Below are 115,343 nucleotides of genomic sequence, written 5' to 3' on the forward strand. Positions count from 1 at the left end.
GAAAAGGCAGCAACTGCTTTGAACACTGCTAATGAAGCATTAGCTAATGCGCAAAAGGCACTTGATGAAGCACGTAATGCTCAAACTGATGCAGCAACTAAGCTGGGCACTACTAACCCAGACATGACAGCTCTCCAAAAGGCTGCTAATGATGCTCAAACTAAGGTAAACGAAACAGGTAACTCCTTAGAAGAAGCAAATGCTGACCTTAAGGATGCTCAGGATAACTATGATGTTGCTGCAAACCGTCAAACAACTGCATCAGAAGCTTACACTAAGGCAGAAGCAGCATTAAACAATGCAAAGGCTGCCGAACAAAAAGCTAAAGATGCCTATGACGCTGCTGCACAAGACAACATCAACGAACCAAATGAATGGAATGATGCAGCAGAACAACAAGCAAAAACAGATTGGGATAAAGCTTCCGCTGCTTTAACTAAGGCTCAACAAGCATTTGATGAAGCTAACACTGCATTGAATGGTGCTCAAGCAGAAGTAAACGCGGCTGGTGAAACCCTTGAACACGCACAGGCACGTCAAAAGGCTGCTCAAGATGCACATGATGCTGCTGTAAATGCACAAACAGCTGCAGCGAATAAGTTAGCTGCTGCTAAGGCTTACCAAAGTGCAACTGCTAATGTAAACAAGGCAAGTGAAGACTTTGGCAATGCACAAGCTGCTCAGCAAAAGGCCCAAGCAGCATTTGATGAAGCCATGAATGCTCAAACAGACGCTGCTAAAAAGTTAGGTACAACTAACCCAGATATGGCAGCCCTTCAAAAGGCATACGATGACGCTTCAACTGCTGCTAACCAAGCAGGTGCAAAGCTTGAAGATGCTAAGGCTGCTCTTGCAAAGCAAAACCAAAAAGTTGCTGATGCTCAAAAGGCATATGATGACGCAACTACTAAGGTTAACAATGCAACTAAGGCATTAGAAGATGCTAAGGCTGCTACTAAGAAGGCTCAAGATACCTTCAACCAAAATAATGAATTCGCTACTGATGCTGCTGCAGCATACAACGAATTGAACGCTGACCACGCTGAAAATGCTTTGAACACTGCCCAAGGTTTACTTAATAAGGTTCAAAAAGTTTATGGTTACAATGCACCACAAACTGATGCTGCCGAAGCATTGGTAAGTGCTCTTAAGGATTACTACCTTAACCCAACCACTCCAGCTGATAAGACTGCTACCTTGGATAAGATTCAAGCAGCACAAAACGTATTCAACGACCTCGTTAAGAATGCTAACGAAGCCAAGGATGCTGCTGAAGCTAAGTACCAAGACGCTCAAAAGAACGCTGATGCTGCTAAGGCAATTCTTGACCGTGTAAATAATGGTGACTTTAGCGACTTCCCAGCCGTTAAGGATGCAGAAGAAGCTCAAAAGCTTGCTCAAACCAACTACGACAACGCTTTGGCTAACTTGAAGAATGCCCAAGCTAACTTAGATATGGCTAACGCAAACCTTGAAGCTGCCAAGAAGGCTGCTAGTGAAAAGCCAGCTGATAAGCCATCAACTGGTGATGACAACACTAATAAGGGTGAAGACAACACCAACAAAGGTGACGACAACGCTAATAAAGGCGAAGATAACACCAACAAAGGTGACGACAACGCTAATAAGGGCGAAGACAACACCAACAAAGGTGATAACAACGCTGCTAAGAATGATAATGCAGGTGTTGTAAACGACACTAAGAAGAGTGAAGCTACTACTGCTGTAACTGCTGACAAGAAGGCTGCTGCAACTACTAACTTAACTCGTGCAGAATACAAGACTGCTAATAAGCAAAACAATGCTAAGGCAGAAACATTACCACAAACTGGTAACGAAAGTGGTGTTGCTGCTGTTGCCTTAGGAGCAGCTGCTGCTATGTTTGGCCTTGGTTTAGCTGGTAAGAAGCGCGAATACTAATAACTTAATTAAGAGTTAATTATTGGTTAAGAATCTAATATTATATTTTGTTCGGACATACTAGAGGGTTGTGACAAAGGGTTGCTTTGCCACAACCTTTTAGTTTATTTACAGGATTAGTGAGGTAAATGGTATGGCTGATCTAAAAGCAGCATTAACGCAAGCCCAGAAAACTTATGAACAGGCGCAGAAGTCGTATGAAAAACTTAACCAGAAGTATCACGATGCAAAGGCGGCAGTGATCTCTGCACAGAATACCTTTGCAGGGGTACAAACAATTGGCGATCGGACGACTATTACTACCAGTAGTCAATTGCTGAAAAACGTTCAAGATAATTTAGACCGTATTTCTGCTAATTTATTAGTAGCAAGAGGAAACTTGAAAGCAGCACGTAATAATTTAGAAAATGCTAAAAAAGCAGTTGAAGTAGAAAAGGAAAATAACCAGCCGTTTAAACAATCAACTTTCACTACTATTTCAACAAGCTATGGGAAAATTAAACTCTCAAAGGAGCCGGAGCCAGCTAAACCGACCCCTAAAAAGCAGTCGGATGCTGAAACAGTTAAGATGACAAGAGCTGAATACCGTAAAAGGATGAATCAACGAAAATAAGAGTGGGATAGAGCTAGTTTGCCTAGTGTCTCATCGCCTAAAGGATAGCTACTACGCTGTTGCATTACTATCTTTAAAATAATTAAAGGACTGGGTTAATTCCCAGCCCTTTTTAGATCCATTATTAACTTATTAATTTTCCTTCCATAATGGCATGTTTGAATTGTTCAAAATCAACTGTTACCTGTTCAACATATTTTAATGCCCAATCAGCTAAGAGTGTGTCAAGCTTTTTTTGATGCTTTAAATAACCACGAATCATTGGGGCAGTTGGACTTTGAAAATGAGCCATTGCAAGTAGGTAAGCACATGTCTGACAATAAAACTGAAAACTCTCAAAATCAAGTTTATTAACATTGATGGATTCTTTCATGTCACGGAACTGACGAATATAATAACTTCGCCCGCCAAAATTGGTGCTTCCTAAAAAACGATCTGACGAAGATTGCAAAACACGTTGGGCTGTCACAATCCGTTGCCCAGCAATGCCACCGTTTTTGATTACTTGCTGAACAGGGAGCGAGAGCATGTTATAACGGAGCGGCATTGCTTCTTTAACCTGTAAAACAAGATGACTGCCATCATTACCAGTAAGCATTATTAAGTAACAGCGCGTTCCAAAGCTTCCTACTCCAACACTATAACGGATAATATCTGAAATATGGAAATTGGCTAACAGTACACGAACGTCTTGACGAACATTTTCGCAGTATTGCTGATAGCCCTTAACGATTTGCTGATAGCGAATAGCACTAAGATGGCGGGCACGTGGTGGATTATCGCGGAAGACCAAGTGTCCCTGGTTATTGACTGTCGCCATTTTTTGAATTATTTCTTCTGAATTACTGCGTTGACTCTTTTTCAGAACCTTATTAAGAACGGTTTGCATTTGGGTTGAAATATCGCCAAAGGACTCAATTGCTTTACCCATGTCCTCATATGCAAACGAGAAGTAAAATAATTGTAAAAGACTCATCTTATTGGCACTTTTAATGGTATGACGATATGTTTTAGTGGTGACTTGAAGCAGACGATAAAGGTCGGCACGATCGAAATCGTTTTCTTCTCCGGCTAGTTCTGCACTAACTAAGAGTCTTTTTAGATCGCTTTCCCAATTACCGATTCTTGCTTCATCAAAATCGTTTAAACCAAAAAGAAGCTTTCGTTCGGGAGAGGCATAAAAACCAAAATTATTTACATGGGCATCTCCGCAAATAATAATAGGAAGATTGCTCTGAGATTGATGCTTAAGGTCGTGCTCCATTAATTCGGCTGTCCCGCGAAAAAAAGCAAACCGGCTTGCAAGCATACGTTGATGGCGGAGGGCTAGCAATTCGCGAATCATATTCGCTTCTGTTATTTGAATTGTTCGAACTGGATTACGATTAACAGGAATAAAAGTCCCTAGCATTTCACTAGTGATATCCTTTTGTCGTTGTTTTCCAGCATTTTCAAGTTCTGCTTTTGTTTTATTTATTTGAATTTTTTTAAGGTCAAAGATATCAAGTTTTTGATTGATCAAAAGAGGCGCATCCTTTCAAAGACAGTACATTATACCCTATTTTAAATCTTTTATTTTGTTTGTAAATATGGTTTGATTGAGTTGATAAATAATGTTTTTTAAAATAAAATTAATATAAGTTAAGTAATAAAAAGGAGTTGATATGGTGATTATTGCAGTGGAAAATTCACTTGCCCAACATTTGCACATTAACTCACAAATAATGTCACCCTCTGAGTTATTAGATACCAATGCTTGGACAATTCGGGTTGCTGGTGAATTCATGATTATAATGAATAATTTGATGTCGTTTCCTGTTATTGTTCGTCATCCCCAACGTTTTAATGATTCGCGATCGTTCATGACAGCATTTAAACGTGAATTTTTACAATTATTAGAAATATCGCCAATTCCGCATGCAAAAATTAGAATGATCCGTGATGCTCAATTCGGTAAGGTGGCATTCACACGGCAGATTCAGCCAGAAACACAACAGCAGCTACAAAAATACCAGAACTTAATGATAGGACCTAATTCGATCATTGACTGGGAGAAGAATCCTAGTAATGCCGAAATCGCCCTTCAATTAGCTGAACAAACACAAATTATTAACCAGGCAACTGATGAAGAATATGTAGTAATGGATATCTTTGAGGATTATTCCATCACTGATTTTAAAGTTCCGTCCCATCCCGAACTTAATGAGCATAATCGTCGTTACCTTTATCGTTCACTTTCAATTAACGATATTATGAATGCAACAGCAGTCGGTGAAAAGATTCTTGATGATTATGAAGAGTATCTTGAAGAACGAAATAAGAGTGAAAGTATTATTGACCGTGACCTTGATTGTGCAGCTGATTATATTGGCTATTGTGAAGCACTAGGTGAATCTGTTCTTGATGATTTGACATTAATCTATCACTATTTTATTAATTATGAAAAATTGCATAATGAGCGACCAACTGATACTAGTTTTCGTTCAAAGAGCGATGCCTTTCGTGAATTTGGTAAGTTTTTACGAGCCGAGGATCTTTTTTCAAGTGAAGACTATGACAAATTTGTTCAAGCGGTTAATCAAGGAATCAAAGACCTGAATTCCAAACAACGAATGTATCATCTCCAACGAATTATTCGTGATATGCAGCGACAAGTACGGAACCAACGAGAACATGCAATTCAGTATGTTAATAAACAATATACTATTTATGTTGAGTTAAGCAACTATACTCCAAAAATGTGGCGGCGGTTTACTGTTAGCGGTGATACTCGGTTAGATACGCTATGTTTTACAGTCTTAGCCGCTTTTAATGCCGATGGTAATCACTTATTTGAGCTTCAACAAGGGTCGGTACGTTACCAGCTGCCTATTTTTGATAGCGGTTTCGGTCAGACGAAGGATATTACGCAAAGTTGGGTTGGCGATTGTGATATATCGCATGACTTCCACCTAATATATGATTTTGGCGATATGTGGGATTTTAAAATAAAATTTGAGGAAATTACACCCAAACGGATTCCTGCCCATACTAGCCCAGAGATTATTGACGGCTTTGGTTATGGGATTTTGGAAGATATTGGCGGAGTAACCGGACTTGCACAAGTGGCTAAAGATGATGGATCAATTAATAGCCAATTAAACATAACTGAATTCAAGAAAAAATGGCCACGACAAATTGAGAAAATTCATAACTGTTATGAATAATAAAAAGCATTACAATAAATAGTGAAAACTTTATTTTAATCGAGGTCTTTAAATAATGATGAAACGAGAAGATGCTATTCCAAAAACGATGAAAGCATGGGCGGTTACTAAACCAGGACCGATTGATGGAAAAGAGTCGCCAATTAAATTCGTTGAAAAACCAGTTCCTACTCCTAACCGTGGTGAAGTCCTTGTAAAAGTACTGACTTGCGGTGTCTGTCATACGGACCTGCATGTTACTGAAGGAGATTTACCTGTCCATCATCAAAATGTTACCCCTGGGCATGAAATCGTCGGAAAAGTGGTAGGCTTTGGTCCAGAAACACAACGATTTAAGCTAGGGGAACGGATTGGTATTCCGTGGTTTCGTCACGCTTGCGGAGTTTGTAAATTCTGTCGTTCGGGTCACGAAAACCTTTGTCCCCACTCGGTTTATACAGGATGGGATCACGATGGCGGTTATGCGGAATACGTAACGGTTCCAGAAGGTTTTGCCTATCGTCTGCCTGAAAAGTTTGACTCACTAGAGGCGGCCCCATTACTATGTGCAGGTATTATTGGTTATCGGGCATTTGAACGCGCTAATATCCCTGCCGGGGGCCGATTAGGTTTGTATGGTTTTGGCGGGTCAGCACATATCACTGCTCAGATTGCTCTTGCACAGGGGATTGAGGTTCATGTCTTTACTCGTGGTGAAGATGCCAAAAAGTTTGCCCTTGAGTTAGGGTGTTCTTCAGTCCAAGGCTCATATGATCCATCACCTGTGCCATTAGATTCGTCAATTATTTTTGCACCGGTGGGCGATATGGTGTTGCCGGCACTAGCAAGTCTTGTTCCAGGCGGGACCTTAGCTTTAGCAGGAATTCATATGACAGATATTCCAACGATGAATTATCAAAAAGAGATTTTTCATGAGAAAACGTTAACGAGTGTGGAGAGTAATACCCGGCGTGATGGGGAAGAATTTTTAACCTTAGCTGATCGTCTCAACATTCATCCAGAAGTGCATGAATATCCGTTAGCAAAAGCAGATGAAGCTCTTCGCTATGTTAAAAATGGTGATATTAAAGGTGCTTGTGTTTTGCGGGTTAGCGAAGATTAAACAATTGCTTTTTCTTTCCGCTTCTTGCTAAGATAGTGCAAGAGGTTTGAGAGAAAGAGGAGGTTTTTTCAATGAAATATCCCCAATTAGCATTAGATGAAGTTAAGGGGCCTAAAGCAACAATTGAAACAACAATGGGTGACATAAAGATTCAGCTTTTCCCAAAATACGCTCCCAAAGCAGTGGAAAACTTTGTTAAATTAGCAGAAAAACACTATTATGATGATGTGATTTTCCATCGGGTTATTCCCGACTTTATGATTCAAGGCGGCGATCCCACGGGAACCGGTCGTGGTGGCGAAAGTATTTACGGTCATCCATTTGAAGATGAATTTTCAGAAGAATTATTTAATTTTACTGGTGCGCTCTCAATGGCTAATGCTGGTCCGAACACTAATGGAAGTCAGTTCTTTATCGTTACGAACAAGCATGTTCCAGAAGATTTGATTGATCAAATGAAAGCTATTGGTTATCCACCAAAAATTATTGATTATTACGAAAAGCATGGCGGGACCCCGTGGCTGGATTTCCACCATACAGTATTTGGTCAAGTCCTATCTGGTATGATGGTTGTTGAAAAGATTAGTAAAGTTAAACGTAACACAATGGATAAGCCTAAAAAAGACGTTATCATTAAAAGCATTACGATTGAAAAATAGAGCAAGAGACCGAGGAGATTTTAATTTTCTCAGTTTCTTGCTTTTGCTTTATAATTGGGCAGATGAACTGTTTGTGAATAATAAAACCTATATATTGGTCATCTAATAAAAAGCGCCTAAGAAATCAAAAAAATCTTAGGTGTTTTTTGATCAAAAATATTGTGAAATTTTTGCAAGCACAATCTGAAAACGCTATTATAACAATAGATAAAGCTATAGCTATAAGTGAAATTTATTGAATGTTAAAGATTTGACTATAGCTATATTTACACGGTAGGATATACGTGTAAACGATGTGTAACATTTCACAAGTTATAATTGCTCAATTAATACATTGGAGGTTTTTGAGATGTCAGAATACCGTACTGAAGAAGATACGTTAGGTCCTGTTAAAATCCCTGCTGACGCATTATGGGGACCACAAACCGAACGGAGCCGGAATAATTTCCCGACTGGTCAATACATGCCATTAGCAATCATCCGTGCTTTATTGAACATTAAAAAAGCTGCGGCTCAAGCTAACATGGAAACCAAGGCGATTTCTGAAGAAAAGGGTAATTTAATCGTAAAGGCAATTGATGAATTACTCGCATTAAATGATGAAGAATTGCGGAAAGACTTCCCATTAAAGGTTTACCAAACTGGTTCTGGTACACAAACCAACATGAACACTAATGAAGTTGTTGCGCACAAGGCTCATGAAATTAACCCCGACATTGAAATTTTACCAAATGATGATGTTAACAAGGGTCAAAGTTCAAATGATACTTTCCCAACCGCAATGAACGTGGTTGCCTTAGAAGCTCTTGATAAGTTAAAGCCTGCTGTTCAACACTTGATTGATGAATTAAAGGCTAAGGAAGAGAAGTACATGAAGACTGTTAAGGTTGGACGTACTCACTTGCAAGATGCCGTTCCATTGACATTTGGTCAAGAACTTTCTGGTTACGTTGCTTCTCTAGAACATGATCTTGACTACATTAAGACTTTAGAACCAACGCTTAACGAACTTGCAATTGGTGGTACTGCTGTTGGTACAGGTTTGAATGCCGCTGAAGGAATGCCTGAAAAGATTGCTGAAAAGCTTAGTGAAGTTTATGGATTAAGCTTGACTGCTGATTCAAATAAATTCTATGGCTTAGCTAACCACTCTGGCCTAGATGTTGTTCACGGTGCTCTAAAGACTTTGGCAGCTGACATGTTCAAACTTGCCCAAGACATTCGTTTCTTAGCATCTGGTCCTCGTGCTGGTTATGGTGAATTAAATATTCCAGCTAACGAACCAGGTTCATCAATTATGCCGGGTAAAGTTAACCCAACTCAAGCAGAAGCTGTAACAATGGCTGCTTTGCGGGTGTTTGGTAATGATACTGTTGTAACAATGGCTTCATCACAAGGTAACTTTGAAATGAATGTTTACAAGCCGGTATTGATTGATGCCTTCCTTGAATCAGCTGACTTGATGACTGGTACTATCATGGGCTTTGCCGACAAGATGATCCACGGTATGACCGTTAATGAAGAACGGATGGAAGAATTAGTTGATAATTCCTTGATGACCGTTACTGCATTATCACCACACATCGGTTACCATGACAGTGCTAAAATTGCACAAGCTGCAGATAAAGCAGGAAGCACATTGAAAGAAGCTGCATTAAAGTCTGGTAAGCTTACTGAAGAACAATATGATGAATGGATGGACATGCTTAAGATGACCAACGTTGATCGTGATAAGTAACAATTAAGTTAAAAGTAATGCCAGTTTCTGGCGAGAGTGGAAATGAGCAGTTCAAAAAGCAGCTCGCTATCCCACTCTTTTTGACTGTTAATAAGTATAAGATAAATAAAGGAGAACAATATCATGGCTGAAAAATTTCAACCATTATCTGTAAGTAAATTAGATAATGATTACGATGTTATTGTAATTGGGTCTGGTGGTACGGGCCTTTCAGCAGCAATTCAAGCAAATGAATTAGGAATGAAGACAGTTGTCCTAGAAAAGGAAGAAGAACTAGGCGGTAACACTAACCGGGCATCTTCTGGGATGAACGCTGCTGAAACCAATGTTCAGTTGCAACACGGTGTTATTGATAATGTGGCTGATTTCTACCATGAAACCTACAAAGATGGTGGACGCTTAAACGATAAGGATATGCTTGGTTACTTTGTATATCACACTGCGCCTGCAATCGACTGGTTAGCTGACCATGGTATTAAGCTTGATGATATTACCATTACTGGTGGAATGTTACGGAAGCGTACTCACCGTCCAGCAAGTATGGCGCCAATTGGTGGTTTCTTGGTAAAGAGCTTATTAGAAGTTGTCCAAAAGGAAAATATTCCAGTCTTCAACAAGGTTAAAGTTAATAAGCTATTGCAAGATGATGAAGGTACGGTAATCGGTGTTGAAGCCAATGCTGATGGACTTATCAAGACCATTCATGCCAAAGCGGTTATCCTAGCTACTGGTGGATTTGGGGCATCTAAGGAATACATGAAACGATTCCGTCCAGACCTCGCTGAGTATAAGACAACAAATCAGCCAGGAGCTACGGGTGATGGTTTGAAACTTGCTGAAGGTGTCGGCGGGGAATTAATGCAAATGGACCTTGTACAAGTTCACCCAACGGTTCAACAAGATAATCCGCATGTTTACCTGATTGGAGAAGCGGTTCGTGGCGAAGGTGCAATTTTGGTAAATGCTCAGGGTAAGCGATTCATTAATGAATTAAATACTCGTAAGATTTGTGCTAACGCAATTACCGCACTTCCCGAACACAGTGCTTACTTGGTTTTTGACCAGGGTATTCGTGATCATGTTAAGGCAATTGAATTCTATGACAAGGTTGGTCTTGTAGTGCATGGCGACACAATTGAGGATCTTGCTAAGAACCTTAACATGGACCCAGAAAACTTAAAGAAGACTGTTGCAACGTGGAATGAAGCCGTTGAAAATCATGACGATAAAGAATTCCACCGGACAACCGGAATGGATCGCGGAATTACTAAACCAGGATTCTTCGCAATTCATATTGCACCCGCTATCCACTACACAATGGGTGGTATTCATATTAATACTAAGACCCAAGTACTAGATGGTAATGGGGATGTAATCAAGGGATTATATGCTGCAGGTGAAGTTGCTGGTGGATTACATGGTAATAACCGTGTTGGTGGTAACTCTATTGCGGAAACAATTGTCTTTGGACGCCAAGCCGGACAACAGGTGACTGTATACGCACGTAGTTTGAAGTAAAAATAAAATTAGGTGGAATTTTCCGCCTAGAGCAATTATTTAATTATTATTGGAGGAAACACTTATGTTAAGACATCATCATAAAGTTTTGCTTGTTGGTGATGGGGCAGTAGGATCATCCTTTGCCTTTTCATTGCTTCAAACAACACAAGAAGTCGATGAACTAGTCATTGTTGATTTAAAAAAAGATAAGGCGACTGGTGAATCACTAGATTTACAGGATATTACACCGCTTACCAGTCCGGTAAATATCCATGCAGGGGACTATTCTGATGCGACAGATGCTGATGTAGTAGTGATTACTGCAGGAGTTCCTCGTAAGCCGGGTGAAACAAGGTTAGATCTTGTTAATAAAAATGCAAAGATCCTTTCAACGATTGTAACTCCTATTGTTGAAAGCGGCTTTAGCGGAATCTTTGTTGTTTCGAGTAATCCAGTAGATATTTTAACTACTTTAACGCAAAAACTATCTGGCTTTCCTAAACATCGTGTTATCGGTACCGGGACATCCTTAGATACAGCTCGCTTGGATGTTTTGCTATCTGAAAAGCTAGACTTACCTGTTAATGAAATTGACGCTTTTATCTTGGGCGAACATGGTGATACGTCATTTGGCGCCTTTGATGAAGCAACGGTTAATGGTAAGCCGTTAAAAGAGGTCGCCAACCTGACTGATCAAGATTACGCTGCATTAGAAAAGGCTGTAAAGGCTCGAGGCAGTGAAATTATTAATGGTAAAGGCGCTACTTTCTACGGTGTTGCAAAATATCTAGCATATATTGTAAGAGCAATCATTGAAAACCGGAATGTTATGCTACCGGTATCTGCACCTTTAACGGGGCAATATGGGATAAAGGATCTTTATCTCGGGTTGCCGGCAATTATTAACCGAACTGGTATTGAACGCGTAGTTGACTACGATTTTTCTGAAGCTGAGTTAAAAAAGCTTACTTTATCTGCTACTAAGATGAAGGAAGTCTTGGATAACGTAGAACTTTAATTATTTAAGGGAGAAAAGAAACTAATGGGATTATCAAAGGTAAATTATAAGGGCTTTATATGGCCGCTAATTGTGGGAATCCTTATTTGGCTATGTACTCCAATGCGGCCAGAAGGGATTAGTGTCGTTGCTTGGCACTTATTAGCACTATTTATTGCAACAATTGTGGGATGTATTACACAACCACTTCCAATTGCTGGTGTAGCATTAATTGGTTTTACATTGACTGTTTTACTAGGAATTGCACCGATGAAAGAAGCAGTTGTAGCTTTTGGTAACAGTACCCCATGGACAATTGCAATGGCTTACTTAATTGCCCGTGGTTTTATTAAAACCGGATTAGGACACCGTGTTGCATTACTTTTCGTTCGCTACTTTGGTAAGAAATCACTAGGACTTGGATATGCATTGATGGGAATTGACCTGGTTACTGCTCCAGCAACTCCATCTAACACAGCCCGTGCTAGTGGTATCGTGTTACCAATTATTGATTCCTTATCAAGCACATTCCATTCTTCACCAAAAGATGGTACAGAACGAAAGATGGGTTCATACCTATTATTCACTGAATTCCACGTAAACATTATTACAAGTGCGATGTTCATGACCGCGATGGCACCAAATATTGTTGCTGTTGGTTTGGCAAAGGAACTTGGTGTTAATATTACTTGGATTTCATGGTTCTTAGCTGCATTACTTCCAGGTGTTATTCTTTTAGCAATCGTTCCATGGATTATCTACAAGATGTATCCACCGGAAATCAAGGAAACTCCTGATGCTCGTGAATTAGCTGATACCCAATTAGCTGAAATGGGACCAATGAAACTTTCTGAAAAAATCATGTTAGCTATCTTTGTGATTGCGATTGTTCTTTGGATGATTTCAAGTTTTGTTGGCATGGATGCGATGACTGTTGCATTTATCGCTGTTGTATTAATGCTTTTAACAGGTGTTCTTACTACAAAAGATGTATTGAATGAAACCGGTGCATGGAATGTTGTTATTTGGTTCTCAATTTTAATCTTCCTTGCTGGGGAGTTAAATAAGTTAGGAATTATTCCATGGTTCTCAAAGACAGTTAGTCACTCACTCAGTGGAATGAGCTGGTTTGTAATTTTACTTGCTCTTGTATTAATTTACTTCTACAGCCACTACCTCTTTGCTTCTGGTACAGCCCAAGTTACTGCAATGTTTAGCGGATTCCTTGGTGTTGCAATCTCAGCAGGAGTACCACCATTCTTAGCTGCAATGCTTCTTTCATTAACAGCTGCTGCATATAGTTCAACTACGCACTATGCAAATGGTCCTGCCTCAGCATTGTTTAGTACTGGCTATGTAAAACAAGCTGATTGGTGGCGGATGAACTTTATCCTTGGGCTTCTATACTTAGTAGTATTTGTTGGTGTAGGAACTGTTTGGATGAAAGTTATCGGTTTATGGTAATAAAAAAGATCTGGTATGATACCAGATCTTTTTTATTACAACTCTTTAGCAATCCGAAGAGCAATTGATTCTGTCAGGATCATGTCTGTAAAAAGGTTACCACGGAGAGCGCCAAGAGCTGCTTGATATTTTGATTTACGTTGGACAATCGCAATTCTCTTTGGAACATTGAGGATTTTATTTAAGGAAATAGATAATGTCTTATCGTAGGTCGGGTGGATTAAAAAATTTCCGTTAATGTCATATGGACGACCAAATGCCATTCCAGCGACTTGGTTTAAATTAACATTAGCAAATAGTTTAGCTTTATTATCATGCCAAGCAGGGATACTATCAATTGACTGGAGGGTTCCTAAACCACAGACAATCATATCCATATTATTTGCGGTCTTAAATGCCTCAGTAAAAGCTGGCTCCTGGTAGAGCGCATTTCGGGCATTATCATTAAGAATATATAACGGTCCAGGAATTGTATAGTAAGGTGAATCGTATTTAGCGGCCGCTTTTTGCACCATCCTCATTGAAGCAGCGGAAGATTTATATTTCATGTTTTCGCCCATAAATTGAGTAAATACCAAATCTTGGGTTGGCTGTCTGCTAAAGTGATCAAGAACGGTAAAAATTGTTTCTCCCCATGATAATCCGATCACCATGTGTTCATTTATTAATGATTGGATTTGTGTTGCTGCAAAATTGGCAATAATCTTATCACGGTCGAGCGGGTTATCGGGATCCTTAATAACATATATATTTTTTATATTAAAGCTATTTGATAATTGATGCTCAAGATGAGCGTTTCGATCATATTCAGTATGAATATTAATGTCAACAATTCCACTAGAAAATGCTTCATCGAGGTATTTCATAATGAGGTAGCGGCTAAGGTTATATTTTTTTGAGATATCGCTGATTGCCATTTTACTTAGATAGTAATCCTGCGCGAGATTTCCCAGCAATTGTTGATGTTGTGAATCCATTGTATTTCATGCCTTTCATGTTCAATGCTGTTCTAAGTATAGCATTATTTTTTAAAATTTTTAAAAATACAGCAAATATTTTAATTTTTTAAAAAAGATGGTAGAATGTTAGTAACGAGATGAGGAGGCATTTAGTAGATGGAAGATGAAGAAATACTCTCAATGCATGCTAAAAACCAAGGAGTACTTAATATTGCACCTCAATTTAAAGTGAAAAACCGTAAAGAATTGGGTGAAGCATATACGCCTGGTGTTGCAATTATTTCTAAGCTTATTGAGCGCTATCCTGAACTTAAAGATAAGTATACGCTTAGCGGCAAACTTATCGCTTTAGTAACCGATGGATCCGCTGTTTTAGGCCTAGGGAATATTGGTCCGGCAGGTGGGCTTCCTGTTGTTGAAGGTAAGGCTTTGTTATACAAAGATTTAGCTAACGTTAATGCGTTGCCTTTGACTGTTGAGCAAGTTCCTGTTGATGAGTTTGTTACTACATTAAAAAACATGCAAGAGTCATTTGCTGGCTTCCATTTAGAAGATATTAAGGCACCTCGATGTTTTGAAATTGAAGAGAAATTATCTAAAGCTGTTAATATTCCGGTTTACCATGATGATCAAGAAGGAACAGCAATTGTTGTTTTAGCGGCACTGATCAATGCTGCTAAAGTGGTAAATAAGGATTTAAAAGAATTAAAAGTAGTGATTAACGGGGTTGGCGCTTCAGGGGTTGCAACTGCTCGCTTGCTTTTTGCAGCAGGTATTAAAAATATTGCTTTTGTTGATATAAATGGGCCTATTCATGCTGACAGCCAGAATTATAATCATTATCAAACTGATTTAGTAAAGCAAAGCAGCGATCAAACACCATATAACAGCCTAGACGAAGCCGTAAAAGGCAGAGATGTATTTATCGGTCTTTCTGATGCTGATGTATTAAGCGAAGATCAGGTTAAGACAATGGCAAACGATCCGATTATTTTTGCCCTGGCAAATCCGCGTCCAGAAATTGACCCGCAAGCGGCTGAAAGAGCTGAGGTAGCGGTGATGGCAACCGGCTCAAGCCAGTATCCAAATCAGGTAAATAATATTCTGGTATTTCCCGGGTTATACAAGGGATTATTAACTACCAGCTTAAATAAAGTTGATTTTGGTCTTGAAATGGCGATTGCGTCTGGTTTAGCAAGTATGATTTCTAACCCTACAGCTAAAAAGATTGTTCCCGGGGTATTTGACGATGGTGTTGTTAATACAGTAGCTCAGGCAGTTCGTCACTATGCAAGCAAGGAAAATAACAACTAGGAGAATTTTCAATGCAGGTTCGTGAAATCAACATTCATTTGAAACGTAACTTTACGAAGTGGAAAAAATTTTTACAGTTTAATGAAATTCAGGTTTTTTCAGAAAAGGAAACCGCTTCTATTGATAAAACTTTTGTATGGGAAGACAATGGCGAAATCTTGGCAACGGGGTCAATTGCTGATAATGTGTTGAAATATATTGCAATCTGCTCAAAAGTACAGGGGCATGGCGAAACTTTTAATAGTTTGGTTAGTAAATTAGAAAATGAAGCGGCAATGATGGGACGTTTTCATTTGTTTGTATTTACAAAACCGCAATATAGTCAAAGCTTTCAGTATGTTGGATTTCATGAACTGGCAAAAGTAGATCAGGGAGTTATTTTAGAAAGCGGCACACCTGATGTGCACGATTATATTTCTTCTTTACCGCATTTTGATGATCAAAGTAATAGTAGAATAGCGGGAATTGTGATGAATGCTAATCCGTTCACAAAGGGTCATCGGTATTTAATTGAAAAAGCCAGTAAAGAAAATGATCATGTATATGTTTTTGTAGTCAGTGAGGATGTATCAATCTTTTCATTTGCTGAGCGCTATGAATTAGTAAAGGCTGGAACAAGAGACTTACCGAATGTGACAATTGTACCTGGAAAAGAATATATGGTAAGTTATGCTACATTTCCAGCGTATTTCTTAAAAGATGACCAAAATGTTGGAAGATTTCAGGCTTCCCTTGATGGAACTCTTTTTAAAGAACAGATTGCGAAGCCGCTTAATATAACAAGACGTTATCTTGGGAAAGAGCCGTATTCTAAGACGACAGATGTATATAATGAAGAATTGAGCCGGGTTCTACCACCTGATGTTGAAGTGAAAATTATTGATCGAAAACAAGCCGAAGATCAAGATATTATTTCAGCAACGAAGGTACGAGCAGCGATTGCTAATGATAATATTGCGTTAGTTAAGAAGTATGTTCCAGATACAACGCTCGAATTTATTAAAAACAACTGGTCTGAGCTTCAAACTCGGATAAAGGAAGGAAGTATTAAATAATGGATATTAAGAAGACTGCACTAGCAGGAACTTTGGAATCTTCCGATATTCAAATTACCTTGAGCCAAGGTAGTAACGGTATCAACATTGACTTAGATTCCTCAGTAGAAAAACTTTACGGTGATCAAATTCGTAAGGTAATCACTGATACTTTGTCTGCTTATGGAATTGATAATGCTAATGTGAAAGCTGTAGATAAGGGCGCTTTAGATTGCGTAATAAAAGCACGGACGATGGCTGCTGCCCAACGTGCGCTTGATACAGTTGATCAACCAGACTGGGAGGTATTTTAATAATGGAAGAACGTTTACGTCGAACAATGATGTTTGTTCCAGGTAACAATGCCGGAATGGTAAAGGATGCTGGTATCTATGGTGCTGATTCCATTATGTTTGACTTGGAAGACTCGGTTTCAATGGCAGAAAAAGACGCTGCTCGGATGTTAGTCTACCAAGCTCTTCAAACACAGGATTATGGCGACTCAGAATTAGTTGTGCGGGTTAATGGAATTGATACACCGTTTTTTAAGAATGATGTTTTTGCAATGGTGAAAGCTGGAATCCAAGTTGTGCGGTTGCCAAAAGTTGAATCTGCACAAATGATGCTAGATCTTGTAAAGGTAGTTGAAGAAGCTGAGAATAAATTTGGGATTAAGCCAGGAACTACTCACGTAATGGCAGCTATTGAAAGTGCTAAAGGGGTGCTAAATGCTCCAGAAATTGCTGCAAGTACAGACCGGATGATTGGGTTAGCTCTTTCTGCTGAAGATTACACTACTGATATGAAGACACACCGTTACCCAGATGGTGCGGAGCTTGAATTTGCACGAAACATGATTCTTCATGCTGCTCGTGCTGCTGGAATCGCCGCCTTTGATACGGTCTTCACGAATATGAATGATGTTGAAGGATTCAAACGAGAAACTGAGCATATTCATGAATTAGGATTTGATGGCAAGTCCTTAGTTAACCCTCGTCAAATTGATTGGGTAAACAAAATCTATGAGCCAACAAAGAAAGAAATTGAAAATGCGTTGGACGTTGAAGCGGCAATTGAAGAAGCCCATCAAAAGGGTTCAGGTGTTATCTCAATGAATGGACAAATGGTTGATCGTCCAGTCGTATTGCGGGCACAAAGAGTCATTCGTTTAGCTAAAGCTTCTAACTTAATCAATGAGGAGGGCGAATACATTGAAAAATAAAGTAGGTCGTGAAATTTCAGACGAAATCTTAAACGCAACAAACTACAAGCCATTTGAAACCACCGAAATTGGTCACCCGGTTGTCCACTATACCGGTCATGATGTTCGTGTAACTAAGGGTGATGATAAGTTAGTTGCTTCATTAGATGATGTAATTAAAAACAACTTGAAAGATGGAATGACAATTTCATTCCACCACCACTTCCGAAATGGTGACTTTGTTTTCAATATGGTAATGGATAAGATCATTAAAATGGGTTATAAAGATTTAACTTTAGCCCCATCATCTTTAACTGGCGTAATGAACGATAAGGTAATTGAAGCAATTAAAGCTGGTACGATTACTAATATCACTAGTTCTGGTATGCGGGGAAGCCTTGGGGAAGCAGTTTCTCATGGACTATTAAAGAACCCTGTTATCTTCCGTTCTCATGGTAACCGTGCGCGGTCAATTGAAAATGGCAATATTAAGATTGATGTTGCATTTATTGGTGTTCCTAACGCTGACCGAATGGGGAACGCAAACGGGATGAACGGTGAATCCGCTTTAGGTTCCTTAGGATATGCACTTGTTGATGCTAAGTATGCTGATAAAGTAGTTTTGATTACGGATACAATTGCTGATTACCCTAACACTCCTGCCTCAATTCAACAAACACAAGTTGATTATGTTGTAAAAGTTGACAAAGTTGGTGACCCAGACCGAATTGGTAGTGGCGCTACCCGTTTTACTAAGGATCCTAAAGAATTAAAGATTGCTAAGATGGTTAATGATGTAATTGTTAACTCTCCTTACTTTAAAGAAGGATTCTCTTTCCAAACTGGTACTGGTGGAGCTGCTTTGGCTGTTACCCGGTTCCTTCGTCAAGCAATGATTGATAACCATATCACGGCTTCCTTTACATGTGGAGGAACTACTTCACCAATTGTTAAACTCCTAGAAGAAGGATTAGTTAAGAAAGTAATGGATGTTCAAGATTTTGACAAAGGTGCCGCTTCAAGCATGAAGAGCAATCCGGGTCAAATTGAAATTGATGGTTCTTGGTATGCTGATCCAGACAACAAGGGTGCAATGGTTGATCAATTAGATGTTGCAATTCTTTCCGCCTTGGAAATTGACACTGACTTTAATGTTAATGTGTTGACGGGATCTAATGGCGAAATTCGTGGTGCTGTTGGTGGCCACCAGGATGCTGGTACTGCCAAGATGACCATTATTTCAGCCCCATTAACTCGTGGCCGAATTGCAACGATTGTTCCTGCTGTTAATTCAGTAACAACACCTGGTTCATCAATTGATGTTGTCGTTACTGAAGTGGGGGTTGCAGTAAACCCTGCTCGTAAAGACTTAATTGAGGCATTTAAGAAAGTTCCAAGTATTCCTGTTGTTCCAATTGAAGAATTACAACAACGTGCAGAAAAGATTGTTGGTAAGCCGGAAAAGATCGAATATACCGATCGAACAGTTGCCCTTGTTGAATACCGTGATGGTACTTTAATTGATGAAATCAAGCAAATCAAGGACTAATTATGAATAAAAATTGCGGTGCTGGAGTTTTCTAGTACCGTTTTTTATACTTATTATTGCTATAATTAATGATGAATTTTTAATTTGAGGAGTTAGTATGCAAACTATTTTTGATCATGGTAAATATCAAGATATTCTTGCTGTTTTAAAAAATAAAGATGAACGTGTGGAGACCCAAAATAAATTATTGAAAGAGAATCCATCAATGACTGTTGTAGCAGCTAAGTTAAATATTCCAGGTCCGATAAAAAACAATAAAAAAATACAAGAATTTTTTGTAACGGGACTGGATACCTTTGAAAGCATACTATTAACTACTGGTTTTAATTTTGTTGTTAAGGATGAGTGGTTAGAAAAAATGACAGGGCCTGAACGGTTTTATCTTATTGAAGAAGATGCCGCTAAGGTTAAAAGTACTACTAGCCAATTTGAAGAAATGAAACCAAGCTTTCGTCTATTTGATTTAGATGTACTGACTAATAGTAATGGTAAAATTCAAACACTTTCGAGGGCAGATGCCAGCCAGCCACCACGAAAATGTCTGATATGCGGGCGTCCTGCTAAGGAGTGCGGGCGTTCTCGGCGTCACACGGTTGAAGAATTGCAGAAAAAGGTCAGTCTGTTAGTTTGTGCGGAATTATCGTATAACCAAAAAGAAAGAATGGCTAATTGGCTAACACGACTTGCTCAACAAGCTCTTTTATACGAAGCCTCTGCTTGGCCTAAACCGGGATTAGTTGATCCGGTTGAACATGGAGCCCATTTAGACATGGACATCTTTACCTTCATTAATAGTTCGGCTAGTTTGCAGAAATATCTCCATCAAGCAGCATTGTTGGGGACAATGAGTTGTTCGACTAACTTATCCTTGATATTCGAAGAATTACGAGAATACGGTAAAAAAGCTGAAAAAGCAATGTTTACTGCTACAAATAATATTAATACCCATAAGGGAGCAGTCTTTTCTTTAGGAGTATTTGTTGCAGCAACGGGGTATAGTTTACAACGCGTTAAAAGATTTGATGCAGAGGATATCCAGGCGGTAATTAAGCAAATGATGGTAAACTTAATTGATGATGATTTAAAGCATCTTCAAGCAAAAAAACATTTGACGGCCGGCGAAAAACAATATTTAGAATATGGACTATCTGGGATCCGCGGTGAGGCACATGCAGGCTATCCGACCGTATTTATGAATGGGCTGCCAGCTTTATTAGCGTCAACGGGTAGTTGGAATAGCCGTATTTTAACAACTTTTCTAGAATTAGCTATGCATATTGAAGATTCTACTTTAATTAAGCGTGCCGGGACCCCATCAATTCAAGAGTGGAAAAATCAAGAAATCAGCGAGTGTTTAGCAATGGGCGGTATTTCGACTAATGCGGGGCGCCAAAAGTTAATTGAAATTGAAAAGGAATTTAGTCAACGCAATTTAAGCCTTGGTGGAACAGCTGATTTGTTAATCGTGACTATCTTTTTAGGTTTAGTAAAGGAAGGTCTGCCTAATGAATTTCAAGACAAGTGATGGAGTGCGGATCAACTATTATGTTTATGGTACTGGAAAACCGGTAGTGTTAATTCATGGCTTTGGCGGTTATCAACAGATATGGTGCTTGCAGATTGAAAACTTAATCAGGCAAGGCTATCAAGTAATTACATATGACCAGCGAAACCATGGCGCATCAGGCAGAGATCAAAACTTAACAACTATTAAGCCGCTGATCAAAGACTTATATGAATTGATGATGTTTTTACAAATCGAAAATCCGTTTTTGATTGGTCATTCAATGGGCGCGGCAGTAATCTACGGCTTTTTAACTTTTTATCCTGATTTTCCTTTAAGGGGTGTAATTTCAATTGATCAATCGCCTAAAATGCTCAACACGGCTCAATGGCAATATGGGTATATGGATGTTACAAGGGCATCATATAAATTAAAGCTAAGGGAGCATGGCAATGTTCGTGAAACATTAAATGGCGTACCAGCGCAAGTAATGTCAAAACTCGCACCGGAAAAAGAAATGTTTCCATTTGTTCGTACTGAAAATTTACCGTTGCTTTATGACCATGCTAAGCGGGATTGGCGATCAACATTAATAAATACCCATGTAGCGACGTTATTGGTGACTGCCAATCAAAGCCCGTATTTTAATGGATCATTTGCCGATGTAATGAGGGATGCTAATCCGGAATTTATAACGCATCAAGCCGTTGATCAAAGCGGTCATGTAGTTATGGCTGAACAGGCGAAAAAGTTTAATGAAATAATGGATAAGTACTTACAAGGACATTAATTTATTTAGGTAATAGGTTTTATATTACCGCCTATTTTCACGAACATTATTTTGTGTTCATTCATAAGTTGACGTAATATAAAGATGTTATTTAAATACAGAAAGGGTAAAGACGATGAACACTCGAGATTTACAATACTTTGTTATGTTAGTTAAATTAAAAAATTATACTCAAGTAGCAAAGTACTTTAATGTTTCCCAACCCAGCATTACCCAAGCAATTCGTCGGCTTGAACAAGAATTTGACACGAATTTGGTGCGCAAAGATCGGGTTCATCGGGATGAAATGATTACTCGAAGCGGTCAGCTACTATATAAAAAAGCAATTGCCATCAATAAGAAAATTGATATTGCTCATCAAGAAATTGCTCGTGCGGATCAACAACAAATAAAATTCGGCCTGCCGCCAATAATCGGTAAAATGTATATTTCGCATATTATTGGGAATCTTTCAAAACAGCTTTTGCAACGGTTCAAAATAGTTTCTGTTGGTTCGCATGATTTGTTGGCTGAATTACAAGCAGGGAAAATTGATATCGCAATGCTAGGATCAATTGCGCCGATCAATCAAGCAGGAGTTTTTGCCCAACTAATAACAACCAGACCATTTAGTATAATTGTGAGCGAACAGCACCCGCTTGCTAAGAAAAAGTCAGTTAGTTTTCGTGATTTAACTGATGAGCTGTTTATTAACTATGACCAGCAATATGTACATAAGGCCGCCTTTCAAGCCTATTCTACTTATGCCCAAATCAATCCGCGAACAGCTGTTTATAAGGTTCCTAATATTTCCTGGATTAAAGAACTAGTTCGCCAAAATAAGGGAATTAGTTTAATGGTGAAGGATGCAGTGAAAGACGAACCGGGAATTGTTGCCCTAGATATTGAAGATCCAATTCCAGAAAAATTTTATATTTCAATTGCCACTCGCGAAGACTATATTTTAAGTAAGGATGAGCAACAGTTAATTTCACAGTTAGAAGAAATTACACCGACTGCTTGACAAACGCCGTATAATTAAATAGTTAAGAGAATTGATGAAGGAGCTTGATGATTTTGAGTAAGGATAAAGAGACGGCAACGGATACATTCGAGCCGGCTGAACATTTGTCGGAAAAACATCATATGGCGATTCCATGGCACGATTTTTTCACAAATGATAATTTTACCCCCGCATATGAAGCAAACTTAGTAGAACGTGCAGCAATTGTCGGGCGAATTGGGTTAATGATGCTTTCGTATGGTACCGGGGCATGGCGGGTACGTGACTCGATGAATACAGTCGCACGGACATTAAAGATGACTTGCTCTGTCGATATTGGGCTAGTTTCCCTTGAATATACCTGTATGGACGCGCATCATAGCTATACTCATGCGATTTCTTTGCCAAGTACGAGTGTTAATACTACTAAACTTGCGCGAATGGAACGATTTATAAAAAAGTTTGATAAGCATGGAAGCGAGATGACAATTGGCGAAATTCATGCTCAGCTAGAAGAAATTGCTCAATCTAAGGGAAACTATGCTCCTTATCAAGTGGGATTAGCGGCAGCCCTTGCATGTAGTGCGTTCGTTTTTTTGCTCGGCGGCGGTCCTGTGGAAATGTTTTGTAGTTTTATTGGGGCTGGATTAGGTAATTATGTTCGGCGGAAGTTAATTGATCGGCATATTACTCTATTTGCCTGTGTTGCCGTTGCGGTAGCAGTTGCATGTCTTTCATATTTGCTTGCCTTAAGTTTAATGCAGTTAGCCTTCAACGTTAGCTCGCGGCACGAAGCAGGGTATATTGGTGCAATGTTATTTATCATTCCTGGATTCCCGTTCATTACTAGCGGGCTAGATATTTCTAAACTTGATATGCGGTCTGGACTTGAGCGAATGATGTATGCCGTAGCAATTATAACCGTTGCTACATTAGTCGGGTGGATTGTAGCATTGATGGTTAATTTGCGGCCGGAAAACTTTGCTGTTCTTCCACTCTCAGCAGTAACAATGTTCTTGTTGCGGTTACCGGCAAGTTTTTGTGGTGTCTTCGGCTTCTCAATTATGTTTAATAGCACGCCTAAAATGGCGGCAATTGCGGGACTTATTGGTGCGGTTGCTAATACATTAAGGCTGGAACTAACAGACTTAACAGGGATTCCGGCAGGAGCCGCAGCATTTATCGGCGCATTTGTCGCTGGTCTGTTAGCATCAATTGTTAAACGGAAGATCCAATACCCACAAATTTCGATCACCGTCCCATCGATTGTTATCATGGTTCCGGGACTATATATGTATCGAGCAATGTATAATATTGGACTAACTTCAATTAGTGTGGGAACATTATGGATGACAAAAGCCTTATTAATTGTCGTGTTCTTGCCATTAGGATTAATTGCGGCACGTATTCTTACCGATTCTAAATGGCGGCATAATGGATAGGAGATTGATAGTGGTATGATTGCTGAATATCCACCACAATTGTTGGCAGAGGTAAAAGCGAAAACTGCAGATCGTCAGCTAACAGGTTTTACTCCTGGTCAAGGGCCAATTAACCCAGACCTAATGTTAGTAGGAGAGGCACCGGGACGTCATGAAGAAAAAGTAAATATTCCCTTTTCGGGCGCTTCTGGTCAAGAATTAATGGGTTTCATTAAATCGATTGGATACTCACGCTCAACAGTTTATATTACTAGTGTTGTTCGCCAGCGCCCTTATAGCATTAAGAAAGTTAAGGACAAAAAGACTGGTGAATTAATTGAAAAACACCCTAACAGAACGCCCACAAAAAAGGAAGTACTTGCATTTGCGCCACTGTTTGATTGGGAGCTGGCAACCGTCAAGCCGCGACTGATTGTGCCCCTCGGTAATACAGCACTTCAACGTTTGTTGGGTCGTAATGCTAATATTGGTGAACTTCATGGTCAATTGCTTCACCAGAAAATACAACAAGCTAATGCAAACCACGATGGATATCAAATGTCATCGACAAAGTATTGGATCATGCCGATGTATCATCCAGCCGCAGTACTTTATGCACGACGATTGGAACCAACGATTAAAGATGATTGGCAAAAGTTAGGTCGAGAAATTAAAACATTAAAAAAATAACCAGTATACTTTTAGCGATAAAGGTCGTATAATGGAAAACAGTTTGTAATCGAAGAGGATGGGATAATGCACATTAAGGCTTTGTCCCATCCTCTTTAGTACGTAAAAATTAGGGGAGATGAGAAAGTGGAATTGCAACAACGGCGAACGATTGTTACAGGTGCGTTACTTCTATCAAATATTATGGCGGGGATGGACGGTACTATTGTTAACACGGCGCTGCCAGCTATTACCAGTGATTTACACGGCCTCCAATATATGGGATGGATTATTGCAACTTTCCTTTTAGGGATGGCAGTTGCTACGCCATTGTGGAGTAAATTTGGTGAGCATAAAGGAAATAAGCAAGCTTATATTACTGCAACTTCGATGTTTCTACTTGGTGCTATTTTTCAGGGCCTTGCTCCTAATATTTTATGGTTTATTATTGCCCGAACGATTATGGGAATCGGTGCCGGTGGAATGAACACCATTCCGTTTATTGTTTTTGCCGAATTATATGATAACTTGAAGAAACGTGCGCAAGTATTAGGAATTGCTAGTGCATGTTTTGGAACGGCATCGATTATCGGGCCGCTGCTAGGTGGCTGGATTGTTGATGCGTTAAGCTGGCACTGGGTATTTTACGTTAATGTTCCGATTGCGTTAATTGCGATTACCATCGTCAGTTTGTTCTACAAGAATGTGAAAAAGCAAGCTGCGGGAAAACCAGTGGATTACTTAGGAGCTACCCTATTGGTTATCAGTTTGGTAATGATCTTAGTTGCTGTTCAGCTGATTGGTTCAGCATCTGGATTAATCGTTGCAGCGTTATTGGTTATTGGAATGCTCCTCTTATTCTGGATGGCGAGAGTCGACAGTAAGGCAGTTGACCCCATTGTCCCCAGTCGTCTTTTTAAGAATCATGAATTAGTAGTTGATTTTACATTATTCGTAATTATCTGGGGATCATTTATTGCCTTTGTTACTTATATTCCAATGTGGGCACAGGGAATATTAGGATTGAGCGCATTACTCGGGGGGATGACTCAGATTCCTGGAGCTGTGACTAATTTTATTGGTTCTGAACTTGTTCCTGTCCTTCAAGAACGCTGGGGTAAATACTGGATCGTTACTTGCGGGGCGGCGTCAATTTTTATTGCTTACGTCGGAATTATGATTGGCGGACAGGAATCACCATTTTGGCTGCTCTTACTGATGGGAGCGTTTGAAGGATTTGGCGTTGGTCTTGTTTTTAATATCCTGCAAATTAATGTTCAAACGGATGCGGAATTGCGTGATGTACCGATTGCAACGTCTTTGGGTTATCTTTTACGGATCCTTAGTCAAACCCTTATGTCTGCTGTTTATGGTGTTATTCTTAATCAAGAATTATTTCGGGGAGTTCAAGAACATCATGGGATTACGCTTAGGATGCTTAATAAATTGTCCAATGCGAAAACAGCTGATTCTTTACCGGGATCATTATTACCAATGATGAGGAAAATTCTCTATACCGGTTATCGAGATATCATTATTGCGGCCGTTATTTTAATTGTTATTGCCTTGGTACTAGTCATTTCTTTAGCATGGCGAAATCATCGTCGCCAACAAACGGTAGCGCCTTTAAGTAATTTTAAGGAAACCAAGTCTTAAATCATGATAGGATAGTAGTGAGATTTTTGTAAATGAGGAGAGGCAATTTCCGTGGAGAAGATGAAAAAGATTAATGCTCAAATTGCTAGCCGGTTAGCTGCTAATCTTGAAAATAGTTTACGCGAGTTACGGCGGTGCGGTGCGCATCGGTCGAATAAGGCGACTCTTGTCGAGATGGGTATTCAGTTAAGTGGATTTAAAAATGATTTAGCTGAAAATAATAAGTTTAATGCAATGATTAGCAACGCATGGATTGATAATGATGCCGATTATCAGCTTCCCGCGGTCTCACTGTCTGTCAATATTAAACGCCAGGAAAAAGAGGGATTGGTCACTTATATTTTAAATAACCATGGTGAGAACCAGCCAGTGATTATGTATATTACTGGTGGTGCTTATGTTCAACGGCCTGATAAAACTCACTGGCAATATTTAAATCGATTAGCGGTAGAGAGTGGAGCGAAGGTCTATGTTCCGCTTTATTCGCTAATACCGCAAGCAACATATCGTCAAGCCTACCAGGAAATTGCTGCTTTATATAATGAGATTTATAATTTGGTTCCTGCTAGTCAAATTACAATTATGGGTGATTCTGCTGGTGGTGGTTTGGCGACTGGTTTCTGTGAGTACCTTGGCAAAAAAGGGTTACCGCAACCTGGACATCTTATTTTATTTTCACCGTGGCTTGATCTTGATTTAGGTAACCCTCTTATTAGTAAATATGAGGAAAATGATGTTACACTAGCAGTGAGCGGTCTACGAAAAATCGGCACAATGTGGGCTGGAAACACTGACCATCGTGATTACCGGTTAAGTCCGTTATATGGAAACTTTGAGCAATTGCGCGATGTGATGATATTTGTTGGGACAAAAGAAATTTTGTATCCTGACACCGCGTTATTTGTTCAGAAGTTACGGGAAGCCGGAGTTGTGGTTAAATTTTGTGCTGGACGCGGGCTATTCCACAGCTATCCCCTTTATCAAATTCCAGAATCTAAACTTGTAATGAAACAGGTAGTTGCGACAATTAATAATTAATGAGGTGATATTTTGGCAAAAGTTGCTGTTATGTTTGCACCGGGTTGTGAAGAAGTTGAAGGATTAACGATTGTTGATGTTCTTAGACGAATGGGGATTGATACAACCATGGTTGGCTTAGAAGATATCCATGTGCCAGGTGACCATAATATTGAATTAACATGTGACGAGGTAATGGACGATAGCTTACTTGATTATGATGTAGTTGCATTCCCCGGTGGTCGTGGCGGTGCTCAGAAACTTCGTGATAATGACCAGTTGATGAAGTTAATGCAAAAGCGAAATGCAGAAAATAAGTGGGATGCTGCTATGTGTGCTGCGCCGATCGCATTAGCACGTTATGGCTTGCTTAATGACCATTGTTATACTTGCTTTCCAGGTATTAATGAGGAAATTGCTAAGGTCGCGCCAACTGCAACGTTTAAAGAAGATATTACGGTTGTGGATAACGATGGGAAGATCATCACGAGCCGTGGTCCAGCCACTGCCTTAGCTTTTGCCTATCAAATTGCAGAAGTACTAGGTTATAATACTGATAAGATTAAGCATGAGATGCTTTATGATTATTTGATGGATCAAAAATAATAAATATAGGGGCTGTGATATAAGTCCCAAGTTACAAAATAGGCCTCTAGCGTTCGGTAAATTTGAACTCTAGAGGCCTTGATTTTGTTTTTACGAACCTTTTCTATTTAGCTATCCACCAGAAAATTGAACGGTGGTTTTGCTGATCAACACGTTGGTTAACAACGCTGACTAAAATCATCATTGTCGCAATAATTGAATTCTTTTTACGGAAGGCAGTATAGCGGGAGTACCAAGCTGTGGCATATTTATCTTTATATCGTCGCAATCCTTGGAAACCATACAAGTGATATCCGTATTCGTAAATAAAATGGGCAGCTTTTTCTTCAATAAAACTAAATTGATATTCTCCAACGTTAGAAAGGGGGGCCATTCCTAAATCAAAGTAAGTATATCCATTTTCTTGACCATATTGGAACATGCTGATAAAAATTTTATCCATAATTCCTGATGGTGCATCTTTACTATGACGCATGAGGTCAATTGTAAGAATTTCTTTACCACCTGTTGGCATGAAAGTCGCAAAAGCAACCATTTTCCCGTCTTTATTACGGACAACCCCCACTGGAGCTTGATTGATATAATACGAATCAAAGAAGCCAAGCGAGAATCCTTTTTCAACTTCATTACCAAGCCAGCTATCTGAAACTTTTTTCATTTCTGCTAACTGGTCTTTACTAAATGGTGGTTCTTCTACAGAAAAAGTATATCCTTCGCGGTCAAATTTATGCATTAAGGCTCGTTGTGATCGTTGACGCTTACCTGCAAGTGTAAAATCGGCAAGTTTGACTAACCCTGTTTCTCCAGTCTTAATAAAATCAAACCCAAATTCATGTAGGAGCATGGTCATGTCGCTAGATACTTCATAAAATACTAATTGATAGCCATAATCATCTGCTTCTCTGACAAATTGCCGTAATGCCGGTCGCCAACTGGATTTGTCACCAACAGGGTCTCCCATGACTACTAACCGGTCATATTTGCGCCGATACATAAAGAATAGTTGATCATGATCAGCTACACTGTAGTAATAAATCGCTTTGTCTTTGAGGAAAGCAAGGTGACTAGTTTCGTTGCCACCATATTCTTTGATTACATTACGGACACGGTCAGCATTGAAGACAATTGGCATATTAAATGGATCTGTCCCGGCCATAAAGTAACGAAGAATAAAGAAAATTAGCAGGAGACCAAGAATTAGTCCGAATAGTCCAGACACCCAGATCTTTTCTCCAGGAAAGAAAAGAAAGTCGGGAATATGGTGCTTGCTTGAGTACTGGGGGGCGTTAATGACGCCGACAATCACGTATAAAATACAAGCACCGGCAAAAATAAGACTATCAATGGCAAACTTACCGATTGAATATTCCAGCTTTTTGCGGTAAAGGACGTGACGAGATAATAACACAAGAACTAGGACAATAATTAGGTAAATTGTTAGACTAAGCGTGCCAAGGTTCCAGATAGTATTTGCAATTCCAATCACTAATAAGATTAATGTTGGGAGATAAGCCTTTTTTACTTTTGACTGTAATCCCCGAGCGCAGGCAAGCATTGCTAGTGCGAAAAGGACTGTTGTCAGTTGATGCAAGAAGAAGAACGTATAAGGATAGAGGCGTGCAATAATTTTATTCTGTGCGGTAATATCTGGAATTGATGCTGTGATTAGCATTAAAATACCAGAGACATACATAAATGTTGTAATTAAAAAGTAGGCGGTCTTCCGAACCATCAATAACGGCAAGCCATCAAAGAACTGGTTGACTTGTGATGCAAGAGAATGTAGAAACATGATTCCAGCAATAAATAATGGGACAATATAGTAGAAAATACGGAATAATAATAACCAAATAACAGCGGTTGCCTGGGGAACGCCAAGCAATGACAGTTCAAGCATCATTAACAGGTCGAATGAGCCAAGCGCCCCGGGAATCATTGAAAGGACCCCTAAAACCTGTGCAACGACGTATAATGGTAATACACTAATTAAGTTATGACGAATCCCTAAGCACCAACCTACTAATAAGAAGAATAGGGCGACAAATAACCATTCACAGGTTGAACTGGCAACGAGGAAAGACCCTATTTTAGGGGTAACATCCTTAAATAATTTATTATTATGAATAACAGTAAAATAGAAAACAATCGGGAAATAGAGCCCACCGCCAACAAGCCAAAGCGCATATTGGTTAAAATGTCCACCGTCATGAAATACAAACATAATGATTAACGCTACCCAGCAAAGAACAGATAAACCAGAAAGCAAAAAGACGGCAATCTTAGAGATAGCAAGAAGAATTTCCTTTTTCGTTGCGTTTTTTCGGTAGAAGTAAGCTCGTAATGTAGAGCCAAGAATTCCACCAAAACCGGCAACGTTAGTTAAAGTATTAGTTATCCAACCACATCTAATAATATATAATTTCTTAAATTTCCCGGGTAATAAACGGGTGATTGCAAAGTCATAGCCTAGCATTGGAATAACGGCGATACATCCGGTAATTAGTAGGAAAATGATGTTTTCCCATGAAAGATTTGCTAATCCAACGCCAACTTCATGCCATTTGACTGTCTTAAAGAAACTACCAAGGGCAAGAATGACGAAGATTAAAACCGAGGTCACAAATACTACTTTTATAAATTTTGAATATTTTGACCACCAGTTTAATAGGCGTTTGCCCAACTGTTGCATTAAAAACTCCTCCTTAATAATAGCTAGTACTCTCATTATAAACTATGGGTATACATTGGAAAAATAAAAAGTAAAATAATAAAAAAAGATGTTGACTAATGTTAAAAAGTTTCGTATACTTTTATTTGTTGTCAAATGGTCCGTTGGTCTAGTTGGTTTAGGACGCATCCCTGTCACGGATGAGATCACGAGTTCGAGTCTCGTACGGACCGTCATAATTAAGAGAGCTGTGATACATGTCATCAGCTCTTTTTTTGTACATAAAAACTTAGAAGGGAAAGTACTGAATATGGAAAATACATGGGTATACCAAGGATCAGAGCCGATTAAGATAAAAAAATATCTTCAATCACTAGGAATGGGCCATCGATTATTTAACGATTTGAAAAATGGTGAAGGCGAATTCCTTGTTGATCATCGGCAGGTTCGACCGACTACGCAAATTCTGCCACACCAACCATTAACGGTTAAAGCTCAGCCAGAACCGGCAGACGAGAGTGTTGCAGTTAGTAACGAGCAATTAAATATTGTTTATGAGGATAATAACTGGCTAGTGGTTGATAAGCCGGCAGGAATTTCATCAATTCCCGGACCAACGATCTTAAACGGAACAGTACTCAACAGGGTAAAGGGGTATCTGCTTTCTAGCGGTTCCGCTGATTTACGTCCGCATCTGATTACCCGATTAGACCGGTTTACAGGAGGACTTTTGCTGGTAGCTAAGCATCATATTGCCTCCAGTATGATCAGTCAGCAAGTTCAACAACATAAAATGATTAAGGAATACATGGCATTAGTAGAAGGTTCGTTAACGGATAAGCATGGTGAAATAAATAAACCAATAGCTCGCCGCGAAGGTAAAATTGCCCGGGTAATTGCAAAAGATGGTCAACGCGCTTTAACCGAATATTGGGTTGAAAAGCAGGAAGATAATTGGACTCAAGTAAGAGTGCGGTTGCATACCGGACGGACGCATCAGATTCGTGTTCACTTTGCTTCAATTGGTCACCCGCTGATTGGCGATCATCTTTATGGCGGAGATACGAGTAAGTATGATCATCAGCTGCTTCATGCAAGTAAAATTAGTTTTATGGATCCGTTTACCCTTAAACAATTAACCTTTACATCTGCAATGCCAGCAGTGTTTAACTAAAGGGAGTGAATCATCCCGCAAGCACAAATAGAGCTCCAGCGTTCGGATTTGCCGAACACTGGAGCTCATTTGTGTACTGCGCTGTTTGTATTTTATCTAAGTAGTAGGATTTATGTTACAGTCCTTTATTTAACTTGTTTTAAAATCTGCTTAACGCTTTGTGATGAATTTGTTGCTGACGAACTAGTTGAACTACTCTCGTTTGCGGATTCTTAGCCATTGCTGCTTGAACTTTTGCAGTAACAAATGCCCGTCCCTGTTCTGCTGCCTGTGCTTGTAAATGCTTCCCAGCGGCTGATTTTGTAATCTTTGAAAGCTTGTTGGCCTGACTAGTTGTTAATTTAATATATGTTTGTGGATATTCTAATACATTTGTACGCTTAACTAATGTATTATCCATCCCAGACCATGCATAGAGGACTTTATAAAAATTGTTTTTATACTGCCAACGAGTCTCAGTTGTGACTAACTGTGGCGTATCATTTTTTGTCCATTTGATGCGGCTGGTAGTATACTCGTTTGCTTGAGTATGGTGGGGCGTTTTTTGTTTTGGCTTTGTGTTATAGATATAGACATTATCTTGACCGCTTTTCCCTACTGGTTGATAGAGGGCAAGGGGCATCGTTGAATTAGAAGCGGAGTAAATACGCGTAGTTGTGGTAGTTGTTACTTGATGCATCCCAAAATGGTGACTGTAGTTTAACGTCATTAACGTTGTGGAGGCAATAAAAATAATTCCCGTAATGGTTGCTAAGATGTTTCGTAAATTTTTTTGCTGGATAAACATCATACATACAAAGAATGCGATTGCGCCCAGAAAAGTTAAAATAATGACCATTACTTTTCCCCTCCTTTATTAGCAGATTTATCAATTTTTAGATGAATTCCGTTACCACTAGTAACAAAGAGGGCAAGGACGAGACCAATTAGTGAAAAGGCGATTGCAAACCAGAAGGCAGCGTGATATCCCATCAAGGTTGCATCGAACATCTTAGCCTTGTATTGTAATGGCGCTTGAACAAGCAACGAATGAGCCGGTTTATTACTATTTGTAACATTCGTAAGCACGGAAATCATGATTGCAGTTCCGACTGAAGTAGCAACTTGGCGAACCGTATTGTTAACTGCTGTCCCGTGAGAAATCAAATTATAAGGAAGAGAATTCATTCCGGCAGTTGTAACAGGCATCATTACCATTGAAATACCAAACATTCGGACCGCGTATAGGAAGACAATATAAATGGTTGGAGTATCACGAGTAATGAAGGCAAATGGAATTGTACCAACACTTAAAATGAACATCCCCGTAAAGACAAGTCGTTTAGCTCCATAACGGTCAAATAAATTCCCTGTAATTGGGCTCATGAATCCCATGAATAATGCCCCAAACAGTAATGTAAGGCCAGAATGGAAAGCTGACATTCCATGAATAATTTGAAGATAAAGAGGAATAACAAATTCGACCCCAACCATCGCCATCATAACAATTGAACTTAAGATAGTTGCGAGTGAGAATTCTTTACTCTCAAAGACTTTGAATTCAAGAAATGGTTCGTCTAGTTTATTTTGGCGAATAATTAAGAAGGCAACTAAGACTGCTCCAACAATGATTGTTGAGAAGACGATAGGGTTTGTCCATCCTTTATCACCAACGCTGGAGAAACCATAAAGCATACTTCCAAATCCTAGTGTCGAAATGATAACTGAAATCCAATCAAGACTTGGCTTAGCATTTGGAATAACATTTTTAACGGCAAAAATACCTGCGATAATTACTAGGGCGGCAATTGGAACGATCATTCCAAAGAGCCAACGCCAGCTAAAATTGTCAATAACCCAACCAGAGAGGGCGGGACCGATGGCAGGAGCTAAACCGATAACAAGACCATTAATCCCCATGGCTGCTCCCCGTTTTTCAGGTGGATATACCGTTAACATGATATTTTGCATCAGCGGCATGTTAATTCCAACACCGACTGCTTGAACAAGCCGTCCCATTAATAGGACCGCAAATGATGGAGCAATCCATGCCATAATGGTTCCAACTTCAAAAATCGACATTGCAATGATAAAAAGACTCTTGGTATTAAAACGACTAGTAAGGTAAGCACTGACGGGGATCATAATTCCGTTAACTAATAAAAAACCGGTAGTTAACCATTGAACGGTAGCAGTACTTATATTAAATGCATTCATTAATGCCGGAAAGGCGGTTGATAGAATGGTCTGGTTTAAGATTGTACAAAAGGCCCCGATTAATAATACAAAGATCATTAAGGAACGATTGTAACTCTTGCCATTAATATCAACGGGTTGTTGCTCTTGATTCACGAATAGAATCCCCCTTTATATTTTTATGCAATGTGAAGAATATAATACTATTTAATATCTTTGTCAAATAATTTGACAAAGATAACGGATTTTTGATAATTTAACAGTAGAATATAAAGTTGAAGGAGAGAAATATGGATCCGCTTTCTGAACAAATTAGGAAAATGATTGTTAGCAAACAGCTTAAAATAAGTATGAGTGAAGTGTCTCGAGTAACGGGAGTATCTACAAGTCAATTAAGATATTGGGAAAGAAAGGGTTATATAAGTTCAGACCAAGATGAGCAAAATAAGAATCATTACTTTAGTTTTCCAACAATTTTTCAAGTATTTACAATTAAGGTATTTCTAGATCAAGGCTTTACTTTAACAACGGCAGTAAAAAAAGAGCAGGAACGGTGTGAGCTTCATAAAATTTTTACGCGTTTTATTACTGATTGCATTATGGAAATAAAACAGACTGGGGAAAAACAGGGCGAGGTAAAACTAGGGCCCTTAGCTGAAGACCCGACTAAAGAAGTTTATGCGGTAATTACTGACGATAAAACCAGTCTTCATGTCCGGGACCGCAATAAGGCGGATAATTAACGCAAAAGAAACTTTGTGGTATGGTAAAGATGACAAGGTAAAGGAAAATTAGAAAGGGAGACCATAAGTGACTACATCGGGTTTAAGTTACAGTGAGTTAAGCGAGGACGCTAAGCAAAATGCCCTTAATTCATTTATTGATTTTTATGTTAGTCAATATAGTAAAGGAAGTTTGGAAATTCTAGGATCGCGTGTTTCAAATGAACTGATTGCAACGATTAACCAAGTGTTACGCGATAATCAGTTTATGGATCACCATGAGCTGACTGAAGTAAGTACCCGGCTTAGTAAGCCCGCATATCAAGAAATTTTAGCGGACTTGACGGATGTTAAATATCGAGAAGATGGAGAACCGGTTGTTGATTGGATGACAGCATGGTCAGAAAAAGAAGAACAATTACCTGAAGAAGACTAAATTAGAGATTAACTTAAGGGAATGAATAATGGCTTGCTAAGAAGGTTATTTTTCATTCCTTTATTACTACCTTCAAATTTGTAGATGTGGTAAAATAACATTAGTTTTACGTACGGATTAAAATAATAAAGTTAAGTGCCAAGAAATAAAATTAGAATAAAGTAACCGACCTTGCCCAAACAAAGCGGTTCTTTTGGCTTACTTAAATTTCCGTTAATTAACGTTATAAAAATCTATAAAAGGAAAGGTATTATGGCAAAGTTAAAGATAAAAAATAATGAAGTTGCCTTTTACGCCATGGGTGGTCTTGGCGAAATTGGTAAAAATATGTATTGTGTACAATTTCAAGATGAAATTATCGTAATTGATTGTGGTGTTTTATTCCCGGAAGATGAATTACTGGGGGTTGACTATGTAATTCAAAACTATGACTACCTTATTGAAAATAAAGATAAGATTAAGGGGATCTTTATCACCCACGGTCATGAAGATCACATTGGCGGTCTTCCATTTTTCCTGCAAAAGGTTAATGCACCAATTTATGCAGGTCCCTTTGCGATGTCTTTGATTAAGGGAAAACTGGAAGAAAAACATCTATTACGAAACGCAGAGTTGCATGAAATCAATGAATTTGATGAGGTTCATTTTAAGAAATTATGGGTTAGTTTCTTCCGGACAACCCACTCAATTCCTGATACATTAGGGATTGCAGTTCATACTCCGCAAGGGACAATTGTTCAAACCGGGGACTTTAAGTTTGATTTGACACCGGTTGGGAATTTGCCTGGTCCAAATCTTCAACAAATGGCTAAACTAGGCGATGATGGTGTTTTACTACTGACTTCAGATAGTACAAACGCAGAACGACCGGAATTTACTAAGTCTGAACGATGGGTTGATATTCACATTCGGCGTATTTTTGAACGGATCAAGGGACGGATTATTTTCGCATCCTTTGCTTCTAACGTCTATCGTTTACGTGAAGCTTCTGATGCAGCCATTGCTCAAGGGCGTAAGATTGCTGTTTTTGGCCGTAGTATGGAGAATGCGATTACGGCCGGTCAAGAACTCGGTTACCTGAATATCCCTAAAGACTCATTGATTGACCAAAACGAAATTAATAACTATCCACCAGAAAAAGTATTGATCATGTGTACTGGATCGCAGGGTGAACCAATGGCGGCGCTTAGTCGGATTGCTAACGGAACTCACCGCCAGATTACCATTCAGCCTGAGGATACCGTTGTTTTCTCAAGTAACCCAATTCCGGGTAACACGACTAGCGTTAATGCCTTGATCAATAAGCTTGAAGAAGACGGTGCTAATGTTATTCACGGTTATGTTAATAATATCCATACATCCGGGCACGGTGGTCAAGTCGATGAAGAGTTTATGCTCCGCTTGATGAAGCCGAAATTCTTTGCGCCGGTTCACGGTGAATACCGGATGCAAAAGATTCACACTAAGTTAGCTGAAATGACTGGTGTGCCTAAGCAAAATAGCTTTGTCCTATCTAATGGGGATGTTTTAGCCTTAACAAAGGACTCTTGTCGTGTTGCCGATCACATTGATAGTGTCAGCGATGTGTATATTGATGGTCGTGATGCCGGTGATACTGTTGGGAACCCTGAGATTCGTGAACGACGCCTACTATCTGAAGAAGGGGTTGTAACCGCGATTGCAGTTGTTGATCTAAAGGACTATCAAATTGTTGCCGGTCCAGATATTGTTTCGCGTGGTTTTGTTTATATGCATGAATCACAAGAATTGATTAAGGCTGCTAACCATGAAGTGTTCTGGGCAATTCTTAATACCTTTAAGAATCATAAACATATTGACCAACGGGTACTTAACCGGACAATTATTAGCAGGCTACAAAAACTGCTCTATGATCGAACAGGTCGTCGTCCGGTAATTATTCCGATGGTAACGATTTTGAATGGTAATAATCGTTCAGAGAACCAGCATTATCGTCGTCCAAATAATAAAAATAACCAATCACATAAGGGTGAGCGGTCAAGTAACCATAACCACCGTAATTCGCAGCATCATTCTAAAAAGAAGAATGTTAAAGAAAAACAAGCGGTTGCGACCGGAAATACTAAATAAGCAATACAAAAAGAACTTGCAGATTTTTTGCCTGTAAGTTCTTTTCTGGTTTAAACTAAAAAAAGAGGATTTGTCCTTAAAACTAAGGAGATTGTTTGGTATGATCATATTTAGCAATTATTTTATATTTCCCAGAGAGGGTGAGGTTAAATGACCGGAAACGATTATTTAAGGATCTGGTATCGGGTTCAAATTGGGGCAACCCTGGTCATTTTGGCAATGATGATGATTCGTAATTACGAGTTTAATCGTCAAACAGTTGCATTAGCATTGCTGATTATGGTTGCAATTTTAGCGATTGGTCTAACTTTTGAATTGCTTCCTAATTTGCCGTTGCTAGTAAAAAAGTTAAACGCGTGGCTGCAGGTAATAACTCAGCCGATAATTCTAGTTTTTGCATGGGACGTTATGGTTCGTGAAATTATCGTGCTACTGCATTTGCCATCACGGGGTGTAGTTACAATGATGATTTTTTACTATTTCATTATGTTCGCGCCCTTTGCTAGCGTGGTTGGGGGACTGATGAATTGGAGTATTGAGCGGCTAATATTTATTGCCTGGTTGGCACAAGTTGTTTTTACCCCCTTGATTGCTTTACCAACGGACCTAGTTGATAACCACTTTCTATTATTGACGCTATCTACTGGTGCAGTGGGTGCTGTTGCGTTCTTTATTCTTACTACTACAGTAATGAGAACATGGCATTTATCCTGGCCGGGATTAAAGCCGCATTGGAGCGGTGATTTTAATTGGTGGATTTTTGCCGGGCTAATTTTAGTAGATATTATTTTTATGGCATTAAACACTGGTGAAATGCCTAACCTGCACCATGCTAATTGGGACTTTACCTTATCTGCATTTGAAGCGGCAGTAATGGAGGAGAGCTTATTCCGTTTTGCAATTCTTGGCATTCTATTTTATGCTTGGCGCAACCTAAGACAACGCCTTCCACTAGCTTTAGCAACCAGTTCAATTTTGTTTGGAATTGTTCATCTTACTAATTATGGTCCGCAAGAATGGTCCATGACTATTCTACAAGCTGTTAGTGCAGCGGGAATCGGGCTTTTCTTTGCGACTGTTTATGTTTATACTGGTCAGCTATGGTTAGCGATGATAATGCACTTTTTGTTAGATTGGACGGCATTTGTCGCTTCTGATTCGACACTGATGACAGGTAAAGTTACAATTCAGGATTGGATTGGAACAGGGATTGAATTAGCCGTATTTATCGGAATTACAGTTTGGATGATGTACGGACAGCGCCGGCAGGTAATGGAACGGCATGTAGATCGGCTGACTGGCGAACACCAGCGTTTCGGTTTTATGATTCAATATTAAAAAATAAAAGATGTGACTGGAAAATTTCGCGGTCACATCTTTTTATTATGCAATATGTTTATGTAAGTATCGTGCAAATAATGAGAGGGAGTAACAAACAATAAAGTATAGGACGGCCAACGCAACAAACATTGGAATAATGTAGTTAGTATTTTGACCATAAATAATTTGTGCGTGATACATCAACTCGGGCAAAACAATAATTGTCGCCAAAGAAGTATCCTTGACTAACGAAATAAACTGACTAACTAAGGCCGGCATCATATTTTTAATTGCTTGCGGCAAAATAATAATTCGTAATGCTTGCCACTTAGTAAGACCATTTGCTAAGGCTCCTTCTGTCTGACCATAGTCGATTGAATTTATCCCCGAACGAACAATTTCTGCTACCATTGCAGATTCAAAGATTGACAGGGCCATGATAGCTGCAGGGATAATTTCTGGTTTTATTCCAATATTTGGTAAGCCAAAGTAGGTGAAGAAAATAATTAACAGGAGTGGCAGGTTACGGAGAATGTCGATAATGAACCCCACAATCGCTGAAAGATATTTGATTTTGGCATAACGGATAATTCCGAGAAACGTTCCAAGAATAAAACTGATCACAATGGAAATAAGGGAAACTTCGATTGTAATCCATAGCCCTTCAAGGAGGAAACGGATATTAATCCATGAATAAGCATCAATAAAGTTTTGCATTTTTCATCCCTCCTAGGCTAGTTTCTTTTCAAGATGCCGCATGTAGTAACTTAGCGGAAGAGTAATGATTAAGTACATTATCCCCACGATAAAGTAAGTAGGCATTGTTTCAAGCGTATCGTTTGCAATTAAATTACCTTGGTACATAAGATCAAAGCCAGCGACAAAGGCAAGCACCGATGAATTCTTAACTAGATTGATGAACTGGTTTCCAAGCGGGGGAATTACCACACGAAAAGCTTGGGGCAAAACGATGTACCGCATTGCTTGACCATAAGTTAGACCATTAGCGAGTGCTCCCTCCATTTGTCCGGGGTCAATTGAGTTAATTCCGGCACGGACAGTTTCAGCAATAAAAGCTGAAGTATAAAGGGTTAAGCCAATCGTCCCCGCTGTAAAACCATTAATTTTGACGATATACATTGGGATAATCAAGAAGAAAGCCATTGTAATTACTAGCAACGGGATATTACGAAAGACTTCAACATAGACGTGACCAATAATTTTAACAACACGGTGTTGAGAAATTTCTAGCAAAGCAAAGAAAGTTCCAATAATAAGGCTCCCAATTAATGCGATTAGACTACAGAGAATAGTATTCCATAAACCGGTCAAAAGGGGATGCCACTCATTTGCAATTAAGTTTAACATTAGCGTTTCATCTCCTGATAATTAAATCCTTTGACATCACCGAACCATTTAAGAAGGAGGCGGTTATAAGTTCCATCTTTTTCAACTTCTTTTAGTGCCCAGTTTAACTTCTTACGGAATCGTTCTTGATTTTTATTAACAGCAATTCCGTATGGTTCTTTAGTAAAATTGCCGCCAACGACTTCATAGCCAGGGTTTTCAGCAGCCATTCCATAAAGAATACCATTATCAGTAGTAAGAGCATCCCCTTGCTTTGACTTAAGTGCAGTCATTGCTTGGGCATAATCTGATAATTGAAGCACACGGGCTTTAGGAGCAAATTTGGCAACGTTCTTTACTGAATTTGAACCCGCAACTCCCAAGATAACAGCGCCACGTTTGTTTAAATCATTGATATTTTTAATTGGGCTTCCTTTTCGAACTAAAAGTGACTGCCCTGCATCAAAGTAAGAATGAGTAAAGTCGACTTGTTTAGCTCGTTCGGGGGTGATCGTCATGGTAGCCATGATTGCATCAATATTACCGTTTTTTAGTAATGGCACCCGTGTTCCGCTAGTTACTGGAACAAAGGTAGGCTTCCCATTTGGACCGAGAATTTTCTTTGTTAAAGCTGTTGCAAGATCGATTTCGAATCCTTCTAGTTTTCCGGTTCGGATATTTTCTAAGCCAAAAAGCCGCGTATCCGTTTTAACTCCCCATGTAATTCGTTGACTACGCATATCTTCAGTTAAGACATCTTTTTTGGAAATTGAACTACTACAAGCAGATAGTGTCAGGACGGTCATAATGAGGAGGGCGCTAAGACTAATTAATCGCCAATACTTTTTCATATTGTTCCCTCCTTAGTGACCGCTAATCTTACTCATAAATTCACGAGCACGTTCTGTGGATGGCTGGTCGCCAAAGAACTTTTCTGTTGAATCATCTTCTAAAATCTGACCGTCTGCCATAAATATTACTCGGTCGGCAACTGCACGTGCAAATCCCATTTCATGGGTCACAACCAACATAGTCATATTTGAATTTTTGGCGATGTCTTTCATAACGTCTAAAACATCATCAATCATTTCTGGATCAAGCGCACTTGTTGGTTCATCGAATAATAAGCATTTAGGTTTCATTGCAAGACTACGCGCAATTGCAATTCGCTGCTTTTGTCCCCCAGACAACTGTGCTGGCATACTATCAGCCTTGTTGGCAAGCCCGACCTTATCAAGAAGCTGCATTGCCAGTTCTCTGTTTTCATCATCTGGCCGTTTTAAGACGATTCGTGGCGCAAGCATGATGTTTTCAAGAACGCTCTTATTGTTGTACAGGTTAAAGTGCTGGAAGACCATGCCGACGTCTTTTCTGATTAAGTTAACATTGGTCTTTTTATCGGCAAGATCAAATCCGTTAACGATTAATTGACCATCTCTAATTGGGTCTAAACCATTGATAGTCCTAATCAGACTGCTTTTTCCAGATCCTGATGGGCCGATTAATACAACAGTTTCGCCAGCCTCAATTGTTAAATTAATATCTTTTAATGCATGGAACTTACCATAGTATTTTTGCACATTATGAAATTCAATCATTGACATGTGTTATATACCCCCATTTCATTTATATTATCAGTAAGCAGGTAACTTCAATTATATAGTTTGTTCCAGAAAGCGTCAAAATGATAATTGTGTAAAGCTTAATTTATCAAGATAATTATGAAATTCTTTAATAAATTACTTTTATTTTAGGAATGCCAAAATAATTATTTACAAAATTGAGATAAGTAGTAACATAGTGAGTGAACAATATGATTTAACGAAGAGGAGCGAGTAATGCTTTATCGTTAAAAGGAGAACATAGGAAGGAGAATACTAATGTTCGAAATAAAGCCAAAGAAGTTCAAAAAGATCCTCGTTGGTGTTGACGATGCGCCAGATGCCCGTGCCGCTTTTTCATACGCGGTTGACAAGGCAAAACGTGACGGATCAGAAATCGGGATCGTTTCAATCTTGGAGACTGACCGCGTGAATGTGTATCAAATCTTAGATAAGGATTATGTTCACAGCAGTGAGGATGAATTACGACAACGAGTAAATGAATACGTTCAGGCGGCTATTGATTATGGGGTTAACCCAGAAAAGATTACTGCGATTGTTGACCGGGGTGAACGTCCAGCTGAACGGATTTGTAATCATGTTATCCCAGCTTTCCAACCTGATTTATTGGTTGTTGGTTCAATTGGTAAGAAGGGAAACCGAAAAGCGGTAGGTTCACAGGCTTCATACATGGCCCGTCATGCTGGAACATCAGTATTTGTTATTCGGACAAATACAGTTCAAAGCTATGAATAGACTAATTTCTTTTAAGATTATTGCGGTAGCTCGTTAATTGAGCTATCGCTTTTTCTATGCATAGCGTAGTTAGAATCTTTATAAATTGGATTTGCAAACCAGCTAATCATTGTTGTTTTTTGGATATTCTATGTTATAATGATTCTAAACTAATGAGAGGGAAGGGATAGAATTGCCCAAGAAAAAAATGTCTTTAGCTCAAAAAGTAAATGTTTTACGAGCAAGTGTAATGGGCGCAAATGACGGAATCATTTCGATTGCGGGAATTGTTATTGGGGTTGCCGCAGCGACGAGTAATGCCTATTCAATTTTAATTTCTGGCTTATCGGGGACTTTAGCCGGTATGATTTCGATGTGTATGGGGGAATATGTTTCTGTTTCTACCCAAAAGGATTCGCAAAAGATGGCCTTAATTAGTGAGAAGCAACGATTGAAAGACCAATATCAACAAGAATTCAATTATGTTCAAAAGAAATATGAAGCGCAAGATATTGACCCGCAACTGGCAAATCAGGCTACTAAGGAATTAATGGAAAAAGATGCTTTGGGGACGGCTGTTCAAGAACGATATGGCTTTAACCCCAAAGACTTTACCAGTCCTTATGCGGCAGCGATTGCATCGTTTATTTCATTTCCAACCGGGTCTATTTTACCAATGGTCGCTGTAACAGTTTCTCCAGCGGATACGCGTATTTTAGCTACTGCGATTGCCGTACTGATTGCATTATTAATTACAGGATATTTTGCTGCGGTATTAGGCAAGTCTAATCGAATTAAGTCAATGTTTAGAAATGCGGCAGCTGGATTATTGACCATGGGAGTTACATACTTGATCGGACAATTATTTGCGCGTTAGGGAGATGAGAAATGATGGCTATGAAAGCAAAAAAGCGACAAAAACAAACGATGGAAGAAAAGCTTAATACTCTCCGTGCTGGTGTGTTAGGATCAAATGATGGAATTTTAACTGTTGTTGGGGTTCTAGTTTCTGTTGCTGCGGCGACAACCGATCGTTTTACAATCTTTATCGCTGGTTTATCAGATTTACTAGCTTGTGCTTTTTCAATGGCGTCTGGAGAATATGCATCAGTATCAACCCAGAAGGATACTGAAAAAGCCGCGGTTGAAAAAGAAGAAAAACTATTAAAAACAGACTATAATGGTGAGTTAGCTGCTGTCAGAGATTATTACATTGACAAGGGAGTTACTCCTGAAACGTCAACTAAGATTGCCCAAGATCTTCTTAATAAAAAGCCGTTAGAAACTGTTGTCCGCGTTAAGTATGATATTGAATTAGGACACTATCTTAATCCGTGGGATGCTGCCTTTTCATCACTGTTTTCTGCAGCTGCTGGTGGTCTATTTCCTTTAATGGCAATGACTTTTGCGCCAGAAGCATATAAGTGGTATGCCGTGATTTTGGCAGTTGCATTGACGAGTGCATTAACAGGATATATTAGTTCTAAGCTTGGCAATGGACTTGTTAAGGTGGCGGTAATTCGAAATATTATTATTGGGTTGATCACCATTACAATTCACTATGGAGTCGGAAAACTATTTTAGATAGCAGTTCTCCTCTAAATTATTAACGGAGCAGCATAATAGCTGGTAGTAAAAACGACCAAAATCGGCGAAAAACTGATTTTGGTCGTTTCTTCGTAGTTATTTGTTATTTTGGAAGTCGTTATTGATAACATTCTTTTCGTCAACGGGGGTATTAAATAATTCTTCATCTTTTCCTCGATGATATTCTGCCTGAATAGTTACGTGGCAGATATTATATTTTTCATGCAAAATCTTTTCAACCTGACTATAAATCCGTTCAACCTGGCTGAGGGGAAGATCATCACAGTTAAGGTGAGCAGAGAAAATAATCCGGTGTTCATCAATCATCCATGCGTGGACATGGTGTACTGCGGTAACGCCGTCAATCTGCTTAAGGTCGTGTTCAATAGCATCATAATCCAGATCAGGTGATGATTGCATGAGGATTTTGATAGTCTGAGTAATAATTGGCCAAGCTTCATATACAATGTAAAGGGCAACCCCGATTGTTAGAGCTGGGTCAAGCCAGGGGATGTTAACAAATGTAAGAATAATTCCCCCGATAATAATCGCAACTGAAGATAATGCATCGCTTAGGATGTGCAGGTATGTCGCTTTAACATTTAAGCTATCTTCGCTTCCAGCATGTAAAAGGGCTGCTGAAATAAAGTTTGCTAGAAGACCGATTACAGCAACGGTTAACATGATTCCCCCATTGATATGCTGGGGATGCTCTAACCGTTTAATTGCCTCGATGATTAAAAAGATCGAGATGACTATTAAGAAAATACTGTTAGTTAATGCTGACAAAATCTCAGCTCGCCGATAGCCATATGTTCGTTGGCGGTTTTCTGGATGTCCGCCAATATGCTGAGCGAAGTAACCTAGCACAATGGAAAGCGAGTCTCCTAGGTTATGGAAAGCATCTGATAGTAAGGCTAAACTTCCGGAAAGAATACCTCCAATAATCTCAACAATTGTAATTATTACATTTAGGAGGGTAACCGCTAAAAAGCGTTTCCCCGTTACTTTTTCGTCCATAAATTAACTACTCCTCCGTAAAGATCAATTGCGGGTTTGTAAAAAGCTGATAACAAAAAAGTTAGGCTTTCCAAACTACACTTTTAATAATATGATATAATCAATTTGGGTTCAATGTTAATATATAAAAAACATATAGTGACCGATCGTAGGCCAAATTTTAATACCCAGAGGTGAAACAGATTGACTCCAATGAAGGAAGACTACCTAAAAATCATTTTTGAATTAGGCGGTAGTCATAAAAAAGTTTCTAATAAAGAGATTTCCCTTGGACTAGGAATTGCCGCTGGATCAGTAACCGAGATGATTTCTAAGTTGGCTGACGAAGGGCTGGTAGTTCATGAACCGTATGCTGGTATTTCTCTGACTGAAAAAGGACAGAAGTACGCTGCAGAACTTGTTCGTAAGCATCGTTTATGGGAAACGTTTTTAGTGGATAAGCTTCATTATAATTTTGCAGATGTTCATTCAGAAGCAGAAATCCTTGAACACCAGACAAGTGATCGGCTAGCAACTGCACTAGATACTTTTCTCCAGCATCCTGATCATTGTCCTCATGGTGGTGTGATTCCATCAGCTAATGGTAAGTTTCCAGATGTGACACATCGCTTACTGGCAGATGCTAATGATGGCGAAAAAGTTGAATTGGAACGTTTCTTAGATAATCATGAGTTATTAACTTACTTAGAGGAATTAGGATTACGGCCACAAGAGCAAGTGATTGTCGTCCGTCATGAACCATTTGAAGGACCGATTGTTATTCGTAAGGAGAATGATGATAAGGAAATCAATGTTTCATATAAAGCATCACATAATATCTTTATTGAACCAGATAATGTAAATAAAGATTAGGTAAATTTTTACTTATATGATACAATGATTCATGTAGTTTTTTTAAGTGCGGTTGGTTCGGTTGTTTCATTGCAAATGGATCTCTTCACCTGAGATGAATTACAAATTATATTTACAGTGCGTAATGCACAGGAGGATTTTCCAAGATGGAACAAGGAACTGTTAAATGGTTTAATGACGATAAAGGTTATGGCTTTATTACTCGTGAAAGCGGGGATGACGTGTTTGTTCACTTTTCCGCAATTCAAGGCGATGGTTTTAAGTCATTAAATGAAGGACAACATGTTACATTTGATGTTGAAGAAGGCGAACGTGGTCTTCAAGCAGCAAATGTTGTTAAAGACTAGAAAAGGGCGGCTGGAATTTTCCAGTCGTTTTTTTATTGAGGTAAAGATATAAAGGGTGGATAATAGGGAGTATCTTTTAGTTAAAGAAGGCGAAGGGCAATGTTGACAAAGCGACGACAGGCATTAGCGTTAAAAATGTGTCTATTGGCAGGGAGACTATTAATTGAAAATGGATCTAATATGGAACGTGTTAATGATACGCTGTCCCGAATGGCAAAGAATGCAGGATTACATGGCTTCCAAGCATTTACAACCGTTACAGGAATCGTGGTTGGTACAATTAATGAACCACATGCTCAAGTGATTACTATTCGTCATCGAAAAAATAACTTAAGCAAGATTGCAGATGTAAATGAAGTTTCTCGTGAATTAGCCCGTCGAAAGATCGATGTTCCTCAAGCGTTTGCTAAATTAAAAAAGATTGACCGTCACACATCGCCAAAATGGCAAAATTGGTATGAATCATTTGCTGCTGCTATTTTAAGTGGAGCGTTAATGATTGTCTTTACCGGAAATATAGCTGATTCATGGGCGGGATTTATTGCTGGTGGCATTGGCTACGGGGCCTTTTCGTATTTACTGCGAAAATTCAAGATCCAGTATCTCGGAGAATTTTGTTCTTCACTAATAATAGGAATACTAGCAGTGCTTTTCGTTAAATTCCGTCTTGCTAATAATATTAATGACATTATTATTGGTGCAGTAATGCCGCTTGTACCAGGAGTTCCGTTAACTAACGCTGCTCGTGACCTTGTTTCTGGTAATTTAATTAGCGGGCCGACGAGAGGAATTGAAGCAATTTTAACGGCGGTATCAATTGGAAGCGCAATTGTAATTGTTCTGCACTTTAACTAGGAGGATGACAGATGAATTGGGGTAACTTATTATTACAATTTCTTTTATGTTATGTATCAACAGTATGTTTTGGCATTCTCCTAAACATTCCGCGCAAGGCCTATAATACGGCGGGAATTATTGGTGGCGGTGTCTGGGTTGTTTATTGGGTTATGTACTATTGTAGCGGCGTCGGCCTTGCCTTTAGTAATTTAGTTGCAGCAATTTTGATCTCGGTATGCAGCCAAATTGCTGCGCGACGAAAAAGAATGCCTATCATCGTTTTTAATGTTCCAGCATTAGTTCCATTTGTGCCAGGAGGACAGGCTTATAAAGTAGTTCGAAACTTTGCAATAGGCAATTATCACCTTGTTACTGTTTATTTCTATCAAGTAGTGGTAATTGTGGGGGCTATTACTCTTGGCTTTGGAATAGGAGAGCTTTTGAATCGAGTTTATATATACTTTCGCAAATATTTAATAAAAAAGTCACGGTGGATTTTTTGACAGTGTGGTATACTCATTTCTGATTGATTAATTTAAGTTAGGAGAATCCTTAATTATGTTTATTGAACGTGATAATCATCGATGGTGGCGTTTCGCCTTAAGCGGTGGTTTCTTTATTGCTTTAATGCTATTAATTATGTTTAATTCATCAGTGGTAACGATGATCGATGCAGTTTTGCAATCGCTATTTACTAGTCAGCGCCTTGAAGGAATTGGCTGGTTCCATGCATTAATGACGTTGCTATCTTTTCTTGCTAAACCTGTTCTAGATTTAATATGGGTGTTCATCATTGCCGGTATTTTATGGTTGAAAGGGTATCGGATTCCAGCACTGTGGTCGCTTGGAACAATCTTTGGCGGTGACGTGTTAGGAACGGTTGTTAAGCATATTGTTAAGCGTGTTCGCCCAGCCCAACACTTACCAGCAGATGATGGGTATAGTTTTCCTAGTGGACATACTTTAGGATTCTTCTTAGTAGTAGCAATCTTGTTCTTAGTAGTTATTCCGCTTATCCAAAAGGCTTCTGTTCGGACGATTTTACAAATTTTATTAATTTTTGCTGTTTTCTTCTTAGCAGTATCTCGAGTATACTTATATGCTCACTGGCCTTTCGATACAGTTGGTGCTATGTTGTTAGCATATGCTTGGCTGCAAGTAGCTGAATGGCTTTACGTAGCCTGGGCTCCCCGGTTACAACGTATCCCGCTTTTACGTAGCGTTGAAATTTAATAACAATTAATGAGGGAAATCTAAATTTTTTAGAATTATCCCTCTTTTTTCTTGAAAATTTCCCGGGAAATAGGAGAAAAACAGATGAACAAAATTACAGTTGAACCGATAAAAAATAGGAATGATTTAGATGGAATTGTTAATCTACTCGACGATGAAGAATTAGTTCAAACAGTGGGCTTGATGCTACCAAGGAAAAAAGAAAATCGCATTTTAGCTATTAAGATATTTATTCAAAAAAATCATATTATAGTGGTGAAGCTGAATGAGAAGGTAATTGGAATGATTGTGTTAAGCAATTGGTATGGGGATGAAGGCAAACGTCTTCTTCATCATTATGAATTGGGCTATCTTTTGCAGCGTGACCATTGGAACAAGGGAATAATGACATTTTCACTTCACAAAGTTATTTCATCCTTACCTTCTAAAATCATTATTCATGCAGAGTGTAAAAAGAGCAATTTTCGGTCTCAACGAGTGCTTATAAAATGTGGCTTTACTTATGAACATGATGACTTATGGCAATATATTGTTAAATAATCAGACTTGCATTTTTATTTGAGTAGGGTATAATTTCATTCGATGAAGAGGTTGCATATTTTATTAGTAGCTTGTGTTAGATGAATAAGCATCGTAGCACTGGTGAAAGGGAAATATGCCGAAACACTGCCTAACTTATTTCGGGTAGCTGTTGGGACATAGTCATAATAGGCTATGGACTGTCGCAGAAAGTTGCGGGGCGCTTCCTAAATTGATTCAACAATTCTAGGTATTCAAGTTGGGTCTTCTGGTAGGGTTGCCGATCAGAAGACCCTTTTAATTTATCCTCTTCGTAAATGATGACGTTAGCACACAAATTTGGAGGAAATATTTATGGCAGATGGAGCTAAGTCGACAGGGCAGATGGAAAGGACGCTGGAAACACGTCACTTATCGATGATTGCCCTTGGTGGGACAATTGGTACCGGACTTTTTATCGCTAGTGGATCCGCTATTTCAACAGCGGGACCAGGTGGAGCATTAGTAGCATATGGAATTATGGGGATTATGGTTTATTTCCTAATGACGAGTTTAGGCGAAATGGCAACATATATGCCATTAACCGGATCGTTTTCGGCTTATTCAACAAAATTCGTTGATCCTGCGTTAGGTTTTGCCCTTGGTTGGAACTATTGGTTTAACTGGGCAATTACGATTCCTGTTGATGTAACAACTGCAGGAATCGTAATGAACTATTGGCTTCCTAATGTTCCAGGCTGGATTTTTAGCTTGACCGTAATGGTATTAATTTTCTTGATTAATTATTTATCAGTACGTTCATATGGTGAAACTGAGTTTTGGCTTGCCTTAATTAAGGTTATTACAGTTGTTGTATTTTTAATTGTTGGAGTTGCGATTATTTTAGGAATTATGGGTGGCCGTCCAGTCGGCTTAAGTAATTTTCACTATAAGCAGGCGCCTTTTGTTGGTGGAGTACCGGCAATTATTAGTGTTTTCTTAGTTGCTGGATTCTCGTTCCAAGGGACAGAGTTAGTCGGTATTACTGCTGGGGAAGCAGCCACCCCGGAAAAATCTGTTTCAAAGGCGATTCATTCAACATTCTGGCGGATTTTGCTTTTCTATATTTTTGCGATTTTTGTTATTGCATGTATTTTGCCTTATACTGACAAGAACTTATTAAATCAAGATGTTTCAAATATCACGATGAGTCCATTTACAATTGTTTTCAAGCGTGCGGGATTAGCTTTTGCAGCTAGTGTAATGAATGCCGTTATCTTAACAGCAGTAATTTCAGCTGCTAATTCTGGACTATACGCTTCAACACGGATGCTTTATTCACAGGCTCGTGAAGGATATGCATGGCGGATCTTTGGTTATGTAAATCGTCGGGGAATTCCAATTTATGCCTTGCTTGGTACAATGGTTGTGTCGTTAGCAGCTTATGCAACCCAATTTATTGGTCCTAAAGCATATAATTATTTAATTGGTGCATCTGGGTTATGTGGATTCATTGCCTGGTTAGGAATCGCAATTTCGCACTATCGTTTTAGAAAAGCATTCTTAAAGCAAGGACATACAATATCTGAATTGAAGTATCATGCAACAGGATTCCCGTTTGGTCCGGTATTTGCCCTTGTATTATGTATCGTTGTTATTTGTGGTCAAAATATTGATGCCTTTGTAAAAATGGATTGGCAAAATATTTTAATTACGTATATGGGAATTCCACTATTTCTAATTCTTTTCTTCTATTATAAAATTCGGTATAAAACGCACTTAATTCCGCTTGAAAAAGTTGATTTATCACGGCGGACAAAAGGTGAATCCTACGAGCCGAAAGAAGATTAATAAGTATTAAAGAGCGAGAAAAATTATACTCGCTCCTTTTTATTTTAAATGTTAGAATTGTGTTCGTGACTTTTAGATTGTAAACAGGGGGAAAAATAAATGATTGCTTTAGCCGGGACAATCGGTGCAGGAAAGACTAGTTTGACAAAGATATTGGCGGATCATCTTAATAGTCAGGCATTTTATGAGTCTGTTGATGATAATAAAATCTTGCCGCTTTTTTATAAGGATCCTAAAAAGTATGGATTCCTACTACAAATCTACTTTTTAAATAAACGTCTTGATGAAATTAAAAGTTCATATTCTAACGATTTAAATGTCTTAGATCGCTCAATCTTTGAAGATGCGTTGTTATTTAAGTTAAATGCGGATATGGGCCGGGCAACTGAGACTGAGTCAAATATTTATTCTTCATTATTAGGCAATATGATGGAGGAATTACCAGAGCAACCACATCAAAAAGCCCCTAACTTATTGATTACGATTAGAGTATCATTTGAGACCATGCTTGAACGGATCAAAAAGCGGGGACGCTCGTTTGAACAAATTGCGAATGACCCGTCATTATATTCATACTATAAAAATTTAAATGAACGTTACATTCAATGGTATGAGAATTATAATGAGAGTCCTAAAATGATGATTGATGGCGACAAATATGATTTTGTTGAGGATCCTGTTGCCGCTAAAAAAGTATTAACAATGATTGATGAAAAATTAATTGAACTAAATCTTAAATAAAGTTTGACAAAAAAAGATTTAGATGATATATTGAATAGGCTGATTTATATAACAAGCCTATTTATGGAGGATTAGCTCAGTTGGGAGAGCATCTGCCTTACAAGCAGGGGGTCACAGGTTCGAGCCCTGTATCCTCCATTTATCATGCGGATGTGGCGGAATTGGCAGACGCGCAAGATTTAGGATCTTGTATCATTTTGATGTAAGGGTTCAAGTCCCTTCATCCGCATTTAATATTTTTGAAAATTCTTATTGACATTGGTAAGGTTTTCGTGTAATATTAATAATCGTTGATAGGAGTTAACTTATCAAATACATGCGGAAGTAGTTCAGTGGTAGAACATCACCTTGCCATGGTGGGGGTCGCGGGTTCGAATCCCGTCTTCCGCTTATATGCACCCATAGCGCAATTGGATAGAGTGTCTGACTACGAATCAGAAGGTTGAAGGTTCGACTCCTTCTGGGTGCACTTATTATAATAAGCGTGACAGTTTGGCTGTTGCGCTTATTTTTTCGGAATTTAGCTCAGCTTGGTAGAGCGCTGCGTTCGGGACGCAGAGGTCGCAAGTTCAAATCTTGTAATTCCGATTTATATTAAGAAGGACTGTCATTAAACGGTAAATCGTTGAATGACAGTCCTTTTATTTATGTTATTTAGAAATTTGATACTAATTACTGTACCGTTTTTCAAACTTAATATTCCACAACCATTGAAGATTAATTGATGGCTCCGGCACATGATATTTAATCTCACTTTGAATACGATCTAGCTCGCTAAGAATTAATTTTTCAGAATAATCAGGCATTTCTTTACCACGTTCTTATAGCCTATAGTGCTGAGGAGCTTCAACTATTGTTCTTATGTGATTAAGTAAAATAAAATAAAAACGTCAACTAGCATTAGAAGTGCCAATTGACGTCTTAGATCATTTATTAAAACTATCTTTTATAAACTTTGCAATTTGGTCAACAGGAATTTTTTCCATGTTGTCATAGAGGTCAATATGTTCGCAATTTTCAATAACGAGTTTCTGCTTTGGCTGATCGGCAAGGTAGTAAGCTCGCTCGGAATAAGATCGTGAGTGAGCCTTATCTCCATAGACAAATAAAATTGGTCGCGGTGAAATTTCTTTAATGTAGTCCATGGCAGAAAATTCGAGCATTGCAAGGTTAGAAGTAGTAGTTGCAGTTCCGCGGGCATTAGGATGGAATCCACGTTTAAGAGCATAGAAACGGAGCCATTCGTTTGTTAGATTATCCTGATTTGGTAAATCATCGATACTATCATATGGCGTTTCAGGGAATGATGGATGGTAATCGGGCTGTCCATTTTCAAAATCATCCCAGCGCTGGCGAGATAATTGATCTTTAAGCTGGAATAGTTGTTCCGGTGCCAGGTTAGCCATTTCCCGAATATCTGTCATGTCATACAGTGAAATAGTAACAACTGACTTAATTCGTGTATCAACAGCTGCCGCGCTGATCGCAAATCCTGCGCCACCACTAATTCCAATTACACTAATTTGTTCCCGATTAACATGTGCAGCTTTAGTTCCTAAATAGTCAACCGCTGCACTAAAAGATTCGGCGTACAAGTCAGGGGATGCAACGTGTCGAGGTTCGCCAGCAGATTCTCCCATATATACTTGGTCAAATGCCAACGTGATAAAACCAAGTTGTGCGAATTTATTTGCGTAAACCGCTGCGGCTTGTTCCTTGGTACTTCCATATAGTGCCCCGATAATAATTGCTGGTAATAATTGGTCCTCTTTTAAATGTTTAGGGGTATAAATATCGGCCGCAATAGCTATCCCGTAACGATTATCGTAACGGACATGCCGACGTTCTACTTTTTCATTTAGCTTGGTGATATATCCATAAGCCATTGATATCACTCCTTTGAATGGTTAAATAAATTATAACATTCCTTGTGAAGATAGAATAACTGACTTTATTAAAAGTAAATTTTTAGTGATAAATAGTAAGTGATTTACTGTACAAATTTATTTACATTGGTTTAGAAATGTTAGGCCCTTATTTATTGATGATTCAAGAGTAAATATATCATAGTGGTATTATGATGAGTCTTATAAATGTGCAAAATTTCACTTTAAATTTGTCAAGGAGTTATGGTACTATAAGCATTGTAAAAAGTAATTTGTTTATTAAAGGAGATCTTACCTTATGAAGGCTGCTGTAATTAATGATCCAGTAGATGGATACGTTACTGTTAAAGATGTTCAACTCCGGGATTTAAAGCCGGGCGAAGCATTAGTTGATATGGAATACTGTGGTTTATGCCACACTGACCTTCACTGTGCTGCTGGTGATTTTGGCAAGAAGCCAGGTCGGATTATTGGACACGAAGGTGTTGGTCGTGTATCCAAAGTTGCCCCTGGCGTTACTTCCTTAAAGGTTGGCGACCGGGTATCAATTGCTTGGTTCTTTAAGGGCTGTGGACACTGTGAATACTGTTTGACTGGTCGTGAGACCCTTTGTCGGAACGTTCTTAACGCTGGTTATACTGCTGATGGTGCAATGGCTGAACAATGTATTGTACCAGCTGATTACGCTGTTAAAGTTCCAGATGGCCTTGATCCAGTCGAAGCTACCTCATTAACTTGTGCCGGTGTTACAATGTACAAGGCATTAAAGGTTGCCGACATTAAGCCAGGTCAATGGGTATCCATTGTTGGTGCTGGTGGTTTGGGTAACTTGGGTATCCAATTTGCTCACAATGTCTTTGGCGCCCACGTTATTGCCGTTGATGGTAACCCTGACAAGCTTCAAGCTGCTAAGGAAAATGGTGCTGAGATTTTGATTAACCGTCATGATGGTGACGTTGACCAACAAATTCAAGAAAAGGTTGGCGGTGTTCATGCTGCTGTAGTTACTGCTGTAACGACGGCTGCCTTTGATCAAGCTGTTGACTCTCTTCGTCCAGATGGTAAGTTAGTTGCTGTTGCCCTTCCACAAGGTGACATGAAGCTTAACATTGCTAAGACTGTTCTTGACGGTATCATTGTTGCGGGTTCATTAGTTGGTACTCGTCAAGACTTAGCTGAATGTTTCCAATTCGGTGCTGAAGGTAAGGTTCACCCAATTGTAAAGACTCGTAAGTTAAGTGAAATTAATGACATGATCCAAGAACTTAAGGATAACAAGGTTGTTGGTCGTAACGTTGTTGATTTTGTTCACAATAAATAATTAAAATAGTTCATATTTAATTCTCTAGAAGACTAGTGAAGCGAGAAAGTTTCACTAGTCTTTATTATTCCCTTAAAATATAGTCATAGAATTAGGCGTCGGTTTTAAAAGTGTGGTAAAATAATGGTCAAGATTAGTCAGAGAAGCCGAGGTGATATAATGGAGAATAAAAGTATTTCAGATATTATCGAAGCATACTTAAAAGAGATTCTTGGTGATTCAGCACAGGTCGAGATTCGACGCTCTGAGATTGCCAATCATTTTGATGTTGTGCCATCACAGATTAATTATGTAATAAAAACTCGATTTACCATTCAAAATGGTTATTTAGTTAAAAGTAAGCGTGGTGGCGGTGGATATATTCGAATTGAGCGAGTTAATTTACTTGATGACGTAAATGTGCTAAACTCACTCATTCAAGCAATTGGCGATTCGGTTCGTGAGCGTGATGCTTTTGATATTGTTCGTACATTATATGAAGAAAACGTAATTACAAGGCGTGAAGGTGATTTAATGTTAGTGGCATTATCCAAACAAGCATTATCAATCGGTGATAGTAAAGCTGAAGACCATCTTCGAGCACGGATTTTAATATCATTTTTGAACCGACTACGCTATGAGAGTTAAAAGGGGGACTGTACATGGATAATATGTTCACACCAAGTGCAAAGCATGTTCTGGCAATTGCGCAGGAACAAGCAAAATATTTTAAACATCAAGCAGTGGGCACTGAACACCTTTTGCTTGCTCTCTCAATGGATAAAGATGGCATTGCTAATAAGATTTTTGAACAATTTTCTGTAACCAGTGATGATATTCGTGAAGAAATTGAACGGCTAATTGGTTATGGGACGATGGAAAACTTAGGAGCGTCAGATTATCTACCATATTCACCTAAAGCAAAACAGGTATTATCACTAGCTGGTAGAGAAGCACAACAGATGCATGCGTTGAAGATTGGGACTGAACACCTGTTACTAGCTTTAATTGCTGATGAGAGCGTCCTATCATCACGGATTCTATATAGTCTAGATATTGTGCCACGTCAGATGAGAAAGGTTATTTTACGACGATTAGGAATTGCTGATAGCCAGCAGCGATCTGCAAATCGGCAACAGGTACGGCGACGGCCTCAGCAAAATGGCACACCTACTTTGGATAAATTGGCTCGGGATATGACAGAATTAGCCCGTAATGGCCGCCTTGATCCCGTTATTGGCCGAGACAAAGAAGTTAAACGTGTAGAACAAATTCTCAGCCGTCGTACCAAAAATAATCCGGTTCTAATTGGAGAACCAGGAGTAGGGAAGACAGCGATTGCAGAAGGTTTAGCTCAGCGGATGGTTGATGGGAAAGTACCGGATGAGCTGGCAAATAAACGATTAATGATGCTGGATATGGGATCATTAGTTGCAGGTACCAAATACCGTGGTGAATTTGAGGACCGGCTAAAGAAAGTTATTGATGAGATTCAAACTGATGGGCATGTAATTCTTTTCATTGATGAACTTCATACACTAATTGGTGCCGGGGGTGCTGAAGGTGCTATTGATGCCTCAAATATCTTAAAACCCGCATTGGCACGAGGTGAACTACAAACAATTGGTGCCACAACCCTTGACGAGTATCAAAAGTATATTGAATCTGATGCCGCCCTTGAACGGCGATTTGCGACTGTCCAAGTAGATGAACCAACGACTGACCAAACTCTCCAAATCTTACGCGGCTTAAGGCCGAAATACGAAGAACATCACCATGCTAAGATTACTGATGATGCATTAGAACAAGCGGTTAAACTGTCTGATCGTTATATTTCTGATCGATTCCTGCCTGACAAAGCAATTGATTTAATTGATGAGTCGGCTGCAATGGTTAGAATTGATGCTGAAGATAAAAAGAACCGGCAACCATCTCTTGAGAGTCAATTAGAAGACTTGCGGGCACAAAAGGAAGAAGCAATTGATAATCAAGACTTTGATCAGGCGGCAACGCTTCGTCAACAAGAATTAGCACTTAAGGATAAGATTGACCGTAAAGAGCAGCGCAATCAAAAGAAAAATTCACAAAATTATAAATTAAAAGTAACTGGTGAAAATATTGCCCAAGTTGTTGCCGAATGGACAGGTGTTCCGTTGACACAGTTAAAAAAGAGCGAAAGTGAACGCCTAGTTAATCTTGAAAAAGTTCTTCATCAACGGGTAATTGGACAAGATGAAGCTGTTGCGGTAGTGGCAAAAGCAATTCGCCGAGCACGAAGCGGGTTAAAGGATCCGAGTCGTCCAATCGGTTCGTTCATGTTCTTAGGACCAACAGGGGTAGGTAAGACAGAGTTAGCCAAAGCGCTGGCGGCAGCTATTTTCGGATCAGAAGATAATATGATTCGGATTGACATGTCTGAGTACATGGAAAAGTATAGTACTAGTCGTCTGATTGGAGCTGCTCCTGGATATGTTGGCTATGATGAAGGTGGTCAGTTGACCGAAAAAGTACGCCAGCACCCATACTCTGTTGTTTTATTAGATGAAGCTGAAAAGGCCCACCCAGACGTATTTAATTTACTACTACAAGTTTTAGATGATGGGTACTTAACCGATGCTAAAGGACGACGGGTAGATTTTCGAAATACGATCATTATTATGACTTCAAATCTTGGAGCTACCCAATTACAAGATGAAAAGGAAGTAGGCTTTGGAGCAAAAGATATGTCCCAAGACTACAATGCGATGTCAGCTGCTATTAAACAGCAAATGAAACTTTACTTCCGTCCCGAATTTATTAACCGAATTGATGAAACGATTATCTTCCATTCACTGCAAAAGAAAGAACTTCACCAAATTGTTAAGTTAATGGTTGCAGATTTGAATAAGCGAGTAAGCGAACAAGGTATTAACTTAAAAGTGACCCCTGCTGCAATTGATGTAATTGCGAAACTTGGGTACGATCCTGCTTACGGTGCGCGACCATTACGCCGTGCTTTGCAAGACTATGTCGAAGATGATTTGAGTACAGGGTTATTGAGCGGCGAGATTAATGTTGGTGATGATGTTACAGTTGGCGCTCACCAAGGAAAAATTACTTTTAAGGTAAAGAAAGCAGACGAAGATAAAGCTGTTGAATTAAATTTGAATAAGTAAGATTCTTAAGTGATGATGATCCAATATTGGGATTGTCATCATTTTAATTTTAAATACGTTATTAAATGAAATTGATGATTTAACGTCAGTAATAATGCTAATTATGCCGGATATGTTCTCTAATGATAACGATAATTTGCCAGCTAAATAGCACTCATTTATCACATTTGATGATTATTTTCCGAAAACAGTTGTCAAAAGATAAGTTATAGTCTTATAATGTGTTTATCAGATAATTAATAATCAAAAAATAGGGGATGAATAATAGATGAAGCGTGCGGAACAATTAGAAAAGACGAGACAAGCGATCTTGAAAACCGCCACAAAATTATTCTTACAAAAGGGTTTTGGTGAAACTTCTACTCGGGATATTGCCAAGCAAATCGGCATTACACAACCGGCCTTATACCACCATTTCAGTGACAAGGAAGTTTTGTATCTTGATGTAATGACCAACTTATGCGGAAAAGTTCGTCAGGATATTAACAAGGTAATGCGAAAGCATGATTTGTCACCTAATGAACAATTATGGCAAATTACTAAGGCATTAAAAAAACACCACCCGTTGAGTATCTATGACCAATACAATCAAGCAATGCGGCTCTTATCCAAGAGTGCGCAACAAAAGCTTAATATGATTTTTACAATGGATTATTTGGAACCGATTGCTGCTTTCTTCCGCCAACCAGAAGTAGAGTTGCGTCCAGATATCCTTCCTAAAGAAGCAGCAGAATTATTCATTGCAGGATTAACCCCAATTTTTGGCACTTCTCAACTAATTGGTGGTCATTCTATTACGCCTGAACAGCGTGACCAATTAATTCTAGACTGCATTATTAATGGTTTATCGAATTGGGGCGGAAAAGGATAAAATCATTTAAAACTATTGACAAAATTTAATAGAACTCGTATACTTTAATAGTATGTAATTGTGAGTTCATTTGAACCCGGTGATCTATTGTCCATCTGGTTCTGCATAAAAGCCAAAGACAGTCATTGAACTGTTTTTGGATTTTTTTTGCCCAAAAGTTGTATTTTAGGCAAATTGTAATCAAAATGTAATATTTAAATGAACTCGCGGAATAAATTAGAGAGGTGAACAGTTTGGCTGGACATTTAGTTAAATACGGTAAGCACCGTACCCGTCGTAGCTACTCGCGAATTAAAGAAGTTCTCGAATTGCCAAACCTTATTGAAATCCAAACCGATTCTTACAATTGGTTTATGGATAAAGGTTTGCGGGAAATGTTTGATGATATTATGCCAATTGATGATTTCCAAGGTAAGCTATCTTTGGAATTCGTTGACTATCAACTTTTAGAACCTAAGTATACTGTTGATGAAGCTCGTGAACACGATGCTAACTACTCAGCACCACTTCATGTTACGTTACGGTTAACTAACCATGAGACTGGTGAAATTAAGTCTCAAGATGTATTCTTTGGTGACTTCCCGCTCATGACTGACCAAGGTACCTTCATTATCAATGGTGCAGAACGGGTTATCGTTTCACAATTAGTTCGTTCTCCAGGTGTCTACTACAGTGAAGAAAATGATAAGAATGGTCGGCCAAACTACGGGGCAACTTTCATCCCTAACCGTGGTGCGTGGTTAGAGTATGAAACTGATGCTAAGAATGTTTCATATGTTCGGATCGACCGGACTCGTAAGTTACCAATGACTGAATTAATTCGGGCATTAGGTTTTGGCTCTGATGATGAAATTATCGACATGTTTGGTGGCGATAGTGAAACATTATCATTAACTTTAGATAAAGATGTTCATAAAAATGCAGAAGACTCCCGAGTTGAAGAAGCATTAAAAGACATTTATGAACGTCTTCGTCCTGGTGAGCCAAAGACAGCTGATTCAGCTCGGAGCCTATTGACAGCACGGTTCTTTGATCCAAAACGTTATGACATGGCACCGGTTGGTCGTTACAAGACTAACAAGAAGTTAATGCTTAAGTACCGTTTACTTGGTGAAACCTTAGCAGAAACTTTAGCTGATCCGGATACTGGAGAAGTATTAGCTCAAAAAGGCGATACTGTTACTAAGGAATTGCTCAAAAAGCTTGAACCTTACTTAGATCGTGATGACTTTAAGACGATTACGTATACTCCATCTGATGAAGCTGTTGTGACAGAGCCAGTTAAATTACAAAAGATTTTAGTATATTCTAAGAATGATCCTGACCGCGTTGTGCCTATCATTGGTAATGGTCATATTCCATTAGAATACAAGCATATTGAACCTGCTGATATTCTTGCTTCCTTAAATTACTTCTTTAATTTACAAGAAGGTATTGGTAGCACAGATGATATTGACCACTTAGGTAACCGTCGAATTCGTTCAGTTGGTGAATTACTCCAAAATCAATTCCGAATTGGGCTTGCCCGAATGGAACGGGTTGTTCGTGAGCGGATGTCAATTCAGGATCCTGATACCGTTACACCGCAACAATTAATTAACATTCGACCTGTTGTTGCTTCTATTAAAGAATTCTTTGGTTCATCTCAACTTTCTCAATTCATGGACCAAACGAACCCATTAGGTGAATTAACTCATAAGCGGCGTCTTTCAGCCCTTGGTCCTGGTGGTTTGACTCGTGATCGTGCTGGATATGAAGTGCGGGACGTTCACTATACTCACTATGGCCGGATGTGTCCTATTGAAACACCAGAAGGACCTAACATTGGACTTATCAATAGTCTTTCTTCATATGCCCGAGTAAATAAATATGGCTTTATTGAAACTCCATACCGTCGTGTTTCATGGAAGGATCATAAGGTAACTGATAAGATCGATTACTTAACCGCAGATGAAGAAGATAACTTTATCATTGCACAGGCTAACACACCATTAAATGATGATGGTTCATTTGTAGATGACCAGGTAATGGCTCGTGATAAGGATGATTACATTGAAACAAGTGTTGAGAATATCGATTACATGGATGTTTCTCCTAAGCAAGTTGTTTCTGTCGCTTCTGCATGTATTCCATTCCTTGAAAACGATGACTCTAACCGTGCTTTGATGGGTGCCAACATGCAACGGCAAGCTGTTCCTTTGATTAATCCACATGCACCATTAGTAAGTACTGGTATCGATTACAAAGCTGCTCACGACTCTGGTGTTGCAATGATTGCGAAGAAGCCAGGAACGGTTGAATATGTTGATGCACGTGAAGTTCGTGTTCGTGAAGAAGACGGCACACTTGATACTTACAAGTTAATGAAGTTCCGTCGTTCAAACGGTGGTAAGAACTACAACCAACGACCAATTGTTAAAGTTGGCGAACATGTTGATGCTGACGATGTTTTAGCCGATGGTCCATCAATGGAACAAGGTGAATTGGCTCTTGGTCAAAACCCATTGATTGCCTTTATGACTTGGCAAGGATACAACTTCGAAGATGCCATTGCCATTAACGAACGGTTAGTTAAGGATGACGTTTATACTTCAATTCATATTGAATCTTATGAATCCGAAGCACGTGAAACTAAGCTTGGACCGGAAGAAATGACACGAGAGATCCCTAACGTTGGTGACGATGCTTTGAAGGATCTTGACGAAAATGGTATTGTTCGTGTTGGTGCCGAAGTTCATGATGGTGACATTTTAGTTGGTAAGGTTACACCAAAGGGAATGACAGAATTGTCCGCAGAAGAACGATTGCTTCACGCTATCTTTGGTGAAAAGTCACGTGAAGTTCGTGATACATCATTACGTGTTCCTCACGGTGGTGGCGGAATTATTCAAGATGTTAAGGTCTTCACTCGTGAAAACGGTGATGAATTATCACCTGGTGTAAACACAATGGTTCGAGTTTACATTGCTCAAAAACGTAAGATTCAAGTAGGGGACAAGATGTCTGGACGTCACGGTAACAAGGGTACTGTTTCTATCGTTGTGCCGGAAGAAGATATGCCATATATGCCAGATGGAACACCAATTGACATTATGCTTAGTCCGATGGGTGTGCCAAGTCGTATGAATATTGGTCAGCTTCTTGAATTGCACTTGGGAATGGCTGCTCGTCGTCTTGGTATTCACATGGCAACTCCAGTATTTGACGGTGCATCTGATAAGGATGTTTGGGATGCTGTTCGTGAATCAGGTTTCCCAGAAGATGGTAAGACGATCCTTTATGATGGACGTACCGGTGAACCATTTGAAAACCGAATTGCTGTTGGTTCCATGCATTACCTTAAGCTAGCTCACATGGTTGATGATAAGATTCACGCCCGTTCTACTGGTCCTTACTCACTTGTTACGCAACAGCCATTAGGTGGTAAAGCGCAGTTTGGTGGACAGCGTTTTGGTGAAATGGAAGTTTGGGCTCTTGAAGCTTATGGTGCTGCTTACACGCTTCAAGAAATCCTTACTTACAAGTCTGATGACACGGTTGGTCGTGTTCGGACTTATGATGCCATCATCAATGGTCAGCCAATTCCTAAGCCAGGTGTTCCAGAATCATTCCGCGTTCTTGTTAAAGAATTACAAGCATTAGGACTTGATATGAAGGTTCTTGATGGTAACAATGAAGAAATTCAATTAAAGAACATGGATGAAGATGACGATGAAGTTGTAAATGTTGATGCATTAGCTAAGTATGCAGAACAGCATAAGACAGAAGAAAAGAAGAACGATGAAGAAAATAAATCTGAAGCAACTTCATCAACTACCGATGACAAAACTAATCAAAATTAATATTTAGGTTGCTACGGTTTACTGAAAGAAGGAGGAACATCCTTTGATTGATGTCAATAAATTTGAAAGTATGCAGATCGGTCTGGCATCTCCAGATAAGATCCGTAGTTGGTCATATGGGGAAGTAAAAAAGCCTGAGACGATTAACTACCGGACATTGAAGCCAGAAAAGCAAGGTCTGTTTGACGAACGAATCTTTGGCCCAACCAAGGATTACGAATGTGCGTGTGGAAAGTACAAGCGTATCCGTTACAAAGGTCGTGTTTGTGATCGTTGTGGTGTTGAGGTTACAAGTGCAAAAGTTCGTCGTGAACGGATGGGGCATATTGAATTAGCTGCTCCAGTATCCCATATTTGGTATTTTAAAGGGATTCCAAGTCGAATGGGGCTTGTATTAGACATGAGTCCACGTTCACTTGAAGAAGTTATCTACTTTGCTTCATATGTTGTTCTTGATCCTGGTGATACTCCACTTGAAAAGAAGCAGCTTTTAACTGAAGCTGAGTATCGTGATAAGAAAGCAGAATACGGTGACCGTTTTAAGGCTGAAATGGGTGCTGCTGCGATCCAAAAACTTCTGGCAGATGTTGATCTGAACAAGGAAGCTGCTGAATTAAAAGAAGAATTGAAGGAAGCTACTGGTCAAAAGCGGACACGAGCTATTCGTCGTCTTGATATTCTTGAAGCTTTCATCAAATCTGGAAATAAGCCTGAATGGATGGTCATGGATGTAATTCCAGTTATGCCACCTGATTTACGGCCAATGGTTCAACTTGAAGGTGGACGATTTGCTACATCTGATTTGAACGACTTATATCGGCGGGTTATTAACCGTAATAACCGGTTAAAACGTCTTCTTAAATTACAAGCTCCAGGAATTATCGTTCAAAACGAAAAGCGGATGCTTCAAGAAGCAGTTGACGCTCTGATTGATAATGGTCGTCGTGGCCGTCCGGTTGCTGGACCAGGTAATCGTCCGTTGAAGTCACTTTCACACTTGCTTAAAGGTAAGCAGGGACGGTTCCGTCAAAACTTGCTTGGTAAGCGTGTTGACTACTCAGGTCGTTCAGTTATTGATGTTGGCCCATCATTGAAGTTAAATCAAATGGGACTACCTGTTCCAATGGCTCTTGAATTGTTCAAGCCATTCATCATGCATGAATTAGTTAAGCGTGGCCTTTCTGCTAATGTTAAAGCAGCCAAGCGGAAGATCGATCGTAGTGATGATGATGTCTTTGATGTATTAGAAGATGTTATTAAAGAGCACCCGGTTCTATTAAACCGGGCCCCTACTCTTCACCGATTAGGTATTCAGGCTTTTGAACCAATTTTAGTGTCTGGGAAGTCAATGCGTCTTCACCCATTAGTATGTTCAGCATACAATGCCGACTTTGATGGGGACCAAATGGCTATTCACGTTCCGTTATCTGATGAAGCACAAGCAGAAGCACGTTTGTTAATGCTTGCTGCTCACCATATTCTTAGTCCTCGTGATGGAGAGCCTATTGTATCACCATCACAGGATATGGTTATTGGTAACTACTACATGACCACTGAAGATAAGGGTCGTGAAGGGGAAGGAATGATCTTTAAGGATACTGATGAAGCGGAAATTGCTTACCGTAATGATTATGTTTCATTACAAACCCGTGTTGGGGTTCAAGTATCTGCATTCCCAGAAAAACCATTCACTGATGAACAACGGGGCAAAATCATGGTAACAACGGTTGGTAAACTTCTTTTCAACCGAATTATGCCTAAGGATTTTGCTTACATCAATGAACCAACAGATGGAAATATTCAAAATGGTGTAGATGACCGATTCTTCTTGGAACCAGGTCAAGACATTCAAGAATATCTTGAAAATGCACCATTGGTTCCGCCATTCAAGAAAGGCTTCTTATCTGACTTGATTGCGGAAGTGTACAAGCGTTACAAAGTTACTAAGACTTCACAATTCTTGGACCGTATTAAGGACCTTGGATACTATGAATCAACTATTTCTGGTTTGACTACTGCTATGTCTGATATTCACGACTTGCCAGAAAAGCCAGAAATCCTTGATAAAGCACAAAAGCAGGTTGCTTTAATTACAAAGCAATTCCGTCGTGGACTAATTACTGATGATGAACGATATGAACGAGTAATTGGTGCATGGAATGATGCTAAGGATGAAGTTCAAAACAAGTTAATTGAACACATGGATATCCATAACCCAATTAACATGATGTCTGACTCTGGTGCTCGGGGTAACATTTCAAACTTTACTCAGTTAGCTGGAATGCGTGGATTAATGGCATCACCAAACGGTAAAATCATGGAATTACCTGTTAAGTCAAACTTCTATGAAGGACTTTCTGTTTTGGAAATGTTTATTTCATCTCATGGTGCTCGTAAAGGTATGACTGATACAGCCTTGAAGACTGCTAACTCGGGATACTTAACTCGGCGTCTTGTTGATGTTGCACAAGATGTTGTTGTTCGTGAAAAAGATTGTGGTACTGATCGTGGGCTTGAGGTTACTGCTATTACTAATGGTAATGAAATGATTGAACCACTTTACGATCGGATTATGGGTCGTTACACTATGAAGTCCGTTTTCGATCCTAAGACTGGCGAAAAGATTGTTGGTAAGAACGTTCTTATTGATGAAGCGATGGCGCAAAAGATTGTTGATGCGGGTGTTAAGAAAGTAACTATTCGTTCAGCATTTACTTGCAATACTGAACATGGTGTTTGTGAACGTTGTTATGGACGAAATGCCGCTACTGGTGACCGTGTAGAAGCCGGTGAAGCTGTCGGAACTGTTGCTGCTCAATCAATTGGTGAACCAGGTACTCAGTTAACTCTTCGTAACTTCCACACTGGTGGGGTTGCTGGTAACGATGATATTACTCAAGGTCTTCCTCGTATCCAAGAAATTGTTGAAGCACGTAATCCTAAGGGTCGTGCAACAATTACTGAAGTTACTGGTGAGGTTGTATCGATTGAAGAAAATCCTGCTGAACGGACCAAAGATATTACCGTTAAGGGTGAGACCGATACGCGGACTTACACGCTTCCAATCACTGCACGAATGAAGGTTGCTGAAGGTGACTTTATTCATCGTGGAGCACCACTCAATGAAGGTTCAATTGATCCTAAGGAATTAATTCAGGTTCGTGACGTTCTTTCTACTGAAACTTACCTCTTGTCACAAGTTCAAGGTGTTTACCGTATGCAAGGTATTGACTTGTTAGATAAGCACGTTGAAATTATGATTCGTCAAATGATGCGGAAAGTTCGCGTTATGGATCCAGGTGATACTGATCTATTACCTGGTCAATTAATGGATATTAGTCAATTCCGTGATGCTAACAAGGACACGTTAGTTGCTGGTAACATTCCTGCAACAGCTCGTCCAGTAATTCTTGGTATTACTAAGGCTGCCTTAGAGACAAACAGTTTCTTATCAGCTGCCTCATTCCAAGAAACTACACGGGTATTAACTGATGCTGCTATTCGTGGTAAGAATGATCCATTAGTTGGTTTGAAAGAAAATGTTATTATTGGTAAGATTATTCCTGCAGGTACTGGTATGAGTGCTTACCGGAATATCAAGCCAAAAGAAGTTAGTGTAGCTGCTTACTCAATTAAAGATATTGAGGCAAAGTTAAAAGAAGAAGATAAGCAAAACTAATATAAAAACGGCAATGGTAACCTGTATAGGTGCTGTTGCCTTTTTTCTTTGAATGAGGTGATTACTTGGTTAAAAAATATCAAATAGAAATTCCTGAATCAGCTTTTGATAAAACTGATTTTTCAATTGGTGAAGAGTTATCGCTTAGTGTTAATCATAAGCAAATTAATATTCGTCCTATAAAAGTAAGCGATCAGCTACCTAAGATTAATATTTTTTGGTATGTTATTCCAGCAATTATTTTAGCTAGTGTTTTTTTGATCTTTTTTAGTTTGAAAAAGATTAGTACAGTTCCAATAACTGGCGATGATTATTCTATTGCAAATGGTGCGTTATTCCTAGGCGTGTGTAGCGGTGTACTATCATTTTTAATGACATTTATTATTACTAAAATTTTGGGAAAGGGTCCTAGTAAAGATTTTCATTGGCGAAGCTTGCCAACAATTACAATTGCATGTGGCTTAATTATTGCCTTTTCTTTTTCAGCTATTTTTTGGCTATTTGGCCAGATGTTTAAGGATGCTCAGTTTGATATTTATACTGCGACCGCATTTATATTTGTAATACTAGCAGCACTAAACTACATAATGATTAACTTAGCATTAACATTATCGTCTAGTGTGATTACCAATTTGTTAACAATTATGATTATTGGGGGAATGTTATTTTCGATGTTGACTAATTCCTCAAGAGATTGGTGGCGCTATAACTTTAGCTTTTTAGGAACCGCTAAAAATTCAACAAATTTCCAGTTTAATATAACGTTAATTTTTACTGGTTTATTAATGATTGCCTTAGTAGATTACTTGTTTGTCAACATTCAACGACGATATCATGGTTATAAAATTCAGGCTTTACGCTGGCTGTTAATTATGTTAGCAGTATGTATTGCAGCTATTGGCCTTTTTCCTAATAATCCAGAATTTCATGTTTTACATGATCGAATTGCAATGTGGCTTGTTTATATTATGTTGATTCTAATAGTTGTAATTAGGTGGGTGCTACCGGAAGTTACTAAACAATTTTTAACAATTTCATACACCATTGGGGCAGTGATGAGTATTGAATATATTGTTTTTAAGCTATCAAATTATCTTTCTTTGACTGCCTTTGAATTATTTGAATTTGGGTTGGCCTTTTCTTGGCTATTGTTGTTGCTGCAAAATATAGAAAACCTTGCGCAGTTTGGGCAAAATCTTTTTGTTGTTAAATTAAAGCCGGTAAAGCAAGATAAAGTAAATTAATTTTAGTTACATAAAACTCCAGGAATTTTGACTAAAACGTCAATTCTTGGAGTTTTTAGCATCCCTGAATAAAGATACTAAGAAACGTGGTAAATGCTAAAGCTGGAACAAAGGGTAACTTAGCTTTATGAGTAGTCACAAAACAAACAAGCATAATTAGTGAGCTGATTTGAATAATTAAAAGAGTTTGTTGCCATCCCCAAATAAGGCAAATAATAAATAAAAACTCTATATCACCATTTCCAAGGGTTTTAGTTAGCGCTGTAAACAGCAATAGGCTGATTGCTAATATACATGCGGAAGCAAAATTAGAAAGATAGTCTTGCGGAACGGAGAGAAAAGCAACAGGAAAAAGTCCAATTAGGCAATAAGGATATATAATTTGAGCAAAGAAATCGGTGGATGCAAGAAAAATCAAACACGTTAAAAATATAATAATAATGGCATCATGAAGGGGGTCATAAATAATTAAAATGGCGAAGGCGGTTCCGGAAAGTAATTCAATTAATGGTAGGTAAAAATTGATTTTTTGTTTACAATAAAAACATTGTCCGTGGAGTATAACAAAGCTTAAAATAGGAATAAGCTGCCACCAGCACAGGGGTAAGCGACAGTTATCACAATAAGAGCGTGGGAACATTAATGGCTGATTAGTAGCGAGTCGATAACTGTAAGAAGCGATGAATGATGCTAATGATGCACCAAATATAAACGAAATAATTGACATGATAACCCTCCTAATTAATAAATACGTATTTTTTGTGTAATTGCACTTCTAAATTAATGATTTAAAAGAAATAATCAATGATACATTGACATTCATGTGAGTGCATGATAGTCTATTTAAGGTGCTTTTTTAGCAACGGAGTGTCTGTCGTTGGGCAGATGCGTCAACGAAGGCACGACAATTGTATAACACATGTAGGAATTTTTTTATTCATAAAAATGAACCGCCTGGATGTGTGGACTTAAATAAGGAAGGGGAAAAAATAATGCCAACCATTAACCAATTGGTACGTAAAGGCCGTAAGAGCCACAAGGGCAAGTCAAAGTCACCAGCTCTTGGTTATGTTTACAACACTTTCAAGAAAGAAGAAATTAAGACTCCATCACCACAAAAGCGTGGAGTTGCTACTCGTGTGGGTACTATGACACCTAAGAAGCCTAACTCAGCTTTACGGAAGTACGCCCGTGTACGTCTTTCAAACTTAATCGAAGTTACTGCTTACATTCCTGGTATTGGTCATAACCTCCAAGAACACTCAGTTGTTTTAATTCGTGGTGGTCGTGTTAAGGATTTACCTGGGGTTCGTTACCACATCATCCGTGGTACTCTAGATACTGCCGGTGTTGAAGGCCGTATGCAATCACGTTCTAAGTACGGTGCTAAGAAGCCTAAGGATAAGAAGTAATTTAAGGAGGAGTTAAGTAATGCCACGTAAAGGACATGTACAAAAGCGTGAAATTTTACCAGATCCAATGTACAACTCAAAGTTGGTTACTAGCTTAATTGATCACTTGATGATTGATGGTAAGCGTGGAACTGCTACTAAGATTTTATACGCTGCTTTTGATGAAATTAAGAACAAAACTGGTAATGATCCAGTTGAAGTATTCCAACAAGCAATGGAAAATGTTATGCCTGTTTTGGAAGTTAAGGCTCGTCGTGTTGGTGGTTCAAACTACCAAGTTCCGATTGAAGTTCGTCCAGACCGTCGTACTACATTAGGTCTTCGTTGGATTGTTCAATACGCACGTTTGCGTGGAGAACACACTATGGTTGAACGTCTTGCACGTGAAATCATTGATGCTTCAAACAATACCGGAGCATCAGTTAAGAAGCGTGAAGATACGCACCGTATGGCAGAAGCCAACCGTGCATTCGCACACTACCGCTGGTAATAATCACTGTCAATTGATACTGGTTATTTAACTAGTTTCAGTGAAGGGGTGACGTAATTTGTACTCAAGCGTCACCCCTTTTTGAAAATAAATGCTAAAATAAGTATAACCATATTTTGGAAGGAGATACTCTTTTAAGATGGCTAATAAACGTGAATACCCACTTGCTAAAACTCGTAACATCGGTATCATGGCACACATTGATGCTGGTAAGACGACTGCAACTGAGCGGATTCTTTACTATACTGGTAAGATTCACAAAATTGGTGAAACCCATGATGGTGCTTCACAAATGGACTGGATGGATGAAGAAAAGGAACGTGGTATTACTATCACTTCAGCAGCTACAACAGCTGTTTGGAAGGATAATCGTATCAACATCATTGATACTCCAGGACACGTGGACTTCACTGTCGAAGTTGAACGTGCTTTGCGGGTTCTTGATGGTGCTGTAACAGTTCTTGATGCTCAAGCTGGTGTTGAACCACAAACTGAAACTGTTTGGCGTCAAGCTGACCAATTTAACGTTCCACGAATTGTTTTTGCTAACAAGATGGATAAAATTGGTGCTAACTTTGATTACTCCGTTCAAACTATTAAAGATCGTTTGAATGTTACGCCACTTCCAATTCAAATGCCAATTGGTGCTGAAGATGATTTCATTGGTTTAGTTGACTTAGTTAAGATGGTTGCCTATGTTTACGATGAAGATAAACTTGGCACTAACTGGGACACTGTTGATATTCCTGATGATATGAAGGAAGAAGCTCAAAAGCGTCACGATGAAATGGTTGAAACTTTAGCTGACATTGACGATGACCTCATGGAAAAGTACCTTGAAGGTGAAGAAATTTCAGTTGACGAAATTAAGGCTGCAATTCGTCGTGGAACTTTGGATGAAAAGATTTTCCCTGTATTAGCTGGTTCAGCTTACAAGGATAAAGGTATCCAAATGATGCTTGATGCTGTTATCGATTACCTACCATCACCACTTGATGTTAAGCCTTTTGTTGCTCATGATGCTGATGGTAATGAAATTGAATTAACTGCTGGTGATGACAAGCCATTTGCTGCTTTAGCATTTAAGATTGCTACTGACCCATTCGTTGGTCGTTTGACATTCTTACGTGTTTACACTGGTTCACTTCAATCTGGTTCATATGTCCTCAATGCTACTAAGGATAAGCGTGAACGTATTGGTCGTTTGCTTCAAATGCACTCTAACCAACAACAAGAAATTCCTGAAGTATTTTCCGGTGATATCGCAGCTGCTATTGGTTTGAAGAACACCACTACAGGTGATTCATTAACCGATCCAGATCACCCACTTCAACTCGAATCAATGGACTTCCCAGAACCAGTTATTCAAGTTTCTGTTGAACCTAAGTCAAAGGCTGATCAGGATAAGATGGACAAGGGACTTCAAAAGCTTGCTGAAGAAGATCCAACCTTTAAGGCTGAAACGAACCCTGAAACTGGTGAAACCTTAATTGCCGGTATGGGTGAATTACACCTTGATATTATTGTGGAACGTCTTCGTCGGGAATTCCATGCTGAAGTTACTGTAGGTAAGCCACAAGTTTCATACCGTGAAGCATTTACTAAGACTGCAAGTGCTCAAGGTAAGTTTGTTCGTCAATCTGGTGGTAAAGGTCAATACGGTGATGTATGGATCGAATTTACACCGCTTAAAGAAGGGGAAGGATTTGAATTTGAAGATGCCATTGTTGGTGGTGTTGTTCCTCGTGAATTCATCCCTGCTGTTGAACAAGGATTAAAGGAAGCTATGCAAAATGGTGTCCTTGCTGGTTACCCACTTGTTGACATGCATGCTAAGCTTTATGATGGTAGTTACCACGAAGTCGATTCTAGTGAAGCTGCCTTCAAGGTTGCTGCATCATTAGCTCTTAAGAACGCTGCTAAGAAGGCTGATCCAGTTATCCTTGAACCAATCATGAAGGTTGATATCGTTGTACCACAAGACAACATGGGTGATGTTATGGGTCAAGTAACAGCTCGTCGTGGTACGATTGATGGAATGGAAGAACGTGGTAATGCACAATTAATTCACTCATTCGTTCCACTTTCAGAAATGTTTGGTTATGCTACTGCATTACGTTCTGCTACTCAAGGACGTGGTACTTTCACTATGACTTTCGATCACTACTCAGCTGTTCCTAAGTCTGTTCAAGAAGATATCATTAAGAAAAATGGTGGCAATAACTAATTATTGACATCTTAATCTCAAATCCATCAAAGAACTGTAGTTTGAATATTACAGTTCTTTTTTGTTTGCGTAAAAAATCAATTAGTTAGACTCAGATATAGATAGGGAGTTGATATTCAGAAAATTATATATTTTGCTAGTAGAATAAAATGCGAATTTTACAAAAATATTTCAATCGAAAATATTTTAGGAAATTACTTGAACTAATCGTGTTTCTTTAGTATTATGGATAGGTGCTTGAGCTTTGGAGGTAGATTTGCCTTACCCCCATATAGTATTAAGCTGCGAAGCGTTGATGCGGAAGGTTGCGACACACCCGGCCGCTTTGCCACAGGATGTGGCGGTAATTTCCGCGGAGCTAGTCAAATTTCAAATCTGACGAAGGAGGGAACATAATGGCAAAACAAAAGATTCGTATTCGGTTAAAGGCTTATGAACACCGTATCTTAGATCAATCAGCTGACAAGATTGTTGATACTGCTAAGCGGACAGGTGCTCAAATTTCAGGTCCTATTCCGTTACCAACTGAACGGACTATTTACACAGTTATTCGTTCACCACACAAGTTTAAGAAGTCTCGGGAGCAATTCGAAATGCGCACTCACAAGCGTTTGATCGATATTGTTGACCCAACACCAAAGACTGTAGATTCATTAATGAAGCTCGATCTTCCAAGTGGTGTTGACATTGAAATTAAGCTTTAATTGTTAGAATAAGAATTATACATAAAACAGAAAATTGGAGGTGTACTCATGACCAAAGGAATCTTAGGTAAAAAGGTTGGAATGACTCAAGTTTTCACTGATAATGGTGAATTAGTTCCAGTTACTGTTATCGACGTAACACCAAACGTTGTAATGCAAATTAAGACTGTTGAAAATGATGGTTACAATGCCGTACAACTTGGTTTCGATGACAAGCGGGAAGTTTTGAGCAACAAACCTGAACAAGGTCATGCAGCAAAAGCAAATACGACCCCTAAGCGCTTCATCGGTGAAATCCGCGACGCTGAATTAGGGGACATTAAAGTCGGAGACGAAGTTAAGGCTGACGTTTTCGCAGAAGGTGAAACTGTCGACGTTACGGGTACTACCAAGGGTCATGGTTACCAAGGTAACATCCACAAGGATAACCAATCTCGTGGACCTATGGCACACGGTTCTCGTTATCACCGTCGTCCTGGTTCATTAGGTGCAATTATCAACCGGGTCTTCAAAGGTATGAAGCTTCCTGGTCGTATGGGTGGCAAGACTGTCACTATGCAACATTTACAAGTTGTTAAGGTTGATCTTGACAATAATGTATTACTCATTAAGGGTAATGTGCCTGGTGCAAACAAGTCTTACGTAACTATTAAGAACTCTGTTAAGGCTAACACTAAGAAGAGCCTTAGTAAGCAACACAATAAATAAGAAGAAAGGAGGAAGTAAATAATGACTAGCGTTAATTTGTATAAACAAGATGGTAGCCAAAATGGTACTGTTGAATTGAACGATGCAGTATTTGGTGTTGAACCAAATGAAAATGTTGTATTCGATGCTATTTTGCGTCAACGTGCTTCATTACGTCAAGGTACACATGCTGTAAAGAATCGTTCTGCTGTTAGCGGTGGTGGTAAGAAGCCATGGCGTCAAAAGGGTACCGGTCGTGCTCGTCAAGGATCAATTCGTTCACCACAATTCCGTGGTGGTGGTATTGTTTTTGGACCTACTCCACGTTCTTACAAGTACAGCCTTCCTCGTAAGGTTCGTCAACTTGCAATCAAGTCTGCCCTTTCTCAAAAGGTTCTTGATAACAGCTTTGTAGTAGTTGATGCATTAAACTTTGATGCACCAAAGACAAAGGAATTTGCTGATGTTATGAGTAACTTAAACGTTGCCGAAAAGACATTAATTGTTGTTACTGATGATGACAAGAATGCTGCCTTATCAGCACGTAACTTAGCAAATGCTACTGTTGTTACTCCAGCTGGTGTTAACATCTTAAACGTTGTTGATAATCAAAAGATTGTTATCACTAAGTCAGCTCTTTCTCAAGTAGAGGAGGTGCTCGCATAATGGAAGCACGTGACATTATTTTACGTCCAGTAGTTACCGAAGCATCAATGGCCGGTATGGACAACAAACGTTACACTTTTGATGTTGATTTACGAGCAACTAAGACACAAGTTAAAAATGCTGTTGAAGAAATTTTTGACGTTAAAGTTGTTAAAGTTAACATTATGAATGTAAAAGGTAAGTTAAAGCGCCAAGGTCGTTACGAGGGATACACTAAACGTCGTCGTAAGGCTATTGTAACTTTATCTGCTGATTCAAATGAAATTAAGCTGTTTAATGATAACAGCGAAAACTAATCACTAAAAAAAGGAGGAAAAAACAGTGGGAATTCGTAAATACAAAGCAACCACTAACGGTCGTCGTAACATGAACGGTTATGACTTCGCTGAAATCACGAAGACTACACCTGAAAAATCATTGTTAGCACCGTTAAAGCACACTGCTGGTCGTAACAGTTATGGTCATATTACTGTTCGTCACCGTGGTGGTGGTACTAAGCGTCAATACCGTATTATTGACTTTAAGCGTATTAAAGATGATGTTCCAGCTACTGTAAAGGCAATTGAATACGATCCAAATCGTACTGCAAATATTGCTTTACTTGTTTACGCTGACGGTACTAAATCATACATCATTGCTCCAAAAGGCTTAAAGGTTGGTATGACCGTTCAATCTGGTCCTGATGCTGATATCAAAGTTGGTAATGCTCTTCCATTAAAGAACATTCCAGTTGGTACTGTTATTCACAACATTGAATTAAAACCAGGTAAGGGTGGTCAACTTGCTCGTTCAGCTGGTGCTTCAGCTCAATTACTTGGTAAAGAAGAAAAATACGTTTTAGTTCGTCTTTCTTCTGGTGAAGTTCGTATGGTTCTTGCTACTTGCCGTGCTACTATCGGTACTGTTGGTAATGACGAACATGCCTTAATTATTAAGGGTAAGGCTGGTCGTACTCGTTACGCTGGTCAACGTCCACACGTTCGTGGTTCTGTTATGAACCCTAATGATCACCCACATGGTGGTGGTGAAGGTAAGCAACCTGTTGGTTTACCATCTCCTCTTTCTCCATGGGGTAAGAAGACTGTTGGTAAGAAGACCCGTTCACACAAAGCTCGTTCAAACAAGTTTATTGTTCGTGGTCGGAAGCGCGGTCCACATACTCGTTAATATTTATATACGTTTTAATACCCGAGAGGAGGTACACTAAATGGGTCGTAGTTTGAAAAAAGGACCTTTCGCTGATGCTTCATTACTGAAGAAGGTTAAGGAGCAAGAAGGTTCTGAAAAGAAAACTGTCATCAAGACATGGTCACGTCGTTCTACCATTTTCCCAAGCTTTATTGGATACACATTTGCAGTATATGATGGTCGGAAGCATGTACCAGTTTATGTACAAGAAGACATGGTTGGTCATAAGTTAGGTGAATTTGTTCCTACTCGGACTTTCCATGGTCATGCTGCTGATGACAAGAAGACAGGTAAGTAAGGAGGGTGAAGTAAAACATGGCTGAAAACATTACGTCAGCTAAGGCTACTGCCAAAATGGTGCGAGTTTCTGCTCGTAAAGTTCGTCTTGTACTTGACGCCATTCGTGGTAAGAGTGTTGCCGAAGCATTTGCTATTTTGAAGTTCACCCCTCGTGGTGCCGCTTCAGATGTTGAAAAAGTATTAAAATCTGCTGTTGCAAACGCTGAAAACAATTTCGACTTAGATCGTGCTTCATTGGTTGTAAGCGAAGCTTTTGCTAACGAAGGACCAACTCTTAAACGGTTCCGTCCTCGTGCTAAAGGTTCTGCTTCTCCAATTAATAAGCGGACTAGTCATATTACAGTGGTTGTTACAGAACGATAGGAGGAATGAATAGTGGGTCAAAAGATCAATCCTAATGGTTTTCGTGTTGGGGTCATTCGTGATTGGACCGCAAAGTGGTACGCTGATAAGGACTTTGCTGATTACCTTAACGAAGACCTTCGAATCCGTAAGTATATTGAAAAGCGACTTGCTGATGCCTCTGTATCAACCGTTGAAATTGAGCGTGCAGCTAATCGCGTAAACGTATCAATTCATACAGCCAAGCCAGGTATGGTTATTGGTAAAGGTGGTTCAGAAGTTGAAGCACTTCGTAAAGAACTTAACAAGTTAACTGGCAAACGTGTTCACATTAATATTGTAGAAATTAAAAAGCCAGATTTAGATGCTCACCTTGTAGGTGAAAGTATTGCACGTCAATTGGAAGCTCGTATTGCTTTCCGTCGTGCTATGCGTGGTGCTATGCAACGTGCTATGCGTGCCGGTGCTAAGGGTATTAAGACTCAAGTTGCTGGTCGGCTAAATGGAGCAGATATGTCACGGATTGAATCATACTCTGATGGTACTGTTCCATTGCATACACTTCGTGCAGATATTGATTATTCTTGGGATGAAGCTAATACTACCTATGGTGTTCTTGGTGTAAAGACATGGATCTACCGTGGTGAAGTGCTTCCTACTAAGAAGAACTCAAACAATGATGAACAAGGAGGGAAGTAACACATGTTAGTACCAAAACGTGTAAAGCACCGTAAGGTTCAACGTGGCCACATGCGCGGTGAAGCTAAGGGTGGTAAAACAGTTACTTTTGGTGAATTTGGTTTACAAGCTCTTGATTCACATTGGATTAGCAACCGTCAAATCGAAGCTGCTCGTATCGCTATGACGCGTTACATGAAGCGTGGTGGGAAAGTTTGGATTAAAATCTTCCCACAACTCTCATACACCAGTAAAGGTGTCGGAGTTCGTATGGGTAATGGTAAAGGTGCTCCAGAAGGATGGGTTGCTCCAGTAAAACGTGGCAAGGTAATGTTTGAAGTAGGAGGCGTTTCTGAAGAAGTCGCTCGTGAAGCTTTACGTCTTGCCGGTCACAAGTTGCCAGTTCGCACTAAGATCGTACAACGTGAGGAAGTAGGTGGACAATCTAATGAAAAGTAAAGATTATGTACAAGAACTGAATGGATTAACCACTGACAAGCTACTTGACCGTGAAAAGGAACTGAAGGAACAATTGTTTAACTTACGTTTCCAATTAGCAACCGGCCAGTTGGAAAATACTGCAAGTCTTAAGCAAGTACGCAAGGACATTGCACGGGTTAAGACAGTTCTTCGTCAACAACAATTAAATAAATAAGAATACGAAAAGGAGGATTAGCGCATGAGTGAAGAACGTAATGCACGTAAGGTTTACCAAGGCCACGTTGTTTCAGATAAAATGGATAAGACTATCACTGTTGTAATTGATACTTACAAGAGTGCTCCTATCTATGGAAAGCGTGTTAAGTACTCAAAGAAGTACTACGCTCACGATGAAAACAACGAAGCTAAGACCGGCGACACTGTACAAATTATGGAAACTCGGCCATTATCAGCTAAGAAGCGTTTCCGTCTTGTAAAGATTGTCGAAAAAGCTGCTACCCTTTAATTTAGCAGACAACTCTAAAAAATATTCGTATTCTAATTCTTATTTGTAGATGGAAGGAGGACATTAACCGTGATTCAACAAGAAAGTCGGTTGAAGGTCGCTGATAATTCCGGTGCTCGTGAAATCCTAGTTATTAAGATTTTAGGAGGTTCTCGAGTTAAAACAGGTAATATCGGTGATATCATTGTTGCTACTGTAAAACAGGCAACACCAGGTGGCGTTGTCAAAAAGGGTGACGTTGTTAAGGCCGTAGTTGTACGGACTAAGCAAGGTATTCACCGTAAGGATGGTTCATACATTAAGTTTGATGAAAATGCCGCTGTTTTGATTAACAACGACAAGAGCCCTAAGGGTACCCGTATTTTTGGCCCAATCGCTCGTGAGCTTCGTGGAGACGACTTCATGAAGATCGTTTCATTAGCTCCAGAAGTTCTCTAAAGATTTAACCGAAAATAAGGAGGTGCACAATCAACATGTTCATTAAAACAGGTGACAAGGTTCGCGTAATCGCCGGTAAGGATAAGGGTAAGGAAGGTACTGTTAAAAGTGTACTTGCTTCTCAAAACCGTGTTGTCGTTGAAGGTGTAAATATTGTAAAAAAACACCAAAAGCCAAGCAACTCAAATCCTAATGGTGGCGTTATTGATACAGAAGCAGCAATTAATGCTTCAAACGTAATGCTGATTGATCCTTCAACAAATGAACCAACTCGTGTGGGTTACAAGTTCGTTGATGGTAACAAGGTTCGCGTTGCAAAGAAGTCAGGTAAAACACTTGACTAATTTATAAGGAAGGGAGGAATAACTTCTAATGGAAAACCGTTTGAAAGCTAAATACGAAAATGAAATTCGTCCAGCATTAATTGAAAAGTTTAACTATTCTTCAGTTATGCAAGCACCTAAGATTGATAAGATTGTCTTAAACATGGGTGTTGGTGATGCAACTACCAACTCTAAGAATCTTGACGAAGCTGTTGAAGAACTTGGTTTGATTTCTGGTCAAAAACCTTTAATTACAAAGGCTAAGAAGTCAATTGCCGGTTTCCGTCTTCGTGAAGGAATGTCAATTGGTGCTAAAGTTACATTGCGTGGTGAACGCATGTATGATTTCTTGGATAAATTAGTTAATGTGGCCTTACCACGTGTTCGTGACTTCCACGGTGTAAGTAACAAGGCATTTGATGGTCGTGGTAATTACACTCTTGGTATCCATGAACAATTAATTTTCCCTGAAATTGATTATGATAAAGTTAACCGAGTTCGTGGGTTGGATGTTGTTATTGTTACAACTGCTCAAACTGATGAAGAATCACATGAATTACTTGCACAACTCGGCATGCCGTTTGCTAAATAAAGGAGGTTCCACAAATTGGCTAAAAAATCAATGATTGCTAAGTGCAACCGTCCAGCTAAGTTCTCAAGTCGTGAATACACGCGTTGTGCACGTTGTGGACGTCCGCACTCTGTTTACCGTAAATTCCACTTATGCCGGATTTGCTTACGAGAACTTGCCCATAAGGGACAAATTCCTGGTTTGAAGAAGGCTAGCTGGTAAACAAAAACCGACAAAAGGAGGAAAACATCGATGTCTATGAGTGATCCAATTGCAGATTTCTTAACTCGTATTCGTAACGCTAACATGGCTCAACACGAATCAGTAGAAGCACCTGCATCAAAGATGAAGAAGGACATCGCTGAAATCTTAAAGAACGAAGGTTTCATTCGCGATGTTGAATACGTTGATGATAACAAGCAAGGCATCATCCGTGTGTTCTTAAAGTACGGTAATGACGGTCAACGCGTTATTTCTGGCTTAAAGCGTATTTCTAAACCTGGTTTACGTACATACGTTAAGTCTGATGCTGTACCTAAAGTTCTTAATGGATTAGGAATTGCCATCATTTCAACATCAGAAGGTGTTGTAACTGATAAAGTTGCTCGCGCCAAGAAAATTGGTGGCGAAGTTATCGCTTACGTTTGGTAAAAAATAATTATTAGATAGGAGGTGCAAAGATGAGTCGTATTGGTTACAAAGAAATTGATTTGCCAAGTGGTGTTGAAATTTCTCAAGATGGTAATGTAGTTACTGTTAAAGGTCCTAAAGGTACTTTATCTCGTGAAATTTCACCATTAATCAAAATGACTATTGATGGTAATGTAGTAAAATTTGATCGTGATGCTGATACTAACAAGTTGAAGATGTTACACGGTACTACTCGTGCTAATGTTAATAACATGGTTGAAGGTGTTGTTAATGGCTACAAGAAAGTTCTTAAGCTTGTCGGTGTTGGATACCGTGCTCAATTTAAGGGTAATAAGTTGATTTTAACTGTTGGTTACTCTAACCCAGTTGAAATGGATAAGCCAGAAGATGTTGATATCAACGTACCTGACAACACTACTATTGAATTAAGCTCAATTAACAAGGAACACCTTGGTAATTTTGCTGCAGAAGTTCGTGCTGTACGTTCACCAGAACCATACAAAGGTAAAGGTATTCGTTACGAAAACGAACACATTATCCGTAAGGAAGGTAAGACTGGTAAGTAATCTTAGAAGATTATTTAACATTCTTTTAATTAATAAAATAAATATAATAAGAGGTGACTGTTGTGATTTCTAAACCAGACAAAAACAAGATCCGTCAACGTCGTCATTTACGCGTTCGCGGTAAGATTTCTGGTACTGCGGAGCGCCCACGCTTAAGTGTTTACCGTTCAAACAAAAACATTTACGCTCAATTAATTGATGACGTAAAGGGTGTGACGCTCGCAAGTGCCTCCACAAATGACAGTGAAGTAAGTGGAAAGACTAAGACTGAACAAGCTAGTGGCGTAGGTGCTTTAATTGCCAAGCGTGCTAACGAAAAGAACATTACTGAAGTTGTATTTGACCGTGGTGGTTACCTTTACCATGGACGTGTTCAAGCCTTAGCTGAAGCTGCTCGTGAAAACGGACTTAAATTCTAAAAAAGGAGGAATAACCTGCAATGGCATCATCAGAATTCATTGATCCAGCAAAGTTGGATTTGGACGATCAAGTTGTAGCCATCAACCGGATTACTAAGGTTGTTAAGGGTGGACGTCGTATGCGTTTTGCCGCTTTAGTAATTGTTGGTGACCGTAAAGGTCATGTTGGCTTTGGTACTGGTAAAGCTCAAGAAGTTCCAGAAGCTATTCGTAAAGCACAAGCTGCTGCTGAAAAGAACTTGATTACTGTTCCTATTGTTGGAACTACTATTCCACACGAAGTTATTGGTGTATACGGCGGTGGAAAGATCATGTTAAAGCCAGCTGTTGAAGGTTCTGGAGTTGCTGCCGGTGGTGCGGTTCGTAACGTTATGGACCTTGCCGGTGTTGCCGACGTTACTTCAAAACGTCTTGGTTCTAACACCCCTGTTAATGTTGTTCGTGCAACATTTGAAGGACTAAAGCAATTGAAGAACGCTGAAGAAGTTGCAAAGTTACGTGGTGTTTCTGTAGACCACTTAGCAGAATAAGGAGGGCACTAAATTATGGCTCAAGTAAAAGTTACCTTAATTCACAGTGTTGCCCACCGACAACCTACTCAACGCCGTACTGTTAAGGCATTGGGCTTAGGTAAGATCAATAGCTCAGTTATCTTACCAGATAACGCGGCAACACGCGGTCAAATTTTTAAGATCGCTCACTTGGTTTCTGTTGAAGAAGTTAAGTAATTAAAATTAAATAATAAGGAGGTGCCTATCAATGAAGTTAAACGAATTGAAGCCAGCTGCTGGTTCTCGTTCTAAGCGTCTTCGTAAAGGTCGTGGACTTTCATCAGGACATGGTTTTACATCAGGACGTGGTACTAAAGGTCAAAAGGCTCATGGAAAGACCCGTTTAGGATTTGAAGGGGGCCAAATGCCACTTTACCGGCAAATTCCAAAACGTGGATTTACTAACATTAACCGTAAAGAATACGCAATTGTTAATTTGGCATCATTAAACAAGTTTGATGATGGTACTGAAGTTACGCCACAATTATTGATGGAAAGTGGTTTAGTCAAGAACATGAAGAGCGGCATTAAGGTTCTTGGTAGCGGTAAGCTTGAAAAGAAATTAACTGTTAAGGCTAATAAGTTTTCTGCTTCTGCGGTTTCTGCAATTGAAGCTGCCGGTGGTAAAACTGAGGTGATGTAGTTTGTTCACAGCCGTCAAAAATGCATTCAAAGTAAAAGATATCCGTAAAAAGATTTTCTTTACATTGTTTGTATTGATTGTCTATCGGATTGGGGCAGCGATTACCGTTCCTGGAGTTAACGCTGCTGCTTTGCAGGAAATCTCCTCAACCGGTTTAGCATCAATCCTCAATACCTTTAGTGGTGGTGGACTGGAGAACTATTCATTATTTGCAATGGGTGTTTCTCCATATATTACTGCTCAAATTGTTGTTCAACTATTACAAATGGATATTGTTCCGCGTTTTGTTGAATGGAGTAAACAAGGAGAAGTAGGACGGCGAAAACTTAATCAAGCAACCCGATGGTTAACGATTGTATTGGGATTTATTCAATCAATCGGTATTACCGCCGGGTTTAATGCATTAAGTACAATTCGTTTGGTTAATCACCCAGGCGTTCAAACATATCTAACAATCGGATTAATTTTAACTGCGGGTACAATGTTTGCTACCTGGATGGGGGACATGATTACCGAACGTGGTTTAGGTAATGGTGTTTCCATGTTAATTTTTGCCGGTATTGTTGCACAAATGCCAGGTGGAATTCGCCAACTATGGGATGACCAAATTGCCGGTGAATCTGGTTCTGCCTTATGGATGGGAATTGGATTTGTTGCCCTTGTAATTGTAGCAATTTTGATTATTGTGGCGTTTGTTACTTGGGTACAGCAGGCTGAGAGACGCTTACAAATTCAGTATACGAGACGAACTACTACTTCACCGTCCAGTAGTTATCTTCCCTTGAAGATTAACGTATCGGGTGTTATTCCAGTTATTTTTGCTGGTTCGTTTATATCAACACCTCAAACCATTTTAATGGCTTTTCAGCAAAATCATGGTGGAGATAGTTGGTATCAAATCATGACGACCATTTTTAACATGCAATCTGGTCCTGGGATCGCACTGTATGTATTTTTGATTGTTGTATTTACCTTTTTCTATGCCTTTGTTCAGGTTAATCCAGAAAAACTTGCTGAGAACTTACAAAAGCAGGGAAGTTATATTTCTGGAGTGCGTCCTGGAAAGGGAACACAAGACTATATTTCTTCATTGTTAATGCGATTAAGTACAGTTGGTTCATTATTCTTAGGATTAATTTCCTTAATTCCGTTAATTGCAAGTAATGTATGGAACTTAAGTCAGTCAATTGGTTTAGGTGGTACAAGCTTACTAATTATCGTGCAAATTGCTTTAGATGTTGTTCGACAGTTAAATGGACTAACAATGAAGCGTGAATATATCGGATTTATTCGAGAACCTAAAGGAGGAAATAACTAATGAGTATGAACCTTGTATTAATGGGTCTTCCAGGTGCTGGTAAAGGTACACAGGCTCAAAAAATCGTTGAAGACTTTTCTATTCCTCATATCTCAACTGGGGATATTTTCCGGGCTGCTATGAAAAATGAAACGCCTATGGGAATTGAAGCTAAGAAATATATTGACAAAGGTGAACTGGTTCCTGACGAGGTTACTAATGGTATCGTTAAGGAACGGTTAGCTCAAGATGACACTAAAGATGGCTTTATGCTAGATGGATTTCCTCGTAATCTTAATCAGGCAGATGCTTTGGATAAGATATTGGCAGAGAGTAATCGGCATCTTGATGCTGTGATCAATATTCACGTTGAACCGGACGTATTGGTAGAACGTTTAAGTGGACGTTTTATTTGCCGCAACTGTGGAGCTACTTATCATAAAATTTATAATGCCCCTAAGGTTGCAGGCACATGTGACGTTTGTGGTCATCATGATTTTTATCAGCGTGATGATGATAAGCCTGAAACGGTTAAGAATCGTCTAGATGTTAATATTAAGTTGAACACGCCACTGGTAGACTATTACCAAAAGCAAGGTATTTTACACGAAATTAATGGTGAACAGGATATCGACAAAGTTTATGAAGATATCAAGAAAGTATTAACTAACCTAAACTAGATATTAGTTATCTCTTGCGAAGTTTAGAAACTTATGCTAAACTATGCAAGGTTTATCTATCTGAGTAGTGGGAAGTAGCATACTTTCCACCATTTTTACGTAATATCTAGAATTAGGTAAGGAGGTACTATTTCGTGGCAAAAGCCGATGTGATTGAAGTAGAAGGTAAAGTAACTGAAACTTTACCTAATGCAATGTTTAAAGTTGAATTGGAAAACGGAGCAGAAATCTTAGCTCATGTTTCTGGTAAGATTCGGATGCACTATATTAAGATTTTACCAGGTGATCGAGTAAAGGTTGAAATGTCTCCATATGATCTCACTAAAGGTCGTATCACATTCCGGTTCAAGTAGTTATTGATCAATTACTCTCATAGGAGGATTTTATAATGAAAGTAAGACCATCTGTTAAAAAGATGTGTGAGCACTGCAAGATCGTTAAGCGTAATGGTCGTGTGATGGTTATTTGCTCTGCTAACCCAAAGCATAAGCAACGTCAAGGTAAGTAATTTATTATTTAATGAAATGGAGGTGTAGCTAATGGCTCGTATTGCAGGTGTCGATTTACCTCGTGACAAGCGAATCGTAATCGGCTTAACATATATTTTCGGTATTGGTGATTCTACTGCTAAGAAGATTCTTGAAAATGCTGGTGTATCAGAAGATATTCGTGTTCGCGATTTAACTCCTGATCAAGAAGAAAAGATCCGTGCACAAGTAGATCAAATTCAAGTTGAAGGTGATTTACGTCGTGAAGTTTCAATGAACATTAAGCGGCTTCAAGAAATCGGTTCTTACCGTGGTATGCGTCATCGTCGTGGGTTACCAGTTCGTGGTCAACACACTAAGAATAATGCTCGTACTCGGAAGGGTAAAGCTGTCGCAATCGCTAATAAGAAGAAGTAATTTTACTTTAATAAAAAAGGAGGTTAGTACTAGATATGGCAACCAAAAAAGGTACGCGTAAGCGTCGTGCAAAAAAGAATGTTGAAACTGGTGTTGCACACATTCACTCAACATTTAACAACACTTTGATCATGATTACTGACGTTCAGGGTAACGCTGTAGCTTGGTCATCAGCCGGTGTTTTAGGCTTTAAGGGAAGTCGGAAGTCCACTCCATTTGCTGCTCAAATGGCATCAGAAGTTGCTGCTAAGCAAGCTATGGAACATGGTATGAAGACTGTTGAAGTTGAAGTTAAGGGTCCAGGTTCAGGTCGTGAAGCTGCAATCCGTGCGCTTCAAGCAACTGGTTTGGAAGTTACTGCTATTCGTGATGTAACACCTGTTCCTCACAATGGTTCTCGTCCTCCAAAGCGTCGTCGTGTTTAATTGACATTGCTGGAGACAATTATTTCCATCAATTGCCTTTTTGTCTCAAATACGAACCACGTTTTGAAAGGGGTACAAGGATAGAATGATCGAATTTGAAAAGCCAAATATTCACAAAGTTGAAGAAACAGATAACTACGGTAAGTTTGTCGTAGAACCACTTGAGCGCGGTTATGGAACCACTCTCGGTAACTCGTTAAGACGTGTATTGATTGCATCGTTACCTGGTGCAGCGGTTACGAGTATGCAAATTGATGGTGTTTTACATGAATTTAGCACTGTTAAAGGTGTAACTGAGGATGTTACGCAGATTATCTTGAATCTAAAAAAAGTTTCTTTGAAAATTGATTCTGAGGATCAAAAGGACCTTGAATTAGATGTTAAGGGACCTGCTGAAGTAACTGCAAGTGATATCCAGGGTGATAATGAAGTCACAATTTTAAATCCTGATCTGCATATTGCAACTGTTGCTGATGGCGCAGAATTACACATCAAGTTAACTGCTGATAAGGGTCGCGGTTACCTTTCTGCTAACGATAATAAGGCCCGGATGGATGATCTTGCAATTGGTGTTTTACCGATTGATTCCATCTATACCCCAATTGAACGTGTAAATTACACTGTTGAAAACGCCCGGGTTGGTCAACGTAACGACTATGATAAGTTAACGCTGGATGTTTGGACTGATGGTTCATTAACACCAACCGAAGCAGTTAGTCTAGGTGCAAAGATTTTAACTGAACACTTAGCTATGTTTGTTGATTTAACTGAAACAGCGCAAAATGCCCAAGTTATGGTTGAAAAAGAAGAAACGCATAAGGAAAAGATGCTTGAAATGACTATTGAAGAGCTTGATCTTTCTGTACGTTCTTACAACTGTTTGAAACGAGCTGGCATTAATACTGTTAAAGAATTAACTGACAGAACAGTGTCTGATATGATGAAAGTTCGGAACTTAGGACAAAAGTCGTTAGAAGAAATTAAACTTAAGTTAAATGATCTTGGTGTTTCATTCCGCCAAGACGACTAATTGATATACCAATTGCAAAGGAGGGAACCACTTTATGAGTTACCGTAAATTAGGACGTACAAGTTCACAACGTAAGGCTTTATTACGTGATTTAACTACAGATTTAATCGTTAATGGTCGAATTACTACTACTGAAGCACGTGCCAAGGAAGTTCGTAAGACTGCTGACAAGATGATTACACTTGCTAAGCATGGTGATTTAGCTTCTCGTCGTAAGGCTGCCGCTTTTGTACGTAATGTTGTTGCTGATGTTAAGGAAGATGGCGATGATATTCGTGTACAATCTGCTCTTCAAAATCTTTTTGAAGAGATTGCTCCAAAGTATGCAGACCGTAACGGTGGTTACACACGCATCTTGAAGACCATGCCTCGTCGTGGTGACGGTGCACCAATGGTTATTCTTGAATTAGTGGACTAATTTATATTTGTTCACATAAATTAAATACGTAATAAAGAATCACTATCATTGATAGTATAGAGCGTTACGATGGTGGGAAATTACCCTAGTCTAGCTTGAATGCGGGAAACCCTCGCGCACTTCGATGGTAAGTGATTTTTTATTTTAAATTGAAATTTTATAGATAATTTTCTAGTGGACTTTGCTAAAATATATTTATTAACTAATCTTGAAAAGAGGAATCGTTGTGACCCAGATTAAGATTCGGAATCTTACATTTAAGTATCCAGATAGTAAATCTTTAGTATTAGATAATATCAACCTTGATATTAAAGCGTCTTCTTGGACAGCAATTATTGGGCACAATGGAAGCGGAAAAAGTACACTTGCTAGGTTGATTGATGGGTTACTAATGCCTACATCGGGACTAATAGAAGTAGATGGGATGAAAGTCGATGAAAACACTTTGGGGATAATTCATCAGCAAATCGGATTTGTATTTCAAAATCCTGAAAATCAATTTGTTGGTGCTACAGTTGCTGATGATGTTGCATTTGGTCTTGAAAATCGTCAAATTTCTCGTTTAGAAATGGAAGACAGGATTAATAGTGCCCTGGCGATGGTAGGAATGACTAAATATAAAAATGTGGAACCGATTAATCTTTCAGGAGGACAAAAGCAACGTGTAGCATTGGCAGGGGTTCTTGCCTTAATGCCCAAAGTAATTATTCTTGATGAAGCAACTAGTATGTTAGATCCTCGAGCGCGTCAAGAAATATTGACTTTACTTAAGAAACTAAAAAAAGAATATAACCTATCAATTATTTCCATCACGCATGATCTTAATGAAATTGAGTTAGCAGATAAAATCGTGGTAATAAATGATGCAAAAATTGCAAAACAAGGTTCCCCAGCAGAGATTCTTGGGGATAAGGAGTTGCTACTAAAAATAGGTGTAGGAATACCAGCTAGCCAGCAATTGCAATCTTTATTAGTTGAAAGAGGAGTAACTATTCCACAAAAATACTTAAGTTTAGAGGAGTTAAAAAATTGGCTAAGTCAGCAGTTACAATAAAAGATCTCCATTATAAATATCCGAATACAACTAGTGAGGCATTATCGGATATTTCATTGACTATAAAAGAGCAGGAGTTTGTTGCTATTGTCGGACAAACCGGAAGTGGTAAATCAACATTAGTTTCCTTAATTGATGGGTTAATCAAGCCTGAAAAAGGTGACCTTAATGTTGCTGGATTAAAAATTAATGCAACAACTAAGGCTGAAGATTTGAGCAAGGTTCATCATCGTGTCGGGTTTGTTTTCCAATTTCCTGAACAACAACTTTTTGCTGAAACGGTTGAAGAAGATATTGCTTTTGGTCCGCGTAATTTGGGATGGACGGCAGGGCAAATTAAGAAATCTGTCGATGATGCCTTAAAAATGGTTGGACTACCCGTAGCATTAAAGACTCATTCTCCTTTTGCACTTTCTGGAGGACAAATGAGACGAGTTGCTATTGCAGGAGTATTAGCAATGAAACCACAAATCCTAATTCTTGATGAACCTACTGCTGGTTTAGATACGCAGGCAACAAATGAATTGCTTAAGCTGATTAAACAGCTAAATAACAAAGCAACAACAGTTATAATGGTTACTCACCAAATGGAACAAGTGGCGCGCTATGCTGACCATGTGATTGCGATGAGTGAGGGGAAAGTAATTGCTGATACAACTCCTCGGCACCTATTTAGTGATTCGCAACAATTAGCAAAGTTATCATTAACTTTACCTATTTCTGTTGATATTGCCCAATTTCTTAGGAAACATGATGCTAAACTAGAAAATACTGAGCCGCTTACTTTAGATTCATTGGCAGATGAAATAGTAAAAGCGATGAGGAGCAAAGAAAATGAATAATAAAATTGTTTTTGGTAGTTATGTGCCAGTAAAATCAATTCTTCATCGTCTTGATCCACGGATAAAGCTTATAATGTGTATTGTTTATGTAATTTTGATTTTCTTTGTTAATGACTGGTTAACAGCTTTATGGCTCCTTGCCGCTCTTTTCTTGGCTATTAAATTGAGTAATGTTGCCTTAAAGCAGTATTGGCAAGGAATTAAGCCGCTTTTTTTGATTATTTTGATTACTGTAGCCTTTCAAATTTTATTTAGTAGCGGAGGAAAAATGTATTGGCATTGGGGAATAATGGCAATTACTCAAGACGGATTGATAAATTCTTTAATCATTCTTTACCGTTTTATTATTATTATTACCGCTTCGACAGTTCTAACCGCTACAACTCAAACATTTCAAATTGCAGATGCTCTAGCATGGTTAATGAAACCATTAAAAGTAGTTAAAGTTCCTGTTAATCAGATTACGTTAATGCTTTCAATTGCATTACGATTTGTCCCAACAATTATGGATGAAACTACTAAGATTATGAAAGCTCAACGTGCAAGAGGAATTAATTTTAATTCGGGAAATATTTTGACGCGGATTCAACATCTGGTGCCGATTTTAATTCCGTTATTTGTTAATTCATTTAAACGGGCAGAAGAATTAGCCACAGCAATGGAAGCCCGCGGTTATGACCCGAATGCTCCGCGCACTCATTATCGTCAGCTAACATGGCATACTTATGATATATGGGCAGCATTAGGATTAGGAATTGTAATAATTGGGTTACTGTGGATCCGAATAATTTTTTGATAAGGAAGTAAATAATGTATCGGTATAAAATAACTTTTGCTTATGATGGAACTAATTTTTCTGGTTTTCAAATCCAACCGAATAAGCGGACTGTGGAGCAAACACTGAAAAATGCAGTAAATAAGATTGCTAAGCATCCTACTCCAGCAATTCCGGTGATTGGGTCGGGAAGAACGGACGCGGGTGTGCATGCCATTAATCAAGTGGCCCATTTTGATATTCCATACCATTTAAGCAATGAATCAATGAGGAAAGCCCTCAATAGTATTTTACCTTTGGATATTTTAATAAAGAAAGCTGAATTAGTGGACAACGATTTTCATGCGCGTTATAGTGCTCATCGTAAAACCTATCGCTATCGGGTAGATCAAGGAGAGTTTGTTAATCCGTTTAAGCGAAACTATACAGCACATTTTAAATACCCGCTTGATTTACAAAAAATGAAAGTGGCAGCTAAAGATCTAATAGGGACACATGATTTTACAAGTTTTGTTGCTTCGGGAAGTCAAGCGAAGAGTAATGTTAGGACGATTGAGGATATAATTATTAAGCGTGATAAAATACGAAATGAGGTTGTATTTGACTTTACCGGAAATGGTTTCCTTTATAATCAAGTTCGCATTATGGTTGCTTTTCTTTTAGAAGTTGGTAGCGGGCAGCGACCAGTCGATGATGTGTGTAAGGTTCTTGCTGCTAAAGATAGGACACTAGCTAGAATGACTGCACCTGCAAGCGGATTATATTTGGTTAATGTAGATTATGGAACAAATGGTGAAAAGGATTGACGAAAGTGGCAGAAAAAGGTATACTAGCCATTGGTATTTCTTTTCCATCTAATAACTCGGTACACTATTATATGCAAAAGAAAAACAAAATTGGAGGACTTAATCGTGAGAACGACATACATCGCAAAACCTGGTGAAGTTGATCGCAAGTGGTACGTTGTTGATGCTAAGGATGTCCCAATGGGTCGTTTAGCATCTGCAGTCGCATCAATTTTGCGTGGTAAGAACAAGCCAACATTTACTCCACACGTTGATACTGGTGATTACGTTATCGTTATCAACGCTGCGCAAGTTAAGTTAACTGGTAAGAAGGCATCTCAAAAGATGTACTACCGTCACTCAAACTACCCTGGTGGTTTGAAACAACGGACTGCCGGTGACTTCCGTGCAAAGGAACCAGAAAAGTTATTGGAAACTGCTATTAAGGGTATGCTTCCACACAACTCGCTTGGTCATAAGCAAGGTTTGAAGTTACATGTTTATGCTGGTGAAGACCACAAACATGCTGCACAAAACCCAGAAGTTTTAGATATTACTAACTTAATCTAAGGAGGGAATGGAATTGGCTCAACAAGTACAATACAGTGGTACTGGTCGGCGTAAAGATGCAACCGCACGTGTTCGCTTAGTACCAGGTTCAGGTAAGATTACGATGAACGGCAAGGCAATTGAAGACTACATTCCATTTGCCAACTTACGTGCTATCGTTAACCAACCATTTGGCGTTACTAAAACAGAAGGTCAATACGATGTTTTAGCTAATGTTAATGGTGGTGGATTCTCTGGTCAAGCAGGTGCAGTACGTCACGGTATTGCCCGTGCACTTCTCGCTGTTGACCCAGACTTCCGTGACGCTTTAAAGAAAGCTGGTTTATTAACTCGTGACCCTCGTATGAAGGAACGTCGCAAGCCAGGTCTTAAGAAAGCTCGTAAGGCTGCTCAATTCAGTAAGCGTTAATATTTCGATTATCGCTTCCAAAAAGTATCGGCATTATGCTGGTGCTTTTTTAGTTTAAATAAAACTTCCTATTTACTATAATTATAAGTGATTAGTATAAAAAGGAGGGATTACTAATGGCTAAAAAAGTAGCATTAGTAACTGGTGCAAGTCAAGGAATCGGTAAGGCAATTGCTGAAAGGTTAGTAGAAGATGGTTTTGCTGTTACTCTTGTAGCATTAAATGAAGCAAAACTACAACAAGTTGCCGATGAAATTAATAATAACGGTGGTGAAGCATTACCGCTTGTTGCTGATGTTTCCAATCGTGATGAGGTATTTGCCGCTGTTGAGAAAACTGTTGAACATTTTGGCGACTTTAACGTAATTGTTAACAATGCTGGCTTGGGTCCTACTACACCAATTGATTCCATTACTCCGGAACAGTTTGAAAAGGTATATGGAGTAAATGTTGCTGGGGTTCTCTGGGGCATTCAGGCAGCACATAAGGCATTTAAGGATCTTGGACATGGCGGTAAGATTATTAATGCTACTTCCCAAGCGGGAGTTGTTGGTAATCCTAACCTTGCGCTTTACTCAGGAACCAAATTTGCTATTCGCGGTATTACTCAAGTTGCAGCTCAAGATCTTGCAACCGAAGACATTACTGTTAATGCATATGCACCAGGGATTGTTAAGACACCAATGATGTATGATATTGCACATCAAGTTGGTCAAAATGCTGGTAAGAGTGATGAATGGGGAATGGAAACCTTTGCCAAGAACATTGCCATGAAACGACTTTCAGAGCCAGAGGACGTTGCCAATGTGGTAAGTTTCTTAGCTGGTTCTGATTCAAATTACGTTACGGGTCAAACGATTATTGTTGATGGCGGAATGCAATTCCACTAAAAATTAATAAAGATAATGGGATCATGGGTTAACGGCGCCATGATCCTTTTTTAACTTCTTCTAAAAATATTAAGATAAATTAACCCAAATGAGGTGGAGTTTGCTACAATTAATAACTAGTAGAAAAGAGGAGGCTAAACTTGTGGCAAAACGGAAGCGGAGAAGTAAAAATCGCCATACGGGTAGAACATGGGTTATCAGTATCCTAGCTGTAATTGTTATTTTTTTAGGTGTATACGTTGGACACCATTTTTACCGTATTTGGAATCAGCAACGAATCGAACAAGAGGCACGGGAGAAGGATCGCCGAGCAAAGCAATTATTTATTCAGCAAGTTGCTCCTGAAGCTCAAGCAATGCAAAATACTTATCATGTATACGCATCGATTACAATTGCCCAAGCGATTCTTGAATCTCAATGGGGAACTAGCCAGCTGGCATCACAATACCATAATTTATTTGGGATTAAGGGAACAGGTGCTAATTCGCAAGTAATGACAACCAAAGAGTACGTTAATGGTAAGTGGATCGTTACTAAAGGTCGTTTTCGGGTTTATGATAGTTGGAGTGATTCCATTAAAGATCATACCCGTCTGATGCTCAATGGGACAGATACTAATCAGCAAAATTATGACCGAGTTGTACATGCAACTAACTATCAGGAAGCGGCTCGCGGACTACAAGAAGCCGGTTATGCAACTGATCCTGATTATGCACAAAAGTTAATTTCTGTAATCAAAGCTTATAAATTATATAACTATGATAAGTAGTGATAGAGGGGCATTAAAATGAAAGAGTTAGAAGAAAAAATCAAGAAATACGGAACTGTCTTACCAGGTAATGTGCTAAAAGTTGATGCATTTTTGAACCACCAAGTTGATCCCAAATTAATGCTGCATATAGGTCAAGAGTTTGCGAAGTTATTTGCAAATGAAGGCATTACTAAGATTTGGACTGTTGAATCATCAGGGATTGCGCCAGCTGTAATGACAGGATTAGAAATGAACCTTCCCGTTATTTTTGCTCGTAAGCATAAAAGTTTGACCCTCAATCAAAATATGTATACTGCTGATGTATATTCTTATACTAAAAAAACTACTAATCGTATTTCGATTTCTAAAAAGTATGTAGAACCTGATGATAAGATTTTGATGATTGATGATTTCTTAGCTAATGGTCAAGCAGTTGAAGGACTATTAGAAATTGCTGATCAAGCTGGAGTTCAGGTAGCAGGGGCTGGAATTGTTATTGAAAAGAGTTTCCAACCCGGAGCAGGTGAGTTAAAAGAACGGGGGATTCGTGTTGAATCATTGGCACGAATTCAATCATTGCGCGATAATAAAGTTGAATTCGTAAAAGACTAATAAGGGAAGTGAGAAAATGGGCAGAAATGCTATTTACCCAGGCAGTACTTTAGGAATTATCGGAATTAATCGAAATGGTGCGGCATTAATTGCAACAGCCAAAAAAGCAGGCTTTAACGTTGGTGTTTATATTGATCGTTCGCAGCCATCAGTAACTAAGATGGCAGACTTTACAATCGTCGGTGCATTGAACGATCGTGTGAAATTAACACAATTTGGTGAAGCATGTGACGCAATTATCTATCAGACACCAAATGTTGATTCACGCGTATTGCACTATTTGAGTCAATATGCAGTAGTTCCACAGGGGATTAATGCCTTAGAGATTGTTCAAGATCGGTTAATGGAAAGAGCATTCTTGGATCAAGTAAATATTAATATTGCTCCTTATGTTACTGTGGTTAGTTTAGATGATGTTTACCAATCGATTGATTCTATTGGTTATCCTGCATTATTAAAACCCATTCAACGTGGAATCGGTGAAAACTCGATGCTGATTGAGCGGCAATCGGATATTACTCGAGCAGCAGATTTCATTGATACTGGTACATATTTATTGGAATCATGGATTGAACATACAAACGAGTATACGATGACAGCGGCAACAGATGGAAAAGATACAGAAATCTTCCCATTAGCACAGCTGCAGTATAATAAAGAGCGTCAATTAATCTCTGTGGCTACACCAGCAAGTGTTCATGAAGATATGCTAAAAGAAATGCAACGAATTGTAAAAAGTGTGGCAGCTTCACTTGAATATCACGGTGTTTTCTCAGTTAATTTCTATGTCACATCAACGGGGACATTATATGTGAAGAACATTGAGCCAGGATTGACTTCCATTGCTAACGTATATGATGCAACAGCTAATGTCGACCAGTATGAGGAACAACTAAGATGTGCAGTTGGAATGCCATTACATATTATTACTCCGCTTCAAACTGGTTTGTTAATGGTAATCCGTAATTATCAGTCACGTGCTATTCAACGTCAGTGGCTTCTTAAGAATAATTGGAAGTTTAGATTTTTCAATGATGTTGGCGACAGTGATCAGGCAATACTAGGATTTGTGTGGGTTACCGGTAGTGATAACCTTGCTGCGTTAAAGAATCAGGTTGATGATACTGAGGTTTGGAAAGATCAAGCCTAACTTGAAATAAGGAGCGCTAAATAATGAGGGACTGGGTATATTTCACAGTCTCTTTATTTTTCCTAACATATGTTCGATTTTAATCGCCAAACAAGATCTTAATTTGGTATAATATTAGCCGATGAAATTTTAGAGAGGATGGAACAGCGTGAATAACGGTCAAGCATTATTAGAAGGAATGAACGATAAGCAATCCGAAGCAGTGTTAACTACAGAAGGACCACTGTTAGTAATGGCAGGAGCTGGTTCAGGAAAAACGCGGGTATTGACACATCGGGTAGCCTATTTGATTGAAGAAAATGGTGTATTGCCATGGAATATTCTAGCAATTACGTTTACCAATAAGGCTGCTCGCGAAATGAAAGAACGAGTGGGTAAATTGCTTGGTGAGAGTGCTAATGAGATCTGGGTCTCAACTTTTCACGCATTGTGTGTTCGAATCCTCCGTCGTGATATTGAAAAGATCGGCTATAATCGTGCTTTTACGATTGCTGATACGAGTGAGCAACGGACATTAATGAAGCGGATTTGTGGAGAGTTAAATATCGACACTAAGAAGTTTGATCCACGAAGTATTCTTAGCGCTATTTCTAATGCTAAGAATGCGTTAATGACACCTGATGACTATAGCAAAGAAGCTAATAGTATGTTTGAAAACATGGTTGCCCGTGCTTACAAGCTTTATCAACAAGAATTAGAAGCCAATCAAGCATTGGATTTTGATGATTTGATTATGAAAACAATTGAGTTGCTAGAAAGTGACCAGGAAACACTCGAATTTTATCAAGATAAGTTTCATTATATCCATGTGGATGAGTACCAGGATACCAATGATGCCCAATATCGGTTAGTTAATTTACTAGCACAAAAGTATCAAAACTTATGTGTAGTGGGGGATGCTGATCAGAGTATTTATGGTTGGCGTGGTGCTAATATGAATAATATTTTAAATTTTGAGCATGACTATCCCCAGGCGAAGACGGTAATGTTGGAGCAAAATTATCGTTCGACGCAGACAATCTTAAATGCAGCAAATGAAGTTATTGCTAATAACCTCTATCGTAAAAAGAAAAATCTTTGGACAGAAAATGGGCAAGGAGATAAGATTTCATATTACCGTGCCCAAAATGAGCATGATGAGGCGCAATTTATTGTTTCTAAGATTAAAGAAGAACAAGAAAAAAATGGTTATCACTTTAATGACTTTGCCGTTCTTTATCGTACAAATGCTCAATCACGGATGATCGAAGAAACTTTCTTAAAGAGTAGTATTCCATATACAATGGTTGGCGGGCACAAATTTTATGATCGGCGTGAAATTCGCGATATCTTAGCATATCTAACGTTAATTGTTAATCCTGCCGATTCGATGAGCTTTGAACGAGTTGTTAATACTCCCAAACGAGGAATTGGATTAACAAGTGTTGAACACCTTCGTAATTTTGCTAATGAGAATGGATGGACATTGTTAAAAGCTGCTCAAAATGTTGATACTGCTAATGAGATCACTGCGCGAACCCGGAATAAGATTGATGAATTTGGGCAATTGATGGCTAATTTGACTAAACAAGCAGAATACCTTACGCTGACGGATTTAACTGAGCAAATTTTAGAATTAAGCGGCTATAATAAGATGCTTAACGATGATCGCAGCCTTGAAGCACAAGCTCGTCGTGAAAACCTTGATGAATTTAAATCTGTTACACAGGAATATGATGAACAACATAAAGATGACGATGATTCAAATATCCAAAAGATCATTAACTTTTTAGCTGATTTAGCTCTTGTTTCAGATCAGGACGATGTTGATGAGCAGGCACCGGCAGTAACTTTGATGACGTTACATGCAGCTAAAGGGCTTGAATTTCCGGATGTCTTCCTTGTAGGAATGGAAGAAGGCATTTTCCCATTATCCCGTGCTTTAATGGAAGATGATGAATTAGAAGAAGAACGGCGCTTGGCTTATGTTGGAATAACCCGGGCGAAGAAAAAGCTATACCTTACCAATGCCTTTTCACGGTTACTTTATGGTCGCGTTCAGCGTAACCAGCCATCTCGTTTTGTAGAAGAAATCGATTCTGATTTATTGCAGTTTGAAAATAATCCATCTGGTAACAGTATTAGTGATAGTAAAATCCCATTTGGTCGTGCTGCTGCAACAGCTACTACATATCATGATCAACCAAAGCGAACTTATCGAAGTGCAGGTAAGCGGGTAAAACCAATCACTAATAATGGAACCGGTGCTGATAAAGTTGGCTGGAAGACTGGTGATAAGGTTGAGCATAAGAAGTGGGGTCAAGGAACGGTAGTGAAAGTTAGTGGGAGCGGCAATGATATGGAATTGGACATTGCATTCCCAAGCCAGGGAGTAAAACGACTGCTAGCAAGTTTTGCCCCAATAACTAAAGTACAAAAATAATGAAATGAGGCGGATGAGATGAGTGAAAAACAGACGCCAGTAAATGAAATGAGCCTTGAACAAGCCCAAAAAGAGGTTAAACCATTACGGGACAAGTTAACCAAATGGGGCAAAGAGTATTATGAACAAGATAACCCAAGTGTTGAAGATTATGTTTATGATCGGGCCTACCAGCGATTAGTTGAGCTTGAAGAGCAGTTTCCACAGCTAAAGTCAGCTGATTCGCCAACCCAGCGTGTAGGTGGAGCAGCAGAAAGTCAACTAACAAAGGTTCGTCATGAGATTCCGATGCTATCGATGGGGGATGTCTTTTCAATTGAAGAATTGATGGATTTTAACCAACGGCAACAAGAAAATAGTGATGTTAAGGTTAAACCGGAATATAATCTTGAATTGAAGATTGATGGCCTCTCACTTTCCCTTGTTTATGAGAATGGAAAATTAGTTCAAGGTTCTACACGGGGGAACGGAACGATTGGTGAGGATGTTACTGCTAATGTGCGAACCATTAAATCAGTTCCAAAAAAATTGCCAGAACCGCTATCAATTGAATTTCGCGGGGAATGCTATATGCCTAAAGAAGCTTTTGCAAAGTTAAACGCAAAACGTGAAGCAGAGGGATTGCCTGTTTTTGCTAATCCCCGAAATGCTGCAGCAGGAAGCTTAAGACAGCTCGATCCGCAAGTAACAGCGCGTCGGGAATTAGATACGTTCATGTACTATGTTCCTGAATATCAAAAACTTGGCGTTAAGACGCAAGCAGAAGCGCTTGAACGAATGAGAAAGTTAGGATTCAATGTCAATCCTAATAATCGGGTCGTCCATAATCGAGAAGAAATAGAAAAATATATTGAAGAATATACCGCACAACGGGATAAGCTTACTTACGGAATTGACGGTATTGTTGAAAAGGTTAATGATCTTGATACTGAAGTGGCACTTGGTAATACCGTTAAGGTGCCACGGTGGGAAATTGCTTATAAATTTCCGCCAGAAGAGCAAGCAACGATTGTTCGTGATATTGTCTGGACAGTTGGACGAACAGGTAATGTAACGCCAACAGCAGTAATGGATCCGGTTCAATTAGCAGGAACCACGGTTAGCCGCGCTTCCTTGCATAATCCGGATTATCTTCGTGAAAAAGATATTCGGATTGGTGATACAGTTTATTTGCATAAGGCTGGTGATATTATCCCCGAAATATCAAAGGTCGACTTAGCTAAACGGTCAGCCGATTCTGTTGAGTACGAAATTCCAACGAAATGTCCCGTTTGTGGTTCAGAGTTAGTCCATCTTGATGAGGAAGTTGCATTGCGCTGCATCAATCCGATGTGTCCAGCACAAATTAAGGAAGGACTAGCACATTTTGCTTCACGAAATGCAATGAACATCGACGGGTTAGGGCCTAAAATTATCGAACAATTATGGGATAAAGAGTTAGTTCATGATGTTGCTGGTCTGTACCGCCTTAATCATGACCAATTATTAACTTTAGATAAATTTGGTGAGAAATCAACGACCAACCTATTGACATCGATTGATAATAGTCGTAATAATTCTGTCGAGCGCTTATTATTTGGTCTTGGTATCCGTCATGTTGGTGCAAAGGCGGCGCGGATTATTATGGAACATTTTGGTAATCTTGATGCCTTAATGAAAGCTAGTGCGGATGAAGTTTCCGCAATTAATGGAATTGGCCCAACAATTGGGGAAAGTATTGTAACTTATTTTGCTAATCAACAAGTTGTTAAATTGATTGACGAATTGCGAGAAGTTGGGGTAAACTTTGCTTATCTTGGCTCACGGTCAAATACTAATCCTGATAGTGAATGGAACGATCGCCGGGTAGTATTGACTGGTAAATTAACAGAAATGACCCGTGGTGAAGCAAAATCTTGGCTTGAAGACCATGGTGCCAAGGTAACCGGAAGCGTCTCAAAGAAAACAGATATTGTCATTGCTGGTGCTGATGCTGGTAGTAAACTCACAAAGGCCCAAGATTTGGGGATTGATGTGTGGAATGAACAGCAATTTAGCCAAGCGATGAAGGAGGAACAGTAAATCGTGAAGCGAAAGGTAAAAAAAATAGCCGTTAGTGCTGCGGTTTTGATGTGTACCGTCTTGCTTGCATCATGTGGTTTTGGCGGAAAGTCATCGTCCAAAAACTATTCAACAACCGGTTCAGGTAATGGTACTTATCAAGGTGTGATTAAGAATGGGCGTTACCGAACAAGTAAGGCTCGTGGGGTAAATGTCTCACAAAATGATAATCAATATAACCTTAAGAGTTTTGAATCAGGATTAACTCAGATTTCAAAACGGGTCTTTTCAACAAAGAGCTATATTTTCCAAGAAGGTCAATATCTTAGTAGCGGTACTATTGAGAACTGGCTTGGACGGAAAACGAAGAGTAATCCAGAAGGGTTAAATCCAGCGCAAGGAAAGAAGAGTAATCCTAACCCAATCTATGTTCAGCAGATTGAAGAACAGGATTATATGCAAGAGAGTGGTAATTCCATGAAGCTTCGCGGAATTACAATCGGTATTGGGTTAAATTCAGAATATAATTATCAAACTAAAACAGGCGGACCGACACTAACTAAGAAGATTAGTGATAGTGAGCTTCGTCGCCAAGGTGAAGCTGCCGCGGAAAAGGTTCTTCAACGAGTTCGGAAAAAGTCTGGAGTCGGCAATGTTCCGATTGTTATCGCATTATACAAACAAGCACCAGATGATAGTTTAGTTGGTGGAACTTTCTTTGCTTATAGTAAGAACAACGGTGATACAATTAGCAACTGGCGGAAGTTAGATTACAAGAATGTAGTCCTCCCGAAGGCAAGTGCGGCCACAACCAACAGCTCGGATCAAACGGATGATGACAGTTTCTCAAACTTTAAGAGTCAGATTCAGAGCTTCTTCCCTAATCTAAGCGGGGTTACAGCCCAAGCCCAATATGAAAATGGAACTTTGTCTGGAATGCACATTACTGTTACTACACAATTCTATAGTCAAACTGAAATTACGAGTTTTACTCAGTACATTACACGGGCGGCTAAGAAATACTTACCTAATGGAATCCCAATTGACATTAAGATTCAATCTGATTCTGAAATCCAAGCAGTTGTTTATCGGAATGCTGGTTCAGATAATTTCCAGTCTCATATTTTTGATTCTTATTAAGAGTAAAAAGGAGAATATCAATTCGTTGTAAAAAAGCGAAGTGGTAACTCCTTTTTATTTGTTCATGGATGAAATAAGAACCTATTCTGTGCTAAAATTGTTAACTGTATATGTAGATTTAAATTACTGGAAAAGAGGTAAAGAGAATGGCCAGTAAAATCACTGAGCAACAGGTAGAACACGTTGCTGAACTTGCTAAGCTTGAATTCCCTAAGGATGAACTTGGTAAGTTTACCACTCAATTAGGAAACATTATCGATATGTTTGAGGACCTCGAAGCGGTTGATACTGATGGCGTCGAACCAATGACATCAGCAACCGATCGGGTAAATGTAATGCGTGAAGATAAGGCAGTTAAGAGTTCAAAAGAAGAACAAGAAGCCTTACTTAACAATGCGCCCGAAACTGATGGTGGCTACATCAAGGTTCCGGCAATTCTTGACGAAAGTGAGGATGGCGAATAATGGACTTTTACCAAACAAGCTTGAGTCAATTGCATGATGATTTGGTAAATAAGAAAATCAGTGCAACTGAATTAACTAAGGAAACTTTTGACCACATCAAAGGTAACGAGGACCAAGTTAAGGCTTTTATTAGCTTAAATGAAGATCAAGCAATGAAACGAGCTGCAGAAATTGATGCTAAGGGTATTAGCACTGACCAATTAACTGCTGGTGTTCCGCTTGCTGTTAAGGATAACATCTTAACAAAGGGCTTAACCACAACGGCTGCTTCAAAGATGCTTGAAAACTTTAACCCTGTTTATGATGCTACTGTTGTTGAAAAGTTAAATAATGCTGGCTATATTAACGTTGGTAAGACTAACCTTGATGAATTTGCGATGGGTTCATCAACTGAAAACTCAGCATTCTTTACAACTCATAACCCATGGGATCTTACGCGGGTTCCTGGTGGTTCTTCAGGCGGTTCTGCGGCTGCGGTTGCTGCTGGGGATGTTTTAGGTGCGCTTGGTACTGATACTGGTGGTTCTATCCGGATGCCAGCTTCATTTAACGGTGTTGTTGGGATGAAGCCTACTTATGGCCGTGTATCACGTTGGGGAATCATTGCCTTTGGTTCAAGTTTTGATCAAGTTGGTTGGTTAACCCAAAACGTTAAGGATAATGCCTTGTTAACTGCCTTGATCAGCGGAAACGATGAACGGGATATGACATCTTCGCTTAAAGAAGTTCCAGATTGGGCAGCGCAGTTAAATGAAAATACAAATGTTAAGGGCTTACGAATTGCGGTACCAAAAGAATACTTTGATGGTTTAGACGAAGATGTTCAAGAAGTAATCAAGGCTGCTTTAGATCACTTAGAATCCCTTGGTGCAGTTATTGATGAAGTAAGCTTGCCACATACTAAGTACGGGGTTCCAGCTTACTACATTTTAGCCTCATCTGAAGCATCTTCTAACCTTCAACGGTATGATGGAATTCGCTATGGCTTCCGGGCTGACGATGTTAAAAACTTAGAGGATGTTTATGTTCGTTCTCGTTCAGAAGGTTTTGGTGAAGAAGTTAAACGGCGGATTATGTTGGGGACCTTCTCTCTTTCTGCTGGTTTTTATGATGCTTACTTTAACAAGGCTGCGAAAGTTCGGCGCTTAATTGCTCAAGATTTTGAAGAAGTATTCAAGGATCATGATGTAATTATTGGTGCTACTGGTGCTTCAACTGCATTTAAGATTGGTGCAGAAATTGATGACCCACAAACTATGTATATGAATGATGTCCTTACTGTTCCTATTAACATGGCCGGCCTTCCAGCAATGTCTATTCCTGCTGGATTCTCGGCTAAAAACGGAATGCCGGTTGGTCTGCAAATCATTGGTAAGGCCTTTGATGAACAAACCATTTACAATACAGGTTATGTTTTTGAACAGACAACTGATTTCCACAAGAAGACACCAAAGTTAGGAGGTCAAAACTAAGATGAACTTTCAAACAACAATCGGTCTAGAAGTCCACGTTGAATTGAAGACTAATTCAAAGATTTATAGTCCATCCCCCGTTGAATATGGTGACCAGCCTAACGCTAACACCAACGTTATTGACTGGGGATATCCTGGTGTATTGCCAAGCTTAAACAAAGGTGTAGTTCATGACGGAATCATGGCCGGCCTTGCTCTCCATGCGCAAATTGCCCACCATATGCATTTTGATCGAAAGAACTATTTCTATCCTGATAATCCAAAAGCCTACCAGATTACGCAGTCGGATACGCCAATCGCTCATGATGGTTGGATTGAGATTGAAGTAAATGGTAAGAAGAAAAAGATCGGGATTAAAGAAATGCATATTGAAGAAGATGCTGGTAAGAACACGCACACTAGCAAGTATTCATATGTTGACTTGAACCGGCAAGGAACCCCATTAATCGAAATTGTTTCTAAACCGGACATTGCTTCACCAGAAGAAGCGGTTGCCTACTTGGAAGCATTGCGCCAACGAATTCAGTTTACGGGAATCTCTGACGTGAAGATGGAAGAAGGGTCCATGCGGGTTGATACCAACATTTCAATTCGTCCAATTGGTTCTGATGAGTTTGGAACTAAGACCGAAATGAAGAACATCAACTCCTTTAACTATGTTCGTAAGGCACTAGCATTTGAAGAAAAACGTCACCAAAATGTTTTGATGTCAGGCGGAACAATTGCTCAGGAAACTCGTCGTTATGATGAACCAACGGGAACGACAATTTCAATGCGGACAAAGGAAGGTTCCGATGATTATCGTTACTTCCCAGAACCAGATTTACCACCAGTAAATGTTAGTGATGAATGGATTAGCGAAATTGAAAGTGAAATGCCAGAAATGCCTGGTGAGCGTCGTGAACACTATGTTAAGGATCTTGGACTAAGTGATTATGATGCAATGGTTCTTACACAAACAAAGGAAATGTCTGACTTCTTTGAAGAAGCTGTTAAAGACGGCGGGGAACCAAAGCGGGTAGCTAACTACTTAATGAATGATGTAAATTCATACTTGAACGATAAGCAAGTTGATTTACAGGATACCAAGTTAACCCCTGCTAACCTTGCTGGAATGGTGAAGTTAATTGAAGATGGTACCATTTCTTCTAAGATGGCTAAGAAAGTCTTCAAGGGTATCTTAGATGGTGAGGAGCCAAATGCGTACGCTAAGGAACATGGCCTTGTTCAATTGTCTGATCCTGCTCAGCTTCAGCCAATCGTTGATGAAGTACTTGCCAATAACGAACAGTCAATTGAAGACTTCAAGAATGGTAAAGATCGGGCTGTTGGTTACCTAATGGGCCAAATTATGAAACAAACTCGTGGTAAAGCAAACCCACAAGTTGTTACTCAATTATTGATGAAGTCTTTGAAGGCTAAATAGTTAGGAGGGATGACCGTGCGAAAACGTGCTCGGATAATTTATAATCCTACTTCGGGGCGTGAGACTTTTCGTAGCGACCTCGTAGATATCCTATCGATTTATGAAAAAGCAGGTTATGAGACCAGTGCTTTTGCGACTACTCCTGCTCCTAACTCAGCCAAAAATGAAGCTACTCGTGCTGCTAAGGATGGTTTTGATTTAATTGTCGCAGCTGGTGGTGATGGGACACTTAATGAAGTGGTTAATGGAATTGCGGGCTTAGAACACCGACCGACATTAGCCATTATCCCTGCCGGAACAACGAATGATTATGCGCGGGCATTACGAATTCCACGAGATGATCCGATTGCGGCGGCCAAGTTAATCTTGAAAAAGAATAAGAAATTTAAGATTGATATTGGTCGTGCGGGTGATAATTACTTCATGAACATTGCCGCTGGTGGGACAATGACAGAGGTAACCTACGAAGTCCCATCCCAAATGAAATCATTATTTGGCTATGCTGCTTATTTTGCCAAGGGTGCAGAATTAATCCCACGAATTAAACCGATTGAAATGCTGATTAAGTATGATGGGCAAGAATATCGTGGTAATGCAACAATGTTTATGATTGCCCTTACTAACTCAGTAGGTGGTTTCGAGCAGATTGTTCCTGACGCTTCTCTTGATGATGGTAAGTTTACAATGATTATCATTAAGAAGAGTAACGTCATTGATATGCTAAGTTTAATGGCAAAGGCGCTTCAAGGTAAGCACCTTGATGATCCACGAATTATTTATGCTAAGGCAACTGATATTGAAGTCATTCCATTAAATAAGGAAGACCGCTTAATGGTTAACCTTGATGGCGAATATGGTGGTGACGCGCCGATGCACTTCCATAACTTAAAGCAGCACTTAGAAGTTATTGCTAATTTGGATGAAATTCCTGAAGACGCAATTACGACTTCTGCTGATTTTAAGCGGGTCGAAAAAGACTTTATGGATGGCATTGACGATATTAAAGATCAAGAAAATAAGTAAATAAAACGGTCAGCTTCTGGAAGAGGAAGTTGGCCGTTTATTTTGCTATAATAGTAAAAGTTTGTAACGTTGAAATTATTGGAGGAATAACTTTGAAACTAAACATTCCAGTACATAAAAATGAAGAGTACCCTGCGAAAGTAGTTGACCTAACTTATGAGGGTAACGGGGTTGTGAAGATTGATGATTTTCCCATCTTCGTTCCCAATGCTTTGCCAGGGGAAGAGATCACAGTAAGGATCACTAAAGTTGCCAGCCACTTTGCCTGGGGCCGGGTGATGGCATGGCAAAAGAAGAGTCCTGACCGGGTTGATGTTAAGGATAAGAAGTATATCCAGACAGGGATTGCGCCGCTGGGTCATTTGAAATATGAAGCCCAATTGAAATTTAAACAGCACCAAATCGCTGAGTTGCTGGCAAAGGCACATTTAGATGAGATTGAAGTATTGCCAACGATGGGGATGGACAAGCCGTACCATTATCGGAATAAGGCCCAAGTTCCAGTGAAGACAGTTCGTGGTCAATTGGAAACTGGTTTCTACAAGCGCGGCAGTCATAACTTAGTACCGATTGAGGATTTCTATATCCAAGATCCGGCTATTGATAAGGCCATTGTAGTTGTCCGTGATTTATTACGGAAGTACCATATTCAACCATATGATGAACGAACTGGTAAAGGTGTGATCCGGACAGTGATGGTGCGTCGGGGATATTACAGTCATGAGGTAATGGTTGTTTTGGTTACCAACACCAAACGCTTACCGATGGAAAAGCAAATTGTTGACGGAATTGTTGCTGAGGTCCCAGAAGTAAAGAGCATCGTTCAGAATATTAATGATAAGAAGACTAATCGCTTGCTTGGTGACAAGAATAAAACACTGTGGGGTGCCGATGAAATTCATGATCAATTACTTGGCATTGATTTTGCTATTTCCCCATTATCGTTCTACCAAGTTAATCCGCAACAAACTGAACGCCTTTACCAAACAGCCATTGATAATGCGGGTTTAGATGGTAGCCAAACGGTCATTGACGCTTACTGTGGAATTGGGACCATCTCATTAGCCGCCGCTAAGCATGCTAAACAGGTTTACGGGGTTGAAATTGTTCCCGCAGCAATTGATGATGCCAAGCACAATGCCAAACGAAACGGAATTAAGAATGCTAAATTCGTTGTTGGCAAGGCAGAAGAGCAATTTGCGAAGTGGCAAGAAGATGGCCTAAAGCCAGATGTCGTAATCGTTGATCCGCCACGGAAAGGATTAGCGGAATCGTTGATTGAAGCGACTGGTAAGATGGGGCCAGAGAAGGTTATTTATGTTAGTTGTAATCCCGCTACCTTAGTTCGTGATATCCAACGTTTTGCTGAACAGGGATACCACGTAACGAAGCCGATTCAGCCAGTGGACCAGTTTCCACAGACGACACATGTTGAGAGTGTGACGGTGTTGGAACGAGCATAGCAAAGTTCGATTACTTACGAATGACTCATGTGATAGCCACCCAAGAATGAGGAGTAGAGCGACGAGTGATTGGAGAGTAGCGAACCGCTGAGGTGGTAACGGTGTTGGGAAAGTAATAGAGGGTTGATACGGGGGTAATGATGAGTAGCAATCTTTTTAAGACCTTAGCAGTTCAATTAAAGCAAAGACATTTACGTTCTGTTGGGTTTTGGCGCCAATATGAGTGGAATATTCTGATTAATTCTTAATAGAAAAATGGTAAAATTAATATATAATAAAAGATTCTGCCAGTAATGGCGTTACGTTGCTTAATAGTGCGTAATATAGAAAAGTACTCTAAGTCTTAATGTATTTTTAGACAAAGAGTACTTTTTAATTAGTTGAACTACAATTTCCTGTGACGTTTAACTGTTATCGTGCGAGTAATTCTCGTTGAGTAAATTAAAACTTAGTATAATTATATTGTAAGAAGTAAGACGGCTTACGAATAAGGAGGCGAGAAGATGGATAATGCATTAACAGGTAAAGTTTCTCAAAAGGGACAACTGGTTATTCCAGTATCTATTCGAAAAGCTTTAGGAATAGAAAAAGGCTCTGAGGTTTCGTTTGAAGTAAAAGGTAATGAAATCAGGATCAAAAAAGTACCGACAGCATTAGACTGGTCAAATCTGGTTGAGCAACTGCCAGAGGAAAAAGTTAAAATTGATAAGAATGGTCATTATGATCCTAAAGAATCACCTAATTTTCACGATTGGATGGTTAATGGCTAATGCAACCAATGGATATTTATATTGCTGATGTTCCATTTGATGAAGAAAATGGTAGTAAGGTTCGTCCAGCCTTAGTTCTTCGTGTTCAAAATGGTTGGGTCAATGTTTTTAAGGTAACTAGTCAATATCAGAAAAAATCAGCTAAAATCAGACAATTGTATTACCCAATTTGTGAATGGAAACAGGCAGGGTTAAAGAAAAAGTCCTATGTAGATATTCATCGAACGTATAGTTTACCCGAAAAATTCATTTTTAGTAGAAGGCCAATTGGTAAACTAACGGAACTGGATCGGATTAAACTATTTGAATTTATTCAAAGTATACAAAGAAAATAAAAGTGTAAGATTATATTTAATAACATATGTTAAATTCGTGGCGGCTCTTTAACTTACAGATAAAATAGGCAACGAGCACTGGTATAACAGAGTTCTTAATAGATTAGAAGTATACTAATTTCATTTTTAATGATGGAAATTAGAATATTTTTTGTCTTAATTATGGCTTTTCGTCAAGAAGTGCTGATAAAAAATAGAATAAATTTGCTAAGCAGCTTGTGCCTGAACTTTGGTAATGAGAGAAGAATTCGGACACGAGAGTTAAAAAATTACGAAAACCGTAAGTAGTTCGTTTGATTACTTTGATTTTATTATTGGTTCCCTTAACTGGTTCAGTAAATTTTTGGGGGTTCCTAACATAATTTTGATGGAATTATCCATTAAAGATGGTCCTTTCTTAAACGAAGAAGGGAGTGCAGCCATCTTTCGTTTTTTAAACTAAAATAAGCACTGATGTTAAGTTTTATCAGCACTTAATTGTAGAGTCTGATTTTTTGATTAATTAGCGTATCAACTGTTGATCAGTATCATGTAAATCTGTTTGTGCAATAATGCTCTATCTTATTTAACAGTCACAATCTGACTATTTCTAAAGGCAACTGTTGATAGTTCGTTACCAATGCCAGGCCGATCTGGGACCGTTAACTCGCCATTGATTGGTTCATAATCATATTTAGTTAGAGCCAGCATCTTTGGCATTGCCGTATTAATGTTGTATTCGTGGATGACAAAATTGGGCAAGGTGGATTCTAAATTTAAGGAAACGGCAGTCATCAAATTGCTGCCAGTGATATGTATTTGGACGCCAATATCACTAGTAGCGGCCATGTCACAGATTTTCTTAACTTCGGTCACGCCGCCTGCTGTTCCAATATCCGGCTGGGCTACTTGGATTGCTCCTTGGTCAAAGGTACGTTTAAAGTCCCAACGAGAATATAAACGTTCTCCAGAAGCAATTGGCAAACCGGTCTCATGATGAACGGTTGCCAATAGGCTGGGATCTGGTTTAACAGGCTCTTCGTAATATAGAGGAGCATATTGCTTAGCTAGCTGACCAAAACGAATCGCTGCCATTTTTCCAGTTAGTGCATGATTTTCTAAGATCAAATCAGCTTTGGAACCGAGAACGTGACGGACGGCTTGTAAACGTCTTTCTGCCAGGTCAAGGTAAGCGGTGGTTAAGAGATTTTCTTGATTGTTATGCTTAATTGGCTGGCCTTGTTCATCGAAAGTCAGAAAGTTGATTTTAACCGCATCAAATCCCTTATTCATGGCAATCTGGGTATTAGCTGCATAGTCTTCAGGGTTACCAGCATGATGACGACCAACTCCCCAACCCATCTGCAATTGACTAGCATAGGCTCGAACCTGCCGACGCTGTTTGCCACCTAACAATTCATGCAACGGGGCATTATAATATTTACCCTTAATGTCCCACAAAGCCATGTCAAAAGCTGAAATGGCACCAAAAATTACTGGACCAGCGTTTAAACCAAAGAAACTCTGTCGGTATAGCTTTTCCCAGATTACTTCATGTTCCAACGGATTCATTCCAATTAACATGGGAGCTAGATCGCGCATTTCTGCGAAAGCCGCGTGACGAACAGCACCATAGGAAAGTGCTACTTCACCGTCCCCATAAAGGCCATTGTCAGTATAAATGCGACAGAATGATGGGCGCCAGCCGTCTTCAACCGGAGCACTGTATAGTAAATCAATTTTAGTTATTTTCATTTCTACTTCCTCCTAGTGCAGTGAATATTAATAATACCAGTACAATTAAGTTTATGAACGCTAAAAAAGTAAAACTGTGGGTGAAGCCTCTTTTTCCTGTACTTATCGTCAACAGGAATGTTATCAGTGCCGTACTTAGGCTGCCAAATAATTGTCGCGTTACGGTAATAATCGTAATTCCATGTGCGACAAGCTTAGTTGGTAAAAAGTTGCTGCCTTGAGTAGTAGCAGGCATTAATACTAATCCGCTACCGATCGCCGTTAGACAAGAAAATAATAATAATTTGAAAGTTGTCAAATGATCGCTATCAATCACAAATAGTAGAAAACTTGCGTCTAGAAGAGTCATACCGGTTACCATTACTAAATTTGCGTTCAACCAACTGGTGAGGGGACTAATGATAAGATTTATAACTACAAGCGTTAAGGCAGGAATTAATAAATTCAAACTAACTTCGAAGCCCCTCTGGCCTAAGATTTCTTGATAAAACAAGGGAAGTAGGGTAGTTAAATCAATTAATGATGCATAAGCCATACCTGATAATAATAGGCAAAGATCAAATCGCCAGTAACGTAAAGCTTGAATTTGCAATAAAGGATGCTCGTAATACAATTGACGATTAATAAACATGATGCAAAAAAATAAGCTGATTACTAAAACTGTTAGCAATGGAATTTCCCGACTCGTCCAAGATACATTGAGAAGGTACAAGAGACCGAATATCCCTAAAGAATAAAGCAGTGAGTATCAGTCGAATCTATACACATGTACTGGGACGATATTTGTTATCCAAGTGAAGCTACCTATGCCGACAAGTATTGTCAGTAGCGCTAAGAGACCATAAAAAACGCGCCAATTAATATAAACCAGTGCTAATTCAATCACGGCTGGTCCACCAACAATGGCAAAACTCATGACCGCGCCGGCAATTCCCATGACCATAATCTGCCTAGAACCAGTTGTGATCACTAATAATGCAGACTGATAAGGTGGGAACATTGCTCCTAAAGCAGTTGCCTCTAATACTCGGCCGACTAACGCCATTAAATACCAGGGAGCAAGAGATAGTAGGATTGTTCCAATCATAAAACAGCCTAAGATCATCAGAATCAGTTTGTGAAAACAAATTCGATTAAACAACCATGGACTGACGAGCATGCTTAGACACATCACTAAAAGGAAAACGGTGGTTAGCCATTCTATCTGGGCGAAAGATACGTTCCAAGCCACCATTAAACTGGAAGCAACAGGAGAGAGAGCCAGCATACTCAGAGCCATCACAAGTGTGGCTGCTGATAGCACCAAAATAAAGGCTTTTCTGTGCAAAATGGTTTCATTCATTTCTACTTCCTTCTTTTTTACATAAACAAAGTGGTTACTTTAGTTAACGCAATCCGCCATATTTGGTGATGTTGTAAGTCGATTTTTTAGTCAGCCAAAAAGCATCTTTGACAAAAAACAGGTTGTGTTGTGAGCAGTTCCCAAAGTTACGATATAAATAAAAGTTAAAATCGTCTATTAGGGTAATTTTACTTTTTATGCAATTACAATATTAACCTCATGCTTCAAAAATCCGGACATCATTAAGCTTAAAACCGGATTATAAGCATTGAAATATTTTCAAAAGTAATTTAGTTACTAAAGAATTTTTGAGAATAGTGATTTGACCGCAAAAGTATGTTAGATAAAGAGGATTATTTTACTTCAATCGCCAGATTATCATCTTTGTCGTTGGGGTAGCCGAGAAAGTGATTATGGAAAATAAAAATTGAAATTTCTGAAGTATGATCAACAATATAAACTTAATTCAGTTAAATAAAGGCGTCGCAGTATGAGGCCCAAGGTGTAAAATAACCTTAGAAACTATCCAATCGAGGCGAAACCGCATGCGTAAATATATTAAAGCGCTAATCATGATTCTCCTAATTCTAGTGCTAATGGTTGTTGGTCAGATTGCGCCACTAGCGGTAGCTGACCACTTGAATTTCTCAGAAAACACGGCAGTTATCATAATGACAGTTACTTATCCAATAATTGTTATCGGTGGTGGATGGCTGCTAAATCATTTCTTGTTTCATCAATCGCTGCCGTTAGTATCCAAATGGCGTTTTCAATGGTGGCCAATTTTATATGCAATCTTGGCGGATGGCTTAATTTACCTATTTTCTTGGATTGCGCAGACTGGCTTCCATTCATCAGTAACAACGATGAATAATTGGTGGTTACAATTCGTTATGACGGTTGTGAGTGCGCCATTGGTTGAAGAATACATTTTTCGTGGATATGTATTTGGTGCACTGGACAGCATTTTCAGTCGTTCCATAACGATTTGGCTAACAGCATTTATCTTCGGTTTAATTCACTTATCGTCACTTGGCAAAGCAGCCTGGTATAATGCAGTGTTCCTCGTAATTGCTTATACCGCAATGGGGATGTTCTTTACCCTAATTGCTGTGGCGGGGAAGAGCTTATGGGCCAGTTTTACCGCGCACGTTATTAATAATCTGCTGATTTATATCGTTGGTATCTGGGCGGCGGTTTCCACTTCGTCAAGCATGATGTGGCGAAGTTTAACCGGAACATTGCTTGGCATGGGGATTGCTGCTGGATTGATTTATTGGCGTTTTCTAAGAAACAAACAGGGCCGAAAATTGTAGTTACTAAAAGGCCAACTCCGACTTAGCTACTCAAAATAATATTGTTTATAAATCGGTCAGTGTTCTTTGAAGTACCATTAGCAAGTCATCACTAGGCACTTGTGGATAGTATTCAATCCAATAGTCATAAAGATCAGTAATGCCTGCACTGATAAATTCAAGCCGTAGATCAACTAATGGGTCTGAAAGAAGCGGAGAGTCACTGGGATCTGGTGCTAAGGATCTACTGCAAACGGACGCTTTTGGAGCTGTAAAACTTATGCAGGCAGCTGCGCAAAATGGCATTAAGCGTTTTATAATGTTAAGTGCCTTATTCTCACTTGAACCAAACAAATGGCGGACTGTTAAAGGCCTTGATGGGTTAACAGATTATAACATTGCTAAATTTTTCGCTGATAATTACTTAACTTATACTGCTTTGGACTACACAATTTTGCAGCCAACGGTTATGACTGATAAGTCTGGTACTGGTAAGATTACCGTTGATGATGTTGCCAAAACCTTATCTGAAATTTTAAAATATCAAAATACCAAACGTAAAATTATTAAAATGCGTGAGGGTAGTACTCCAATTGATGAAGCACTAAGTCAAATTTAAAATAAAAAGCTCATGTCATCTGGCACGAGCTTTTTATTTTCTACGAATAGTCAAGTATATTAAGGTGTTTTAAAGCTTATCATTCAATTTTCGATTAATTTTTTTTAAGTCTTGCTTTATTGAGTAAAAATTAATAAACCATATAATAAGGTAAATCATTACAAAAATGACAGTAAAGACTAACCAGTTAATTAGGTTTAATGGAAACCATCCAGCTAGAATTGCTAGAGGAGTAAATCCGCAATAATAGATGATAAAGTTAATGATGGTTCGTTTCCGGAGTGACCAGTTTTCTATTTTAAAAACTAACGCACCAAGACTAAATACAAGCCCCATCAAGCCCCAGAGGATTACAGAAACTAATACTGCATTCAATGGTCGTGTAAAGTGGTTGGTAAATGTGGGAGCAGAGGGTACATAATTATTAAGATCATAAATATAGCTAAAAAGCAATGAAATAATTAACCCGTAGAATTCACCAAGACTTATTCCACTAATAATATAAGAAAAATATTTTTTCATAGCCCTAACCTCACTTTCAAATTTTTCATTTTGCGCCGACTAATTGGAATTCGCTAGTGATTTTTTAAGATTACATCAATTGCACCATTATCCATTAATTCCAAATGGTCGATATGCTTAAAATTGAAAATTGCGCTTCTTGAGGCGGCAATAAAGTCATCAGTTAGTTGATCTTTTAATATTGAAATGGGCTTTCGATAGATATAATGATTATTAGCAGTCGTAACCTCTAAAACGTGATTAGCTGTCTGAATTGAGAAAATGTCGCGGTAGTGGACTGGTACCAATTCTTTATCATGATTACACCACAATACTTGTTCATTATTGTTTAGATATTCCAAAAGATCAGCGAGTTTCGGAGTCATTTTTCGAACCCAAATTTCAGCACGTTCCTCATCAACAGAATTGTCGACATGACAGTTAATTTTCAACACGTACACCTCCCTTAATTACGTCTCTATTTTAGCAAAAAGACAATAGTATAAGGGTTTGGTAAGGTTAAACGGTCGAAAAAGATGAGTAAGGGGTATTATTTAAGAGAAAAGTGGTAAGAACTATTAAGCTGTGGTAGCAAAACTATATGTGTTTATTGCTTAAATTGGTTAGTAACTATTTTATTTTACAAATAATTATTGACAAGCGACTTTAGCGGTTTGGTAAACTAAAATTAGGAAAGCAATCGAAAAAGTACAATCACTGATTGCTCAGCGTTCTAAAAATAATACGGGAAGTAATTAATAATGAGTAAATATGATCAATTATGGCGATACATCGCTAATAATGAGAATGGGGATTTTGCGCTAACATTTGAGCAAATTGGAGAAATTGCCGGTGTACCGCTCGATCATTCTTTCTTAAGATATAAGAAAGAGCTGTTAGATTATGGCTTCGAGGTGGAAAAGATTTCGCTAAAGAATCAGGTAGTTAAGTTTATTAAAATAGATGAGCAATAATTATGAAGGACTTTAACGTAATATATAGGAGAAGCGATTAATGAAACTAAAGACACTTCACGATACCATTAAGGAAAAATATGAAAGTGGGGATTACAATAACCCAACCGAGATGAAACAACTAAAATCAAATAAAGAAAAGCAGTATGAGCAGATGCTTGGCAGTACAATGAGTGTTACTGCATTATTCTTAATTCTTCTTTGTACAGAAATTCCAGAACGCTATGCTTGGTTGGAGTGGATTTTAATATTCTTAACGATTGCTAACGGCTTTGTTTGTATATTTTCTGCCGTAAAGTTAAGCCGAATAAAGAAGCGTTCAAAAGACCAGCATTAGTCTGCATACGACAGTACTATAATATTTTTAGAATGGTACAGTGGAGGTAATTGTAATGCGGCAAATACCGATTAATCAGGCTAAGTCTATCTTGAAGCAGCTTTTAAAGGCAAAAAATCAACAGAAAGTTAGTTTGCTGACCAATAAGAAGGATCGATCATTAACGATTATCGTGAATAATAGTGAGGTAACGGTCACAGAACAAGGGTACGTTAACGACACTAATACTTACTTCACCGAGAGCACTGCCAAGCATGAGGTTACAAGGGCCTTTAAACGTGAATTTCCTCGTAGCCACCAACTATATATTAGTCACAGATAGTAAGTAAAGGTCGAATAATCAAATGAATATAGAATTTTACAAACCTGGCTGTAAGGACTTCTTTAAAAAGTATGCTAGGCAGGAAGCAGTAATTAAGGAGAAAATCAAGGCAGCAATTATTAAGGAAAATAATATGAGGATGACCAAAGTTAAATTAGCCTGCAAGGAACGGATTAATGGACAACCAATTTATGAGTTTCGGCTTAACGTTGGCAAAATTGGATCAATTAGGATTGCTTTTACGGTCTTTGATAACCAAGTAGCGGTTTACTTTATCACTACCAAATTACAGAAGTCAGTTTTTAGCCAAGAATTTTCTAAAATTGTTAATAGTATCCCTAAGAATTAAGATTCCTCATGAATTTATAGTAAAATATCAATGTAATATTAAAATTAAAGACAGGTATTATTAATGACTATTTTTGTAATCCTATTAATTTATAAATTTGTTAGAGGAACTTTCGAATATGAAAAGGTGACGCGATTTGACCTGGTGATTATCCCTGCTTACTCGGCAGTGATGATGCTTCTAAGTTTTAAGAATATCCAATCCACGACAGCAATCTGTATTGCGATAATCCTATTATTAGTTGGGGTGTCGATTGGGTTTCTCCAAGCTAGTAAAGTGAAAATTAGTGACACCAATAAAGTTGATTCACACCAACGACCGATTCTCAAGATTAAAAGAAATTGGCCTTATTTAATTGGCTGGTTGATTACGTTTGCCATTGGAATTAGTGTTGAGATTTTCTACGGGGCTCATTTAAATGCTGGCGAAGTTTCACAAGAGCTGTTTGAAGAGGTCTTGAAGGACTTGTCAGTAGTTGCACTTTTTAGTGGGCATAGCACCTGGTTCGTGTGGCTCTTAAACGTTGCCACTAGTTTTACATATGGCGCTTGCATTGTAATTCGTCATCCAAAGATTAGGGATGCAATTCGGCGTAAAAACTCCAATAAAAATAAATCCATTTAAAAAGCATCGGTTTCGCAAAATTCGCAAAACCGATGCTTTTTTGTTTTACCATGCCTGCCAAGCGAGAACCACTGCCAAAACAATTGCAAATATACCAACGACTTTTTTAATTATTATTTCAGGAATGTACCGAACGAGAATAGGACCAACATAACCACCAATAAATAGGCCGATGATCAATGGAATAATTACACTCCAGTAAATTGGTAGTAAGCAGATAAATATAATTGCAGAAACAGTATTATTTATGAATGAAGCAAAGTTTCTGATGGCATTGTAAGTAACATACTTACCACCAACTACTCTGGATAAAACTGCAATCATTAATAAACCAGATGCAGCGCCAAAATAACCATTATAAAGGCCAATGAACATAACGCTGGTCCAACTAATAACAGTTACCAGATGAGTTTGCTGGCGTCTGCTACTAGTTTTTGCATGGTTAGGCCAGAATAACAAAATTCCAGCAAGTAAAATAAAGAGAGGTACGATCCTCTTAAATCCAGCATTAGAACTGTGGATCAAGATTAATGCTCCAATCGTACTACCGATGGTGCGTAACAAGGCAACTAGTCCAGCAATTTTCCAATGATATTTGAGTTCTTTTAGTGAAGAGGTTACAGTTCCAACACCAGCACTAACTGTGGTGACTGTAATTGTTGCATTCGCCGAAATAGGCGGAACACCAATTGTTAATAGTACTGGATATAAGGTTAACGAAGCCATACCGATAATTCCTGTTAATACGCCAGCAACCAAACTCATGATCAATAAAAAGGCCATTGAGAGCATAGATAATCCTTTCTCAACGGCACAATTTTGTTTCGGGTACGCCTGCACATACCGAGTATTTAATTCAGTTTTAGGGTAAAGGATGCGCCTAAAATTGTCAAGTTAATCTAATCATCCGTGGTTACCTTTGAATGTGCGTTGTATAGCTTAAGATGAAGTATGTTTTCCAGTCTTTAAGTTATTATCTTCCTCGTGTTTTTTGCGATATTCACGTGCAGTATTTCTCATTTTTTGTTTGAAAGTTTTCGCAAAATAACTACTATCATTAAAACCAACGCTGAACCCAATTTCAGTAATTGTTAGATCAGTTGAAGTTAATAATTGGCAGGCCTTTTTGATCCTAAAACTATTTAAGTATTCTATTGGTGTTTGC

Annotated in this window: 122 protein-coding genes, 6 tRNA genes, 2 pseudogenes and 1 riboswitch (2 of these 131 cut by a window edge); of the genes and pseudogenes, 110 read left to right on the forward strand and 20 right to left on the reverse strand. The window is 39.0% G+C overall.

The window, feature by feature from the left end:
- Positions 1 to 1,920 carry the 3' portion of a KxYKxGKxW signal peptide domain-containing protein gene (locus IEU90_RS06340; protein WP_188357888.1) on the forward strand. 852 nt of this gene lie to the left of the window's left edge, so the window shows 1,920 of its 2,772 coding nt (coding positions 853–2,772); the start codon falls outside the window, past its left edge; it ends in the stop codon at positions 1,918 to 1,920.
- Positions 1,921 to 2,053: 133 nt separating this feature from the next.
- Positions 2,054 to 2,533, forward strand: coding sequence for an efflux RND transporter periplasmic adaptor subunit (locus tag IEU90_RS06345; protein WP_153709870.1), 480 nt, complete (start codon positions 2,054 to 2,056; stop codon positions 2,531 to 2,533).
- Positions 2,534 to 2,657: 124 nt separating this feature from the next.
- Here IEU90_RS06345 and IEU90_RS06350 read toward each other — a convergent pair whose 3' ends face one another.
- Complete coding sequence (locus IEU90_RS06350) at positions 2,658 to 4,055, reverse strand: DUF2252 domain-containing protein (protein ID WP_188357889.1); 1,398 nt, start codon at positions 4,053 to 4,055, stop codon at positions 2,658 to 2,660.
- A gap of 142 nt (positions 4,056 to 4,197) precedes the next feature.
- Between IEU90_RS06350 and IEU90_RS06355 the strand changes: the two genes are divergently transcribed.
- The 7 genes from IEU90_RS06355 to IEU90_RS06385 all read left to right on the forward strand — a co-directional run bounded on the left by IEU90_RS06355 (position 4,198) and on the right by IEU90_RS06385 (position 13,199).
- On the forward strand, positions 4,198 to 5,739 hold the full coding sequence (locus IEU90_RS06355; protein WP_153709872.1) for a plasmid pRiA4b ORF-3 family protein: 1,542 nt from the start codon (positions 4,198 to 4,200) through the stop codon (positions 5,737 to 5,739).
- Positions 5,740 to 5,794: 55 nt separating this feature from the next.
- Complete coding sequence (locus IEU90_RS06360; RefSeq protein ID WP_153709873.1) at positions 5,795 to 6,841, forward strand: zinc-dependent alcohol dehydrogenase family protein; 1,047 nt, start codon at positions 5,795 to 5,797, stop codon at positions 6,839 to 6,841.
- A 71-nt stretch (positions 6,842 to 6,912) separates the two neighbouring features.
- Positions 6,913 to 7,500 (forward strand): peptidylprolyl isomerase, encoded by a 588-nt coding sequence (locus tag IEU90_RS06365; protein ID WP_153709874.1) that lies wholly within the window; start codon positions 6,913 to 6,915, stop codon positions 7,498 to 7,500.
- A 349-nt stretch (positions 7,501 to 7,849) separates the two neighbouring features.
- Entirely contained in the window at positions 7,850 to 9,238 is a 1,389-nt protein-coding gene (locus tag IEU90_RS06370; RefSeq protein WP_153709875.1) for a class II fumarate hydratase, read from the forward strand.
- Positions 9,239 to 9,361: 123 nt separating this feature from the next.
- Positions 9,362 to 10,756 carry a flavocytochrome c gene (locus IEU90_RS06375; RefSeq protein ID WP_153709876.1) on the forward strand — a complete coding sequence of 465 codons (1,395 nt, stop codon included), beginning with the start codon at positions 9,362 to 9,364 and terminating at the stop codon, positions 10,754 to 10,756.
- A 64-nt stretch (positions 10,757 to 10,820) separates the two neighbouring features.
- Entirely contained in the window at positions 10,821 to 11,756 is a 936-nt protein-coding gene (locus IEU90_RS06380) for an L-lactate dehydrogenase (RefSeq protein ID WP_153709877.1), read from the forward strand.
- A 24-nt stretch (positions 11,757 to 11,780) separates the two neighbouring features.
- A complete protein-coding gene (locus IEU90_RS06385) occupies positions 11,781 to 13,199 on the forward strand; it encodes an anion permease (protein WP_153709878.1) in 1,419 nt (472 codons plus the stop codon).
- Between the two features lie 35 nt (positions 13,200 to 13,234).
- On the opposite strand, the gene IEU90_RS06390 is transcribed toward IEU90_RS06385, so the two are convergent.
- Positions 13,235 to 14,176, reverse strand: a complete 942-nt coding sequence (locus tag IEU90_RS06390; RefSeq protein WP_188357891.1) for a sugar-binding transcriptional regulator — start codon at positions 14,174 to 14,176, stop codon at positions 13,235 to 13,237.
- Positions 14,177 to 14,314: 138 nt separating this feature from the next.
- Between IEU90_RS06390 and IEU90_RS06395 the strand changes: the two genes are divergently transcribed.
- From IEU90_RS06395 to IEU90_RS06455, 13 genes are all read left to right on the forward strand, one after another.
- Complete coding sequence (locus IEU90_RS06395; RefSeq protein WP_188357892.1) at positions 14,315 to 15,472, forward strand: NAD(P)-dependent malic enzyme; 1,158 nt, start codon at positions 14,315 to 14,317, stop codon at positions 15,470 to 15,472.
- An 11-nt stretch (positions 15,473 to 15,483) separates the two neighbouring features.
- A complete protein-coding gene (gene citC / locus IEU90_RS06400) occupies positions 15,484 to 16,527 on the forward strand; it encodes a [citrate (pro-3S)-lyase] ligase (RefSeq protein ID WP_153709881.1) in 1,044 nt (347 codons plus the stop codon).
- A complete protein-coding gene (gene citD, locus IEU90_RS06405; protein WP_153709882.1) occupies positions 16,527 to 16,820 on the forward strand; it encodes a citrate lyase acyl carrier protein in 294 nt (97 codons plus the stop codon). The genes citC and citD overlap by 1 nt, the downstream gene beginning before the upstream one ends.
- Positions 16,821 to 16,822: 2 nt before the next feature.
- Positions 16,823 to 17,728, forward strand: a complete 906-nt coding sequence (citE, locus tag IEU90_RS06410; protein WP_003670699.1) for a citrate (pro-3S)-lyase subunit beta — start codon at positions 16,823 to 16,825, stop codon at positions 17,726 to 17,728.
- Complete coding sequence (gene citF, locus IEU90_RS06415) at positions 17,718 to 19,256, forward strand: citrate lyase subunit alpha (RefSeq protein WP_188357893.1); 1,539 nt, start codon at positions 17,718 to 17,720, stop codon at positions 19,254 to 19,256. Before citE ends, citF begins: the two co-directional genes overlap by 11 nt.
- Positions 19,257 to 19,353: 97 nt before the next feature.
- On the forward strand, positions 19,354 to 20,781 hold the full coding sequence (citG, locus tag IEU90_RS06420) for a triphosphoribosyl-dephospho-CoA synthase CitG (RefSeq protein ID WP_153709884.1): 1,428 nt from the start codon (positions 19,354 to 19,356) through the stop codon (positions 20,779 to 20,781).
- Complete coding sequence (locus IEU90_RS06425; protein WP_188357894.1) at positions 20,762 to 21,550, forward strand: alpha/beta fold hydrolase; 789 nt, start codon at positions 20,762 to 20,764, stop codon at positions 21,548 to 21,550. Before citG ends, IEU90_RS06425 begins: the two co-directional genes overlap by 20 nt.
- A gap of 115 nt (positions 21,551 to 21,665) precedes the next feature.
- A complete protein-coding gene (locus tag IEU90_RS06430; RefSeq protein ID WP_188357895.1) occupies positions 21,666 to 22,553 on the forward strand; it encodes a LysR family transcriptional regulator in 888 nt (295 codons plus the stop codon).
- A gap of 53 nt (positions 22,554 to 22,606) precedes the next feature.
- Positions 22,607 to 23,974 carry a threonine/serine exporter family protein gene (locus tag IEU90_RS06435; protein WP_153709887.1) on the forward strand — a complete coding sequence of 456 codons (1,368 nt, stop codon included), beginning with the start codon at positions 22,607 to 22,609 and terminating at the stop codon, positions 23,972 to 23,974.
- Positions 23,975 to 23,989: 15 nt separating this feature from the next.
- On the forward strand, positions 23,990 to 24,643 hold the full coding sequence (locus IEU90_RS06440) for a uracil-DNA glycosylase (RefSeq protein WP_153709888.1): 654 nt from the start codon (positions 23,990 to 23,992) through the stop codon (positions 24,641 to 24,643).
- Positions 24,644 to 24,769: 126 nt separating this feature from the next.
- Positions 24,770 to 26,278, forward strand: a complete 1,509-nt coding sequence (locus tag IEU90_RS06445) for an MFS transporter (protein ID WP_188357896.1) — start codon at positions 24,770 to 24,772, stop codon at positions 26,276 to 26,278.
- Positions 26,279 to 26,329: 51 nt separating this feature from the next.
- Positions 26,330 to 27,316 carry an alpha/beta hydrolase fold domain-containing protein gene (locus IEU90_RS06450; protein ID WP_188357897.1) on the forward strand — a complete coding sequence of 329 codons (987 nt, stop codon included), beginning with the start codon at positions 26,330 to 26,332 and terminating at the stop codon, positions 27,314 to 27,316.
- 12 nt (positions 27,317 to 27,328) lie between these two features.
- The gene (locus IEU90_RS06455; RefSeq protein WP_153709889.1) at positions 27,329 to 27,901 is read left to right on the forward strand and encodes a DJ-1 family glyoxalase III; all 573 of its coding nucleotides are present in this window, start codon (positions 27,329 to 27,331) and stop codon (positions 27,899 to 27,901) included.
- A gap of 103 nt (positions 27,902 to 28,004) precedes the next feature.
- On the opposite strand, the gene mprF is transcribed toward IEU90_RS06455, so the two are convergent.
- On the reverse strand, positions 28,005 to 30,590 hold the full coding sequence (mprF, locus tag IEU90_RS06460; protein ID WP_188357898.1) for a bifunctional lysylphosphatidylglycerol flippase/synthetase MprF: 2,586 nt from the start codon (positions 30,588 to 30,590) through the stop codon (positions 28,005 to 28,007).
- A gap of 137 nt (positions 30,591 to 30,727) precedes the next feature.
- On the opposite strand from mprF, the gene IEU90_RS06465 reads away from it, so the two are divergent.
- Both IEU90_RS06465 and IEU90_RS06470 read left to right on the forward strand, forming a co-directional pair.
- Positions 30,728 to 30,802 (forward strand) — tRNA-Asp (locus IEU90_RS06465).
- A 77-nt stretch (positions 30,803 to 30,879) separates the two neighbouring features.
- Positions 30,880 to 31,743: an RluA family pseudouridine synthase gene (locus tag IEU90_RS06470; protein WP_153709891.1), complete on the forward strand. Its 864-nt coding sequence runs from the start codon at positions 30,880 to 30,882 to the stop codon at positions 31,741 to 31,743.
- Between the two features lie 139 nt (positions 31,744 to 31,882).
- Here IEU90_RS06470 and IEU90_RS06475 read toward each other — a convergent pair whose 3' ends face one another.
- Together IEU90_RS06475 and IEU90_RS06480 are read right to left on the reverse strand one after the other, a co-directional pair.
- On the reverse strand, positions 31,883 to 32,581 hold the full coding sequence (locus IEU90_RS06475) for a DUF4811 domain-containing protein (RefSeq protein WP_188357899.1): 699 nt from the start codon (positions 32,579 to 32,581) through the stop codon (positions 31,883 to 31,885).
- Positions 32,581 to 34,074, reverse strand: a complete 1,494-nt coding sequence (locus tag IEU90_RS06480) for an MDR family MFS transporter (protein ID WP_188357900.1) — start codon at positions 34,072 to 34,074, stop codon at positions 32,581 to 32,583. Before IEU90_RS06480 ends, IEU90_RS06475 begins: the two co-directional genes overlap by 1 nt.
- Before the next feature lie 134 nt (positions 34,075 to 34,208).
- Between IEU90_RS06480 and IEU90_RS06485 the strand changes: the two genes are divergently transcribed.
- The 4 genes from IEU90_RS06485 to IEU90_RS06500 all read left to right on the forward strand — a co-directional run bounded on the left by IEU90_RS06485 (position 34,209) and on the right by IEU90_RS06500 (position 38,523).
- A complete protein-coding gene (locus IEU90_RS06485; RefSeq protein ID WP_153709893.1) occupies positions 34,209 to 34,661 on the forward strand; it encodes a MerR family transcriptional regulator in 453 nt (150 codons plus the stop codon).
- 67 nt (positions 34,662 to 34,728) lie between these two features.
- Positions 34,729 to 35,076, forward strand: a complete 348-nt coding sequence (locus tag IEU90_RS06490; protein ID WP_188357901.1) for a DUF3368 domain-containing protein — start codon at positions 34,729 to 34,731, stop codon at positions 35,074 to 35,076.
- Between the two features lie 252 nt (positions 35,077 to 35,328).
- Entirely contained in the window at positions 35,329 to 37,185 is a 1,857-nt protein-coding gene (gene rnjA, locus IEU90_RS06495) for a ribonuclease J1 (protein ID WP_153709894.1), read from the forward strand.
- Between the two features lie 150 nt (positions 37,186 to 37,335).
- A complete protein-coding gene (locus IEU90_RS06500) occupies positions 37,336 to 38,523 on the forward strand; it encodes a CPBP family intramembrane glutamic endopeptidase (protein ID WP_153709895.1) in 1,188 nt (395 codons plus the stop codon).
- 45 nt (positions 38,524 to 38,568) lie between these two features.
- On the opposite strand, the gene IEU90_RS06505 is transcribed toward IEU90_RS06500, so the two are convergent.
- Genes IEU90_RS06505 through IEU90_RS06520 form a run of 4 tightly spaced genes read right to left on the reverse strand, consistent with a single transcriptional unit; the run spans position 38,569 to position 41,456 of the window.
- Positions 38,569 to 39,222, reverse strand: a complete 654-nt coding sequence (locus tag IEU90_RS06505; RefSeq protein ID WP_153709896.1) for an amino acid ABC transporter permease — start codon at positions 39,220 to 39,222, stop codon at positions 38,569 to 38,571.
- A 12-nt stretch (positions 39,223 to 39,234) separates the two neighbouring features.
- Entirely contained in the window at positions 39,235 to 39,873 is a 639-nt protein-coding gene (locus IEU90_RS06510; protein ID WP_153709897.1) for an amino acid ABC transporter permease, read from the reverse strand.
- Positions 39,873 to 40,703, reverse strand: a complete 831-nt coding sequence (locus IEU90_RS06515) for a glutamate ABC transporter substrate-binding protein (RefSeq protein WP_188357902.1) — start codon at positions 40,701 to 40,703, stop codon at positions 39,873 to 39,875. Before IEU90_RS06515 ends, IEU90_RS06510 begins: the two co-directional genes overlap by 1 nt.
- A gap of 12 nt (positions 40,704 to 40,715) precedes the next feature.
- Positions 40,716 to 41,456 carry an amino acid ABC transporter ATP-binding protein gene (locus IEU90_RS06520; RefSeq protein WP_153709899.1) on the reverse strand — a complete coding sequence of 247 codons (741 nt, stop codon included), beginning with the start codon at positions 41,454 to 41,456 and terminating at the stop codon, positions 40,716 to 40,718.
- A 276-nt stretch (positions 41,457 to 41,732) separates the two neighbouring features.
- On the opposite strand from IEU90_RS06520, the gene IEU90_RS06525 reads away from it, so the two are divergent.
- The 3 genes from IEU90_RS06525 (at position 41,733) to IEU90_RS06535 (ending at position 43,772) form a co-directional block, all read left to right on the forward strand.
- Entirely contained in the window at positions 41,733 to 42,209 is a 477-nt protein-coding gene (locus IEU90_RS06525; RefSeq protein ID WP_153709900.1) for a universal stress protein, read from the forward strand.
- A gap of 172 nt (positions 42,210 to 42,381) precedes the next feature.
- Positions 42,382 to 43,065 carry a VIT1/CCC1 transporter family protein gene (locus IEU90_RS06530; RefSeq protein ID WP_153709901.1) on the forward strand — a complete coding sequence of 228 codons (684 nt, stop codon included), beginning with the start codon at positions 42,382 to 42,384 and terminating at the stop codon, positions 43,063 to 43,065.
- Positions 43,066 to 43,079: 14 nt separating this feature from the next.
- Entirely contained in the window at positions 43,080 to 43,772 is a 693-nt protein-coding gene (locus tag IEU90_RS06535; RefSeq protein ID WP_153710030.1) for a VIT1/CCC1 transporter family protein, read from the forward strand.
- A 99-nt stretch (positions 43,773 to 43,871) separates the two neighbouring features.
- Here the strand turns inward: IEU90_RS06535 and IEU90_RS06540 are convergent, their stop codons facing one another.
- On the reverse strand, positions 43,872 to 44,795 hold the full coding sequence (locus IEU90_RS06540; protein ID WP_153709902.1) for a cation diffusion facilitator family transporter: 924 nt from the start codon (positions 44,793 to 44,795) through the stop codon (positions 43,872 to 43,874).
- Positions 44,796 to 44,978: 183 nt separating this feature from the next.
- Here IEU90_RS06540 and IEU90_RS06545 point away from each other — a divergent pair, with 183 nt between their 5' ends.
- The 13 genes from IEU90_RS06545 (at position 44,979) to IEU90_RS06605 (ending at position 51,742) form a co-directional block, all read left to right on the forward strand.
- Positions 44,979 to 45,647, forward strand: coding sequence for a metal-dependent transcriptional regulator (locus tag IEU90_RS06545; RefSeq protein ID WP_153709903.1), 669 nt, complete (start codon positions 44,979 to 44,981; stop codon positions 45,645 to 45,647).
- A 146-nt stretch (positions 45,648 to 45,793) separates the two neighbouring features.
- Complete coding sequence (locus IEU90_RS06550; RefSeq protein ID WP_019252698.1) at positions 45,794 to 45,994, forward strand: cold-shock protein; 201 nt, start codon at positions 45,794 to 45,796, stop codon at positions 45,992 to 45,994.
- 99 nt (positions 45,995 to 46,093) lie between these two features.
- Positions 46,094 to 46,849, forward strand: a complete 756-nt coding sequence (locus tag IEU90_RS06555; protein ID WP_153709904.1) for a threonine/serine exporter family protein — start codon at positions 46,094 to 46,096, stop codon at positions 46,847 to 46,849.
- Positions 46,850 to 46,860: 11 nt separating this feature from the next.
- Positions 46,861 to 47,334 carry a threonine/serine exporter family protein gene (locus IEU90_RS06560; protein WP_153709905.1) on the forward strand — a complete coding sequence of 158 codons (474 nt, stop codon included), beginning with the start codon at positions 46,861 to 46,863 and terminating at the stop codon, positions 47,332 to 47,334.
- A 55-nt stretch (positions 47,335 to 47,389) separates the two neighbouring features.
- Positions 47,390 to 48,064 carry a phosphatase PAP2 family protein gene (locus IEU90_RS06565; protein WP_153709906.1) on the forward strand — a complete coding sequence of 225 codons (675 nt, stop codon included), beginning with the start codon at positions 47,390 to 47,392 and terminating at the stop codon, positions 48,062 to 48,064.
- A gap of 84 nt (positions 48,065 to 48,148) precedes the next feature.
- On the forward strand, positions 48,149 to 48,604 hold the full coding sequence (locus IEU90_RS06570; RefSeq protein ID WP_188357903.1) for a GNAT family N-acetyltransferase: 456 nt from the start codon (positions 48,149 to 48,151) through the stop codon (positions 48,602 to 48,604).
- A 37-nt stretch (positions 48,605 to 48,641) separates the two neighbouring features.
- A riboswitch (Lysine riboswitch) is annotated at positions 48,642 to 48,817 on the forward strand.
- Positions 48,818 to 48,937: 120 nt separating this feature from the next.
- Positions 48,938 to 50,413 (forward strand): amino acid permease, encoded by a 1,476-nt coding sequence (locus tag IEU90_RS06575; RefSeq protein ID WP_153709908.1) that lies wholly within the window; start codon positions 48,938 to 48,940, stop codon positions 50,411 to 50,413.
- Positions 50,414 to 50,512: 99 nt separating this feature from the next.
- The gene (locus tag IEU90_RS06580; RefSeq protein WP_153709909.1) at positions 50,513 to 51,154 is read left to right on the forward strand and encodes a deoxynucleoside kinase; all 642 of its coding nucleotides are present in this window, start codon (positions 50,513 to 50,515) and stop codon (positions 51,152 to 51,154) included.
- Positions 51,155 to 51,219: 65 nt separating this feature from the next.
- Positions 51,220 to 51,292: transfer RNA gene (locus IEU90_RS06585), tRNA-Val, on the forward strand.
- 8 nt (positions 51,293 to 51,300) lie between these two features.
- Positions 51,301 to 51,383, forward strand: a tRNA-Leu gene (locus IEU90_RS06590).
- 89 nt (positions 51,384 to 51,472) lie between these two features.
- Positions 51,473 to 51,544 (forward strand) — tRNA-Gly (locus tag IEU90_RS06595).
- Positions 51,545 to 51,549: 5 nt separating this feature from the next.
- A tRNA-Arg gene (locus IEU90_RS06600) sits at positions 51,550 to 51,623 on the forward strand.
- Between the two features lie 45 nt (positions 51,624 to 51,668).
- Positions 51,669 to 51,742: transfer RNA gene (locus tag IEU90_RS06605), tRNA-Pro, on the forward strand.
- A 338-nt stretch (positions 51,743 to 52,080) separates the two neighbouring features.
- On the opposite strand, the gene IEU90_RS06610 is transcribed toward IEU90_RS06605, so the two are convergent.
- A complete protein-coding gene (locus IEU90_RS06610) occupies positions 52,081 to 53,040 on the reverse strand; it encodes an alpha/beta hydrolase (RefSeq protein ID WP_153709910.1) in 960 nt (319 codons plus the stop codon).
- 298 nt (positions 53,041 to 53,338) lie between these two features.
- Here IEU90_RS06610 and adhP point away from each other — a divergent pair, with 298 nt between their 5' ends.
- The 7 genes from adhP to IEU90_RS06645 all read left to right on the forward strand — a co-directional run bounded on the left by adhP (position 53,339) and on the right by IEU90_RS06645 (position 67,131).
- Positions 53,339 to 54,361: an alcohol dehydrogenase AdhP gene (gene adhP / locus IEU90_RS06615; RefSeq protein WP_153709911.1), complete on the forward strand. Its 1,023-nt coding sequence runs from the start codon at positions 53,339 to 53,341 to the stop codon at positions 54,359 to 54,361.
- Between the two features lie 159 nt (positions 54,362 to 54,520).
- Positions 54,521 to 54,988 carry a CtsR family transcriptional regulator gene (locus IEU90_RS06620; RefSeq protein WP_153709912.1) on the forward strand — a complete coding sequence of 156 codons (468 nt, stop codon included), beginning with the start codon at positions 54,521 to 54,523 and terminating at the stop codon, positions 54,986 to 54,988.
- Positions 54,989 to 55,002: 14 nt separating this feature from the next.
- Complete coding sequence (locus IEU90_RS06625; protein ID WP_153709913.1) at positions 55,003 to 57,495, forward strand: ATP-dependent Clp protease ATP-binding subunit; 2,493 nt, start codon at positions 55,003 to 55,005, stop codon at positions 57,493 to 57,495.
- A 268-nt stretch (positions 57,496 to 57,763) separates the two neighbouring features.
- Complete coding sequence (locus IEU90_RS06630; RefSeq protein WP_153709914.1) at positions 57,764 to 58,366, forward strand: TetR/AcrR family transcriptional regulator; 603 nt, start codon at positions 57,764 to 57,766, stop codon at positions 58,364 to 58,366.
- Positions 58,367 to 58,590: 224 nt separating this feature from the next.
- On the forward strand, positions 58,591 to 62,208 hold the full coding sequence (gene rpoB / locus IEU90_RS06635) for a DNA-directed RNA polymerase subunit beta (protein ID WP_182597677.1): 3,618 nt from the start codon (positions 58,591 to 58,593) through the stop codon (positions 62,206 to 62,208).
- A 43-nt stretch (positions 62,209 to 62,251) separates the two neighbouring features.
- The gene (gene rpoC / locus IEU90_RS06640) at positions 62,252 to 65,887 is read left to right on the forward strand and encodes a DNA-directed RNA polymerase subunit beta' (protein ID WP_153709916.1); all 3,636 of its coding nucleotides are present in this window, start codon (positions 62,252 to 62,254) and stop codon (positions 65,885 to 65,887) included.
- 65 nt (positions 65,888 to 65,952) lie between these two features.
- Positions 65,953 to 67,131, forward strand: a complete 1,179-nt coding sequence (locus IEU90_RS06645) for a DUF998 domain-containing protein (protein WP_188357904.1) — start codon at positions 65,953 to 65,955, stop codon at positions 67,129 to 67,131.
- 55 nt (positions 67,132 to 67,186) lie between these two features.
- Here IEU90_RS06645 and IEU90_RS06650 read toward each other — a convergent pair whose 3' ends face one another.
- Positions 67,187 to 67,858, reverse strand: coding sequence for a prepilin peptidase (locus tag IEU90_RS06650; RefSeq protein WP_153709918.1), 672 nt, complete (start codon positions 67,856 to 67,858; stop codon positions 67,187 to 67,189).
- A gap of 265 nt (positions 67,859 to 68,123) precedes the next feature.
- Here IEU90_RS06650 and rpsL point away from each other — a divergent pair, with 265 nt between their 5' ends.
- The 52 genes from rpsL (at position 68,124) to IEU90_RS06910 (ending at position 106,081) form a co-directional block, all read left to right on the forward strand.
- Entirely contained in the window at positions 68,124 to 68,543 is a 420-nt protein-coding gene (gene rpsL, locus IEU90_RS06655) for a 30S ribosomal protein S12 (protein WP_003664576.1), read from the forward strand.
- Positions 68,544 to 68,562: 19 nt separating this feature from the next.
- Complete coding sequence (gene rpsG / locus IEU90_RS06660; protein ID WP_153709919.1) at positions 68,563 to 69,033, forward strand: 30S ribosomal protein S7; 471 nt, start codon at positions 68,563 to 68,565, stop codon at positions 69,031 to 69,033.
- Positions 69,034 to 69,172: 139 nt separating this feature from the next.
- Complete coding sequence (gene fusA / locus IEU90_RS06665; RefSeq protein WP_163704344.1) at positions 69,173 to 71,260, forward strand: elongation factor G; 2,088 nt, start codon at positions 69,173 to 69,175, stop codon at positions 71,258 to 71,260.
- Positions 71,261 to 71,655: 395 nt separating this feature from the next.
- Positions 71,656 to 71,964: a 30S ribosomal protein S10 gene (gene rpsJ, locus IEU90_RS06670; RefSeq protein WP_153709921.1), complete on the forward strand. Its 309-nt coding sequence runs from the start codon at positions 71,656 to 71,658 to the stop codon at positions 71,962 to 71,964.
- Between the two features lie 48 nt (positions 71,965 to 72,012).
- Complete coding sequence (rplC, locus tag IEU90_RS06675) at positions 72,013 to 72,672, forward strand: 50S ribosomal protein L3 (RefSeq protein ID WP_153709922.1); 660 nt, start codon at positions 72,013 to 72,015, stop codon at positions 72,670 to 72,672.
- A gap of 21 nt (positions 72,673 to 72,693) precedes the next feature.
- Positions 72,694 to 73,317 (forward strand): 50S ribosomal protein L4, encoded by a 624-nt coding sequence (gene rplD, locus IEU90_RS06680; protein ID WP_153709923.1) that lies wholly within the window; start codon positions 72,694 to 72,696, stop codon positions 73,315 to 73,317.
- Entirely contained in the window at positions 73,317 to 73,613 is a 297-nt protein-coding gene (gene rplW, locus IEU90_RS06685; RefSeq protein WP_153709924.1) for a 50S ribosomal protein L23, read from the forward strand. The genes rplD and rplW overlap by 1 nt, the downstream gene beginning before the upstream one ends.
- Positions 73,614 to 73,638: 25 nt before the next feature.
- Positions 73,639 to 74,484, forward strand: coding sequence for a 50S ribosomal protein L2 (rplB, locus tag IEU90_RS06690; protein ID WP_003664563.1), 846 nt, complete (start codon positions 73,639 to 73,641; stop codon positions 74,482 to 74,484).
- A gap of 40 nt (positions 74,485 to 74,524) precedes the next feature.
- Positions 74,525 to 74,803, forward strand: coding sequence for a 30S ribosomal protein S19 (gene rpsS / locus IEU90_RS06695; protein WP_003716091.1), 279 nt, complete (start codon positions 74,525 to 74,527; stop codon positions 74,801 to 74,803).
- 17 nt (positions 74,804 to 74,820) lie between these two features.
- The gene (gene rplV / locus IEU90_RS06700; RefSeq protein WP_003664558.1) at positions 74,821 to 75,168 is read left to right on the forward strand and encodes a 50S ribosomal protein L22; all 348 of its coding nucleotides are present in this window, start codon (positions 74,821 to 74,823) and stop codon (positions 75,166 to 75,168) included.
- A gap of 12 nt (positions 75,169 to 75,180) precedes the next feature.
- On the forward strand, positions 75,181 to 75,846 hold the full coding sequence (gene rpsC, locus IEU90_RS06705) for a 30S ribosomal protein S3 (RefSeq protein ID WP_003664556.1): 666 nt from the start codon (positions 75,181 to 75,183) through the stop codon (positions 75,844 to 75,846).
- 3 nt (positions 75,847 to 75,849) lie between these two features.
- A complete protein-coding gene (gene rplP, locus IEU90_RS06710; protein WP_003664555.1) occupies positions 75,850 to 76,284 on the forward strand; it encodes a 50S ribosomal protein L16 in 435 nt (144 codons plus the stop codon).
- Positions 76,274 to 76,480, forward strand: a complete 207-nt coding sequence (gene rpmC, locus IEU90_RS06715; RefSeq protein ID WP_057805829.1) for a 50S ribosomal protein L29 — start codon at positions 76,274 to 76,276, stop codon at positions 76,478 to 76,480. Before rplP ends, rpmC begins: the two co-directional genes overlap by 11 nt.
- Positions 76,481 to 76,504: 24 nt before the next feature.
- Positions 76,505 to 76,771 carry a 30S ribosomal protein S17 gene (gene rpsQ / locus IEU90_RS06720; RefSeq protein ID WP_003664551.1) on the forward strand — a complete coding sequence of 89 codons (267 nt, stop codon included), beginning with the start codon at positions 76,505 to 76,507 and terminating at the stop codon, positions 76,769 to 76,771.
- 69 nt (positions 76,772 to 76,840) lie between these two features.
- A complete protein-coding gene (gene rplN, locus IEU90_RS06725; RefSeq protein WP_076459600.1) occupies positions 76,841 to 77,209 on the forward strand; it encodes a 50S ribosomal protein L14 in 369 nt (122 codons plus the stop codon).
- A gap of 35 nt (positions 77,210 to 77,244) precedes the next feature.
- Positions 77,245 to 77,553, forward strand: coding sequence for a 50S ribosomal protein L24 (gene rplX, locus IEU90_RS06730; RefSeq protein WP_153709925.1), 309 nt, complete (start codon positions 77,245 to 77,247; stop codon positions 77,551 to 77,553).
- 28 nt (positions 77,554 to 77,581) lie between these two features.
- Positions 77,582 to 78,124, forward strand: a complete 543-nt coding sequence (gene rplE, locus IEU90_RS06735) for a 50S ribosomal protein L5 (RefSeq protein WP_153709926.1) — start codon at positions 77,582 to 77,584, stop codon at positions 78,122 to 78,124.
- 15 nt (positions 78,125 to 78,139) lie between these two features.
- Entirely contained in the window at positions 78,140 to 78,325 is a 186-nt protein-coding gene (locus IEU90_RS06740; protein WP_003664547.1) for a type Z 30S ribosomal protein S14, read from the forward strand.
- 30 nt (positions 78,326 to 78,355) lie between these two features.
- Positions 78,356 to 78,754, forward strand: a complete 399-nt coding sequence (gene rpsH / locus IEU90_RS06745) for a 30S ribosomal protein S8 (RefSeq protein WP_003664546.1) — start codon at positions 78,356 to 78,358, stop codon at positions 78,752 to 78,754.
- A 29-nt stretch (positions 78,755 to 78,783) separates the two neighbouring features.
- A complete protein-coding gene (gene rplF, locus IEU90_RS06750) occupies positions 78,784 to 79,320 on the forward strand; it encodes a 50S ribosomal protein L6 (RefSeq protein WP_153709927.1) in 537 nt (178 codons plus the stop codon).
- A 62-nt stretch (positions 79,321 to 79,382) separates the two neighbouring features.
- The gene (rplR, locus tag IEU90_RS06755; protein ID WP_003664543.1) at positions 79,383 to 79,739 is read left to right on the forward strand and encodes a 50S ribosomal protein L18; all 357 of its coding nucleotides are present in this window, start codon (positions 79,383 to 79,385) and stop codon (positions 79,737 to 79,739) included.
- A gap of 20 nt (positions 79,740 to 79,759) precedes the next feature.
- A complete protein-coding gene (gene rpsE, locus IEU90_RS06760; RefSeq protein WP_003664542.1) occupies positions 79,760 to 80,269 on the forward strand; it encodes a 30S ribosomal protein S5 in 510 nt (169 codons plus the stop codon).
- A 15-nt stretch (positions 80,270 to 80,284) separates the two neighbouring features.
- The gene (gene rpmD / locus IEU90_RS06765) at positions 80,285 to 80,467 is read left to right on the forward strand and encodes a 50S ribosomal protein L30 (protein WP_003664541.1); all 183 of its coding nucleotides are present in this window, start codon (positions 80,285 to 80,287) and stop codon (positions 80,465 to 80,467) included.
- 31 nt (positions 80,468 to 80,498) lie between these two features.
- Entirely contained in the window at positions 80,499 to 80,933 is a 435-nt protein-coding gene (gene rplO / locus IEU90_RS06770) for a 50S ribosomal protein L15 (RefSeq protein WP_153709928.1), read from the forward strand.
- A gap of 1 nt (position 80,934) precedes the next feature.
- Entirely contained in the window at positions 80,935 to 82,251 is a 1,317-nt protein-coding gene (gene secY, locus IEU90_RS06775; RefSeq protein ID WP_153709929.1) for a preprotein translocase subunit SecY, read from the forward strand.
- A gap of 5 nt (positions 82,252 to 82,256) precedes the next feature.
- The gene (locus tag IEU90_RS06780) at positions 82,257 to 82,910 is read left to right on the forward strand and encodes an adenylate kinase (protein WP_308738384.1); all 654 of its coding nucleotides are present in this window, start codon (positions 82,257 to 82,259) and stop codon (positions 82,908 to 82,910) included.
- A 134-nt stretch (positions 82,911 to 83,044) separates the two neighbouring features.
- Positions 83,045 to 83,263: a translation initiation factor IF-1 gene (infA, locus tag IEU90_RS06785; protein ID WP_003664537.1), complete on the forward strand. Its 219-nt coding sequence runs from the start codon at positions 83,045 to 83,047 to the stop codon at positions 83,261 to 83,263.
- Between the two features lie 35 nt (positions 83,264 to 83,298).
- Entirely contained in the window at positions 83,299 to 83,418 is a 120-nt protein-coding gene (rpmJ, locus tag IEU90_RS06790) for a 50S ribosomal protein L36 (RefSeq protein WP_003664535.1), read from the forward strand.
- Positions 83,419 to 83,449: 31 nt separating this feature from the next.
- The gene (rpsM, locus tag IEU90_RS06795) at positions 83,450 to 83,815 is read left to right on the forward strand and encodes a 30S ribosomal protein S13 (RefSeq protein WP_003668778.1); all 366 of its coding nucleotides are present in this window, start codon (positions 83,450 to 83,452) and stop codon (positions 83,813 to 83,815) included.
- Positions 83,816 to 83,850: 35 nt separating this feature from the next.
- Complete coding sequence (gene rpsK, locus IEU90_RS06800) at positions 83,851 to 84,240, forward strand: 30S ribosomal protein S11 (protein WP_153709931.1); 390 nt, start codon at positions 83,851 to 83,853, stop codon at positions 84,238 to 84,240.
- Positions 84,241 to 84,325: 85 nt separating this feature from the next.
- Entirely contained in the window at positions 84,326 to 85,270 is a 945-nt protein-coding gene (locus IEU90_RS06805; RefSeq protein WP_153709932.1) for a DNA-directed RNA polymerase subunit alpha, read from the forward strand.
- A 34-nt stretch (positions 85,271 to 85,304) separates the two neighbouring features.
- On the forward strand, positions 85,305 to 85,688 hold the full coding sequence (gene rplQ / locus IEU90_RS06810; protein ID WP_153709933.1) for a 50S ribosomal protein L17: 384 nt from the start codon (positions 85,305 to 85,307) through the stop codon (positions 85,686 to 85,688).
- A 226-nt stretch (positions 85,689 to 85,914) separates the two neighbouring features.
- A complete protein-coding gene (locus tag IEU90_RS06815) occupies positions 85,915 to 86,742 on the forward strand; it encodes an energy-coupling factor transporter ATPase (RefSeq protein WP_188357905.1) in 828 nt (275 codons plus the stop codon).
- On the forward strand, positions 86,718 to 87,584 hold the full coding sequence (locus IEU90_RS06820) for an energy-coupling factor transporter ATPase (protein ID WP_153709935.1): 867 nt from the start codon (positions 86,718 to 86,720) through the stop codon (positions 87,582 to 87,584). Before IEU90_RS06815 ends, IEU90_RS06820 begins: the two co-directional genes overlap by 25 nt.
- Positions 87,577 to 88,380 (forward strand): energy-coupling factor transporter transmembrane component T family protein, encoded by an 804-nt coding sequence (locus tag IEU90_RS06825; RefSeq protein ID WP_153709936.1) that lies wholly within the window; start codon positions 87,577 to 87,579, stop codon positions 88,378 to 88,380. Before IEU90_RS06820 ends, IEU90_RS06825 begins: the two co-directional genes overlap by 8 nt.
- Before the next feature lie 14 nt (positions 88,381 to 88,394).
- Positions 88,395 to 89,165, forward strand: a complete 771-nt coding sequence (gene truA, locus IEU90_RS06830) for a tRNA pseudouridine(38-40) synthase TruA (protein ID WP_153709937.1) — start codon at positions 88,395 to 88,397, stop codon at positions 89,163 to 89,165.
- Between the two features lie 105 nt (positions 89,166 to 89,270).
- Positions 89,271 to 89,714, forward strand: coding sequence for a 50S ribosomal protein L13 (gene rplM, locus IEU90_RS06835; RefSeq protein ID WP_163704323.1), 444 nt, complete (start codon positions 89,271 to 89,273; stop codon positions 89,712 to 89,714).
- Between the two features lie 7 nt (positions 89,715 to 89,721).
- Positions 89,722 to 90,123, forward strand: coding sequence for a 30S ribosomal protein S9 (rpsI, locus tag IEU90_RS06840; RefSeq protein WP_153709939.1), 402 nt, complete (start codon positions 89,722 to 89,724; stop codon positions 90,121 to 90,123).
- A gap of 116 nt (positions 90,124 to 90,239) precedes the next feature.
- Positions 90,240 to 91,013 carry a (S)-acetoin forming diacetyl reductase gene (locus IEU90_RS06845; protein ID WP_153709940.1) on the forward strand — a complete coding sequence of 258 codons (774 nt, stop codon included), beginning with the start codon at positions 90,240 to 90,242 and terminating at the stop codon, positions 91,011 to 91,013.
- Between the two features lie 142 nt (positions 91,014 to 91,155).
- Positions 91,156 to 91,782: a glycoside hydrolase family 73 protein gene (locus tag IEU90_RS06850; protein ID WP_163704319.1), complete on the forward strand. Its 627-nt coding sequence runs from the start codon at positions 91,156 to 91,158 to the stop codon at positions 91,780 to 91,782.
- Positions 91,783 to 91,800: 18 nt separating this feature from the next.
- On the forward strand, positions 91,801 to 92,376 hold the full coding sequence (locus IEU90_RS06855) for a xanthine phosphoribosyltransferase (protein ID WP_153709942.1): 576 nt from the start codon (positions 91,801 to 91,803) through the stop codon (positions 92,374 to 92,376).
- Positions 92,377 to 92,392: 16 nt separating this feature from the next.
- Entirely contained in the window at positions 92,393 to 93,526 is a 1,134-nt protein-coding gene (locus tag IEU90_RS06860; protein WP_153709943.1) for an ATP-grasp domain-containing protein, read from the forward strand.
- A 148-nt stretch (positions 93,527 to 93,674) separates the two neighbouring features.
- Entirely contained in the window at positions 93,675 to 95,948 is a 2,274-nt protein-coding gene (gene pcrA, locus IEU90_RS06865; protein WP_188357906.1) for a DNA helicase PcrA, read from the forward strand.
- Between the two features lie 18 nt (positions 95,949 to 95,966).
- Entirely contained in the window at positions 95,967 to 98,009 is a 2,043-nt protein-coding gene (ligA, locus tag IEU90_RS06870; RefSeq protein ID WP_153709944.1) for an NAD-dependent DNA ligase LigA, read from the forward strand.
- Between the two features lie 3 nt (positions 98,010 to 98,012).
- Complete coding sequence (locus IEU90_RS06875; RefSeq protein WP_188357907.1) at positions 98,013 to 99,128, forward strand: CamS family sex pheromone protein; 1,116 nt, start codon at positions 98,013 to 98,015, stop codon at positions 99,126 to 99,128.
- A gap of 146 nt (positions 99,129 to 99,274) precedes the next feature.
- Complete coding sequence (gene gatC / locus IEU90_RS06880) at positions 99,275 to 99,592, forward strand: Asp-tRNA(Asn)/Glu-tRNA(Gln) amidotransferase subunit GatC (protein WP_153709945.1); 318 nt, start codon at positions 99,275 to 99,277, stop codon at positions 99,590 to 99,592.
- Positions 99,592 to 101,064, forward strand: coding sequence for an Asp-tRNA(Asn)/Glu-tRNA(Gln) amidotransferase subunit GatA (gatA, locus tag IEU90_RS06885; RefSeq protein ID WP_153709946.1), 1,473 nt, complete (start codon positions 99,592 to 99,594; stop codon positions 101,062 to 101,064). The genes gatC and gatA overlap by 1 nt, the downstream gene beginning before the upstream one ends.
- A 1-nt stretch (position 101,065) precedes the next feature.
- Positions 101,066 to 102,490, forward strand: a complete 1,425-nt coding sequence (gene gatB / locus IEU90_RS06890; RefSeq protein ID WP_153709947.1) for an Asp-tRNA(Asn)/Glu-tRNA(Gln) amidotransferase subunit GatB — start codon at positions 101,066 to 101,068, stop codon at positions 102,488 to 102,490.
- Positions 102,491 to 102,499: 9 nt separating this feature from the next.
- Positions 102,500 to 103,513, forward strand: a complete 1,014-nt coding sequence (locus IEU90_RS06895) for a diacylglycerol kinase (protein WP_153709948.1) — start codon at positions 102,500 to 102,502, stop codon at positions 103,511 to 103,513.
- A 92-nt stretch (positions 103,514 to 103,605) separates the two neighbouring features.
- Complete coding sequence (gene rlmD, locus IEU90_RS06900) at positions 103,606 to 104,976, forward strand: 23S rRNA (uracil(1939)-C(5))-methyltransferase RlmD (protein ID WP_188357908.1); 1,371 nt, start codon at positions 103,606 to 103,608, stop codon at positions 104,974 to 104,976.
- A 503-nt stretch (positions 104,977 to 105,479) separates the two neighbouring features.
- On the forward strand, positions 105,480 to 105,746 hold the full coding sequence (locus IEU90_RS06905; protein WP_153709955.1) for an AbrB/MazE/SpoVT family DNA-binding domain-containing protein: 267 nt from the start codon (positions 105,480 to 105,482) through the stop codon (positions 105,744 to 105,746).
- A complete protein-coding gene (locus IEU90_RS06910) occupies positions 105,746 to 106,081 on the forward strand; it encodes a type II toxin-antitoxin system PemK/MazF family toxin (protein ID WP_188357909.1) in 336 nt (111 codons plus the stop codon). The genes IEU90_RS06905 and IEU90_RS06910 overlap by 1 nt, the downstream gene beginning before the upstream one ends.
- Positions 106,082 to 106,254: 173 nt before the next feature.
- On the opposite strand, the pseudogene IEU90_RS06915 reads toward IEU90_RS06910, so the two are convergent.
- The 4 genes and pseudogenes from IEU90_RS06915 to IEU90_RS11310 all read right to left on the reverse strand — a co-directional run.
- Positions 106,255 to 106,412, reverse strand: a pseudogene (locus IEU90_RS06915) (transposase); the annotation flags it as partial.
- Between the two features lie 230 nt (positions 106,413 to 106,642).
- Positions 106,643 to 107,815 carry a mandelate racemase/muconate lactonizing enzyme family protein gene (locus tag IEU90_RS06920; RefSeq protein WP_153709957.1) on the reverse strand — a complete coding sequence of 391 codons (1,173 nt, stop codon included), beginning with the start codon at positions 107,813 to 107,815 and terminating at the stop codon, positions 106,643 to 106,645.
- Entirely contained in the window at positions 107,802 to 108,485 is a 684-nt protein-coding gene (locus IEU90_RS11305; RefSeq protein ID WP_229723616.1) for an MFS transporter, read from the reverse strand. The genes IEU90_RS06920 and IEU90_RS11305 overlap by 14 nt, the downstream gene beginning before the upstream one ends.
- 78 nt (positions 108,486 to 108,563) lie before the next feature.
- The gene (locus tag IEU90_RS11310) at positions 108,564 to 109,157 is read right to left on the reverse strand and encodes an MFS transporter (protein ID WP_229723618.1); all 594 of its coding nucleotides are present in this window, start codon (positions 109,155 to 109,157) and stop codon (positions 108,564 to 108,566) included.
- A 545-nt stretch (positions 109,158 to 109,702) separates the two neighbouring features.
- Here IEU90_RS11310 and IEU90_RS06930 point away from each other — a divergent pair.
- Together IEU90_RS06930 and IEU90_RS06935 are read left to right on the forward strand one after the other, a co-directional pair.
- The gene (locus IEU90_RS06930) at positions 109,703 to 110,473 is read left to right on the forward strand and encodes a CPBP family intramembrane glutamic endopeptidase (protein WP_153709959.1); all 771 of its coding nucleotides are present in this window, start codon (positions 109,703 to 109,705) and stop codon (positions 110,471 to 110,473) included.
- Between the two features lie 205 nt (positions 110,474 to 110,678).
- Positions 110,679 to 111,071 (forward strand): annotated as a pseudogene (locus tag IEU90_RS06935) (NAD(P)H-binding protein); the annotation flags it as partial.
- Between the two features lie 69 nt (positions 111,072 to 111,140).
- On the opposite strand, the gene IEU90_RS06940 reads toward IEU90_RS06935, so the two are convergent.
- Positions 111,141 to 111,593 carry a DUF3021 domain-containing protein gene (locus IEU90_RS06940; RefSeq protein ID WP_188357910.1) on the reverse strand — a complete coding sequence of 151 codons (453 nt, stop codon included), beginning with the start codon at positions 111,591 to 111,593 and terminating at the stop codon, positions 111,141 to 111,143.
- A gap of 53 nt (positions 111,594 to 111,646) precedes the next feature.
- On the reverse strand, positions 111,647 to 112,027 hold the full coding sequence (locus IEU90_RS06945; RefSeq protein WP_229723620.1) for a LytTR family DNA-binding domain-containing protein: 381 nt from the start codon (positions 112,025 to 112,027) through the stop codon (positions 111,647 to 111,649).
- A 306-nt stretch (positions 112,028 to 112,333) separates the two neighbouring features.
- Here IEU90_RS06945 and IEU90_RS06950 point away from each other — a divergent pair, with 306 nt between their 5' ends.
- The 5 genes from IEU90_RS06950 (at position 112,334) to IEU90_RS06970 (ending at position 114,178) form a co-directional block, all read left to right on the forward strand.
- On the forward strand, positions 112,334 to 112,546 hold the full coding sequence (locus IEU90_RS06950; protein WP_153709962.1) for a hypothetical protein: 213 nt from the start codon (positions 112,334 to 112,336) through the stop codon (positions 112,544 to 112,546).
- A 40-nt stretch (positions 112,547 to 112,586) separates the two neighbouring features.
- Positions 112,587 to 112,883: a hypothetical protein gene (locus IEU90_RS06955; RefSeq protein ID WP_153709963.1), complete on the forward strand. Its 297-nt coding sequence runs from the start codon at positions 112,587 to 112,589 to the stop codon at positions 112,881 to 112,883.
- A gap of 55 nt (positions 112,884 to 112,938) precedes the next feature.
- On the forward strand, positions 112,939 to 113,205 hold the full coding sequence (locus IEU90_RS06960; RefSeq protein WP_153709964.1) for a hypothetical protein: 267 nt from the start codon (positions 112,939 to 112,941) through the stop codon (positions 113,203 to 113,205).
- A 22-nt stretch (positions 113,206 to 113,227) separates the two neighbouring features.
- Positions 113,228 to 113,554, forward strand: coding sequence for a hypothetical protein (locus IEU90_RS06965; RefSeq protein WP_188357912.1), 327 nt, complete (start codon positions 113,228 to 113,230; stop codon positions 113,552 to 113,554).
- Between the two features lie 63 nt (positions 113,555 to 113,617).
- Positions 113,618 to 114,178 carry a hydrophobic protein gene (locus IEU90_RS06970; protein WP_153709966.1) on the forward strand — a complete coding sequence of 187 codons (561 nt, stop codon included), beginning with the start codon at positions 113,618 to 113,620 and terminating at the stop codon, positions 114,176 to 114,178.
- 45 nt (positions 114,179 to 114,223) lie between these two features.
- On the opposite strand, the gene IEU90_RS06975 is transcribed toward IEU90_RS06970, so the two are convergent.
- A complete protein-coding gene (locus tag IEU90_RS06975; RefSeq protein WP_188357913.1) occupies positions 114,224 to 114,970 on the reverse strand; it encodes a sulfite exporter TauE/SafE family protein in 747 nt (248 codons plus the stop codon).
- 147 nt (positions 114,971 to 115,117) lie between these two features.
- Positions 115,118 to 115,343, reverse strand: partial view of an AraC family transcriptional regulator gene (locus IEU90_RS06980; protein ID WP_153709968.1) — the final stretch only. The gene runs 662 nt beyond the window's last position; 226 of the gene's 888 nt are visible here — the last part of the coding sequence; its start codon lies off the right edge, out of view; its stop codon occupies positions 115,118 to 115,120.

This window comes from Limosilactobacillus caviae (assembly GCF_014635905.1).
Lineage (GTDB): Bacteria > Bacillota > Bacilli > Lactobacillales > Lactobacillaceae > Limosilactobacillus > Limosilactobacillus caviae.

Coding starts and splice junctions, on each gene's coding strand:
- IEU90_RS06650 (WP_153709918.1), bottom strand. CDS start 67,858: ATGTCAATTATTTCGTTTATATTTGGTGCATCATTAGCATCATTCATC.
- rpsK (WP_153709931.1), top strand. CDS start 83,851: ATGGCAACCAAAAAAGGTACGCGTAAGCGTCGTGCAAAAAAGAATGTT.
- rpsL (WP_003664576.1), top strand. CDS start 68,124: ATGCCAACCATTAACCAATTGGTACGTAAAGGCCGTAAGAGCCACAAG.
- IEU90_RS06385 (WP_153709878.1), top strand. CDS start 11,781: ATGGGATTATCAAAGGTAAATTATAAGGGCTTTATATGGCCGCTAATT.
- IEU90_RS06565 (WP_153709906.1), top strand. CDS start 47,390: ATGTTTATTGAACGTGATAATCATCGATGGTGGCGTTTCGCCTTAAGC.
- IEU90_RS06475 (WP_188357899.1), bottom strand. CDS start 32,581: ATGGTCATTATTTTAACTTTTCTGGGCGCAATCGCATTCTTTGTATGT.
- rpsG (WP_153709919.1), top strand. CDS start 68,563: ATGCCACGTAAAGGACATGTACAAAAGCGTGAAATTTTACCAGATCCA.
- IEU90_RS06895 (WP_153709948.1), top strand. CDS start 102,500: ATGACCGTGCGAAAACGTGCTCGGATAATTTATAATCCTACTTCGGGG.
- IEU90_RS06620 (WP_153709912.1), top strand. CDS start 54,521: ATGGAGAATAAAAGTATTTCAGATATTATCGAAGCATACTTAAAAGAG.
- IEU90_RS06395 (WP_188357892.1), top strand. CDS start 14,315: ATGGAAGATGAAGAAATACTCTCAATGCATGCTAAAAACCAAGGAGTA.
- IEU90_RS06580 (WP_153709909.1), top strand. CDS start 50,513: ATGATTGCTTTAGCCGGGACAATCGGTGCAGGAAAGACTAGTTTGACA.
- IEU90_RS06355 (WP_153709872.1), top strand. CDS start 4,198: ATGGTGATTATTGCAGTGGAAAATTCACTTGCCCAACATTTGCACATT.
- IEU90_RS06540 (WP_153709902.1), bottom strand. CDS start 44,795: ATGGACGAAAAAGTAACGGGGAAACGCTTTTTAGCGGTTACCCTCCTA.
- IEU90_RS06555 (WP_153709904.1), top strand. CDS start 46,094: ATGTTGACAAAGCGACGACAGGCATTAGCGTTAAAAATGTGTCTATTG.
- IEU90_RS06430 (WP_188357895.1), top strand. CDS start 21,666: ATGAACACTCGAGATTTACAATACTTTGTTATGTTAGTTAAATTAAAA.
- rplC (WP_153709922.1), top strand. CDS start 72,013: ATGACCAAAGGAATCTTAGGTAAAAAGGTTGGAATGACTCAAGTTTTC.
- IEU90_RS06975 (WP_188357913.1), bottom strand. CDS start 114,970: ATGCTCTCAATGGCCTTTTTATTGATCATGAGTTTGGTTGCTGGCGTA.
- rplD (WP_153709923.1), top strand. CDS start 72,694: ATGACTAGCGTTAATTTGTATAAACAAGATGGTAGCCAAAATGGTACT.
- IEU90_RS06930 (WP_153709959.1), top strand. CDS start 109,703: ATGCGTAAATATATTAAAGCGCTAATCATGATTCTCCTAATTCTAGTG.
- IEU90_RS06485 (WP_153709893.1), top strand. CDS start 34,209: ATGGATCCGCTTTCTGAACAAATTAGGAAAATGATTGTTAGCAAACAG.
- IEU90_RS06845 (WP_153709940.1), top strand. CDS start 90,240: ATGGCTAAAAAAGTAGCATTAGTAACTGGTGCAAGTCAAGGAATCGGT.
- IEU90_RS06570 (WP_188357903.1), top strand. CDS start 48,149: ATGAACAAAATTACAGTTGAACCGATAAAAAATAGGAATGATTTAGAT.
- IEU90_RS06780 (WP_308738384.1), top strand. CDS start 82,257: ATGAACCTTGTATTAATGGGTCTTCCAGGTGCTGGTAAAGGTACACAG.
- rplP (WP_003664555.1), top strand. CDS start 75,850: ATGTTAGTACCAAAACGTGTAAAGCACCGTAAGGTTCAACGTGGCCAC.
- rplE (WP_153709926.1), top strand. CDS start 77,582: ATGGAAAACCGTTTGAAAGCTAAATACGAAAATGAAATTCGTCCAGCA.
- IEU90_RS06375 (WP_153709876.1), top strand. CDS start 9,362: ATGGCTGAAAAATTTCAACCATTATCTGTAAGTAAATTAGATAATGAT.
- rplF (WP_153709927.1), top strand. CDS start 78,784: ATGAGTCGTATTGGTTACAAAGAAATTGATTTGCCAAGTGGTGTTGAA.
- IEU90_RS06550 (WP_019252698.1), top strand. CDS start 45,794: ATGGAACAAGGAACTGTTAAATGGTTTAATGACGATAAAGGTTATGGC.
- rplV (WP_003664558.1), top strand. CDS start 74,821: ATGGCTGAAAACATTACGTCAGCTAAGGCTACTGCCAAAATGGTGCGA.
- IEU90_RS06940 (WP_188357910.1), bottom strand. CDS start 111,593: ATGAAAAAATATTTTTCTTATATTATTAGTGGAATAAGTCTTGGTGAA.
- IEU90_RS06380 (WP_153709877.1), top strand. CDS start 10,821: ATGTTAAGACATCATCATAAAGTTTTGCTTGTTGGTGATGGGGCAGTA.
- IEU90_RS06860 (WP_153709943.1), top strand. CDS start 92,393: ATGGGCAGAAATGCTATTTACCCAGGCAGTACTTTAGGAATTATCGGA.
- IEU90_RS06610 (WP_153709910.1), bottom strand. CDS start 53,040: ATGGCTTATGGATATATCACCAAGCTAAATGAAAAAGTAGAACGTCGG.
- gatB (WP_153709947.1), top strand. CDS start 101,066: ATGAACTTTCAAACAACAATCGGTCTAGAAGTCCACGTTGAATTGAAG.
- rpsM (WP_003668778.1), top strand. CDS start 83,450: ATGGCTCGTATTGCAGGTGTCGATTTACCTCGTGACAAGCGAATCGTA.
- IEU90_RS06825 (WP_153709936.1), top strand. CDS start 87,577: ATGAATAATAAAATTGTTTTTGGTAGTTATGTGCCAGTAAAATCAATT.
- IEU90_RS06535 (WP_153710030.1), top strand. CDS start 43,080: ATGGCTATGAAAGCAAAAAAGCGACAAAAACAAACGATGGAAGAAAAG.
- mprF (WP_188357898.1), bottom strand. CDS start 30,590: ATGCAACAGTTGGGCAAACGCCTATTAAACTGGTGGTCAAAATATTCA.
- citE (WP_003670699.1), top strand. CDS start 16,823: ATGGAAGAACGTTTACGTCGAACAATGATGTTTGTTCCAGGTAACAAT.
- truA (WP_153709937.1), top strand. CDS start 88,395: ATGTATCGGTATAAAATAACTTTTGCTTATGATGGAACTAATTTTTCT.
- IEU90_RS06440 (WP_153709888.1), top strand. CDS start 23,990: ATGATTGCTGAATATCCACCACAATTGTTGGCAGAGGTAAAAGCGAAA.
- IEU90_RS11310 (WP_229723618.1), bottom strand. CDS start 109,157: ATGAATGAAACCATTTTGCACAGAAAAGCCTTTATTTTGGTGCTATCA.
- rplX (WP_153709925.1), top strand. CDS start 77,245: ATGTTCATTAAAACAGGTGACAAGGTTCGCGTAATCGCCGGTAAGGAT.
- rpsJ (WP_153709921.1), top strand. CDS start 71,656: ATGGCAAAACAAAAGATTCGTATTCGGTTAAAGGCTTATGAACACCGT.
- IEU90_RS06370 (WP_153709875.1), top strand. CDS start 7,850: ATGTCAGAATACCGTACTGAAGAAGATACGTTAGGTCCTGTTAAAATC.
- IEU90_RS06950 (WP_153709962.1), top strand. CDS start 112,334: ATGAGTAAATATGATCAATTATGGCGATACATCGCTAATAATGAGAAT.
- IEU90_RS06515 (WP_188357902.1), bottom strand. CDS start 40,703: ATGAAAAAGTATTGGCGATTAATTAGTCTTAGCGCCCTCCTCATTATG.
- IEU90_RS06905 (WP_153709955.1), top strand. CDS start 105,480: ATGGATAATGCATTAACAGGTAAAGTTTCTCAAAAGGGACAACTGGTT.
- IEU90_RS06510 (WP_153709897.1), bottom strand. CDS start 39,873: ATGTTAAACTTAATTGCAAATGAGTGGCATCCCCTTTTGACCGGTTTA.
- fusA (WP_163704344.1), top strand. CDS start 69,173: ATGGCTAATAAACGTGAATACCCACTTGCTAAAACTCGTAACATCGGT.
- rpmC (WP_057805829.1), top strand. CDS start 76,274: ATGAAAAGTAAAGATTATGTACAAGAACTGAATGGATTAACCACTGAC.
- IEU90_RS06960 (WP_153709964.1), top strand. CDS start 112,939: ATGCGGCAAATACCGATTAATCAGGCTAAGTCTATCTTGAAGCAGCTT.
- IEU90_RS06625 (WP_153709913.1), top strand. CDS start 55,003: ATGGATAATATGTTCACACCAAGTGCAAAGCATGTTCTGGCAATTGCG.
- IEU90_RS06390 (WP_188357891.1), bottom strand. CDS start 14,176: ATGGATTCACAACATCAACAATTGCTGGGAAATCTCGCGCAGGATTAC.
- gatA (WP_153709946.1), top strand. CDS start 99,592: ATGGACTTTTACCAAACAAGCTTGAGTCAATTGCATGATGATTTGGTA.
- IEU90_RS06470 (WP_153709891.1), top strand. CDS start 30,880: ATGGAAAATACATGGGTATACCAAGGATCAGAGCCGATTAAGATAAAA.
- citC (WP_153709881.1), top strand. CDS start 15,484: ATGCAGGTTCGTGAAATCAACATTCATTTGAAACGTAACTTTACGAAG.
- rpsH (WP_003664546.1), top strand. CDS start 78,356: ATGTCTATGAGTGATCCAATTGCAGATTTCTTAACTCGTATTCGTAAC.
- rplW (WP_153709924.1), top strand. CDS start 73,317: ATGGAAGCACGTGACATTATTTTACGTCCAGTAGTTACCGAAGCATCA.
- IEU90_RS06965 (WP_188357912.1), top strand. CDS start 113,228: ATGAATATAGAATTTTACAAACCTGGCTGTAAGGACTTCTTTAAAAAG.
- IEU90_RS06560 (WP_153709905.1), top strand. CDS start 46,861: ATGAATTGGGGTAACTTATTATTACAATTTCTTTTATGTTATGTATCA.
- citG (WP_153709884.1), top strand. CDS start 19,354: ATGCAAACTATTTTTGATCATGGTAAATATCAAGATATTCTTGCTGTT.
- IEU90_RS06575 (WP_153709908.1), top strand. CDS start 48,938: ATGGCAGATGGAGCTAAGTCGACAGGGCAGATGGAAAGGACGCTGGAA.
- IEU90_RS06630 (WP_153709914.1), top strand. CDS start 57,764: ATGAAGCGTGCGGAACAATTAGAAAAGACGAGACAAGCGATCTTGAAA.
- IEU90_RS06365 (WP_153709874.1), top strand. CDS start 6,913: ATGAAATATCCCCAATTAGCATTAGATGAAGTTAAGGGGCCTAAAGCA.
- citD (WP_153709882.1), top strand. CDS start 16,527: ATGGATATTAAGAAGACTGCACTAGCAGGAACTTTGGAATCTTCCGAT.
- IEU90_RS06805 (WP_153709932.1), top strand. CDS start 84,326: ATGATCGAATTTGAAAAGCCAAATATTCACAAAGTTGAAGAAACAGAT.
- IEU90_RS06425 (WP_188357894.1), top strand. CDS start 20,762: ATGAATTTCAAGACAAGTGATGGAGTGCGGATCAACTATTATGTTTAT.
- rpmJ (WP_003664535.1), top strand. CDS start 83,299: ATGAAAGTAAGACCATCTGTTAAAAAGATGTGTGAGCACTGCAAGATC.
- IEU90_RS06525 (WP_153709900.1), top strand. CDS start 41,733: ATGTTCGAAATAAAGCCAAAGAAGTTCAAAAAGATCCTCGTTGGTGTT.
- rpsI (WP_153709939.1), top strand. CDS start 89,722: ATGGAATTGGCTCAACAAGTACAATACAGTGGTACTGGTCGGCGTAAA.
- IEU90_RS06360 (WP_153709873.1), top strand. CDS start 5,795: ATGATGAAACGAGAAGATGCTATTCCAAAAACGATGAAAGCATGGGCG.
- IEU90_RS06505 (WP_153709896.1), bottom strand. CDS start 39,222: ATGCAAAACTTTATTGATGCTTATTCATGGATTAATATCCGTTTCCTC.
- IEU90_RS06345 (WP_153709870.1), top strand. CDS start 2,054: ATGGCTGATCTAAAAGCAGCATTAACGCAAGCCCAGAAAACTTATGAA.
- gatC (WP_153709945.1), top strand. CDS start 99,275: ATGGCCAGTAAAATCACTGAGCAACAGGTAGAACACGTTGCTGAACTT.
- IEU90_RS06520 (WP_153709899.1), bottom strand. CDS start 41,456: ATGTCAATGATTGAATTTCATAATGTGCAAAAATACTATGGTAAGTTC.
- rpsS (WP_003716091.1), top strand. CDS start 74,525: ATGGGTCGTAGTTTGAAAAAAGGACCTTTCGCTGATGCTTCATTACTG.
- rnjA (WP_153709894.1), top strand. CDS start 35,329: ATGGCAAAGTTAAAGATAAAAAATAATGAAGTTGCCTTTTACGCCATG.
- rpsE (WP_003664542.1), top strand. CDS start 79,760: ATGGCATCATCAGAATTCATTGATCCAGCAAAGTTGGATTTGGACGAT.
- rpsQ (WP_003664551.1), top strand. CDS start 76,505: ATGAGTGAAGAACGTAATGCACGTAAGGTTTACCAAGGCCACGTTGTT.
- IEU90_RS06970 (WP_153709966.1), top strand. CDS start 113,618: ATGACTATTTTTGTAATCCTATTAATTTATAAATTTGTTAGAGGAACT.
- IEU90_RS06855 (WP_153709942.1), top strand. CDS start 91,801: ATGAAAGAGTTAGAAGAAAAAATCAAGAAATACGGAACTGTCTTACCA.
- IEU90_RS06920 (WP_153709957.1), bottom strand. CDS start 107,815: ATGAAAATAACTAAAATTGATTTACTATACAGTGCTCCGGTTGAAGAC.
- adhP (WP_153709911.1), top strand. CDS start 53,339: ATGAAGGCTGCTGTAATTAATGATCCAGTAGATGGATACGTTACTGTT.
- IEU90_RS06500 (WP_153709895.1), top strand. CDS start 37,336: ATGACCGGAAACGATTATTTAAGGATCTGGTATCGGGTTCAAATTGGG.
- rplQ (WP_153709933.1), top strand. CDS start 85,305: ATGAGTTACCGTAAATTAGGACGTACAAGTTCACAACGTAAGGCTTTA.
- rpmD (WP_003664541.1), top strand. CDS start 80,285: ATGGCTCAAGTAAAAGTTACCTTAATTCACAGTGTTGCCCACCGACAA.
- ligA (WP_153709944.1), top strand. CDS start 95,967: ATGAGTGAAAAACAGACGCCAGTAAATGAAATGAGCCTTGAACAAGCC.
- IEU90_RS06910 (WP_188357909.1), top strand. CDS start 105,746: ATGCAACCAATGGATATTTATATTGCTGATGTTCCATTTGATGAAGAA.
- rplO (WP_153709928.1), top strand. CDS start 80,499: ATGAAGTTAAACGAATTGAAGCCAGCTGCTGGTTCTCGTTCTAAGCGT.
- IEU90_RS06955 (WP_153709963.1), top strand. CDS start 112,587: ATGAAACTAAAGACACTTCACGATACCATTAAGGAAAAATATGAAAGT.